This is a genomic window from Massilia aquatica (assembly GCF_011682045.1).
Classification (GTDB): domain Bacteria; phylum Pseudomonadota; class Gammaproteobacteria; order Burkholderiales; family Burkholderiaceae_D; genus Telluria_A; species Telluria_A aquatica.
Genome location: NZ_VVIW01000002.1, coordinates 342,293 through 456,665, shown reverse-complemented (window position 1 = coordinate 456,665; position 114,373 = coordinate 342,293). Strand labels below are relative to the sequence as shown.

General features: G+C 66.3%; 102 protein-coding genes and 1 tRNA gene (2 of these 103 cut by a window edge). 46 read left to right on the top strand and 57 right to left on the bottom strand.

Translation table 11 applies throughout. The features are described 5' to 3' along the window. From F1609_RS05025 to F1609_RS05010, 4 genes are all read right to left on the bottom strand, one after another. A protein-coding gene (locus tag F1609_RS05025; protein WP_370661594.1) for a hypothetical protein crosses the window boundary here: on the bottom strand, positions 1–387 show its 5' end (the start). Its footprint begins 681 nt before the window's first position; only the first 387 of its 1,068 coding nucleotides appear in the window; the start codon lies at positions 385–387; its stop codon lies beyond the left edge, outside the window. Continuing rightward, on the bottom strand, positions 384–968 hold the full coding sequence (locus tag F1609_RS05020; RefSeq protein ID WP_167075278.1) for a Rieske (2Fe-2S) protein: 585 nt from the start codon (positions 966–968) through the stop codon (positions 384–386). The genes F1609_RS05025 and F1609_RS05020 overlap by 4 nt, the downstream gene beginning before the upstream one ends. Then, a complete protein-coding gene (locus F1609_RS05015) occupies positions 965–2,230 on the bottom strand; it encodes a hypothetical protein (RefSeq protein ID WP_167075276.1) in 1,266 nt (421 codons plus the stop codon). The genes F1609_RS05020 and F1609_RS05015 overlap by 4 nt, the downstream gene beginning before the upstream one ends. A gap of 72 nt (positions 2,231–2,302) precedes the next feature. Next, entirely contained in the window at positions 2,303–5,509 is a 3,207-nt protein-coding gene (locus F1609_RS05010) for a penicillin-binding transpeptidase domain-containing protein (protein WP_308609339.1), read from the bottom strand. 270 nt (positions 5,510–5,779) lie between these two features. On the opposite strand from F1609_RS05010, the gene F1609_RS34450 reads away from it, so the two are divergent. Continuing rightward, on the top strand, positions 5,780–6,598 hold the full coding sequence (locus F1609_RS34450) for a YXWGXW repeat-containing protein (RefSeq protein WP_229421651.1): 819 nt from the start codon (positions 5,780–5,782) through the stop codon (positions 6,596–6,598). Between the two features lie 34 nt (positions 6,599–6,632). Here F1609_RS34450 and F1609_RS04995 read toward each other — a convergent pair whose 3' ends face one another. The 4 genes from F1609_RS04995 to F1609_RS04980 form a co-directional block, all read right to left on the bottom strand. Further along, the gene (locus tag F1609_RS04995) at positions 6,633–8,795 is read right to left on the bottom strand and encodes a peptidase domain-containing ABC transporter (protein ID WP_167075274.1); all 2,163 of its coding nucleotides are present in this window, start codon (positions 8,793–8,795) and stop codon (positions 6,633–6,635) included. Then, on the bottom strand, positions 8,792–10,102 hold the full coding sequence (locus F1609_RS04990) for an HlyD family secretion protein (RefSeq protein WP_167075272.1): 1,311 nt from the start codon (positions 10,100–10,102) through the stop codon (positions 8,792–8,794). The genes F1609_RS04995 and F1609_RS04990 overlap by 4 nt, the downstream gene beginning before the upstream one ends. Continuing rightward, the gene (locus F1609_RS04985) at positions 10,074–11,027 is read right to left on the bottom strand and encodes a hypothetical protein (RefSeq protein WP_167075270.1); all 954 of its coding nucleotides are present in this window, start codon (positions 11,025–11,027) and stop codon (positions 10,074–10,076) included. The genes F1609_RS04990 and F1609_RS04985 overlap by 29 nt, the downstream gene beginning before the upstream one ends. Positions 11,028–11,141: 114 nt before the next feature. Further along, positions 11,142–11,333: a hypothetical protein gene (locus F1609_RS04980; protein ID WP_166869809.1), complete on the bottom strand. Its 192-nt coding sequence runs from the start codon at positions 11,331–11,333 to the stop codon at positions 11,142–11,144. Positions 11,334–11,523: 190 nt separating this feature from the next. Between F1609_RS04980 and F1609_RS04975 the strand changes: the two genes are divergently transcribed. The 6 genes from F1609_RS04975 (at position 11,524) to F1609_RS04950 (ending at position 17,520) form a co-directional block, all read left to right on the top strand. Beyond that, positions 11,524–12,198: a ribonuclease HI family protein gene (locus F1609_RS04975; RefSeq protein WP_167075268.1), complete on the top strand. Its 675-nt coding sequence runs from the start codon at positions 11,524–11,526 to the stop codon at positions 12,196–12,198. 26 nt (positions 12,199–12,224) lie between these two features. Beyond that, positions 12,225–12,869, top strand: coding sequence for an HD domain-containing protein (locus F1609_RS04970; RefSeq protein WP_167075266.1), 645 nt, complete (start codon positions 12,225–12,227; stop codon positions 12,867–12,869). A gap of 78 nt (positions 12,870–12,947) precedes the next feature. Beyond that, positions 12,948–14,192: an MFS transporter gene (locus F1609_RS04965; RefSeq protein WP_167075265.1), complete on the top strand. Its 1,245-nt coding sequence runs from the start codon at positions 12,948–12,950 to the stop codon at positions 14,190–14,192. Between the two features lie 25 nt (positions 14,193–14,217). Next, positions 14,218–15,051: a substrate-binding periplasmic protein gene (locus F1609_RS04960; RefSeq protein ID WP_167075263.1), complete on the top strand. Its 834-nt coding sequence runs from the start codon at positions 14,218–14,220 to the stop codon at positions 15,049–15,051. 131 nt (positions 15,052–15,182) lie between these two features. After that, entirely contained in the window at positions 15,183–16,046 is an 864-nt protein-coding gene (gene asd, locus F1609_RS04955; RefSeq protein WP_167075261.1) for an archaetidylserine decarboxylase, read from the top strand. Between the two features lie 16 nt (positions 16,047–16,062). After that, the gene (locus F1609_RS04950; protein WP_167075259.1) at positions 16,063–17,520 is read left to right on the top strand and encodes a C13 family peptidase; all 1,458 of its coding nucleotides are present in this window, start codon (positions 16,063–16,065) and stop codon (positions 17,518–17,520) included. A gap of 26 nt (positions 17,521–17,546) precedes the next feature. On the opposite strand, the gene F1609_RS04945 is transcribed toward F1609_RS04950, so the two are convergent. Next, a complete protein-coding gene (locus F1609_RS04945) occupies positions 17,547–18,179 on the bottom strand; it encodes an NAD(P)H-dependent oxidoreductase (RefSeq protein ID WP_167075257.1) in 633 nt (210 codons plus the stop codon). Between the two features lie 121 nt (positions 18,180–18,300). Beyond that, the gene (locus F1609_RS04940; RefSeq protein ID WP_167075255.1) at positions 18,301–19,221 is read right to left on the bottom strand and encodes a LysR family transcriptional regulator; all 921 of its coding nucleotides are present in this window, start codon (positions 19,219–19,221) and stop codon (positions 18,301–18,303) included. Between the two features lie 109 nt (positions 19,222–19,330). Between F1609_RS04940 and F1609_RS04935 the strand changes: the two genes are divergently transcribed. The 3 genes from F1609_RS04935 to F1609_RS04925 are packed head-to-tail and all read left to right on the top strand — an operon-like array spanning position 19,331 to position 21,390. After that, positions 19,331–19,930: an FMN-dependent NADH-azoreductase gene (locus F1609_RS04935; RefSeq protein ID WP_167075253.1), complete on the top strand. Its 600-nt coding sequence runs from the start codon at positions 19,331–19,333 to the stop codon at positions 19,928–19,930. A 47-nt stretch (positions 19,931–19,977) separates the two neighbouring features. Continuing rightward, positions 19,978–20,859: a pirin family protein gene (locus tag F1609_RS04930; protein ID WP_167075251.1), complete on the top strand. Its 882-nt coding sequence runs from the start codon at positions 19,978–19,980 to the stop codon at positions 20,857–20,859. Between the two features lie 33 nt (positions 20,860–20,892). Continuing rightward, positions 20,893–21,390, top strand: coding sequence for a hypothetical protein (locus tag F1609_RS04925; RefSeq protein WP_229421648.1), 498 nt, complete (start codon positions 20,893–20,895; stop codon positions 21,388–21,390). On the opposite strand, the gene F1609_RS04920 is transcribed toward F1609_RS04925, so the two are convergent. Next, positions 21,360–22,481, bottom strand: coding sequence for an acyltransferase family protein (locus F1609_RS04920; RefSeq protein WP_167075249.1), 1,122 nt, complete (start codon positions 22,479–22,481; stop codon positions 21,360–21,362). The genes F1609_RS04925 and F1609_RS04920 overlap by 31 nt on opposite strands. Before the next feature lie 87 nt (positions 22,482–22,568). On the opposite strand from F1609_RS04920, the gene F1609_RS04915 reads away from it, so the two are divergent. Continuing rightward, a complete protein-coding gene (locus F1609_RS04915) occupies positions 22,569–23,549 on the top strand; it encodes a M14 family metallopeptidase (protein WP_167075247.1) in 981 nt (326 codons plus the stop codon). Positions 23,550–23,562: 13 nt separating this feature from the next. Here F1609_RS04915 and F1609_RS04910 read toward each other — a convergent pair whose 3' ends face one another. The 4 genes from F1609_RS04910 to F1609_RS04895 form a co-directional block, all read right to left on the bottom strand. After that, positions 23,563–24,495: a 4-hydroxyproline epimerase gene (locus tag F1609_RS04910; RefSeq protein ID WP_167075245.1), complete on the bottom strand. Its 933-nt coding sequence runs from the start codon at positions 24,493–24,495 to the stop codon at positions 23,563–23,565. Positions 24,496–24,592: 97 nt separating this feature from the next. Further along, a complete protein-coding gene (gene sugE / locus F1609_RS04905) occupies positions 24,593–24,913 on the bottom strand; it encodes a quaternary ammonium compound efflux SMR transporter SugE (protein ID WP_167075243.1) in 321 nt (106 codons plus the stop codon). A gap of 115 nt (positions 24,914–25,028) precedes the next feature. Further along, entirely contained in the window at positions 25,029–26,930 is a 1,902-nt protein-coding gene (locus tag F1609_RS04900; protein ID WP_167075242.1) for a hypothetical protein, read from the bottom strand. 12 nt (positions 26,931–26,942) lie between these two features. After that, on the bottom strand, positions 26,943–31,115 hold the full coding sequence (locus F1609_RS04895) for a tetratricopeptide repeat protein (protein ID WP_167075240.1): 4,173 nt from the start codon (positions 31,113–31,115) through the stop codon (positions 26,943–26,945). Positions 31,116–31,118: 3 nt separating this feature from the next. Here F1609_RS04895 and F1609_RS04890 point away from each other — a divergent pair, with 3 nt between their 5' ends. The 3 genes from F1609_RS04890 to F1609_RS04880 all read left to right on the top strand — a co-directional run bounded on the left by F1609_RS04890 (position 31,119) and on the right by F1609_RS04880 (position 32,101). Further along, positions 31,119–31,301 (top strand): hypothetical protein, encoded by a 183-nt coding sequence (locus F1609_RS04890; RefSeq protein WP_167075238.1) that lies wholly within the window; start codon positions 31,119–31,121, stop codon positions 31,299–31,301. Between the two features lie 105 nt (positions 31,302–31,406). Then, positions 31,407–31,769 carry a DUF1304 domain-containing protein gene (locus F1609_RS04885; RefSeq protein WP_167075237.1) on the top strand — a complete coding sequence of 121 codons (363 nt, stop codon included), beginning with the start codon at positions 31,407–31,409 and terminating at the stop codon, positions 31,767–31,769. 5 nt (positions 31,770–31,774) lie between these two features. Further along, complete coding sequence (locus F1609_RS04880) at positions 31,775–32,101, top strand: ArsR/SmtB family transcription factor (protein WP_167075235.1); 327 nt, start codon at positions 31,775–31,777, stop codon at positions 32,099–32,101. Between the two features lie 3 nt (positions 32,102–32,104). On the opposite strand, the gene F1609_RS04875 is transcribed toward F1609_RS04880, so the two are convergent. After that, positions 32,105–35,092, bottom strand: a complete 2,988-nt coding sequence (locus tag F1609_RS04875; protein ID WP_167075233.1) for a CHAT domain-containing protein — start codon at positions 35,090–35,092, stop codon at positions 32,105–32,107. Then, positions 35,040–35,174, bottom strand: coding sequence for a hypothetical protein (locus F1609_RS35025; protein ID WP_267876770.1), 135 nt, complete (start codon positions 35,172–35,174; stop codon positions 35,040–35,042). The genes F1609_RS04875 and F1609_RS35025 overlap by 53 nt, the downstream gene beginning before the upstream one ends. A 144-nt stretch (positions 35,175–35,318) precedes the next feature. Here F1609_RS35025 and F1609_RS04870 point away from each other — a divergent pair, with 144 nt between their 5' ends. Continuing rightward, complete coding sequence (locus F1609_RS04870; protein WP_167075232.1) at positions 35,319–35,615, top strand: ArsR/SmtB family transcription factor; 297 nt, start codon at positions 35,319–35,321, stop codon at positions 35,613–35,615. Between the two features lie 9 nt (positions 35,616–35,624). Beyond that, positions 35,625–36,683: an alkene reductase gene (locus tag F1609_RS04865; RefSeq protein WP_167075230.1), complete on the top strand. Its 1,059-nt coding sequence runs from the start codon at positions 35,625–35,627 to the stop codon at positions 36,681–36,683. Here the strand turns inward: F1609_RS04865 and F1609_RS04860 are convergent. Both F1609_RS04860 and F1609_RS04855 read right to left on the bottom strand, forming a co-directional pair. Further along, on the bottom strand, positions 36,680–37,246 hold the full coding sequence (locus tag F1609_RS04860; protein WP_167075229.1) for a YceI family protein: 567 nt from the start codon (positions 37,244–37,246) through the stop codon (positions 36,680–36,682). The genes F1609_RS04865 and F1609_RS04860 overlap by 4 nt on opposite strands. Continuing rightward, positions 37,243–37,761, bottom strand: a complete 519-nt coding sequence (locus F1609_RS04855; protein WP_167075227.1) for an SRPBCC family protein — start codon at positions 37,759–37,761, stop codon at positions 37,243–37,245. Before F1609_RS04855 ends, F1609_RS04860 begins: the two co-directional genes overlap by 4 nt. A 180-nt stretch (positions 37,762–37,941) precedes the next feature. On the opposite strand from F1609_RS04855, the gene F1609_RS04850 reads away from it, so the two are divergent. Beyond that, positions 37,942–38,018 (top strand) — tRNA-Arg (locus F1609_RS04850). Positions 38,019–38,448: 430 nt separating this feature from the next. Beyond that, entirely contained in the window at positions 38,449–38,988 is a 540-nt protein-coding gene (locus F1609_RS04845; protein ID WP_229421646.1) for an FxDxF family PEP-CTERM protein, read from the top strand. Positions 38,989–39,057: 69 nt separating this feature from the next. On the opposite strand, the gene F1609_RS04840 is transcribed toward F1609_RS04845, so the two are convergent. From F1609_RS04840 to F1609_RS04815, 6 genes are all read right to left on the bottom strand, one after another. Further along, positions 39,058–40,947 (bottom strand): sensor histidine kinase, YfiR-like protein-associated, encoded by a 1,890-nt coding sequence (locus F1609_RS04840; RefSeq protein ID WP_167075225.1) that lies wholly within the window; start codon positions 40,945–40,947, stop codon positions 39,058–39,060. Then, entirely contained in the window at positions 40,947–41,588 is a 642-nt protein-coding gene (locus F1609_RS04835; protein WP_167075223.1) for a TOL_0243 family YfiR-like periplasmic protein, read from the bottom strand. The genes F1609_RS04840 and F1609_RS04835 overlap by 1 nt, the downstream gene beginning before the upstream one ends. Beyond that, complete coding sequence (locus F1609_RS04830) at positions 41,585–43,480, bottom strand: TOL_0244 family TonB-dependent receptor (RefSeq protein ID WP_167075220.1); 1,896 nt, start codon at positions 43,478–43,480, stop codon at positions 41,585–41,587. Before F1609_RS04830 ends, F1609_RS04835 begins: the two co-directional genes overlap by 4 nt. 111 nt (positions 43,481–43,591) lie before the next feature. Continuing rightward, positions 43,592–43,819: a hypothetical protein gene (locus tag F1609_RS04825; RefSeq protein ID WP_167075218.1), complete on the bottom strand. Its 228-nt coding sequence runs from the start codon at positions 43,817–43,819 to the stop codon at positions 43,592–43,594. A 352-nt stretch (positions 43,820–44,171) separates the two neighbouring features. Beyond that, positions 44,172–45,218: a nucleotidyl transferase AbiEii/AbiGii toxin family protein gene (locus F1609_RS04820; RefSeq protein ID WP_167075216.1), complete on the bottom strand. Its 1,047-nt coding sequence runs from the start codon at positions 45,216–45,218 to the stop codon at positions 44,172–44,174. After that, complete coding sequence (locus tag F1609_RS04815) at positions 45,181–45,606, bottom strand: DUF6088 family protein (RefSeq protein WP_167075214.1); 426 nt, start codon at positions 45,604–45,606, stop codon at positions 45,181–45,183. Before F1609_RS04815 ends, F1609_RS04820 begins: the two co-directional genes overlap by 38 nt. Positions 45,607–45,895: 289 nt before the next feature. Between F1609_RS04815 and F1609_RS04810 the strand changes: the two genes are divergently transcribed. The 4 genes from F1609_RS04810 to F1609_RS04795 all read left to right on the top strand — a co-directional run bounded on the left by F1609_RS04810 (position 45,896) and on the right by F1609_RS04795 (position 52,203). Further along, complete coding sequence (locus F1609_RS04810; protein ID WP_167075212.1) at positions 45,896–46,723, top strand: response regulator; 828 nt, start codon at positions 45,896–45,898, stop codon at positions 46,721–46,723. Positions 46,724–47,017: 294 nt separating this feature from the next. Beyond that, positions 47,018–48,082 (top strand): cobalamin-independent methionine synthase II family protein, encoded by a 1,065-nt coding sequence (locus tag F1609_RS04805; protein WP_167075210.1) that lies wholly within the window; start codon positions 47,018–47,020, stop codon positions 48,080–48,082. Next, the gene (locus tag F1609_RS04800) at positions 48,079–51,069 is read left to right on the top strand and encodes a hybrid sensor histidine kinase/response regulator (RefSeq protein ID WP_370661593.1); all 2,991 of its coding nucleotides are present in this window, start codon (positions 48,079–48,081) and stop codon (positions 51,067–51,069) included. The genes F1609_RS04805 and F1609_RS04800 overlap by 4 nt, the downstream gene beginning before the upstream one ends. A gap of 135 nt (positions 51,070–51,204) precedes the next feature. Then, on the top strand, positions 51,205–52,203 hold the full coding sequence (locus tag F1609_RS04795; RefSeq protein ID WP_167075208.1) for a GGDEF domain-containing response regulator: 999 nt from the start codon (positions 51,205–51,207) through the stop codon (positions 52,201–52,203). A gap of 294 nt (positions 52,204–52,497) precedes the next feature. On the opposite strand, the gene F1609_RS04790 is transcribed toward F1609_RS04795, so the two are convergent. Beyond that, positions 52,498–52,905 carry a hypothetical protein gene (locus tag F1609_RS04790; protein ID WP_167075206.1) on the bottom strand — a complete coding sequence of 136 codons (408 nt, stop codon included), beginning with the start codon at positions 52,903–52,905 and terminating at the stop codon, positions 52,498–52,500. Positions 52,906–53,228: 323 nt separating this feature from the next. On the opposite strand from F1609_RS04790, the gene F1609_RS04785 reads away from it, so the two are divergent. Together F1609_RS04785 and F1609_RS04780 are read left to right on the top strand one after the other, a co-directional pair. Next, a complete protein-coding gene (locus F1609_RS04785) occupies positions 53,229–54,845 on the top strand; it encodes a response regulator (protein WP_167075204.1) in 1,617 nt (538 codons plus the stop codon). Between the two features lie 190 nt (positions 54,846–55,035). Then, a complete protein-coding gene (locus F1609_RS04780) occupies positions 55,036–55,755 on the top strand; it encodes a sensor histidine kinase (protein WP_167075202.1) in 720 nt (239 codons plus the stop codon). Here F1609_RS04780 and F1609_RS04775 read toward each other — a convergent pair. The 4 genes from F1609_RS04775 to F1609_RS04760 form a co-directional block, all read right to left on the bottom strand. Then, positions 55,752–57,050, bottom strand: a complete 1,299-nt coding sequence (locus F1609_RS04775) for an NAD(P)/FAD-dependent oxidoreductase (protein ID WP_167075200.1) — start codon at positions 57,048–57,050, stop codon at positions 55,752–55,754. The genes F1609_RS04780 and F1609_RS04775 overlap by 4 nt on opposite strands. A gap of 166 nt (positions 57,051–57,216) precedes the next feature. Then, positions 57,217–57,708, bottom strand: coding sequence for a hypothetical protein (locus F1609_RS04770; protein WP_167075198.1), 492 nt, complete (start codon positions 57,706–57,708; stop codon positions 57,217–57,219). A gap of 131 nt (positions 57,709–57,839) precedes the next feature. Beyond that, positions 57,840–58,610 (bottom strand): LytR/AlgR family response regulator transcription factor, encoded by a 771-nt coding sequence (locus F1609_RS04765; protein WP_167075196.1) that lies wholly within the window; start codon positions 58,608–58,610, stop codon positions 57,840–57,842. Further along, a complete protein-coding gene (locus F1609_RS04760; protein ID WP_167075194.1) occupies positions 58,603–59,871 on the bottom strand; it encodes a histidine kinase in 1,269 nt (422 codons plus the stop codon). The genes F1609_RS04765 and F1609_RS04760 overlap by 8 nt, the downstream gene beginning before the upstream one ends. Positions 59,872–60,240: 369 nt before the next feature. Here F1609_RS04760 and F1609_RS04755 point away from each other — a divergent pair, with 369 nt between their 5' ends. Genes F1609_RS04755 through F1609_RS04740 form a run of 4 tightly spaced genes read left to right on the top strand, consistent with a single transcriptional unit; the run spans position 60,241 to position 64,720 of the window. Next, the gene (locus F1609_RS04755) at positions 60,241–60,783 is read left to right on the top strand and encodes a DUF4402 domain-containing protein (RefSeq protein WP_167075192.1); all 543 of its coding nucleotides are present in this window, start codon (positions 60,241–60,243) and stop codon (positions 60,781–60,783) included. Beyond that, on the top strand, positions 60,770–61,252 hold the full coding sequence (locus F1609_RS04750; RefSeq protein ID WP_167075190.1) for a DUF4402 domain-containing protein: 483 nt from the start codon (positions 60,770–60,772) through the stop codon (positions 61,250–61,252). The genes F1609_RS04755 and F1609_RS04750 overlap by 14 nt, the downstream gene beginning before the upstream one ends. A 26-nt stretch (positions 61,253–61,278) precedes the next feature. After that, positions 61,279–62,115: a fimbrial biogenesis chaperone gene (locus F1609_RS04745; RefSeq protein ID WP_167075188.1), complete on the top strand. Its 837-nt coding sequence runs from the start codon at positions 61,279–61,281 to the stop codon at positions 62,113–62,115. Positions 62,116–62,143: 28 nt separating this feature from the next. Further along, a complete protein-coding gene (locus F1609_RS04740) occupies positions 62,144–64,720 on the top strand; it encodes a hypothetical protein (protein WP_167075186.1) in 2,577 nt (858 codons plus the stop codon). A 255-nt stretch (positions 64,721–64,975) separates the two neighbouring features. On the opposite strand, the gene F1609_RS04735 is transcribed toward F1609_RS04740, so the two are convergent. Further along, positions 64,976–66,811, bottom strand: a complete 1,836-nt coding sequence (locus tag F1609_RS04735; RefSeq protein ID WP_167075184.1) for a DUF885 domain-containing protein — start codon at positions 66,809–66,811, stop codon at positions 64,976–64,978. Positions 66,812–67,135: 324 nt separating this feature from the next. Here F1609_RS04735 and F1609_RS04730 point away from each other — a divergent pair, with 324 nt between their 5' ends. The 4 genes from F1609_RS04730 (at position 67,136) to fnr (ending at position 70,289) form a co-directional block, all read left to right on the top strand. Then, complete coding sequence (locus tag F1609_RS04730; RefSeq protein ID WP_167075182.1) at positions 67,136–67,807, top strand: hypothetical protein; 672 nt, start codon at positions 67,136–67,138, stop codon at positions 67,805–67,807. 72 nt (positions 67,808–67,879) lie between these two features. Continuing rightward, positions 67,880–68,008, top strand: a complete 129-nt coding sequence (locus F1609_RS35020) for a hypothetical protein (protein WP_267876769.1) — start codon at positions 67,880–67,882, stop codon at positions 68,006–68,008. Between the two features lie 73 nt (positions 68,009–68,081). Next, positions 68,082–69,329 carry an RNA helicase RhlE1 gene (gene rhlE1, locus F1609_RS04725; RefSeq protein WP_167075180.1) on the top strand — a complete coding sequence of 416 codons (1,248 nt, stop codon included), beginning with the start codon at positions 68,082–68,084 and terminating at the stop codon, positions 69,327–69,329. Positions 69,330–69,521: 192 nt separating this feature from the next. Beyond that, positions 69,522–70,289: a fumarate/nitrate reduction transcriptional regulator Fnr gene (fnr, locus tag F1609_RS04720; protein ID WP_167075178.1), complete on the top strand. Its 768-nt coding sequence runs from the start codon at positions 69,522–69,524 to the stop codon at positions 70,287–70,289. A 25-nt stretch (positions 70,290–70,314) separates the two neighbouring features. Here the strand turns inward: fnr and F1609_RS04715 are convergent, their stop codons facing one another. The 15 genes from F1609_RS04715 to F1609_RS04645 all read right to left on the bottom strand — a co-directional run bounded on the left by F1609_RS04715 (position 70,315) and on the right by F1609_RS04645 (position 86,313). After that, positions 70,315–70,884, bottom strand: a complete 570-nt coding sequence (locus tag F1609_RS04715) for a hypothetical protein (protein WP_167075176.1) — start codon at positions 70,882–70,884, stop codon at positions 70,315–70,317. A 145-nt stretch (positions 70,885–71,029) separates the two neighbouring features. Then, on the bottom strand, positions 71,030–71,251 hold the full coding sequence (locus F1609_RS04710; RefSeq protein ID WP_187367122.1) for a hypothetical protein: 222 nt from the start codon (positions 71,249–71,251) through the stop codon (positions 71,030–71,032). A 26-nt stretch (positions 71,252–71,277) separates the two neighbouring features. Next, positions 71,278–71,826 (bottom strand): FixH family protein, encoded by a 549-nt coding sequence (locus tag F1609_RS04705; protein ID WP_167075174.1) that lies wholly within the window; start codon positions 71,824–71,826, stop codon positions 71,278–71,280. A gap of 46 nt (positions 71,827–71,872) precedes the next feature. Beyond that, entirely contained in the window at positions 71,873–73,276 is a 1,404-nt protein-coding gene (ccoG, locus tag F1609_RS04700) for a cytochrome c oxidase accessory protein CcoG (protein WP_167075172.1), read from the bottom strand. After that, positions 73,273–74,211 (bottom strand): cytochrome-c oxidase, cbb3-type subunit III, encoded by a 939-nt coding sequence (gene ccoP / locus F1609_RS04695; protein ID WP_167075170.1) that lies wholly within the window; start codon positions 74,209–74,211, stop codon positions 73,273–73,275. The genes ccoG and ccoP overlap by 4 nt, the downstream gene beginning before the upstream one ends. Next, complete coding sequence (locus F1609_RS04690; protein ID WP_167075168.1) at positions 74,204–74,380, bottom strand: cbb3-type cytochrome oxidase subunit 3; 177 nt, start codon at positions 74,378–74,380, stop codon at positions 74,204–74,206. The genes ccoP and F1609_RS04690 overlap by 8 nt, the downstream gene beginning before the upstream one ends. A 1-nt stretch (position 74,381) precedes the next feature. Then, positions 74,382–74,996, bottom strand: a complete 615-nt coding sequence (ccoO, locus tag F1609_RS04685; protein ID WP_166869869.1) for a cytochrome-c oxidase, cbb3-type subunit II — start codon at positions 74,994–74,996, stop codon at positions 74,382–74,384. Between the two features lie 14 nt (positions 74,997–75,010). Beyond that, positions 75,011–76,438: a cytochrome-c oxidase, cbb3-type subunit I gene (gene ccoN / locus F1609_RS04680; RefSeq protein ID WP_167075166.1), complete on the bottom strand. Its 1,428-nt coding sequence runs from the start codon at positions 76,436–76,438 to the stop codon at positions 75,011–75,013. A gap of 88 nt (positions 76,439–76,526) precedes the next feature. Beyond that, positions 76,527–76,721: a cbb3-type cytochrome oxidase assembly protein CcoS gene (gene ccoS / locus F1609_RS04675; protein ID WP_167075164.1), complete on the bottom strand. Its 195-nt coding sequence runs from the start codon at positions 76,719–76,721 to the stop codon at positions 76,527–76,529. Beyond that, positions 76,722–79,127, bottom strand: coding sequence for a heavy metal translocating P-type ATPase (locus tag F1609_RS04670; protein ID WP_267876768.1), 2,406 nt, complete (start codon positions 79,125–79,127; stop codon positions 76,722–76,724). Continuing rightward, positions 79,124–79,891, bottom strand: a complete 768-nt coding sequence (locus tag F1609_RS04665) for a sulfite exporter TauE/SafE family protein (protein WP_167075162.1) — start codon at positions 79,889–79,891, stop codon at positions 79,124–79,126. The genes F1609_RS04670 and F1609_RS04665 overlap by 4 nt, the downstream gene beginning before the upstream one ends. A gap of 10 nt (positions 79,892–79,901) precedes the next feature. After that, positions 79,902–81,332, bottom strand: a complete 1,431-nt coding sequence (hemN, locus tag F1609_RS04660; RefSeq protein ID WP_167075160.1) for an oxygen-independent coproporphyrinogen III oxidase — start codon at positions 81,330–81,332, stop codon at positions 79,902–79,904. Positions 81,333–81,370: 38 nt separating this feature from the next. Then, positions 81,371–83,005, bottom strand: a complete 1,635-nt coding sequence (locus tag F1609_RS04655; RefSeq protein WP_167075158.1) for a methyl-accepting chemotaxis protein — start codon at positions 83,003–83,005, stop codon at positions 81,371–81,373. A gap of 214 nt (positions 83,006–83,219) precedes the next feature. Next, positions 83,220–83,567 (bottom strand): hypothetical protein, encoded by a 348-nt coding sequence (locus tag F1609_RS04650; RefSeq protein ID WP_167075156.1) that lies wholly within the window; start codon positions 83,565–83,567, stop codon positions 83,220–83,222. A gap of 55 nt (positions 83,568–83,622) precedes the next feature. After that, positions 83,623–86,313, bottom strand: coding sequence for a bifunctional acetate--CoA ligase family protein/GNAT family N-acetyltransferase (locus tag F1609_RS04645; protein WP_167075154.1), 2,691 nt, complete (start codon positions 86,311–86,313; stop codon positions 83,623–83,625). 199 nt (positions 86,314–86,512) lie between these two features. Between F1609_RS04645 and F1609_RS04640 the strand changes: the two genes are divergently transcribed. Beyond that, entirely contained in the window at positions 86,513–87,343 is an 831-nt protein-coding gene (locus F1609_RS04640) for a universal stress protein (RefSeq protein ID WP_167075152.1), read from the top strand. Here F1609_RS04640 and F1609_RS04635 read toward each other — a convergent pair. Next, positions 87,306–91,346, bottom strand: coding sequence for a response regulator (locus F1609_RS04635; protein ID WP_167075150.1), 4,041 nt, complete (start codon positions 91,344–91,346; stop codon positions 87,306–87,308). The genes F1609_RS04640 and F1609_RS04635 overlap by 38 nt on opposite strands. A 167-nt stretch (positions 91,347–91,513) precedes the next feature. On the opposite strand from F1609_RS04635, the gene F1609_RS04630 reads away from it, so the two are divergent. Beyond that, positions 91,514–92,398 (top strand): alpha/beta hydrolase, encoded by an 885-nt coding sequence (locus F1609_RS04630; RefSeq protein WP_167075148.1) that lies wholly within the window; start codon positions 91,514–91,516, stop codon positions 92,396–92,398. Between the two features lie 25 nt (positions 92,399–92,423). Here the strand turns inward: F1609_RS04630 and F1609_RS04625 are convergent, their stop codons facing one another. After that, positions 92,424–93,029, bottom strand: coding sequence for a PEP-CTERM sorting domain-containing protein (locus tag F1609_RS04625; protein ID WP_167075146.1), 606 nt, complete (start codon positions 93,027–93,029; stop codon positions 92,424–92,426). Positions 93,030–93,293: 264 nt separating this feature from the next. On the opposite strand from F1609_RS04625, the gene F1609_RS04620 reads away from it, so the two are divergent. From F1609_RS04620 to F1609_RS04590, 7 genes are all read left to right on the top strand, one after another. Next, positions 93,294–94,460, top strand: a complete 1,167-nt coding sequence (locus F1609_RS04620; RefSeq protein ID WP_167075144.1) for a DUF5009 domain-containing protein — start codon at positions 93,294–93,296, stop codon at positions 94,458–94,460. Positions 94,461–94,473: 13 nt separating this feature from the next. Beyond that, positions 94,474–95,811: a glycoside hydrolase family 18 protein gene (locus F1609_RS04615; protein WP_167075142.1), complete on the top strand. Its 1,338-nt coding sequence runs from the start codon at positions 94,474–94,476 to the stop codon at positions 95,809–95,811. Beyond that, positions 95,808–96,365: a glutathione-regulated potassium-efflux system oxidoreductase KefF gene (gene kefF, locus F1609_RS04610; protein ID WP_167075140.1), complete on the top strand. Its 558-nt coding sequence runs from the start codon at positions 95,808–95,810 to the stop codon at positions 96,363–96,365. Before F1609_RS04615 ends, kefF begins: the two co-directional genes overlap by 4 nt. A 25-nt stretch (positions 96,366–96,390) precedes the next feature. Further along, on the top strand, positions 96,391–98,199 hold the full coding sequence (gene kefC / locus F1609_RS04605) for a glutathione-regulated potassium-efflux system protein KefC (RefSeq protein WP_167075138.1): 1,809 nt from the start codon (positions 96,391–96,393) through the stop codon (positions 98,197–98,199). Between the two features lie 156 nt (positions 98,200–98,355). Further along, positions 98,356–98,601: a hypothetical protein gene (locus tag F1609_RS04600; RefSeq protein ID WP_167075136.1), complete on the top strand. Its 246-nt coding sequence runs from the start codon at positions 98,356–98,358 to the stop codon at positions 98,599–98,601. Next, positions 98,601–99,125, top strand: coding sequence for a hypothetical protein (locus tag F1609_RS04595; RefSeq protein ID WP_167075134.1), 525 nt, complete (start codon positions 98,601–98,603; stop codon positions 99,123–99,125). The genes F1609_RS04600 and F1609_RS04595 overlap by 1 nt, the downstream gene beginning before the upstream one ends. Before the next feature lie 119 nt (positions 99,126–99,244). After that, complete coding sequence (locus F1609_RS04590; protein WP_167075132.1) at positions 99,245–100,507, top strand: GNAT family N-acetyltransferase; 1,263 nt, start codon at positions 99,245–99,247, stop codon at positions 100,505–100,507. Between the two features lie 15 nt (positions 100,508–100,522). On the opposite strand, the gene F1609_RS04585 is transcribed toward F1609_RS04590, so the two are convergent. From F1609_RS04585 to F1609_RS04570, 4 genes are all read right to left on the bottom strand, one after another. Continuing rightward, positions 100,523–101,476: a hypothetical protein gene (locus tag F1609_RS04585; RefSeq protein ID WP_167075130.1), complete on the bottom strand. Its 954-nt coding sequence runs from the start codon at positions 101,474–101,476 to the stop codon at positions 100,523–100,525. Positions 101,477–101,547: 71 nt separating this feature from the next. After that, positions 101,548–102,750 (bottom strand): ferritin-like domain-containing protein, encoded by a 1,203-nt coding sequence (locus tag F1609_RS04580; RefSeq protein ID WP_196785396.1) that lies wholly within the window; start codon positions 102,748–102,750, stop codon positions 101,548–101,550. Further along, positions 102,728–103,582, bottom strand: coding sequence for a phosphate/phosphite/phosphonate ABC transporter substrate-binding protein (locus F1609_RS04575; protein ID WP_167075125.1), 855 nt, complete (start codon positions 103,580–103,582; stop codon positions 102,728–102,730). Before F1609_RS04575 ends, F1609_RS04580 begins: the two co-directional genes overlap by 23 nt. Positions 103,583–103,592: 10 nt before the next feature. After that, the gene (locus F1609_RS04570) at positions 103,593–104,711 is read right to left on the bottom strand and encodes an acyl-CoA dehydrogenase family protein (protein WP_167075123.1); all 1,119 of its coding nucleotides are present in this window, start codon (positions 104,709–104,711) and stop codon (positions 103,593–103,595) included. 403 nt (positions 104,712–105,114) lie between these two features. Between F1609_RS04570 and F1609_RS34445 the strand changes: the two genes are divergently transcribed. The 4 genes from F1609_RS34445 to F1609_RS04550 are packed head-to-tail and all read left to right on the top strand — an operon-like array spanning position 105,115 to position 106,918. Then, on the top strand, positions 105,115–105,411 hold the full coding sequence (locus F1609_RS34445) for an ArsR/SmtB family transcription factor (RefSeq protein WP_229421643.1): 297 nt from the start codon (positions 105,115–105,117) through the stop codon (positions 105,409–105,411). A gap of 9 nt (positions 105,412–105,420) precedes the next feature. After that, positions 105,421–105,678 carry a hypothetical protein gene (locus F1609_RS04560; RefSeq protein WP_167075121.1) on the top strand — a complete coding sequence of 86 codons (258 nt, stop codon included), beginning with the start codon at positions 105,421–105,423 and terminating at the stop codon, positions 105,676–105,678. 50 nt (positions 105,679–105,728) lie between these two features. After that, positions 105,729–106,481, top strand: coding sequence for a DUF4386 domain-containing protein (locus tag F1609_RS04555; RefSeq protein WP_167075119.1), 753 nt, complete (start codon positions 105,729–105,731; stop codon positions 106,479–106,481). After that, a complete protein-coding gene (locus F1609_RS04550; RefSeq protein ID WP_167075117.1) occupies positions 106,478–106,918 on the top strand; it encodes a hypothetical protein in 441 nt (146 codons plus the stop codon). The genes F1609_RS04555 and F1609_RS04550 overlap by 4 nt, the downstream gene beginning before the upstream one ends. Here the strand turns inward: F1609_RS04550 and F1609_RS04545 are convergent. The 5 genes from F1609_RS04545 to F1609_RS04525 form a co-directional block, all read right to left on the bottom strand. Then, complete coding sequence (locus tag F1609_RS04545) at positions 106,890–107,783, bottom strand: calcium-binding protein (protein WP_167075115.1); 894 nt, start codon at positions 107,781–107,783, stop codon at positions 106,890–106,892. The two genes, F1609_RS04550 and F1609_RS04545, sit on opposite strands and share 29 nt — an antisense overlap. Before the next feature lie 130 nt (positions 107,784–107,913). Then, positions 107,914–111,180 carry a tetratricopeptide repeat protein gene (locus F1609_RS04540; RefSeq protein ID WP_167075113.1) on the bottom strand — a complete coding sequence of 1,089 codons (3,267 nt, stop codon included), beginning with the start codon at positions 111,178–111,180 and terminating at the stop codon, positions 107,914–107,916. A 17-nt stretch (positions 111,181–111,197) separates the two neighbouring features. Then, positions 111,198–111,572 (bottom strand): YajD family HNH nuclease, encoded by a 375-nt coding sequence (locus F1609_RS04535; RefSeq protein ID WP_167075111.1) that lies wholly within the window; start codon positions 111,570–111,572, stop codon positions 111,198–111,200. Between the two features lie 72 nt (positions 111,573–111,644). Then, positions 111,645–112,628 carry a YwqG family protein gene (locus F1609_RS04530; RefSeq protein WP_167075109.1) on the bottom strand — a complete coding sequence of 328 codons (984 nt, stop codon included), beginning with the start codon at positions 112,626–112,628 and terminating at the stop codon, positions 111,645–111,647. Beyond that, a complete protein-coding gene (locus F1609_RS04525) occupies positions 112,625–113,617 on the bottom strand; it encodes a YwqG family protein (protein WP_167075107.1) in 993 nt (330 codons plus the stop codon). Before F1609_RS04525 ends, F1609_RS04530 begins: the two co-directional genes overlap by 4 nt. Before the next feature lie 621 nt (positions 113,618–114,238). Between F1609_RS04525 and F1609_RS34440 the strand changes: the two genes are divergently transcribed. Further along, positions 114,239–114,373 carry the 5' portion of a glycoside hydrolase family 64 protein gene (locus F1609_RS34440; protein WP_229421641.1) on the top strand. 1,782 nt of this gene lie beyond the right edge of the window, so 135 of the gene's 1,917 nt are visible here — the first part of the coding sequence; the start codon lies at positions 114,239–114,241; the stop codon falls past the right edge of the window.

Here is a 114,373-nt window from a genome sequence, read left to right as displayed (position 1 = left end):
CCCGAATTCAGGCACGCCGAGCGTGTCGCCCGCTTCGCTGGCCAAAAACAGGTCGAAGCGCTGCTGCGCCACGCGCGGATCGGGGCCGTCGACAGCGAACGCCAGGCGCAGCCCCAGTTCGGGCGCGGCGGCAAACGGCACCAGGTCGACGCCGTATGGGCCAGGGTGAAAGCAGAAGGCGTTCTCGGTCTCGGCCAGGACGATGCGGCTGCCTTCCGCCACGCGCCGGGTATGGCCGCCATGGTCGGCCACCACGCCGGTGCAGCCCTTCGGCACGGTGCAGCCGGCGCCCATGCGTAGCGCCAGCGTGGCCGTGCCCAGCGCCGCCGTATCGGGCTGAGTCGCTTTGGGGTGGCGCTTGAACAGGCCGATCATGGTATTTCTCACACGTGTACCGGTTCGACCGCGAAGCGCGCACCGAACTGCTGGAAGTGCGATGCGGGCGCGCCATCAACATGCCAGCCGCATTCGACTTCGCCATCGGCATCGAGCCGGCCTTGCAGCAGGATCGCCCCGCCGCCGTCGACCACGCGCAGCATCGGCTGCTCGCGCAGCAGGCGCGCGGCGAACGGCGCGGCGGCGTCGAGCGAGAGGATCAGGCGCCAGTCGTCATCCTGGGCGACGAAATGCAGCGCCCAGTGGCCGTCGTCGGTCAGCAGGCGCACCAGGCCGGCGCCGTCGGAGGCGGCGCGCAGCATGCCGGCGCTGCCGCTCCAGGCGTCGTCGTTGGCCGCGCGTGCGTCGCCGCGGCGCTCGATGGCGAGCTGGCGAAAACGGCGCAAGGTCAGGGGCGAGGCGCGCAGGGCGGCCAGCTCCGCGCTGTTCAAGGGGTGGCTGCCGTCAATCGCGGCCAGCAGCGCGCTGTCGGCCAGCATCAGGCGGTCGCCCTCCACGCGCGGCGACAGCAGCAGGCGCTCAATCAGCTTGCGGTCCGCTTCCTGGTTCATTTTCACATCATTCTCCTTCATGGAACTGCCTTGAGCAGGGTGGCGATGGCAGCGTCGCGGCGCTTGCGCAGGGTTGGCAGCGAAACCTGGTCCAGCACCGCCAGCTGCTGCATGGTGGGCAGCTCGCCGGTGGCCGGGTCCAGCCATTCGCCGGGGTAGCTGTCGTCCAGGGCACCGATCATGTTCAGGTACACGGCGAGCCGCACCGGCAGCGAATAGGCCGCCAGGGCGCCGGCGCTCCAGCTGCCGTGGTCCTGCGCCGCCCACGCCAGTTCCATGAAGCGGGGGGGCAGTGAAAGGCTGGCGGCGATCGCGCTGTCGTAGCGGATTGGTTCGGGCGCGTCCGGCGCGGCCGCATCTGGCTCCGGCACATCGGTATCGTCGTCCATTTCGGGCAGGATGCGCGCTTCGCCCTCCTCCACGGCGGCATCGGCCACGCGCCACAGGTCTTCGAGCCAGTTGGCCGCTTCGCCGGCGTCGTGCAGCCAGTCGCTGTCGCGGTTGGACGACAATTCTTCGTAGTCGCCGATTTCGAGCAGCATGGCGCCAATTTTTTCCGGACTGGTTTTCAGGTTGGCGAAGCGTTTCGACCTGGTGTGCAGGGGGCCGGCGCCGCCGCCGAAGCGCTCCCGCGACTCGCTCCAGCGCAGCACCCAGTCGGCCTTGCAGGCGCCGATGGAGCGCATCTGGCGCACTTCGATCGGCATCGCCGCCACCTCGCGCCCGAGAATGGCCGCCACCTGCGCCGCATGCTCGCGCCAGGCGCCGAAAAGGCGCGCAATGTCGCTGTAGGCGGTGTCGAGCATGCGGTACGCATACATCTTGTTAGGACTGCAAGTGCGCCCGCACGCGGCCTGGTAATTGTCGGAATCGACCTTGTCGCGCAGGCCCGCATACAGATCGTTGACTTTTTTCCGCAAAATGGCGTCGCCGCCGGGCGCGCACCAGAACGGGCCGATTTTCTGGTGTTCGTTGGCCACCGCGGCGCACAAGGCGGCCCAGTCGGCGGGACGCGCGCGCAATTCGTACAACAGGCTTAGCGACAGTTCGAGCACGCTTTCGCCATAGCTGTTGGCGGGTGCTTCGGCCCGCGCCGAGCGCGCGCAGGCATGCAGCGCCTGCGCCGTCAGCTCCACATACTCGGCCAGCGTGTCGGGCGCGTCGGGCGTGTCCAGCAGGCGCGCCGGCGAGAGCTGCGCGAACGCCTCCAGGGAGCAGTGCCCAAGCAGTTTGCGCACCTGTTCCCAGCCCTGCTCCTGATACCGGGTTCCCGGCAAGCGCATACCATTCCCATCGTTGTTTCAGCATCAAAATGATGCCATATAACGGCAATCGGCAAGGCGCGCTTGAAACCCCTATTTACCCTTCTGTTCCGGGTTCTGCGCCGCCATCGCCCCCAGCACGGCCGCCACGATGGGCGCCGCGTGCTCGCCCCCGGTGGCGTCGGAATGGCTGACAAAGGCCGCCACCGCCAGGCGCCGGGTCTGGCCCGGCAGGGTGCCCGGCTCCAGCCAGCCGGTAAACCACACGGTGGCCAGTTCGCGCCCGTCGACCAGCGAAGGCGAAGTGCCGGTCTTGCCGGACAGGCCACGCCGCACCGCCGCCAGGTGCGCGCCGCGAAACGCGCCGGCCGCCGTGCCGCTGTCGACCACGCCCTTCATCCCGGCCCGTACGCGGTCGAGGCGCACGCCCAGCGCCGGCCTGTCGCCGGCCAGCGCATCACGCCCGTCGAGCGAGAGCAGCAGGCGCGGGGCGATCACCCTGCCCTCGCCCACCGCGCCCGATACCAGCGCCATTTGCAGCGGCGTGACCTGCATGCGCAGGCCGATGGCCATCTGGCGCAGCTCGTGGCGGGTGTGAATCGGATCGATGTGGGCGGGGCTGGCCTGCAACGCGTCCCAGGTGGACCATGAAAAATCGGCGGGCAGCAAGCCGCCGTCCAGACGCGCGGCCTGCTCGAAGCCGAGGCGGTGCGCCATCGCCACGATGGGGCGCACGCTGTCCAGTGCCCCGCCGTCGAGCGCCTGCAGATCCGGCGCGCCGCCGTCAGGGCGGCCAAACAGGCTGCGGTCGCTCAGTTCACCGGACCAGGCGAACCAGGTATTGAGGCTGTAGGTCAGCGCCTGCGACAAGCCAAGGCGGCCGTCCTGCGCGCGCCGGTCCAGGTGCTGGTCCTTGTAATTGGTGATGTGGGCCAGTCTGGTATCGAACGGATAACTGGCCGCGTTGGTCTGGAAGGCGAAGCCTTTGGACTGCGCCATGCGATTGATCGACGGCAGCGGCAGGCCGGCCAGCAGCGCTTCGAGCTGCGGATCGTGCCTGGCGGCCAGTTCCAGGCCCAATGCGCTGATCACCTTGAAGGTCGAGCCAGGGCTGCGGTGGGCGCCGCCGTCATGCTGGAGGGCGGGAAGGCGCAGCGGGCTGCGGGCCGGATTGGCGCGGTCGAAATCGCGCACCTCGTTCCAGTTAGCCGGAGTAAGCGCGCCACCGCCGGCGCCGGCCGCCGCCAGCACATCGCCGCTGGCGGTATCGAGAATGACCATGCCGGCCTGACGGCCAGGTACGACCGCCTGCGCGCCGCTGCACGCGCCGCCGTTCCAGTGCCCGCGCCGCATGCCGATGCATTCCAGGGCCTGCTGGCTGGCAGTTTGCAGGGCCAGGTCGAGCGTCAGGCGCGCCTGGTGGGTCACGCCGTCGGGTGCGGGCAGGCGCGCCAGCATGCCGGCCACGCTGTTGGCGTGCGCCGCCCGGATGCCGAGCAGCGGCGCCAGGCCCGCATCCACCGCCGCGCGGGTCGGCTCGCCGCCGCTCCAGATGACCGTGCCATGGCGGTCGGCCAGGGTGACCGATGCCAGCGGCGCAGCGCGCGCGGTGGCGCTGTTGGCCGCCAGCGGTTGCCATGTCATCCGGCCGCCGGCCACGCGCAGATGGCGGTACTGCTGGTCGCCCGCCAGAGCGGCCATGCGCAGCGGCGCCGCACTCAGGCTGACGCTGCGCGCGCCCGGCTCCAGATCGAGCACCAGCGACTGGACCGACGCCGCCGAGGGGCAATCGCGCCCGCTGCATGCGTCGCGGGCCTTGGCGCGCAGGCGCGCGCCGTCCACCGACAGCAGGCGCCCGACCAGCAGCAATTCGAGCGACTGGCCGCCCTGCGCCGCACGCGGAAGCGCAAGCGTCAGGCGCGCCGGTGTGCCGGCGGCGGCGTCCGGCCAGGCGCCAATGCGCGTCCATGGCGCCCAGCCTTGCGGCACATCGGCGAACAGGCGCGCGGCCGCCGGCGGCATCGACGCGGTGGTGGACGCCGGCGCCGCGGCCACGCTGGCCTGCCACTCGCCGCCCTGCTGCGGCGCTTGTGCTTTCATGCGCCACGCCAGCAGGCGCCGTTCGCTGTTAAACACCTGGACCTGTTCGCGCACATAATCGCCGTCGGCCATGCGATACAGGCGCTTGAGCAGCTTGAGGGAGTCGGCATTGAGGCGCGCCCCCGGCCAGCCGGCCAGTTGCGCAGCGCGCGTGCCGTCGCCGGCCGCCTGCCATGCCGCCAGGTCGCGCGGCGCCAGTTCGGCCAGGCCGCTTGATCCCAGGCGCACCAGGCCATGCTGCTGCAAGGCCTGGAACAGCGCCTGGTCTTCCAGGCTGGCGCGCGGCAGCAACGGCACCTGGTAGCGCCCGGGCGAGAGCCACGCCGACACCCCCGCGCCCTCGGCCGGAAACGCCACCGCCAGCGCCCTGGCGGCGCGCGTGGCGTCGCCGGTGCGGAACAGCTGGACCAGCAGCTCGCCGGCCTGCGGACAGCGGTTGCTGGCGCGGCGCTGGAAGCGCAGGGCCGCGTCTTTCCACACCAGCCAGCCCTCGCGCCGCAGTTCGGCCACGCCGCGTGCGCCAGCAGCGGCGCCGGCGCCCTCCCCCAGCCAGCGCGTGGCCGTTTGCGCTGCGGTCCATTCGAGCCGCAAGTCGGCGCTGGCCTTGCCGCTCAGTTGTACTTGCGGCATGCCGGGTACGTCCGGGCCGGCCAGGGCGATATTGCGCAAGGTGACCGGGCTGGCCGAGGCCTCGTTGCGCTCGACCCAGCGCGCCACGTCGGCGAAGCGGTAGCCGATGCGCAGCGGGAGCAGGCGCGGATTGGCGGGATCGAGCATTTGGGTGCACAGGTCGATGCGCACCGGCGCCGCGCTGCGCAGGTTCGAGGCGATCAGCAAGGTTGCGCCAGCATGGGACGTGACGCTGATGCCGGGCTGCGGCGCCACGCTGAACTGCGCTCCCGGGAGCACACCCTGGAAGGCGTCGGCCGATACCGGCAGGCCGGCGCCGTGCAGGACGGCCGCGCCGGGTTGCGATGATGCGGCCAGATGGCGCGCGTGGGCGCTGATCAGCACTGCGCCAGCCACGGTGGCGATGACCCCGGCCGCGCCGATCCAGTGCGCCGACGTGAGCGTGAATGTGCGTGGCGCCATTGGCACAATCGGCGCGCGCGCCCCCTGGCGCAAGTGGCGCGCGCGGCGCCATGCCCTCCGCCGTCCGGACCATGCCTGCACTACCGAATCGAGCCAGCCTGTCATCATCTCTCCGCAAATTCCGTCCCACGCCTCGCGCGCGGCCTGACTGGCACTAGCGGGGGGAAAGCGAAACCCATGCCCCGCCGTTCCCGCGAGAGGCGGGAAGGACGGGGTGGGTCAACAGGAATTACCAATAAAACAAGCTTGCCTCGGTACGTAACGGAATTTACGTTTGCCCCGGATTCTGTTTCAATTGTAAGCAGGTGAATCAATAGCCGGGAAGCGCCGGACGCCTTGCTATATTGGATTCATAGGAATTCACAAGGAGAAGTAAAAATGAAGCGTACCCTGACCTTTGCAGCACTGATCACCCTTGGCGCCGCCGGTTTCATGCCGCTGCCGTCGGTCGCTCAAACTGACTTCCGCGTGATCATCAACACCGCCCCACCGGAACCGCGCTTCGAGAGCGTGCCGGCGCCACGCCGCGGCTATGTGTGGGCGCCGGGATTCTGGAACTGGGAAAACAACCGCCACGTCTGGACCGCCGGCCACTGGGAAAGCGCGCGCAGCGGCTACGAATACCGCCGCACCGAATGGATCCGCGATAACAACAGCTATCGCCTCAACCAGGGCGGCTGGCAGCAGGTTGGGCAGCGCGACTTCACCGTCGTGCGGGTCGCCCCGCCGCCGCCACGCTACGAACGCATGCCACGTCCACGCGCCGGCCATGTGTGGGTTCCCGGTCACTGGGAATGGCGCGGCAACCGCCACGCCTGGATCGGCGGCCAGTGGGTGCGCGAACGCGTGGGCTATGTGTACTCGCAGCCGGCCTGGGTCCAGCGCGACGGCAACTGGTACATGGAACCGGCCCGCTGGAACCGTCATGACCGCGACCGTGACGGCATCCCCGACCGCCTCGAAGGCCGCGACCGTGACCGCGATGGCGTTCCGGACCGCCTGGAAGGCCGTGACCGCAACCGTGACGGAGTGCCAGACCGCCTCGAACACCGTGACCGCGACCGTGACGGCGTGCCCGATGCCTACGACCGCGATCGCGACAACGATGGTGTGCCGAACCGCGCCGACCGTGACCGCGATGGCGACGGCGTCCCGAACCGCCGCGACAGCCGTCCCGACAATCCACGCCGCGACTGATCCGGCTTGAGGTTGTAACGAAGCGCCAGCCCGGCTACCCGGCTGGCGCTTTTTCCATGCGCGCGAGGTAAGCCGCCCGGCCCTCTTCGCCGCGCAGGTCGCAGGCGACCTTGCCCTCTTCCAGCACGATGATGCGCTCCGCCGACAGGATCGTTTCGCGCCGGTGCGCGACGATGATGCGGGTCATCGGCAAGGCGTGGATGGCGGCGTTGACCGCCTGTTCGCGCGTCACATCCAGATGGCTGGTCGCTTCATCGAGCAGCAGCAGGACCGGCTCGCGGTACAGCGCGCGCGCAATCAGGATGCGCTGTTTCTGCCCGCCCGACAGCACCGTGCCCATGTCGCCGATCAGCGTATGAAAACCCATCGGCATCGCGTTCACGTCGTCCTCCACCGCCGCAAGGCGCGCGCAGGCGCGGATGCGCTCCATCGAAGGCGCGTCGGCAAAGAAGCTGATATTGTCGGCGATCGAGCCGGCGAACAGCTGGTCGTCCTGCATCACCACCCCGATCTGCGAACGGTATTCGCCCAGGCCGGCCCGGTTCAGGGCGCGGCCATCGATCTCGATCTCGCCCGCTACCGGTTCGAGCAAACTGGCCAGCAGGCGCAGCAAGGTCGTCTTGCCGCAGCCGGACGGGCCGACAATGGCCACCGATTCGCCGGCCGCAATGTCCAGGTCGATCCCATCCAACACCCACGGGTCGCCGGCGCCGTAGCGAAAGCGCAGCCCGCGCAGGCGAATCGCCATCGGTTTGCTCTCCTGTGTGGACGGCAGTGGCAAATGGCACACTTCCGGCGGCGTGAGCGCAATGTCGGCCAGCCGTTCGGCGTGCAGGCGCAGCATGAACAGGTCGAGCGTCTTGTTGATCAAGGCGCTCACGCGCCCCATGAACTGGTCCTTGTAGCTGATAAAAGCGAGCAGCATCCCGACCGAAAACGTATTGTTCAACACGCGCTCGGCCCCCAGCCACACCACCAGGATGGCGATGATGCCGATCAGGAGCGCGTTCACGGTGCGGAACATGAGCCCGAGTTTTTGCGTGGTCACCTGGCGGTTCACGGCTTCCACCAGCAGGTTGAGCCAGTGGGCCTGGCGCGAAGCCTGGGCGTTGAACAGTTTGATGGTGCGCATGCCGCGCAGGGTTTCCAGAAAGTGGCTGTCACGCTTGGCGCCCCACACGATCGCCTCCACCGAAGCATTGCGCAGCGCCGTGTAGGAGGCGGCGCGCACCAGCGCATACAGCACGCTGCCACCGACCACCAGCATCGCCAGTTCGGGCGCGTAGAACAGCATCACGCACAGGGTGATGGCCGCCATCAGCCCGTCGAGCAGGATTTCGACCATGTCGGTGGTGATGGCTTGCAGGATCACTTCCTGGGAGCCGAAGCGCGACATGATGTCGCCCAGGTGGCGGCTTTCGAAATACACCGCCGGCAGGCTGACCAGGTGGCCGAACAGGCTGGCGCGCCCGGCCACCTTGATGGTGCTGGAAATGGCGATCAATGTGGCGCCGCGCGCCGCCGTCACCGCCACCCGGATGATCAGCAAAAAGGCAAATCCCAGCGCGAGCGTGAGCAGCAGGTCGCGGTCGGCGCTGACCAGCGCTTCGTCGACCACCCACTGCATGAAGAACGGGCTGACCACGGCCAGCACCTCGATCGCCAGCGCCATGGCGGCCAGTGCGAACAGCGACTGCCTGATGCCCGTCATGCGCCCGAGCAGCGCGGTAAAGCGCACGCGCGGGCGCGCCTGCCCCGATTCGAAAGCGGCGGTGGGACTCAGTTCCAGCGCGACCCCGGTAAAGTGTTTCAGCACGGTGGCGCGCGGCAGGCGGCGCACGCCGACCGCCGGATCGTGGATCACGACACCCTTGGCGGTGACCTGCTTGAGAACCACGAAGTGGTTCAGGTCCCAGTGCAAAATACAGGGTGTGGCCAGCATCTCCAGTTCGTCGGGTTCGAGCCGCAGCGGCCGCGAGGCCAGACCCAGGTGCGCGCCGATGCCGACCAGGTCCTTGAGGGTGGCGCCGCGCAGCGACATGCCGAAGCGGCGCCGCAGTTGCGCCAGGTCGCTGCCGTTGCCATGGTAGGCCGCGATCATGGCCAGGCAGGCAAGCCCGCATTCGGCCGCCTCGGTTTGCAGGATCGACGGCAGGCGCATGCCCAGGCCGGCGGCGGCGTCGAATGGTTTGCTCATCGTCCCAGCCTCCCGGTGATGGTGTAGACCGGATCGAGCACCCATTCAATCAAACGGCGCCGCTCCAGCAAGACGTCGGCGTCGAGCTGCATGCCGGGGGCGAGCGGCACGCGCGCGCCGTAGGCCGTCACGTCCTGGCGCGCCAGCGTGACGGTGATGCGGTACAGCGCTTCGCCGCCCTTGCCATTGCCATTGCCGGCCGCCGCCCCGAACTGGGCCGGCAGCTCGGCCGGCTCGATGCCGGTGCGCGAAATGCTCTTGATGGTGCCGGTGTAGTGCCCGAACTTCTGATACGGGTAGGCCAGGTAGCGCAGGTGCACCTGCTGCTGCGGGCGCAAAAAACCGATGGCGCGGCTCGACGCGTACAGGTGGGCTTCGAGCGTGGCGCCGCGCGGCACGATGCTCAGCAGCGGCGCGCCGGTACCCACCGCCGCCCCGCGCGCGGTATGGATCGCGGTCACGGTGCCGGCCTGCGGAGCGGTGATGAGCAGTTCGCGCCTGGCCGCCACCTCGGCCAGTTCGCGGTCGATGGCGCTGGTGCTGCGCGCCACCAGCGCGTTTTGCGTGGCCAGCTTGAGCGGCATGTCGTTCAATTCCGCTTCCAGCGCCAGGCGTTCGCGCCCGAGCGACGACAAGGCGCGTTCGAGCGAGCGCAGTTTGCCGGCCTGGTCGAGCGTCGCTTCGGCCGTGATCTGCACCTGCTGCGCCGAGATGAAACCGCGCGCCTTGAGTTCGTCGAGCCGTTTTTCGGAGGTGCGGGCCAGCGCCACGCGGCGTTTTTGCAGCACGATTTCCTGCACCATGTTCTCTTGCTCGGCGCGCGCGGCGGCGATGCGCTCGGCCAGCATGGCGCGCTGCTGCCCGAACGACTGGGCCGCGCGTTGCTGTTCGGCGCCCAGGCTGGCGCGCTGCGCCTGCAATTCCAGCGCCGCCTGGGCGTTGGTGTCGCCCACGGCCACGCTGCGTTCCTCGCCCGACAGCGCAACGAGCGCCTGGCCGGCGGCGACCACGTCGCCTTCGCGCACCATCATCCTGGTGGCCACGCCCACGCGCGGCGAAAACACGCGGATCATGCCCTGCTCCGGCACCAGCCAGCCGGCCACGCGCGCCTTGCGGGTGTAGCTGGCCATGCACAGCGTGGCGGTGATGACGGCCACGATCAGCATCGAAAAACCGGCGTACCAGCGGTGCGACAGGCGCGGACGAATGGCGACCGTGCCGAGCCAGCGCGTTTGCTGTTCATCGAGCACCTGCGGCCGGAACAACGGCTGCCCGTCCTCACTCTTCGATGAAGTAGTCTCTGACATCGTAACTGACCTCGATCATGCGGGCGATCTTTTTGATGCGCAGCACCTTGCGGATGCGCGGATCGGCAAAGTCGCGCATCAGCGGCGGGCGCGGCGCATTGAAGAAGTAGCCGGGATCCTGGGCCACGATCGACTTGGCCACCAGATCGAGTTCGTCGCGCGAACTGACGGTCTGGATCACGCACGGCGCGTGGCGAATGCCCAGTTCGAGCAAGGCGCAGGTGCGGTGGTAGCCGTTGTTGAGGACCAGCCGGCCGCTGTCGTCGTCGCACACGGCGTTGAGGATGTTGGCGCTGTAGCCGACCACCAGGCCAAGCACGCCGGCCACCATGCCGGATGCGCGATAGTCGTGCAACTGGTCGGCTCGCAGCAGCACCGGTTCGTGAAAGCGGAAATCGGTGGAGTCGGAGCGGAACACATAGCGCTTGGAACCGGCCTCGCGGATCTGCACCGGCGCGCGCACTTCGTCGGGCGGAAAGCAGAAGTTAAACAGCGCAGCCGCATCGGGGTTGGGTCCCAGCTGCGCCTTGAGCTGGTCCACGAAAGTGCGCGTGACGTGGTTCTGGCACACCACCAGGCGCCCCAGTTCGACCATGGCGATATGGGTCGGCAGGCTGTTGAAGGTGCGCGTGTACTGCGAGCTGGCGCATACCCGGGCGGCCAGCGGCGCCATTGCGGCGGGCAGCGCGGCGCAGTCCAGGTGGTCGGCCACGCCGGCTTCGGTTTTGGCCAGTTCTTCGTAATACAGGCTGGCCGCGCTCCATTCGCGGATCAGCGCGGGGCGGATGGCCTCGGGCGATTCGGCGCACAGGTCGTCGGCGAAATCGAGATACTTCTGCAGCGGCGCCTGGCCGAGCAGCCATAGTTCTTCGTGCGTCGGCCGCGCGGGCGCGGCGCTGGCTAGCGCGATGTCGGGATGGTGCATTTTGCAACCTCACTTGAAAATCCAGTCCACCGCCGCGTCCGGCGGCGGACTGAAGAAGCAGTTCCGGCAATTAACGGAACAGGTGCCGGGAAAGACGCTCAAGCAGGAAACGCTTTACAGCAGCCATCCGAGCAGGCCGCCGCCGCGCGACTTGCTGTCGCAGCCGCGGGTTTTGCACTTGTCCTTGCTTTTGCTCTTGCTCTTGCAACGGCTCTTGCTCTTGCTCTTGCTGTGGCATTTGGTGTGGCAATCGGACTTGCCGCCGCCGTACACGTGTTGCAGTTCAGTGCTGGTCAGGTTACGCATGATGTTCTCCTTGAATAATTGAAACTGGTCGAGGGGAAATTCCCACTCGCCTCGTGCGGACCGCTAAGGGCCATACTAGGCATTGACGAGCTCGGCAGTTTGACGCACCACAATCGTGCGAATGAGACGTTCCAACCATCGTCGGCGCATCCTTTTAGCAACAAATTGCCGTTAGGGTTATGCTGTCGCCATGACCGAACACCATCTTTTGCTGGCCGCCGCCTTCAAGTCCGAACGCAGCGCCAGCCGCAAACTCGCCGCGCGCAGCGGCATCAGCGAAGAACAGGCCTTGCGCGCCACGCTCGAACAGCGGGCCGGCGCGCACGGCCTGGCGCACCTGCTCGACCAACGCGCCGCGCTGGCGGCCCTGGAGGCGGCGCGCCTGGCCGCGCGCGACGCCAAACGCGCACTGGCGCGCAGCGCCAGCACGGTCAGGCACGATGGCCCGCCGTCCGCCTGGCGCGCCTGGTTCGACGGCTCGGCCCATCCCAATCCGGGCCGCTGCGGCATCGGCGCCCTGCTCACCGGCCCGGACGCGCAAAAGATCGAAATCTCGCGGCCGGCCGGTTACGGCAACAGCAGCGAAGCGGAGTACCTGGCGCTGATCGCGGTGCTCGAAGCGGCCGTCGCCATCGGTGCGCGCGGCGTGAGCGTGCATGGCGACAGCCGCGTCGTCATCGACGATGTGAACGGCCTTGACGCGGCCGGCGCGCCATCGCTGCGCGCGTACCGCACGCGCGCGCAAGCGCTGCTGGCACGGATCGACGGCGCCTGCGTGCGCTGGCTGCCGCGCCACAAGAACCAGGCCGCCGACGCCCTCTCGCAGCGCGCCGTGGCCGCGTTCGGGCCGGCGGACATGGCATAATCGCGCTCCCCATCAAGGAGCATGCAATGACCGACGAACTGACCGCCTGGCAGCCCCGCCTGCAATCTCTGGCCAGCGCCGCCTGCGGCGACGACGGCGCCCACGACATCAATCACCTGCACCGCGTCTGGCGCAATGCGCAGGCGCTGCTGGCCAGCCACCCGGAAGCGGACGCGCTGGCGGTGATGGCGGCGTGCTACCTGCACGATTTGGTCAACCTGCCGAAGAACCATCCGGAGCGCAGCATGGCCTCGCGCCGTTCGGCCGAACTGGCGCGGCGCGAGCTGGCCGCCATCGGCTTCCCGGCCGCGAAACTGGACGCGGTGGCGCACGCCATCGAAACCCACAGCTTTTCGGCGGCGCTGCCGCCGCACACCATTGAAGCGAAGCTGGTGCAGGATGCCGACCGCCTCGACGCCCTTGGCGCGGTCGGCCTGGCGCGCCTGTTCTACATCGCCGGCCAGATCGGCAGCGCGCTGGCCCATCCCGACGATCCGCTGGCCGGGCACCGCGAGCGCGACGACCGCGCCTACGCGCTCGACCACATCGAGGTCAAGCTGGCAAAACTGCCGGGCATGATGCAGACCGCCGCCGGACGCGCGCTGGGGACGGCGCGGCTGGCGCAACTGATCACCTTCCGCACCGCCTTTGCGCAGGAATGGGCTTTGTAGGCACGGCTGCGCCCGCATCAGGCGTAGTGCGCTAAGATACGGCATCGTCCTTTCGCGCCCGGCCCCGGGCTTTCGTCCATGAGCAGCAGTCCCGCCGCCGCACCCGTCGCACCCGCCCCATCGACCAACCTCAATTTCGTGCTGGTCGCCGTCTTCATCGACATGCTCGGCATCGGCCTGATCATCCCGGTCATGCCGGCCCTGGTCGGCCAGTATGTCAACGGGCGCGACGAACAGGCCTTCTGGTTCGGCGTGCTGGCGATGGTGTTCGGGCTGATGCAGTTCATCTTCATGCCCATGCTGGGCGCCATCAGCGACCGCGTGGGGCGCCGTCCGGTGATGCTCTATTCGATGGCCGGCATGTGCCTGAATTTCCTGTTTACCGCCTGGGCGCCCAACCTGGCCTTCCTGTTCATCGGGCGCGTGATCGGCGGCATGTCGTCGGCCAGCATGTCGGTCGCCTCGGCCTACGCGTCGGACGTATCGACGCCCGAAACGCGCGCCAAAAGCTTCGGCAAGGTGGGCGCCGCCTTTGGCCTGGGCTTCATCTGCGGCCCGGCGCTGGGCGGCATGCTCGGCGAAATCAACCTGCAACTGCCGTTCTACGTGGCCGCCGCCCTGTGCGCGGCCAACTTCGTCTACGGTTACATTGCGGTGCCCGAATCGCTGCCGCTGTCGCGCCGCTCGGCGTTTACGATCGCGAAGATCAACCCCTTCACGTCGCTGCTCAAGCTGGTGCGCCGCAGCGATATTCGCGCGGTGGTGATCGTGTTTGCCCTGACCAGCTTTGCCCAGATGATGCTGCAGTCGACCTGGGTGCTGTACACCACGTTCCGCTTCAACTGGAGCCCGGGCGACAACGGCATCGCCCTGTTCTGCGTGGGCCTGTCGGCGGCCGTGGTGCAGGCGGGCCTGCTGGGCATGCTGATGAAGCGCTTCGGCGAGGTGCGCCTGTCGCTGCTGGGCATGGTTTCGGGCTGCATCACCTTCATCCTGTACGGCCTGGCCACCAAGGGCTGGATGATGTACGTTTTTATTTTATGCAACTTGTTGTCGTTTACCGTGGGACCGGCGTTGCAGAGCATCATTTCGCGCGGGTCCGACGCCAGTTCCCAAGGCGAACTGATGGGCTCGCTGCAATCGATCAGCAGCCTCGGGGTGGTCTTCATGCCGCTGCTGGGCACCGCCATCCTGGGGCTGGCCAGCCACCTGCCTGCGGACGACTGGCGCATCGGCAGCACCTTCTTTTTGTGCGCCGCGATGCAGGCCGTGGCGGTGGGCGTTGCACTTTTCTATTTCAAATCACATCGGATGCGCACGTGAGGCGGGCATGCGCTAGAATTGGCAAATGGACAAACCCTCCACCCGCAGTGGGATTCGCGCAGCCGCGCTGATCGCCGCCGTCATCGCCACCGGCGCCAGCGCCATGGCGACGGCCTCCTGCGGGCAGCCGTTCCTGGTGCCGGTCGCGCCCACGGGGCTGAGCGTGACGGTCAAGGGCGATGCAGTGGGCGGCATCTACCCTGAACTGCTGCGCGGCGTGAGCGCCAGAAGCGATTGCAAGTTCGCGTTTTCGGTGGTGCCGCGCGCGCGCCAGGAAGCCATGTTCGAAGCGGGCAAATCGCATCTGCTGCTGCCGGCCGTGCGCACCCCGCGGCGCGACCAGCATGGCTACTTCGTTCCCGTGATCGGCACCCGCGCCACCCTGCTCTCGGTCGACAGCATGCGCGCGCCGGTGCGCTCGATCCGCGAACTGCTGGCGCGCAAAGAACTGCGCGTGGTGCTGGTGCGCGGTTTCGACTACGGCACCGCCTATCTGGAGCTGGTCGATCAATTGTCGGCCCAGGGCCGCCTGCTGCTCGAAAAGGATGGCGCCGCCGTGGCGCGCGTGCTCGATGCCGGCTTTGCCGACGTGACCCTGATGGCGCCGACCATCTTCGCCAGCGCCATCGCCGACGACAAGCGCTTCGCGTGGATGGTCCCCAAGCTGCGCATCGAGCCGCTCGAGGAGCTGCCCTGGGGCGAAAGCGGGATCTATATTTCGAAGCAGACGGTGGACGCCGCCGACCGCGCCGCGCTCCAGAACCTGCTGGCCGGTGCCGTCAAGTCGGGCGCCGTGTACGAAAGCCTCAAGCGCCACTACCCGCCCGCCGTGCTGGCCGGCGGCGTGCGCCAGCGCTGATGCCAACCCGGCAGCAAAGCTCCTTTCTTGACTATTTTTCATCGCATCAGCCTCGCCCGGCGCCGGAAAGCGCTGCGCAGGCGCGGCGCGCCGTTATAATTGGCCATCGTTTTTTAAACAGGTTGAAGCCCGTGTCCGATCGCATAAAAGTCATTCCCCAATATTTACTTCCCAAGCAAGGTCTGACCCGGTTCGCGGGCCGCATCGCCGGCCACCAGGGCGGCCAGTACACCACCACCCTGATTCGCTGGTTCGTCGGCAAATACGGTGTGAACATGGAAGAAGCGGCCAATCCGGACATCGCCAGCTATGCCAGCTTCAATGAATTTTTCACGCGCCCCCTGCGCCCGGGCGCGCGTCCGCTGGCCAAGGCCGATTTCGTCTGTCCGGTCGATGGCGCGATCAGCCAGTTCGGCGCCATCGACGACGACCAGATCTTTCAGGCCAAGGGCCACAAGTTCAGCACCACCGCGCTGGTGGGCGGCGACGCGCAACTGGCGTCCCAGTTCCAGCATGGCAGTTTCGCCAACCTGTACCTCAGTCCCAAGGATTATCACCGCCTGCACATGCCGTGCGAAGGCCGCCTGACCCGCATGATCTACGTGCCCGGCGCGCTGTTTTCGGTCAATCCGACCACCGCGCGCGGCATTCCAGGCCTGTTCGCCCGCAACGAGCGCGTGGTCTGCGTATTCAACTCGAAAGAGCATGGCGCCTTCGTGCTGGTGCTGGTGGGCGCAACCATCGTCGGCAGCATGGCCACCACCTGGCACGGGCTGGTCAACCCGCCGCGTCCGGGCGAAGTGAAGGAATGGCGCTACGACGACAAGAATATCGTCCTCAAGAAAGGCGAGGAAATGGGCCGCTTCCTGCTTGGCTCGACCATCGTCATGCTGTTCAAAAAAGACACGATCGCCTTCAATCCCGAGTGGGCGCCGGAACGCCCGGTGCGCCTCGGCGAGGCGATGGGCGAGAAGCAGTCCGCCAAACGCGCCTGATCGACGAGGGCGCGGCATGAGCGAGGTGGTGGACGACAGCGCCGGCATGGCGGCGACGCAAACGGCGTCCGTGCGGCGCCCGGGCATATTCGCGGCCGGCGCCTGGCTGCATGAAGGTGCGCGCTCGGCGCTGTTCCTGGCGCCGCGCTGGGAGCGGCTGGCGGCCTCGCCCTGGCAGCTGGCGTTCCAGATACTGCTGCAATACGCGATGGGCTTGCTGTTCCAGCGCCTGACCATCGAGGGCGAGGCGGTTTTCATCTGGCGCGCCTTGCTGGCCGGCTGGTTCGGCGTCGTGCTCACCGCATGGCTGTGCTACCTGATCCAGCCCGACCCGCGCGTGAGCCGCAGCGTCCACAGCGCGCCCGGCGCGGCCTATTTGTTCACGCTGCTGGTCGCGCAGTCGAATATTTTCTTGCTGCTCATCTACGCGCTGTATTTTTCCCTGATCCGTACAGGCGCCGTCAGCGACACCAGTCCCTGGGCGCAGTGGATCATGTGGTCCCTGCCGATGCTGTGGAGCGTCCTGGCCCGGCTGGCAATGCTGCTGCGCGCCGCCCGCCCGCTGGTGTCGCTGCGCGCCGTTCTCGCCATTGCGGTGGTGATGTTCACCTCCGTACTGGATTTTCACCTCGCTCCCGCACCGGTGGCCTGGCGCGCCGCGCCCAAACCGGAAGCGAAGGAAGAAGAGCCGTTCACGCTCAGCCAGGAAATGATGGAAGCGCAGCTGCCGCTGCTGGACGAACAACTCGACGCACTCAAGCCGCAGCGCCCCGGCGTGATCGACATGTACACGATTACCTTCGCGCCCTACGAAGGCGAAGAAGTGTTCCGGCGCGAGAGCACGATGGTGGCCGGCGTGATGGCCAAGCGCTTCGACGCCGCCGGCCGCGGCCTGCAACTGATCAACCACCGCGAGACCGCCGAACAACTGCCGTGGGCTACGCCGCTGAACCTGCAGCGCGCCATCGAAGGCATTGGCGCCATCATGGACCGCGACGAGGACGTGCTGTTCATCCACCTCACTTCGCACGGCGCGTCGGACGGCGAACTGGCAGCCAATTTCTGGCCGATCGATGTGGAGCCGGTGATGCCTGCGGAGTTGAAGGAGTGGCTCGATGCGGCTGGCATCCGCTACCGCGTGCTGTCGATTTCGGCCTGCTTCGCCGGTAACTGGATCGCGCCGCTGGCCGCCGATGGCACCCTGGTGATGACGGCCTCGGACGCCGACCATACCTCCTACGGCTGCGGCAAGAAGTCGGCGCTGACCTTCTTCGGGCGCGCCATGTACGACGAACAGCTGCGCAGCACCACGCGTTCGTTCACCGAGGCGCACGCCGCCGCCCGCAAGATCATCCTGCAACGCGAAACGGAAGCCGGCAAGGACGATGGCTATTCGAACCCGCAGATCAAAGTAGGCAGCAAGATCGTGCCAGTGCTGGAGCGGATGAACAAGCGACTGGCGCAGCAGCCATGAGTGCGGTTTGAAGGAGCCGGCGCCGTTCAGGCCATGCGGGTAATGAATTCGTCGCTCGGGCGACGCACTTTTTTCAGGTTGACCAGCCAGTCACCCTCGGCTTCGCGGTAACCGAGCGCCATGATCGCCACCGAGCGCAAACCACGCGCGCGCAGGCCAAGTAGTTCGTCGAGCTGCTCGGGATTGAAGCCTTCCATCGGGGTCGCGTCGACCGCTTCGAACGCGGCTGCGGTCAGGCCAATGCCCAGGCCAATGTAGGCCTGGCGCGCGGCGTGCTCGAAGTTGACCGCCGGGTCGCGCTGCGGATAGATCGACAGGATGAACTTGCGGTAGTTCTCCCAGCCTTCATTGACCAAGCCACGTTCATCGTTCACCAGGTCGAACATCATGTTGATGCGCTCTACGGTGTAGTTATCCCACGCAGCGAAAACAACCATGTGCGAACCATCGGCAACCTGGCCCTGGTTCGAGGCGATCGGACGCATTTTTTCGCGCAGCTCCGGGTTGCTGACCACGATCAGCTCGAACGGTTGCAAGCCGCTCGATGTCGGCGCCAGGCGCACGGCTTCCAAAATGCGGTCGATCTTATCTTCCGATACGACCTTGGCGGCATCGAATTTTTTGGTGGCGTAGCGCCAGTGTAGTTTTTCAAGCAACATGGAATGTCCTCTTATATAGTCGTTCGGGTAGGGTCAATGCCAGGCGCACACCTTAGCGGCGCCGCGGGGAACCTATTATCTGCGATTCCCCGATCCAGCGTATCCGACCGGAAAATTTGCCCTAGACCATTCCCATGCGCTTGCGCGCTTCGGTGCAGCACAGCCCTTCCATCATGTCCAGAAAAGCGCGGGTCTTGGCCGGCATCAGGCGCCGTCCGGGGAACACGGCCCACCCGGTCACCTGCGGCAAATCCCACTCGGGCAGCACGCGCACCAGCTCCCCCTTGGCCACAGAGGGCGCGGCAAACAGGTCGGAACTGGCCGCAATCCCCGCCCCGGCGCACGCCACGCGGGTGAGCAGGTCGGGCGAATTGGCGGTCAGCCGGCCGGGCAAATCGCGCTCCCACACGGTTTTGCCACGCGTGAGGCGCCATGGCGCCGGCCCGCCGCCGCGGCTCAAAAGGCACAGCAGGTCGTGCTTGAGCAGGTCGTCCGGATGCTCCGGCAAGCCGCGCAGCGCCAGGTACGACGGCGCCGCGTACAGCGCCATTTTTTCGAGGGCCACGCGGCGCGCGTTGAGCGAGGCGTCGTCCGGCAGGTCGCCCATGCGGATCGCGATGTCGAAATTTTCGCTCACCAGGTCGACCCGGCGCGGCGACAGGTCCAGTTCCAGGGTAATGGCCGGGTACTGCGCCATGAATTCGGTCATCACCTGGGTCATGCCCAGGCTGGCGAAATCGGCCGGCATCGAAATGCGCAGCCGCCCGCTCGGGGCCTGCTGGCGGTGCTGCACCAGCGCGCCCGCCGCCTCGACCTCCTCGACCACCTTGCGCGCGTGATCGAGCAGGCTGGCGCCGAACTCGGTGAGCATCAGCTTGCGCGTGGTGCGCTGCAGCAGGCGCTCGCCCAGTTTCGCTTCGAGCAGCGCGATGCGGCGCGAGACGGTCGACTTGGGCAAGTCGACCCGCAGCGCGGCCTGGCTGAAGCTGCCCGCTTCGACGATCCGCGCGAACAAGAGCAGGTCATTCGGTTCCACATCCATTTGATTGTCCCACTGACTGAATAATGATATCCATTTTACAGGCTTCCGCATTGATTATGGGACGCGTAAAGTACCACCATCGCAGTTCAACGTAGAAAAAGGAAATAAAATGAACATCTTGCAAATCAATTCCAGCGCCCGTTCGACCGGTTCCGAGTCCACCCGCATGGCCGATGCCATCGTCGCCAAGCTGCAAGCGGCCAACCCTGGCGCGCAACTGACCCGCCGCGACCTGGCCAGCAACCCGCATCCGGCGCTCGACGAGCCGACCCTGGGCGCGCTGTTCACGCCAGCCGACCAGCGCACGCCGGAACAAGCGGCGCGCGTGGCCCTCGACGACGCCCTGATCGCCCAGGCGCAGGCCGCCGACACCATCGTCATCGGCGCTCCGATGTACAACTTCGGCAGCTCGGTGCAGCTCAAAGGCTGGTTCGATGCGATCGCCCGCGCCGGCGTCACCTTCGCCTACACCGCCACCGGTCCTGTCGGCAAACTGACCGGCAAAAAAGTGTACGTGGCGTTTGCCCGTGGCGGCATGTACCGCGACACCCCGAACGACACCCAGACCCCGCACCTCAAGATGCTGCTCGGTTTCCTCGGCATGACCGACGTCACCTTCGTGTACTCGGAAGGCATGGCCATGGGTCCGGACGCCGTCGCCAAGGCGCAGGCCGAAGCGAACGCCGAAATCGAAGCCGCAGTCGCCTGATTTACCCCGCACGGCGCTGCATCACAGTCAACACGCAGGAGAGAAAAATGACACAAGAAGTGAACATCGTGCACACGCCGCGCGCCGTCGAGCGCCTGGTGGGCGGCCAGTTCGTGATGGACGGCGCCGGTGTGAAGATCAATCGCGTGCTCACCCAATCGCTGCAGCGCCGGCTGGACCCGTTTTTGATGCTCGACGCCTTCGGCAGCGACAAGCCGGGCGACTACATCGCCGGCTTCCCCGAACACCCGCACCGGGGCTTCGAGACGATTTCGTACATGATCGCCGGCAGCATGCGCCACCGCGACAGCGCCGGCAACGAAGGGCTGATCACCGATGGCGGCGTGCAGTGGATGACGGCCGGGCGCGGCGTGGCCCACTCCGAAATGCCGGCCCAGACCGACGGCCTGATGGAAGGCTTCCAGCTATGGCTTAACCTGGCCGCCAAAGACAAGATGATGGTGCCCTGGTACCGCGATATTCCCAACACCGAGATCCCCCGCTTCACCACCGGGGCGGGGGTAACGGTGCAGGTGATCGCCGGCGCAAGCCACGGCGTGCCGGGCGCGGTGCAGCGCGAAGGCACCGAGCCGCTCTACCTCGATGTCGACCTGCCGGCCAACGCGACGTTCGAGCAGGTGCTGCCGCCGGGGCACAACGCGTTTTTGTATGTGTATCGCGGGCAGGTGCTGGTCGGCGACAAGCCGGTGCCCGCCGGCCGCATGGCGATTTTGGCGAATGCGGCGCAGGCCGACGGCGTGCGCATCATGGCCGCCCAGGACAGTCGCCTGATCCTGATCGCCGGGCGCCCGCTGAACGAACCGATCGCCCAATACGGCCCGTTCGTGATGAATACCCAGGCAGAGGTGTTCCAGGCGGTCGAGGACTTCCGCGCCGGGCACTTTGGGGCGGCGCACGCAAGCGCCTGAGGCACTGGCCCGCGCAACCACAAGGAGAACATCTTGCGCTACACTGGAGGGATGTTCCCAATCCTGACCCAGGCCCTGGCCTACGTGAGCCGCGTGTGCGGCTTCGACACCCTCGACTCCTTCCCTCCCGGGCACGCGCACGCGCGCACCCACTGGAGCGGCGCGCATTTCGACATCGCGTCCGACCTCAAGCCGGACCAGATCGAGCGCGCCGTGTGCGAAAAAATCGCCAACACGCCGATGATTTTCTCGCACATCGCCAACCCCACGCCCGACATGCAAAGGGTCATCCTGGGCATGATCGGCAGCCGCGTGCAGCACGGCGGCCAGCCGCTCGACCTGGTCGCGCTGCTGATCAGCGCCTACCGCAGCCCGTACACCAAAGATGCCCTGCCCGGCCTGCGCGCCGCCATTGAAGTGAACGAAGGCGACCCGCGCGCCGTACTCGACTTCCTGGGCGACAGCGCGGCCGCATTCGGCGTGATCGACGCCGTGCCCCATCAGAGCGGCTTGAAATTGGTCGGCAGGTAGCGCGCGCGCACTGCCATGAACGGCCGCTCCACGCAACGGTACAGCACCCATCCAGACAATACCGACAGCGCCAGCATGGTGCCGATGGCGACCGGCGAGCCGGCCCCGTAGCCGTGCTCCCTGAGCGGGGTGGCGGCCAGGATGCACACCTGCTTGTGCGTCAGGTAGATCGCATACGACCATAGCGCCATGCTGGCCGCACCCGGTACGCGCGTGGTGCGCAGCAGCGAATCGCGGCTCAGGGCCGCCACGATCAGCAGCGCAAAGCCCAGCGCCAGCAGCGGGTAGCCGAACACCGTCACGCCGAATCCCTGGCGCTCGTCGAGGAACAGCCAGATCGCCAGTCCGAGCAGCGCCATGCCGGCGCCGCAGGCCAGGTTGCCGTTCGAGGTCAAGCTGCGCCACTGGCGCGGGTGAAAGTTCTTCAGCAGCGCCAGCGCCACGCCGGCCACCAGTTCATCGAAGCGGCACAAGGTCGAGTAATAAATATACTGGTAGTAGTTGCGCGAACCGTGAGGATGGCCGACGACCAGCTCGCGCCAGATCGTTGCGCGCACCAGCATGCCGGCCACGATGGCGACCGCAATGGCGCCCCAGCTCCAGCGCAGGGACCCGCGCAGCGAGGCGATCGCCAGGGCCAGCGCCGGCAGCACCAGATAGAACTGCTCCTCGATGCACAGCGACCAGGCGTGCGAAAACGCGGTGCCCGGCGCCAGGTTGATATTTTGCGTGAAGGTCAGGAAGCGCCACAGCGGCGGCAGTTCCAGGCCGGCCCGGAACCACGGCGAACAGTAGTAAATCGCCAGCATCACGTAAAACACCGGCAAGGTGCGCAGCGCGCGCCGGCCGTAGAAGCGCGCCAGCGAAAACGCGCGCGGCGAACGCATGGCGGCGAAGATCTGGTTGCCGATCAGGTAACCGGACAAGGCGAAAAACAGGTCCACCCCGATCCAGCCGATTCTCCCCACCCAGCCGAAGGTATCGGCGCGGCTGACGAACAGCACGTAGTGGTGCAGCACGACCAGGGTGACGGCCAGCGCGCGCAGCGTGTCCATGCCTTCGATGCGCGCTGTGGAGGTGGGATTTTTCATGCGCCAGATGATGCCATGGGCCGCCGGCAGGCGCCAGCGATTGTCCGCTAAAATAGACGACCACCAATCCACAGGACCGTCCAGACCATGACCACCGCACGCGAGCTGCAATTCAAATCGATCAACTACACCGGCCTTGGCGCCGGCCCGCGCCTGATCGTCACCGGCGCCGTGCATGGCAACGAAACCTGCGGCACCAAGGCGATCCTGCGCGTAATCGAAGAAATCGACAGCGGCGCGCTGCACGTGGCGGCCGGCAGCGTGACCTTTGTCCCGGTGACCAATCCCCTCGCCTACGCGCTGAACCAGCGCTCGGGCGAGCGTAACCTGAACCGCAACCTGTTCCCCAATCCACAGCCGCAGGACTTCGAAGACCGCGTCGCCAACTGGCTGTGCCCCCTGCTCGGGCAGCACGATGTCCTGCTCGACTTGCACTCCTTCAATGCGCAAAGCCAGCCCTTCGTCATGGTCGGCCCGCGCAACAACGACGGCACCCTGCAACCGTTCCGCCACGCCGAACAGGAGCGCGCACTGGCGCGCCGCCTGGGCGTGCGCCGTTTTGTCGACGGCTGGCTGGCCACCTATGGCCAGGGCGTGCAGCGGCGCCTGAAAAGCGGCGACGCCTCGACCCTCGACCTGGTACTGCGCTACGGGATGGGCACCACCGAATACATGCGCAGCACCGGCGGCTACGCGCTCACGCTCGAATGCGGCCAGCACCTCGACCCGGCCGCGCCCGACGTGGGCTACCGCGCCATCGTCAATACACTGGCCTTCCTCGGCCTGATCGAGGCACCGCAGCCGGAACCGATCGCGCTCGACCAGATGGAAGCACTGTCGATGGTGGTGGTGCACGATAAACTCGACGCCGGCGACCAGTTCTCGCGCGTGTGGGCCAGTTTCGACCCGGTGGCCAAAGGCGAGCAAATCGGCATGCGCACCGACGGCACCCCGGTACTGGCCGACTTCGATGGCAAGATCCTGTTCCCCGATGTGAACGCGGGGCCGAACTCGGAGTGGTACTACCTGACCCGCGCCAATACCGACTTCGAGCGCTTTACCGAGTAAGCACCGGGGCGGCTCAGCGAATGCCCCACACGAACGGGTCGCTCTCGTCGAACAGCAGCTGCGCGCTGGCGTTGACCCAGGCCTTGCCGCGAATGCTCGGCATGATGCGCTCGCCGTCGTAGCGGTACGAAGCCTCGAACACGCTGCCGATGATGCTCTCCTGGCGCCATTGCACGTGTTCGGCCAGTTTGCCGTCGGCCGCCAGGCAGGCCAGCTTGGCGCTGGTGCCGGTGCCGCAGGGCGAGCGGTCGTAGGCCTTGCCGGGACAGAGCACGAAACTCTGGCTGTCGGCGCCCGTGGTCGATGGAGCGAACAGTTCGATATGATCGATCAGGGCGCCATCGTCGCCGCTGACGCCGTTCGCCTCCAGCGCATCGCGCAGCGCCACGCAGTAGGCGGTGAGCGCGTCGACGTTGGTGCGGTGCAGCGCCAGGCCATGGCCGGAGACCAGGAAAAACCAGTTGCCGCCCCAGGCCACGTCGCCGGTCACCGCGCCAATGCCGTCCACCTGCACGGTGACCGCGTGGCGCGTGCGGTACGAGGCCACGTTGTCGATGGTGACCGATCCGTCCTCATGCAGCTCGGCTTCGACCACGCCGACCGGCGTATCGATGCGGTGCCGCCCCGGCCCAATGCGCCCCATGAACGCGAGCGAGACCACCACCCCTATCATGCCGTGCCCGCACATGCCGAGGTAGGCCACGTTATTGAAGAAGATGACGCCGGCCACGCAGCCGGGCGCGAACGGCTCGCACAGCAGCGCGCCGACCAGCACATCGGAGCCGCGCGGCTCGCACACGACGGCCGAACGCACATGGTCGAAGTCGCGCCGGAAGCGCTCGCGCCGTTCGGCCAGCGGCCCGCTGCCCAGGTCCGGGCCGCCGTCGATGAGCAGGCGGGTCGGTTCGCCGCCGGTATGGGAGTCGATGATGGAAATCGTTTTCATGTCACCAGCATACGCCCGGATGGCTCACTTGTCTTGTGCGGCGGCGGCGGCGCTGCGGCGAAATTGGCACAGGAGCACCATCGAGAACGCCGGCGTATCAGCCCGGCGAGAGCAGTTTGAGCCCGAGGATACCGGCGACGATCAGGGCGATGCAGCCAAGGCGCATGGCGCCGGCCGGTTCGCCCAGCACCAGCATGCCGAAGATCGCCGTGCCGACCGTGCCGATGCCGGTCCAGATGGCGTAGGCGGTCCCCAGCGGCAGGTGGCGCAGCGCAAGGCCAAGCATGCCGACGCTGCCGGACATGGCGGCCAGGGTCAGTACCGAGGGCACCAGGCGCGAAAAACCATGCGTGTATTTCAGGCCGACCGCCCAGCCCACTTCCAGCAAACCCGCAACGAACAAATAGATCCATGCCATGACAAACTCCTTGGTTGGCAAGGTCGTCCAAGCCTGGCTCCGTCGGTGGCAGGGTCGTCCCTGCCGGAGAAAAAGGTCGCTGAAGTATACCACCGGGGGCGCGCCGGTGTGGCGCTCAGGGCGCGCGCGCGGCCAGCCTGGCCCGCAGTTCGGTGAACGGGCGCGTCACGTCTTCGTCTTCGCCGGGACCGGCTTCCACGTCGGCGCCGGCATCGAGCAAGTCCAGGATTTTTTCCAGCGCTTCAGGCGTGGGCCCAGCGTCCAACAGACGCGTGGCCAGTTGCAGGCAGCAGGCGCGCACCACCACGCGCAGCCGGTTGCAGGCCGGGTCGTCATCGTACATCAAGTCGTCACCGAGCGTGTCCATCACCTCCTCGCACAGTTGGTCGCTCTCGTCGCACCGTCCAAGGCCGTTCAGGGCAAGCCGCTTCTGGCCGGCCACCTCGGCCAGTAATACCGGGTCGGCACAGCCGGCGGCGTGGAGCAGCTCACCGGCACGCTGCGCCTGGATCAGGGCGCGGGCGTGGTCGCCACGCTCGTTGAATCCCTGCGCATCGCCCACCAGCAGGAATAGTTGCGGGCGGTCGACGTCGACCGGCGCAAGCGCCTCGCCGAACCACGACCTGGCATGCTCGGCGCACTCCTCGGCCGACATGCCGGCCGTGTCGCCGAGCAGGAAGCGGCAGTACCCGATCATGAAAAGGCTCCGGTCGACATCGTACTGGAGCATCTCCCCGTTCACGCCAGTGTCGACGACGTGGCGGTAGTCGGCCAGCGCCAGGTCGACCCGGCGCGGCTCGCTGCACAGCGCGGCGTCGCCACGGTGCATGTACAGCCAGCTGGCGTAAAAGTGCTCGGCATGCCGGGCGACCAGGATGTCGAACACCTCGCGCCGCAGGGCCAATGGCACCTGGTCCGAGCGGTCCTGGTTGGCGAGCACGGTGGTCACGCACATCTTGACGCTGCGCTGCGCCAGCGGCACCATGCCCAGGGTGGTGTAACTGGCCTTCATGGCGCGCGCGCACAGCCTGGCCGTGCGCCGGGCCACCGGAATCAGGTCGAGCAGGTCGGGGTACGCCAGGCTGACGCGTTCGCACATGGCCTGGTCGATCCAGTGCATCGGCACCGAATTCAGGTGGAGCGGATGCACGTCGACACAGGCTTTGGCGACGGCCCTGGTAAAGCGTTCGGGCGGGATTTCGAACGGCCACAGTCCCTCGCTCTTCTTTTTGCCGATCTGCGCGAGCATCACCGGCTCGGTCCAGGACACGCTCCAGCATACCTCGGCATACAAGGCGTCGGGCTCGCGCGCCATGCGCGATTCGTCGTGGCGCGCCACGATGGCGGGCCAGTCGGCGTCGCTGCCGTACAGGCGCTGAGCGCACTCGTACAGCTGCCCGCTAAAGCGGTTGCCGGGAATGGCGTCGAGTGCGCTCTTGTAGCGCTCGATCGCCATGGTCAAATAGTTGGGTGACTTGAACAGTTCCGGCAAGCCGTCGTTGAAGCTGTCGACACTGCCGTGCGCGATGGCCGCGGCGATGATGTCGTCGTCGATCAGCGCCACCGGCACCTGGTCGGGCTGATGGCGACCAAGAATGACGGCGGCCATGCACATGGCCTTGTCCAGCAAGGCGGAGGGAACGTCGGCCAGACTGGCGCCGCATTGCAGGGCATGCACGCACAGCTCGCGGTCGATGACCTCGGGCGGCACGTGCGCAAGGTCGAAACCATGGTCGCCGGCGCGCGCCGACATGCACAGCTGCTTGTCGATCAGCCGCGCCGGAATGTGCCCGAGCAGCGCGGCCGATCGCGCCAGCGCCGCTTCGGCCAGGGCGCGCGTGAACGCCTGCTCCGGTATGAACCGGACGAAGCTGGCGTTCTCGCCACACTGCCCCATCAGCCATTCGCACAGCGCGGTCGTGCGAAACTGCTGCGGCACGCTGCCAAGCATGGACGGATTGCGCGGCTGCTTGCGCATGTAGTCGTCCCAGTAGGCCTGGTCTTTCAGTGTCGCCATCCTGTCACCTCTTTACTGGTCGTGATCCGGCGCCGGGGGAAGCTGCACTGTGTCGAGTGGAACCTGGTCCCAGTCAAGCTGGCACGGGGCTGGATACAGAAATGCGGTGCCGCTGCGGGTATCGTAATACGGCGCGAAATAGCGCGCGCCGCGCGCTGCGGCGCCGTGCAGGAAGCGCGCACGCTCATGTTCGCCGCGCTGGTAGTGCACCTGTCCCAGCAGCCAGTGCGAAGTCCAGTCGTAGCGGTCGCGCTTGAGCGCCTCTTGCAGGTCGGCGAACGCCAGATCGAGGCTACCCGCCAGCAGGTGCGCTTCGCCACGGCAGCGGTAGGCGTAGCCGTGCGCTTCTTCCGCATCCTCAGCGTCCTCGTTATGGGCGATCGAGAGGGTAGCCCAGGCGATGGCATCCTCGAACCGGCCCAGGTACACGGCACTGAGCGATGCCAGCTCATATCCACGATTGTCGATGGCAGTCTGTTCGGCGGGGAAAAGCGTACCGGCCTGGATGAACATGTCCAGCGCCTGCTCGTACGCTCCCGCGTTGAACAGGGCACGGCCCATGCCCAGCCAGGATGGGTAGAAGCCGGGCGAGGTGGCGGCCGATTTTTTATGCAGCAGATACGCGCTGCGGTGCTCGCGCGCGCTGGCCTGCGCTTGCGCGGCGCGGTGATACGGGTAGCAGGCCATGTCGACGCCATGGCGGAGAATCGACTCGCCGCGCGCCAGCGCCTGTTCGATCGCCGTGTCGACCCAGCCGTTGGTGTCGCTGCGCTCTTCTTCGACGATGCAGACGAACGGTTCGGCCAGCACGTAAATATCTTCGTGCCACTGGAAGACGGGATTGGGCAGTCCCATGTCATCGCAATAATCGTCGTTGCCGAGGATGAAGATGACGGTGTCCGGGCTGATCGTCATGTCGTTGACGGTGTAGAACCAGGCGAACAGGAAGCCGGCATCGAGGCGCAGTTCGGGGGCGGTGCGCATGGCGCAGTCGTCCTCGGCCCACAGCCAGGCGCAGTCGGTGACGATGCGCCCCGCTACCGCATTGCTGGGGATGCGGGTCAGGTCGAGCGAGCGCGCATGCAGGTCGCCGCCGACAAAATACACCCGGTCGATGCCGCGCGCGCCGCGCACACCGGCGTCGCGGCCCTCCAGATACAGGTCGCCTTCGACCACAATGTGGGTCCAGCCGGGATCGGCGCTGTGCTGCAGGAGGCGATCGTCGATCATCACATCGCCGGGCAGGAACAGGATCAGCGCATCGCTGTCGGGCCAGCAGGCGCCGTTGTCGGTGCTGCACGAACTGCCCGGTTCCTGCGGATCGCGCCGCTCGCCGACGCAGGCGTCGGGGAAGCGTTCCTCTAACTGATCGGGCGACAGGCGCTCGAAGCCGTCGAAGCTGGTGATGCGCCGGACCGCCTGCTGCGGCGCCGCCGTGGGCGATAGCGCCGCGTCGCGCTCGGCCGGGCGGGCGTCGGCGTCGCACGGTGCCACCGGTTCGTCGAAGCCCATCTCGTCGTAGCCTTCTTCAAAGCCTGATTTTTCGCGCCACAGCGCCGCCTCGGCATGCATGCCGCGCAGATGATGGCAATAGCCGATCATCCACTGTGCCTCGGCTATCTCGTCGCCGTCGAAGTCCGCGCTGGCCGGGGCCTCGGCCACGGTATGGAAGTCGGCCAGCGCCAGGTCGATATCGGGCGGCTCGGCGCACAAGGCGCCGTCGCCCCGGCGCATGGTCAGCCAGTCGCGATAGAGCTCGTCGCCGTGCTGCTCGAGCAGGATGGCGAAGACGGCGCGCATCAGCGCATTCGGCACTTCGTCGGCGCAGGCCGAATCGGCGCGTACGGCGGCCACGCAAAAGGCCACACTGCGCAGGGCGATCGGCACCAGCGCCAGCTGACCGGGCGCTGCCTCCATGGCGGCGGCGCAGATGCTGGCGGTGCGCATGGCCACCGGCACGCTGCCCAGGCGCTTCGGGTAGGCCGCGATGAAGCGTTCGCAGGCGGACTGCGAAATCCAGATGGCCGGTATGCACTCCAGGCAGTCCGGATGCTGCGCAAGACAAGCCTCGGCCACCTTGCGCGTCATGCATTCGGGCGCAATATGTTCGGGCCTGAGGTGGGCGCCGTCGGTGCGCGCCATTTGCCGCAGGATGAACGCTTCGTCCCAGAACACGCGCCAGCATGTTCTGGCCGCGCCGGTCCAGAAGTTGTCGTCCAGGCAGGCGGCTTGCCCGTGCCGGGCCACGATCTCGGGCCAGTCGGCGTCAACGCCCCAGGTTGCATGCGCCAGTTCGTACAGGTCGCGGTCGAAGGCAAAGCACGGAATGCTGTCGAGCGCCTGCTTGTAGGTCGCCACGGCCAGCCGCAGCACGGGCTTGGTGGCCCATGCAGGCAATTCGCTGGCGTGCACGCCAATGTGCAGGACGGCGGCCGCCCGCATGGCGTCATCGAGCAGCTCTGGCGGCACCTGGGCGAGATCCTCGCCGCCCATGACGGCGCGCAGGCAGACCGCATGGTCGATCATGTGCGGCGGCAGATGGGACAGGCGCAGGCCATGCCCGGAGTTGGCCACCAGATCGAGCAGCGCGGCGTCGACCAGGCGCGCGGGAACGTCGGCGATGTTGGCGGGCGAGCGCCGCACCATGTTTTCGGCCATCTCGCGCGTGAACGCCGCGTCGGGAAAATACTGGGTGAAGCTGACGTTCGGGCCCCACGAATACTGCTCCAGAACAGCCATGCACAGCGCCGGCGTGCGCAGCTCCACCGGCACGCGCCGGATTTGATTGGGATCCTCGTAGCGCAGGTACACGCCCCAGAATGCTTCGTCGCGCACCGGCGCCACGCCGGCGCTTCCAGGCTGGGAGGTCCAGTCGACATCGACCGGGGCCGGATACAGGAAGTCGATCCCCGCGTGGCTGGCGTACGGCGCGGCAAAGGCCGAATTAACCGCCACCGCCCTGCCCTGGCACGCGGCCGCCAGCGCCAGTTCGTCGCGGCGGCAATGCAGGGCGCCCATCAGCCAGTTGCCGTAGCCGGTGCCGGGGTCGATCGCCAGTGCGTGCGTGAGATCGGCCTCGGCCAGCGCCAGATCGTTCATTTGCAGATAAGCCTCGGCGCGCAGTTCGTACGCAAACGAGAGTTCCGACGGGTCCTCGCGCAGCGTGGTGGCGTGCCCGATCGCCAGCGTGGCCATGCGCACCGCCGTGGCGGGGTCGCCACAGCGCACCGCGCACAGCGCCGCGTTTTGCGCCGCCTCGTTGATCATGCCAGTCTGGTTGTCCGGGAACAGCGCGCTCGCTTGCTGGTACACGGGCAAGGCCTGGGCGAACGCACCTTGCGAAAACAGGGCGTCGGCCATGCCGCACCACGCCGTGTAGTCGCCCTGCGAGACAGCCGCCGCCTGCTTGTGCAGCAGATAGGCATTGCGGTAGTCGCCCAGCAGGATGGCGTCGGCGGCGCCCTGCGCGAACGGAACGCTGGCTATCGATACCTCCTTGCGCAGGATGTCCTCGCCCGCGCGCAGGGCGCCTTCGATCTCGCCCTTGCGCCACTGCGGCTCGTTGGCCGTCGCGTGTTCGAACGGCCACAGGAAGCGCTGGTCGAGCACGAACACCATCGGGGCGCCGATGAAGACCGCGCGCGGTTCTGCAAAAGCGCCCGAGTACCGCCACTCGCCGCAGATGAACAGCACCGTGGACGGCGACAGCGCCATCGGCCCGACCCGGTACCAGCAGGCGAACAGATACGGCGTCTCCAGCCGCACCAGGGGCGGATCGAGCACCAGGGCCGGCTCCTCGCCGACGATCCATGCGCAGTCGCTGGCGGTGATGGCGCCGCCGACCGGTTCGTGCAAGTCGAAGATGGCCAGGTCGACGCTTGTGCAAAACACGTCGCCGCTGACATAAAACAGGTTGGCCGGCGCGCCGTCGACATGCAGATTGCCGTCCACCGCCAGCTTCAGGTGAAAGTTCTCGTGCAGATCCTTCAAGCGCTCCTGCGAAATGAAGACATCGCCGGTGAGCAGGATGATGCTCACGTCCGCGTGGTAGTCGCTGAAGGCGTAGTCGCCGTCGCCGGCGGCTTCCTCGTTGGTTTCCACATGCGGAAAGTGCGCGATAAAGTCGGCGATGGTGATGGTCGGGTAGCCGCTCACGGGCCCCAGCGCAGTAAAGTTGGCGTTCATCAGTTGTTGTTCATCAGGTCGGTCGATCAATATGGAGGCGCGCTGGCAGGCGGCCTTGTAGTGGAGCACGGCCGCCTCGCCATGCGCGTGACGCCGTTCCAGGTGATCAAGATGGAGAAAGGGGTGGCCATGAAAGCATGGAAGCAGTGGATCGGCGCGGCAGAAACCGGCGGAACATTATTATAACATTAACAAATAGTGCTTCTGCCAACTTTCCGCCTCCAGCCAGTCGCCATGCGCCTTGCGCCCGGTTACACTACGCTTCCCACATTCCATAACAAGGAGCCATGAATGGCCATTGCCGCACAAGTGCTGATCGGTTTGATCCTGCTGGCGCACGTGTACTTCGTCCTGCTCGAAACAGTGCTGTTCAAGACGCGCGGGCGGCGCGTGTTCGGTTTGACGGCCGAAAAAGCCGAGATCATGGGGCCGGCCATGTCCAACCAGGGCTGCTACAACGGCTTCCTGGTGGCGGCGCTGGCGGTCGGCCTGCTCCATCCCCAGCCCGAGGTGGCGCGCGCGTTCGTGGTGTACGGCCTGGCCTGCATCATGGTGGCCGGCGTGTGGGGCGCGCTGACGGTCAAGAAGACCATCCTGTTCATCCAGACCGTGCCGGCGGCGATCGCACTGGCCTTGTACCTGCTGTCGCACTGAGACCGATGACACAATCCGATTCAACCACACCAGATTCGCCGGTCGACGCCATCCACAAGGCGCTGGCCAATCCGATGCGGCGCCAGATCCTTGCCTGGCTCAAGGAGCCGCGCGTGCACTTCGCGCATCAGGAGCACAATCTCGATGTCGGTGTGTGCGCCGGCCTGATCGACGCGCGCACGGGGCTGGCGCAATCGACCGTCTCGGCCCACCTGGCGGCGCTGCAGCGCGCCGGGTTGATCAGTTCGCGCAAGGTCGGCCAGTGGATCTATTACAAGCGCAACGAGGAAGCCATCAAGGCCTTCCTCGACCAGATCAACGAGGGCTTGTAGGCCTCAGGCCTGTTGCGCCGCCACCAGCGCCAGCAGCGCCGCGTGGCCTTTCCTGAACGGTTTCAGGGTCGCCTCGTCTTCATGCGGACCGACCATGGCCAGCGCCTGTTCGACCAGGGCCAGGTCGGCCTGCAGGGCGTCGGGCGGCAGGCCGGCATCCAGGCGACGCGTGCCCAGGCGGAAGTAGCTCCAGCGCAGCGCACTGCGGATCGCCGTCGCGCTGCCGGGGTAGGACCCCGGCTCGCCTTGCGTGAGTATGGCGATGGTCTTGCGGCAGGTCGCCTCGTGCAGATCCCATAATCCCAGTTCATCGCAGATGGCGCGCTTTTTGTCGAGCACGTGCGCCCACAGGGCCAGATCGGGCCAGTCGGCGCCATCGAGCATGTTCTCCGCCAGAGCGGCCTGCACCAGCGCGCGCGGGTAGTCTTCGCGTGCGTTCAGCATGTCGAGTTCGCGCGCCACCTGGGCGAAGCGGTGCGCGTCGAAGTCGCGTGGTTCGCGCGGCTCGCCCTGGCCGCGGTTCAGGTTCAGCCACGCTTCGTCGATTCTCTTGCGGTGGTCCGCCACCAGGATCTCGATCACCTCCGCGCGCAGCGCGCACGGCACGCTGCCCAGGTGCTCCTTTTTCTGGCGCACGGCGCGCACGCAGGCGTCGACGCTGCGTAGCGCCAGCGGCACCAGCGGCAGATTGGCGGGGTTGGCGGCGAGCGCCCTGGCGCAGATGGCGCTCGTGCGAAAGCGCAGCGGAATGCGCGCGAGCGCGCCGGGATTGGCGCCGCTGGCCTGGTCGCACATCGCCTGGGTCACAAAGGCGGAAGGGATGCAGTGCAGCTGGTCCGGCTCGCGCCGGAACGCGGCCTCGGCCACTGCTTCGTTGTAGCAGCGCTCGGGAATGCCGGACGGCGCCAGGCGCTGCTTCTTGCGCCTGGCGATCTGCGCCAGCATGAACGGCTCGTCCCAGAACACGCTCCAGCATACGAGTGCGGCGGCGCCCGCTTCCACCACGGCCTGGCCGTGGCGCGCGACGATGTCGGGCCAGTCGGCATCATCGCCGTAGCGCTGGCGCGCGAATGCGAACAGCGCGGCGTCGAAGCGATTGCCGGGGATGGCGTCGAGCGCGCATTTGCCCTCATCGAGCGCGCGTTCGAGCAGCGCCGGCGTCTTGTACAGTTCGGGCAGGTCCTGGTCGAAACTGGCGTAGTCGCCGCGGGCGATGGCGGCCGCGATCAGCGCGTCGTCGAGCAGTTCGCCGGGCACGCTGGCCAGCATGCCCGGGTGGGCGCGCACGGCGGCCAGGCACAGGTCCCGGGTCACGTGCGCGGGCGGCACCCGGTCGATGCGCTCGCCGCACTGCACTGCGCGCGTGTAGATGTCGGCGTCGCACAGCGCCAGCGGCACATGGTCGAGCGAAAAGCCGTCGCTGCCGGGCCGCGCCGACAGGCACAGCGCCTTGTCGACCAGGTGCGCGGGAATCACGCCCAGCAGGCCAGGCGCGCTCGCTACGAGATGCTGCGCCAGTTCGCGCGTGTAGGCGGCGGCGGGAATGTCCTTGATGTAGTCGGTCTGGTGCGGCCCGGCGGCCTGCACCACTTCCATGCACAGCGTGGCGCTGCGCTCGGCGGGCGGCACCCGCCACAGCTGGTTGGCGTCGTGGTGGCGCATGAAATTGCGCCAGTACGCTTCGTCCTTCGGCGGCGGGTCCAGCGCGTCGAGCGCCAGCGTGTGCCAGTCGACCTCGGTGGGCGCGTCATACAGATGGGCGGTGCTGCCCTCGGTATCGTAAAACGCCTCGTAGGTGCTGTGGTATTTGTTCGCTTCGTCGTGGTAGAAGCGCGCCTGGGCGCTGTCCTGGCGCTGGTGGTGCGCCAGTCCCGTCAGCCAGAGCGAGGCCTCGTCGCCGGGGCACAGGGCCAGGGCCTGTTCCAGGTCGGCCAGGGCCTCATCGAGGCGGCCCGACAGCAGCCAGGCCTCGGCCCGGTAGCGGTAAGCGTGGGCGTGCCCGTCATCCTTGTATTGCGTGTCGTGGTTGTGGTCGATCGACAGGCTGGCCAGGGCGATGGCGCTGTCGAACTGGCCCAGCAACAGAGCGCACAGCGCGCCGTCGTTCCAGGCTTGATTGACCAGCCCGTGCTGGTCCGGGGGGAACAGGCCGCCGGCCCGGTGGCAGGCCGCCAGCGCCTGGCGGTAGGCACCCGCACCGAACAGGGCGTCGCCCATGCCGTACCAGGCTTCGTAGTAGCCCGGCGAGATCGACGCCGACTTCCGGTGCAGCAGGTAGGCGCTGCGGAAATCGCTCAGGCCGGCCGCCTCCTGCGCCGCCCGGTGATACGGGTAGCTGGCGAGATCGACGCCCTCGCGGTAAATCGACTGGCCGCGCGACAAGGCCCGCTCGATCGCGTCCTTCATCCAGCCGTCGGCATCGGCGCCCTCGCGCGGCACGATCGCCACGCACGGTTCGGCCAGCACATGGACGTCTTCGTGCCACTGGAAGGCCGGATTGGGCAAGCCCAGGTCGGCGCAGTAATCGCCATTGCCGAGGATGAAAATCACCGCCTCCGGACAGATCTCCAGATCGTCGATGCTGTAGAACCAGGCGAACAGGAAGCGGGTGTGCAGACGCAGTTCGGGCGCCGTGCGCATGGCGCAATCGTCGCCCGCGTACAGCCAGGCGCAGTGGCTGACGATGCGCCCCGCCACCGCGTTGCTCGGCAACTCGCCCAGGTTGACCGAATCGGCATGCAGGTCGCCGCTGACGAAAAACAGCCGGGCCATGCCGTCATCATGGCCGAGCCCGTCCAGATGCAGGTCGCCATCGACTGCAAGGTGGGTCCAGTCAGCATTGTCGAGGCCCTGCCACAGGGCGGGATCGATGCGGATCGGCCCGCTCAGGAGCAGCAGCCGCACCGGTTCGTCGTCGATCTCGCGCCCGCCGGCGGCGCTACCGTCGATACAGCGGCGCGCGCGGGTTGCGGCGCGCGCCGACGCAGGCATCCGGGAAGCGCTCGCGCAGGTCAAGGGATGACAGGCGCGGCCAGCCGTCCCATGTGGTCAATGTGGTGATGGTGTTGTTCATGCAGTCCTGAAAAGTCACAAGGGGGCGGCGGCCATGCCGGGAAAGGTGAGTATAACGTCAACGCCCTCCCCGCTTTTGGTCCCCGGCAAGCAGGATTTTTTTATATATCGTAAGATGACGATATTAGATTCGGAAAAACCCGATATGCAAACCGACGCCATTCACAAGGCTCTGGCCAACCCGATGCGCCGCCAGATTCTTGCCTGGCTGAGGGAGCCGCATGTCCATTTCTCCGGGCAGGAACACATGCTCGGGGCCGGGGTGTGCGCCGGCCTGATCGATGCGCGCACGGGGCTGGCGCAATCGACCGTCTCGGCCCACCTGGCAGCGCTGCAGCGCGCCGGGCTCATTACCGGGCACAAGGTCGGCCAGTGGATCTATTACAAACGCAACGAGGACACCATCAAGGCCTTCCTCGACCATCTGAACCAGGGACTTTAGGAGCAACGCATGAGTACATTATTCGACCCGATCACCATTGGCGATCTGACGCTGCAAAACCGCATCATCATGGCGCCGCTGACGCGCGCCCGTGCCATTGGCGGCGGCCGCGTGCCGAACGCGCTCATGGCCGAGTACTACGTGCAGCGCGCCTCCGCCGGCCTGATCCTGAGCGAAGCGACCTCGGTCACGCCGCAGGGCGTGGGCTATGCCGACACGCCGGGCATCTGGTCCGACGCGCAGGTCGAAGGCTGGAAACTGGTGACCGAAGCCGTGCACCAGGCCGGCGGCAAGATCATGCTGCAACTGTGGCACGTGGGCCGCATTTCGGATCCCGACCTGCTGGACGGCGACGCCCCGGTGGCGCCGAGCGCGATCGCGGCCAAGGGGCATGTGAGCCTGCTGCGTCCGCAGCGCGACTATCCGGTACCGCGCGCGCTCGATCTGGAAGAGATTCCGGGCATCGTGGCCGCCTACCGTCAAGGTGCCGAGAACGCCAAACTGGCCGGTTTCGACGGCGTGGAAATCCACGGCGCCAACGGCTACCTGCTCGACCAGTTCCTGCAGGACGGCACCAACAAGCGCACCGACAACTACGGCGGTCCGGTCGAAAACCGCGCCCGCCTGATGCTCGAAGTAACCGACGCCTGCATCGCCGTCTGGGGCGCGGGCAAGGTCGGGATGCACCTGGCGCCGCGCCGCGACGCGCACGACATGAGCGACTCCGATCCGAAGGCGACCTTCGGCTACGTGGCGCGCGAGCTGGGCAAGCGCGGCATCGCCTTTATCTGCGCGCGCGAGTCGCAGGGCGAAGGCCGCCTGGGACCGTACCTGAAGCAGGAATTCGGCGGCGTCTACATCGCCAACGAAAAGCTGACCAAAGAGAGCGCCGAAGCCCTGGTGGCGTCCGGTGAAGCCGACGCGGTGGCCTTCGGCATCTGGTTCATCGCCAATCCCGACCTGCCGCGCCGCCTGCAACTGGACGCCCCGCTCAACACCCCGCGTCCGGAGAAATTCTACGGCGCCAACGACGACGGCTACACCGACTACCCTGCCCTGCAGGCTTAATCGGCCACGGCTTCCACCTGGATGCGCAGCTCGACATCCATCTTGAAGCCGTATTCCTTGCCGGCGGTCAGGCCGAACTCATCGCGCTTGAAACTGCCGTAGGCGTCCGCCCCGCACATCTCGCGCTTATGCATCGGGTGCGCGATGCACTTGAAGCTCTTGATCTGCAGCCTGACCGGTTTGGTCACGCCATGCAGGGTCAGTTCGCCTTGCAGCTCGGTCGGCGCGCCCTCCTTGAAGCCGGTCAGCTTGCCCTTGTAGCGCGCCGCGCCGAACCTGGCCGCATCGAACAGGTCCGGACCGGCCGCCCATGTATTGAGGACGTCATGGCCGAAGTCGATGCTGGCCGGGTCGATGCTGATATCGACCATGCCGTGGCCGGCCGCCTTGTCCAGCGACACCTTCCCCGAACTGCTGTTGAATTTGCCGCGCCAGACCGACACGCCCATGTGATCGGCTTCGAAGCTGGGAAACGTATGGGTCGGATCGATCTGGTAGGTGACCGGCGCGGCCAGTGCGGCGCTGGTGATGCCGGCCAGCAGGAAAAAGAGGGCTGTTTTCATGACTGGGCGGCGCGCACGGTCGCCAGGTATTGCGCGTACACATCGTACATGCCGCCAAAACCCTGCTGCATCGACGCGTGGCCGGACTTGAAGGTCTCGATCTCGATCTCGCTGGCATCAAGCGGGGTCGACACCAGGGTCAGCGTGGTCTTGCCGCCCTCTTCCGTCAAGGTGACCGTGTTAAGCACTTCCAGCGGCCATGTCGGACTCATCGCGTAACTGATCCGCTTGCCTTCGGCATCGGCGAACCCGTTCACGAACACCAGCCGTTCCGGCGCGCTGATCTCGCGGTAATCGAAGCGGCCGTACATGTCCACGCCCGGACCGAAGCCCATGCAATAGTGGAATACGCCGCCCGCCTGCGCCTCGTGCCGGATCACCTTGATGGTGCAGCCTTGCGGCCCCCACCATTTCTGCAGATGATCGGTTTCGGTCATGGTCTTGAAGACAAGGTCGCGCGGCGCATCGAACACCCGCGTGAGATGGAAATCGACAGCGGAATCTGGGCTGGTCATGGTGTTGCTCCTGTGCTGAACCGGTGGATGAATGAAGCCGTTAGTAAATTAGCATTGGCTGGCGATGTGGGTCAAGCACTGCGCGCATTTGCCCGCCCGCATGGGATGGCACAGACCGGCGAACTTTTTTATCCAGGGAACTTTGACATTCCTCAAATCGTTGCTATAATCTTGTCTTTCGCGGCTGTAGCTCAGCTGGATAGAGTACTTGGCTACGAACCAAGGGGTCGTGGGTTCAATTCCTGCCAGCCGCACCATTATTCGTAAGTTGAAAGGCCTGAAGAGCAATCTTCAGGCCTTTTTTCTTTTTCTACAACGCTTTGTTGTTGTGTCACACTCTCTTACACTTTAACGGCCGCCTGCGTCCGAGCACGTTAGACGAAGAAGCGTACTCTTCCAAGGAGATCACCGCGAGTTTGTGTAGGTATTAACCTACAGTCAATACAATAGCTTGGTAATCTTTGTATATTTGCATTAGAATCGGACGCGCTCTCCTATGAACATGTAAAAATGGACTTATAGGGGAGCAATTAATTTGACGATGCAAGAATGCTGAGGTGTTGCGCGCACGTTGTGCCGGAATACCGATTTTGAACGCGCCTTTGCTAGCATGAAGCTCCCCGATTCTTGATAACCAGGCCGTCTTGCGCGGCTGATTTTTTCTACGAGGTAACATTTATGAAACATATGAAATCCCTGATTGCTGCGGCTGTCCTGGCGACCGCATCACTCGGTTCGACGGCGGCGTTCGCTGCTGACATTTCCAACAAACCACAAGCTTTGGCTGTGCTGGACAACACCGCCAATTTCGGCAGCTCGTTCCTGTTGAACAACCAAAACAACACCTTCGCCGACAAGTTCCGTTTCTCGGTCACGACCGTCGATCACGACTTCGACGCCATCGTGTCGTCGATCACGCGTAACGCGTCGACCGGCCTGGACATCACCGGCCTGAACCTGTTCAGCAACACCGGCAGCCTGATCACCGCCGGCACCCGGGAAAGCACGGGCGCCGTCGACATCTGGAGCCTGCGCGCCGACAACCTGGACGTCGGTAGCTACTACCTGCAGGTCAGCGGCAAGATGGTGTCGGGCACCGGCGGCAGCTTCGGCGGCACCGTGATGCTGGCCCCGGTACCAGAACCGGAAACCTACGGCATGATGCTCGCTGGCCTGGGCGTGCTCGGCTTCCTGGCACGTCGCCGCAAGGCAGCCAAGCAAGCGTAATTTGCCTGGCTTGAAAAAAACGGAAGCTTCGGCTTCCGTTTTTTTTCGTCCCCTTCTACCGGGCTCAGCCTAACTGCGCACCTTCTTGATCACGCTGCGGTTGCTGAGAATCTCCTCGATCTGCTCGAAGCGCACCGGCTTGACCATGTGATGGTCGAAGCCGGCCTCGAACGCCAGCTGGCGATCCTTTTCCTGGCCCCAGCCGGTCACCGCGATCAGCAAGGTCATCTGCCCGCACGAGAGGCGCCGGATCCCGCGCGCCAGGTCGTAGCCCGACATCTGCGGCAGGCCGATATCGAGAAACGCGTAATCCGGGCAGAAGCGCGCCGCCGCCGTCAGCGCATCCGGCCCGTTGTGGGTGATCACCACGCTGTGCCCCATGGCCGAGAGCAAGGCGCCGATGCTGTTGACAAAATCCACATTGTCGTCGGCCAGCAGGATGCGGTAGGTTTCCGAGGTCATGAAAGCGGCCGGGCTGGTCTTGGTCGGCATTTCGGGTTCGACCACGATCGGCAGGCGCACGATGAATTCGCTGCCGCGGTTGATGCCGGCGCTGTGCGCTTCGATGCTGCCGCCATGCAGCTCGACCAGGCGGCGCGCCAGCGACAGGCCGACACCCAGGCCGGCATTGGTGCGCTCCAGGGTCGAGTCGACCTGGACGAACATTTCGAACACGTGGTTGAGCATGTCGGGCGCGATGCCGATGCCGTTGTCGGCCACCTGAATGACCAGGTCGCGCTCTTCCACGCGCGCGCTCAGGGCGACCCGCCCGCCGCGGTTGGTGTACTTGGCGGCATTGTTGAGCAGGTTCGACAAAATCTGCGCCAGCCGCGTGGCGTCGCCGTGCAGGAACACCGGCCGGTCCGGCAGGTCGATCGCCAGTTCATGGCCGTGTAGTTCGATGTAGGAACGCACCACTTCGAGCGCATCGTTGACCACCGCCTTGAGTTCGACGCGGCCCATCTTGATGGCGAACTTGCCGGTATTGATGCGCGACACATCCAGCAGGTCGTCCACCAGCCGCACCATCTGGCGCAACTGGCGTTCCATGATGTCGGTGGCGCGCTGGGTGGCTTGGGCGTCGCCGCTGCGGATGCGCAGGATGTCGAGGCCAGTGCGGATCGGCGCCAGCGGATTGCGCAGCTCGTGCGCCAGGGTGGCCAGGAACTCGTCCTTGCGGCGGTCGGCCACCAGCAGCGCTTCTTCGGCGCGGTGGCGCACCTGCATTTCGTGTTCCAGGGTCAGGTTGGCTTCCTGCAGGGCGTGCGAGCGGCGCCCGATTTCGGCCAGCATGTCGTTGAACGCGGCCACCAGCACCCCGATTTCGCCGCTGTTATTGCCCGGCACGCGCAGGCTGAAGTCGCGCCGCTGCATCACTTCGCGCGCCACGTTGGTCACCGCCAGCAGCGGCCGCGTAATGCTCTGCTGCAAGCGCGAGGCCACCAGCGCCGCGATCACCAGCGAGATCAGCAGCACGATGCCGAGAATCGCCGCATAGTTGAGCATGCGCTCGACCAGCCCGAAACGCGCGCGCAGGTACACCGTGCCGAGCACCTCGCCATTGTCGACAATGTTGTGGTACACCACCAGCTCGCCATGGTCGATGGTGTAGCCGGGCGACCCCGGCTTGACCGGGTAGGACGGCTCCAGCGAGCCCTGGGTGTAGGACGCGAAGCGCACCCCGGCGCTGGTATATACCGCGCCCGAGAGGATTTGCGGGCGCACCCGCAGCACCGCCAGGTTTTGCTGCGCGCTGCGGGCATCGTTGAAGGCCAGCGCCGGGGCGCTGACGCTGGCGATGATGTCGGCCTGGGTCATCAGGTCGTCGACCCAGTAGCGCTGGAAGGTGCGCAGGTCGTACAGCAGCATGGCGATCGAGGCTGCCAGCAGGGCCACGAAGGTGGTCGAGACGGCCATGAGGATGAGTTTGCTACGGACGGAGCCGCTATCGTGTTGCATCACGGTGCTCCCTTGTGAACGTGATTGGCCACTGTCAGCAGGCGCGAACTGAGCTTGACGCTGTTCCGGTCGGCCGCTTCCAGCGAGACATCGAAGCGCACGCGCTCTTCGACGATCCTGAAGTTAATGACACTGCCTTGTTGCAGTCCTTGTTGCGATTCTGTGACGACCAGGGTGGGCATGGCGCCGATCGCGCGCAGCGCCGTGCGCAGGCGGGCCGGATCGTCGCCGCCGATGAACAGCAGGTGCAGCCCGCTGAGCGGGTCGTGCTCGCGCAGCGGGCGCACCAGCACCGGCCTGCCCTGCACCGCGCGCCCGGCCACGATGCGCGCCAGGTCGGCCGCCAGCTCGTCGGCGCCGGCCACGCCGATCACCAGCGGCGCGCCGGCGTCGGCAAAGGCCGAGGCCGGAAATTCGGCATAGCCCAGGAATTTGTACAGGAAGGCGGCCTTGATGCTGCGTTCGGGCAGCACCGCGGCGCCGGCCGGCAGCGCGGCGCGCACCAGCGGCGGCGCGAGCACCAGCGCCATGGACAGTCCCAGCAGCAGCGGCATGGCGCACGCGGCCAGGCGCAGCGGCAGGCCGCGCGCGGCCCTTGAGCCGCCTGAGGCGCGCGGCGACATGGCGCACAGCGCGCTCAAAACTGCGCGCTCAGCTGGAGCGACACGGCGCGCTCGATCATGCGGCGCGTGGCGGGCGGTCCGAATTCGGCGTGCGAGGGATGCAGCAGGTTCTGGCCCGACAGCGCCAGCTCCAGATGCGGACGCGGCTGCCAGGCCACGCGCACGTCAAGCTCGTAGTAGGCCGGCACCATCGGCTGCGGCAACTGGCCGACCCGGCGCAGCGCCAGCTCGGCCTGCAGGGCGTCGGACAGCTCGTGCGAGGAACGCAGCGACCAGTAACTGCCCGGATCGTTGGTGCCGACGCCGAGCGCGGCCGAGGCGTCGCGGCTGGCGGGGTCGAGGCTGGCGTCGATATCTTGCAGCACCAGGCCCGCCACCAGGCGCCAGCGCGGCAGCGGCTGCCAGCGGCTCCAGAATTCCAGGCCGCGCGTATTGGCTTCGCCCAGGTTGGCGAACTGGGCCGCCGGCTGAGGGGCGGACGGGCGCGGTTCGAGCGTGCGCAGCCTGTCGTAATCGCTGGCGAAGGCGGTCAGCGAATACGACAGGCTGGGCAGCGGCTGGGCGCGGTAGCCGATTTCAGCCACGCGCACCGTTTCAGCGACGAACGCCGGCCCGCCAGCGATGCTGTAGCCGCCGTTGGCGTTGCGCACGTAAAGATCGCGGTCGAAGCGCGACGGCGCGCGCACATTGCGCGACAGCGCCCCCCACACTACGCTGGTGGGACTGGCGTTCCAGGCCATGCGCATGCTGGGCAGCGTTTCGGTGCCGGTGTACGTATTGTGTTCCAGTTTGACTCCAATGCTCATCCGCAAGGTACTGCTCAGTTGTATCTTATCCTGCGCGAACACATTCGCCCAGCGCAGATCCTTGTCTGCGGGAAAAAACTCGAGCACTGTGCCGCCATTGACCCGGTCCCAGGCGTGCCGGTAGCCGCCACCCCACTGCAGGTTGTGGCGCTGGCCGAGGCGGGTGCCGTGCTGCAGTTCGAGGTCGATCACGTCGAGGCGCTGGGCGCCGGTGCCGTCCTGCACCCGTTCGGTATGGTCGAGCGAGGCCTGGACGCGCCAGTCGCTGCCGTCGGCCAGGGTGCCGCTGGCCCGCCCCAGCAGGTTGGCGCCCTTGCCGCGCATCTCGGCCCCGCCGCGCCGGTGCACATTGCTGCGGTACACGTCGGCGCTGAGGCTGGCGGCGCCGGCGCCGTGTTTCCAGTCGCTGCGAAAACCGGCCTGGCGGCGCTCCATGCCGCCCCCGGGCGCATCGGGATAATCGTCGATGTCGATCGCCTTGGCGTACACGCGGTAGGCGCCGCCGCCATCCAGCCGGCCGCCCTGGCGCACCGTGGCGCCGCGTTCCAGGCGGCCGCCGTCCATCGACAGCAGCACGCCGCCGCTGTCGGCGGCGTTGCGGGTGATGATGTTGATCACGCCGTTGACCGCGTTGGCGCCCCAGATGGTGGCGCCCGGACCGCTGATGACTTCGATGCGTTCGATGTCTTCCATCACCACATCCTGGGCATCCCAGAAGACGCCGGAAAACAGCGGCGAATACACGCTGCGCCCGTCGATCAGCACCAGCAGCTTGTTTTCGATGGTGGTCGAAAAGCCGCGCGCGGTGATCGCGTAATTGGCGCCGTCGCTGCGCGCCACCTGCAGGTTGGGGGCCAGGCGCAGCGCCTCGGGCAGGGTGCGCGCGCCGGCGCGCTCGATATCGCTGGCGCCGATCACATACAGCGAAATGGGGGCGTCGGCCAGGCGCGCCGGCTGGCGCGATACCGAACTGACCACGATGTCGGACAACTGCTCCAGCGAAAAATCGAGCAGGGACACCTGCGCCACTTCCGCGCGCGCGCCAGCGGCATGCAACAAGCCGGCGCATGCGATGGAAATGGTCAGAGATGGCAGTTTACGCATGCTTGCTATCGTAGAACATTTTCTGTCATGCACAAAGCAGCGCACGTTAACAGCTATTCCTTACCGTTGGTTTCTTGCGTGTCGTGGCAGTTTGCCGACACCAGCGCCGCGTCACACGCCGAATTCGGCCGCCGCCTTGGCCGCCCACAAGGCTTCCAGGTAACTTGGATAGGGAATGTCGTAACTGTCGACCGCGCCGTCCGCGCCGATGAAGCTGGTCCACCAGCCGTCGGCGGCGGCGCGGATGGCGATATCGCCCGGGTGGCAATGCGCGCCGATCGGCTCGTCCTGCTCGAGCACGACGATGTTGACTTTCCTGTGCTTGACGATACTTGCCATGAATCACCCCTTGTTTGTCTTTGAGCTATAAACAGAACAGATAACTGACATCACAAACATCAATTAGATTTATTTTCCGCAGTGCAGCATACTGCATCTGTCTCCTCTATTCTCCTCCAAGAAAATAGATTCAGCCCGCTCTCTGAGCGGGCTTTTTTTTGCTTGTAGATTACCGACCTGAGCCGGTTTCAGGTATGCGGGTAAAACTGGGAAGCGGTATCGGTGTGCAGCCGGGAGAACGCAAGAGAGCGTGCTTACGAGACTATCGTTGCCTGTGAGGCTCTGGACAAACCTGGGTGGTCCGATTGATCAGCATGTTTACCTGGGCCGGCCCTATGTACTTCCGCACCGATCAGATCGAGGACAACAGCTCACGAGCCACCGATTCGAATAGCGCAAATGATTGTTCGAACGAAGGCGGGTCGCTGGTAAACACAAGCGGCAGAAGTTGGCGCTTGTACGCGTCTTTCAGATCCCCATTCGAACCGGCCGCAATGAAAGTCCGTTGAAGAACCGCGCCCGGATCGGCATCAAAGTCAGGGTTGCGGCCTTTGAATTCATCGCGATCCCGCATGACAAGCTGCGGGAAGACGCTTTTTGCCGAAGCGATGGATTCTCCCGATAACTTGGCAATTCGCGCAACATCGTAGACATGCCGCACCAAGGCCGGGTCGTTATCGCCCCTGGAAAGCGCACCGTTCCATTTGGAAGCGCAGCGACGCAGCAAGGACAAGACTTTTTCCGCTGCCGTTTCTGCCACCGATATACAGTCCATGGTCAACGGTGCGCGTGGAATCATTCCGGCCAACGCTTCATAAAGATAGCCGAACTCCCGCTTCTCGAGCGGCAAGAGTGGATGGCGCTGAATCAGTTCAAGTTTGAGCTCCGGGCGTAAGCTGGGCAGTTGCTCGTACGCCGAATCAAAGCCAGCGCGGAGCATGCAGTAACGATGCCGATCGCAAATCCGTGGATTGCCATCGTCATCGTCTGAGTTTCGCAAACGAAAATTCAGCTTGCCTGTGAGCGTTACAATCGCATCGTGCAGCGCCGCCAGGCGAACCCGGTCGCCCCTTCCCTTTTTCAGCGGTTGCGATGTTGGCAACAGCACCACCTTGATATCAACGTCTTCAGACATGCGATTGACAAGTCCATATGCCTTGGACAAACAGGTACCGCCAGCAAACACCAGCTGAATCCCGCTGTCGTAACGCATCCGCTCCCCCCGACGCGCATCCAGATCGCTGAAGTGGTCGTGAGACACGCGAAGCTGTCCCAGTGCTTTCAGCAAGTCGGTGATATGGATGTCTTTTTCCGCTGTCTGCACAGGCAAGCCCCGCAGCAGCCCTTCGGCAGCGAGATCTTCAAGTGTCTGTTTTTGCTTGTCCGTAATCGTTCTCATAGACGACCGAGCGGCCTCCCACGGCAATTTTCCTGCGGATGCGCCGACGGCCTGTATTTGCAACAAATAGTCCTGGTAGCTGCGTCGTGTCGCCTGCATTGTAAGAGTCCGCAGCTCGCCCAGAGTTCAACATCACGCCCATCTTTTTCAGTGTTTCGGTCGCCAGTGTTTCGAGACTTCCTGCCGGAATGGTGGCGCCGGTAGCGACACTCTTCCTTGTCTTGGCGTACACCCCTGTTCCGATGCGGACCAGCACACCTTTGGCTTGCAAGGCGCGAAGTGCCTCGGAAAGCTGCGAATTGCTACCCAGTCCGGCAAGCTCCGTACGCAGGACGACATTGCCGCTACGCAGCTTTATCGACCTTAGCAATCTGTCTTCAAGTTTCATCACGTCTCCCGGCAAGGGTAGGTACAACTCAGTATAGTCACATCTCGCCAGTTTTCGATGATTTCGTATGCTAAACAAAGAGTTAGGAGTGCAACGATGGCCGTGCCGGCGGCCAGTGGTACTCAATAGAACAACGGCCCTTCCAGCAAGACGACGCACGCAGCGCATGACATACTGCCACTTTCCGCCCCCACCAAAAAGGCCCATTCCACCCCATTTGGTGTACGATTCGTTCACGTTTTCGTTTCTACAACTTCACCTTATCCCTCTTTCATGAAGCAAGCTCAACATGCACGCACCTGGTAACACCTCAGGCGTCGCCAGCGCCGACTGGAGCGCCACCGACCTCGGCGAGCCAGGCACCTGGCCCGGCGCCTTGCGCCTGTGCGTCGACATCGTCCTCAATACGCCGCTGCCGATGCTGCTGCTGTGGGGGCCGCGCCGCATCATCGTGTTCAACGACGCCTACGCCGAGCTGGCCGGTCCGCGCCACCCGCGCGCGCCGGGCGGGCGCGTGCCCGCAGTCTGGCCGGCCCCGCTCGCCGCCAGCCCCGCCACCCTGCAAAACGCCCTGGCCGGCAACGCCGTGCAACTGCAACGCCAGCGCCTCGGCTTCGTGCGCGACGGCGCACTTGTATCGGCCGACTACGACCTGTATTTCACCCCGGTGCGCGATGGCGACACGGTCGGCGGCGTGCTGTGCGCGCTCACCCCGAGCGCCCCGCTGGCCAGCGTACCGGCCCCGGCCGACGGCCTGCGCATCCTGGTGGTTGAAGACAACCTCGACTCGCAGTACCTGGTGGTCGAAATGCTCAAGGCCTTCGGCCATGAAGCCGACGGCGTGGGCGACGCCGAAAACGCGCTGACGCTGATGGCGCACAACAGTTACAACGTGCTGTTTTCCGATGTCAGCCTGCCCGGCATGTCCGGCGTCGACATGGCGCGCGAGGCGGTGCGCCTGTATCCGGGCCTGAACGTGATCTTCGCGTCCGGCTACGGCGACGCCCTGCTGCGCCACGTCGAGTTCGCGCACCAGTCGCTGCAAAAACCCTATGAACTTGAACAGCTGCAAGCAGCGCTGGCGACAATCTCCCGCCAGCTGCCCGCCGGAGTATGATCGGAACTCAGGGTACCTAAATAAGTGCGCATAAATTATTGTAATTTCTAGCTACCATAAGCGGCGCCTTGCTGCGTTGCCCACCGCTAGCAGTGCTCGCACTGCGTCGCGGCGCGCGCCTTGCAATGCATCCGCTTTTGTTCGCTATAAATTACAATAATTTCCGCACACTTACTTAGCGTGTGGTGCGATGCGCTGCCGGTCGGCTAGAATCGCAAGGCGCCACCCGATGCAGTGCGCAGGAGACGTTGCGGGACCAGTCCCGCCCATTCCTTCACGATTGCCGACAGACAGATGATGATTCCCACCGAACCAATCGGCAGCATTCCCCGGCCCGAGGCCCTGATCGCCGCGCTCGACAGCGGCACGCTCAGCGACAGCGAACTCGACGCCCTGTACGAGGATGCCGTGCGCGACACCATCGCGCGCATGGAAGCGACCGGCTCGACCGTCATCAGCGATGGCGAGCAACGCAAATACCACAACTTCCTGACCTACTGCGTGCACGGCTCGCCCAACACCGCGCCGGACGGCTTCCAGATCCCGTTCGCCGACGGCCACACGCGGCGCATGCCGCGCCTGAGGCGCGCCCCGTTCCATTACGAACGCTACGCCGACAGCTTTCTGGCGCTGGCCCGGCGCTACGCCACGGTGGCGGTCAAGCAGGCCATCATTTCGCCCTCGGCCCTGTCGCTGATGTACCCGCCCGAAGGCTTGCCCGGCTATTCGCGCGACCAGTTCATCGACGACCTGCTGGGCGAGCACGAGACCGAAATCCGCCGTTGCCTCGCGCAGGGCGCGCACAAGGTGCAGGTCGACTTCACCGAAGGCCGGCTGGCCATGAAGCTCGATCCGAGCGGCGAGTTGCTGTCGAGCTTCATCGACCTGAACAACCTGGCGCTGGACCGTTTCTCGAGCGCCGAGCAGGCCCTGATCGGCGTGCACACCTGCCCCGGCGCCGACCACGACTCGACCCACAGCGCGGACGTGGACTACGCCGAACTGCTGCCCAGCCTGTTTGAACTGAAAGTCGGCAATTTCTACATCGCCATGGCGCGCGAGCCGGACCCGGTGCGCGTGCTCAAGATCATCGCCCAGCACATCCGGCCCGGCCAGCGCGTCTTTATCGGCGTGATCGACCCCATCGACCCGCGGATCGAAACAGCCGAACTGGTGCGCGACCGCATCCTGCAGGCGGCCGAGTACATTTCCCCTTCCCAGCTCGGCAGCACCGACGACTGCGGCTTTTCGCCCTTTTGCGACGACCGCTCCACCAGCCGCGACACGGCCTTCGCCAAGATCGCCGCGCGCGTGGCCGGCACCGCGCTGGCGTGCGCCATCCTGCGGGAGCGCATGTGAACGACGACCGCGACGAAACTGAACTGATGCGCTCCGTGGCGCTGCGCAACGCCAACAGCGTGCTGGCCGCGCGCCAGCGTGCCCAGCAGGAACTGATCGAAACCAAGGACGCCCTGCGCCAGGCCAATACGCGCATGGAAAACATGCTCGAAAGCCTGACCGACGGCTTTTGCGCGGTCGACCGCAGCTGGCGCATCACCTACATCAACGCGCGCGCGCTGCAACTGCTGTCGGCAGGCGGCAAAGCCCGCGAGGCGCTGCCGGGCCGGGTCATCTGGGACGAGTTCCCCGAGCTGCGCGAGAGCGGCATGGAGGAACAATACCGGCGCGCCATGGATTCGCAGGAAACGGTCAGCTTCGAATTCTTTTACCCGAGCCTGGGCAGCTGGTTCGACCTGCGCGCCTACCCGTCCGACGACGGCCTGACCGTGTACTTCCAGGACATCACCAAGCGCAAGGCCGACGAGCAAGCCCTGCTCGACGGCAGCAGCCGCCTGCAGGTGGCCTTGTCGGCCGGGCGGCTGGGCGACTGGCGCTGGGACGCCGGCGCCGACCGCGTGACCCTGGGGGCGCGCGCCGCCGACATCTTCGGCCTGCCGCCCGAAACCCCGCTGCCCTGGGACAGCCTGCGCGAGCGCCTGCACGACGGCGACAAGGACATGGCGCGCACCGCATTCCTGCAAGCCTTCGCCCAGCATACCGACCTGAACATCGAATGCCGGGTCGACCGGCCCGACGGCGACCAGTGCTGGATCGCCGTGGTCGGGCGCGCCGATTACGACCGCGAGCGCAACGTGCTGGGCATGACCGGCGTGGTGCAGGACATCAGCACCCGCAAGAGTGCCGAAGACACCCTGCGCGAGAGCGAGGAAGTGCTGCGCGCGCTGGCCAATTCGATCCCGCAGCTGGCCTGGATGGCCCAGGCCGACGGCGCCATCGTCTGGTTCAACAAGCGCTGGTACGAATACACCGGCACCACGCCCGACCAGATGGTGGGCTGGGGCTGGCAATCGACGCACGACCCCGATGTGCTGCCGCAAATGCTGCAGCGCTGGCACGAATCTATCCGCACCGGCAACCCGTTCGAGATGGAGTTTCCGATCCGCGGCGCCGACGGCCAGTACCGCTGGTTCCTCACGCGCGTGAACGCCGTGCGCGACCGCCTCGGCCACGTGGTGCGCTGGTTCGGCACCAATACCGACGTCGACCAGGTCAAGCGCGTGCAGCAAGCCCTGCGCGACGAATCGAACGTGCTCGAACTGCTTAACAGCACCGGCAGCGCGCTGGCCTCGCAGCGCGACCTGCGCTCGCTGCTGCAAACCGTGACCGACGCCGCTACCGGCATCAGCGGCGCCCGCTTCGGCGTCTTCTTTTACCATGGCAAGGATAGCGACGGCGACCTGTTCACCCTGCACACGGTGGCCGGGGCGCCCCCGCCCGAGTTCGAGACCGACGGCGACGTACGCACCAGCGCGCTGTTCGGGCCGAACCTGCGCGGCGAAGACGTGTTGCGTTCGGATGACATCCGCACCGACCCGCGCCTCGCGGCGTTCGCCCCGCACGGCGGCGTGGCCGACGCGCAGGCCGGCGTGCGCAGCTACCTGGCGGTGCCGGTCATCGCCCGTTCCGGCGAAGTGCTGGGCAGCCTGTTCTTCAGCCACCCGGAAACGGCCATCTTCAGCGAGCGCACCGAGCGCATCGTGGGCGGCATCGCGGCCCAGGCGGCGGTGGCGATCGACAACACGCGCCTGTACGAAGCGGCCCAGCACGCGGCCGAAGAGCGCAAGGTGCTGCTCGAGAGCGAACGCTCGGCGCGCGCCGAGGCCGAACGCACCAGCCAGATGAAAGATGAATTCCTGGCCACCCTGTCGCACGAGCTGCGCACGCCGCTCTCGGCCATCCTGGGCTGGGCCCAGGTGCTGCGGCGCGGCAGCCGCGACCAGGCCGACCTGCAGCGCGGCCTGCAAACCATCGAGCGCAACGCGCGCGCCCAGGCCCAGCTGATCGAAGACTTGCTCGACATGAGCCGCATCACCTCGGGCAAGGTGCTGCTCGACATGCAGACCATCTCGCCCACGGTGTTCATCGACGCCGCCATCGAAACGGTGCGCCCGGCGGCCGACGCCAAGAACATCCGCCTCGACAAAGTGGTCGCCCCCGGCGTGGGCATGATCGCCGGCGACCCGGCCCGCTTGCAGCAGGTGATCTGGAACCTGCTCTCGAACGCCATCAAGTTTACTCCGCGCGACGGCATGGTGCGCATCGAACTGCGCGCCGTCGACGGCCATGTGGACATTTCGGTGCACGACACCGGGGTCGGCATCAAGCCCGAATTCATGGCGCACGTGTTCGAGCGCTTCCGCCAGGGCGACGCCTCCACCACCCGCAAGCACGGCGGACTGGGGCTGGGACTGTCGATCGTCAAGCACCTGATCGAGCAGCACGGCGGCACGGTGCGCGCCGACAGCGCCGGCGAGGAGTGCGGCGCCACCTTCACCATCGAGTTGCCTGCCGCCAACCGCCAAAGCCCGGCCGCGCGCACCGGCCGCGCCCCCGCCCTGCCGATGGCGCCGCTCACGCCCGACATTCTGTTGCGCGACCTGTCGCACCTGAATGTTCTGGTAGTTGACGACGAACCGGACGCACGCGACCTGATCCGTCGGATATTATCTGACTGCAACGCCACGGTACGCACGGCGGCCAGCGCGGCCGATGCCCTGGCCGAGTTCCGGGCATCGCCGCCGGACTTGCTGGTGAGCGACCTGGGCATGCCGGACGTGGACGGCTTCGAACTGCTGGCGCAGGTGCGCGCGCTCGGGCCTGCCGGCGGCGGCGACGTGCCGGCGGTGGCGCTGACCGCGTTTGCGCGCTCGGAAGACCGGCTGCGCGCGCTGGAAGCGGGATTCATGGCGCATATCGCCAAGCCGGTCGAGCCGAGCGAACTGATCGCCACAGTTGCCACGATGGCTGGGAATGCGCCTCATTAGCAATGAATTGGAGTCCTACCGGCGCACGCGGCGCTGTCCTACAAGAAATGTTCGATACACTGTTACACTAGCAACACATTAAAATCGCGCGTGCGCTTTTTGCCGCACGCCCCTCCGCCTTGACCGAGACAACGTATGCCAAGCCGAGAAGACATACTGAACGCAAAAATACTGGTTGTAGATGATTCGGCCGACAATATCGAACTGATGGAAGAGATATTGCGCGAACAAGGCTATAACTGCGTCAGCTCGACTATGCTCCCCGAACAAGTCTGCCCGCTACACCGCCAGCACTGCTACGACCTGATCCTGCTCGACCTGCAGATGCCGGGCATGAACGGCTTCCAGGTCATGAAGGGCCTGAAAGAAATCGAACAGGGCGGCTATCTGCCCGTGCTGGCGCTGACGGCCCAGCCCACTTTCAAGATTGCCGCGCTCGAAGCCGGCGCGCGCGACTTCATCAGCAAACCGTTCGACCTGCTCGAAGTGCACAAGCGCATCCATAACATGCTCGAAGTGCGCCTGCTCTACAAGGAACTGGCGCAGTACAGCCGCGCCCAGCAGGAACTGGCGCTGCACGACCCGTTGACGGGGTTGCCGAACCGGCGCCTGCTGGAAGACCGCATCGAAACCACCTTGCAGCACGCCAACCGCAACCATCACAAGGCCGCGATCATGTATCTCGACCTCGACGGCTTCAAGGCGATCAACGACACCTACGGCCATGCGTATGGCGATGAAGTGCTCAAGATCGTGGCGCAGCGGCTGGTGGCGTCGTCGCGCAAGGAAGATACCGTGGCGCGTTTGGGCGGCGATGAATTCATGGTGGTGCTGGGCGAAGTGTCGGGCCTGGCGGACGCGCACGGACCGGCGGCCAAGCTGGTCGAGGCGGTATCGGAGCCGTTTTTCATCAACGACCTGACCTTGCGGCTGTCGACCAGTATCGGGATCAGCATTTACCCGGACGATGCCGAAACGGTGGAAGCGCTGATCAGCATCGCCGACTACGCGCTGTATGAAGCCAAGCGCGGCGGCAAGAACCGGTTCTGTGCGACCTCGGCCACGCCGGCCACGCCAGCGACAACGGCCACGCCGCTGGTGCAGGATAAACTGGGCGTGGCGCCACGGCGCTGAGATCGCTCGCGGTAGCCAGGCAGGCGCAAAAATCGTCGCTGTCGTGGCAAATCGCAAACCTGGGCTCAATGCCAGACTTGCTCGACACCTCATTCAGATTAGCGTCGAGTCAAACCCGTCGATTCAAACCCAAAACGCAAAACCGTCGTCCCCGCAAAAGGCGGGGATCCATGCCACCTTTGTTCACAGGTGCTATGGATCCCCGCCTGCGCGGGGACGACGGTGTAGCGGCTAAGCGCGCGTGTGGCGGCTGAGCGCGATGGAAACCATCGCGCCCTCCGCCGCTCGCGGGTGTTAACGCCCCTTGGTCGCCTGCTTGGTGCTGGCCTCGATCGACTTCGCATGCTGGTGGTCGGTGCTGGCATCGACCATCTCTGGCGGCACTTCAATGCGCGTAATGCCCGAGTCGACCGAAATCGGATCGCTGGCCGGGAATGTCATCTCGACCGCATCATCGAGCAAGGTTTCTTTCGCAGCCTGCTCGCTGGTATCGCACTCTTCGTCGGCCAGCACATTGATCGCGCTGGCCCACTTGACGAACTTCAGGTTGGCCAGGTCGCCGATGGTGGTGATATTGAACGCTTCGTGCAGGGCCTTGGCGTCCTTGGTGCTCAGGCCGCGCATGGCGGAGAGCGGCGCGTTGCGCAGGTCACGGAAACATTTGCCGGCAAATTCGGCATCTACGATGGTATTGATATTCATGGCTTACCCTTTTCAATGTGCCACGCCACGATGGTGGCGATGAACCGTGCCGGATGGCCGCGCCGGATGGTCGCGCAATCCCGCAGCGGTTGTCCTGATGTCACTATCGCATACGCCCATCCCCTCGTATGTGCGTTAGCGTACCTTACATTGCGTTACACCCTATTCGCTTGCATTTTGACATTGGATTACCCGATTGCTATGATGAGCGCCGTACCGACATGACAGCCGCGTTCGCTGTCATCGGATGCCACATTCCGGTTCTGCTATCCGGCAGCAATGCTTTTGAAGTGATTCAACCACCACCGCAGCGCAGGAATGACGTGACGAATTTAGACAAGCCGAAGATTCTCGTCGTGAACGACGATGCCGCCAGCCTGCTGGCACTGACCAGTCTGCTGGACCAATGGGCCGATGAATCGGGCTACGCCGTCCTGTCGGCCCGTTCCGGCCAGGAAGCCTTGCGCCAGGTCCTGCTGCACGACTTTGCCGTGATCCTGCTCGACGTCAACATGCCCGGCATGGATGGCTTCGAAACCGCCGAAGCGATCCACCAGCGCGCCCGCTCGGCCGACATTCCCATCATGTTCGTCACCGCCTTCCTGGCCGATGAAATCGACCGCCTGAAAGCCTACCAGCGCGGCGCTGCCGATTTCCTGTTCACCCCGGTCATCCCGCAGATCCTGCACGCCAAGGTCCAGGTGTTCGTGGCGCTGGCCACCAAGAACGAGGAACTCAAGCGCCAGGCCCACAAGCTGAGCCAGCGCACCACCGAGCTGACCGCCACCAACAAGCGCCTCACCCGCGAAATGGAAGAGCGCAAGGAAGCCGAGGCGAAAAGCCACGCCAAGGATGAATTCCTGGCCATGCTCGGGCACGAACTGCGCAATCCGCTGTCCGCCATCAGCAGCGCCGCCTCGCTGATCGGCCTGCCCGGCGTGAGCGGCGAGTCGGTCGGCCGCGCCAAGCAGATCATCCAGCGCCAGAGCCAGCATTTGTCGCGCATCGTGGACGACCTGCTCGACCTGTCGCGCGCCATGTCCGGCAAGATCCTGCTCGACAAGCACACGCTCGACGTCGCCGCGCTGGTGTCGGCCTGCCTCGACACCTTCAAGGCCACCGGCCGCACCGGCAACTACCTGCTCAATGTCGATGTGGAACCGGCCTGGGTCGACGGCGACCCGACCCGGCTCGAACAGATCGCCACCAACCTGATCGACAACGCCCTCAAGTACACCCCGCCCGGCGGCAGCATCGACATTACGGTGTCCGACGGCGATGACGAAATCGTGCTCGAAGTGCGCGATACCGGCGTGGGCATCTCGGCGGAACTGCTGCCGCATGTGTTCGACGTGTTCGTACAGGGCTCGATCACGCTCGACCGCGCCCAGGGCGGCCTGGGCATCGGCCTGGCACTGGTGCGGCGCCTGGTCGAACTGCATGGCGGCAAGGTGTCAGCCCACAGCGACGGCGCCAGCGCCGGCTCCACCTTCGTCATCCGCCTGCCGCGCGCGGCGCCGGTGGCCCCGGTCGTGAACCAAGCGCCGGCCGCCGGGGCAAGCGAGCACAAGCCCACCATCCTGCTGATCGAAGACAACGACGACGGCCGCGAAATGATGGCCACCATGCTCGGCGCCTATGGCTACCCGGTGCGCCACGCGGCCGACGGCATGCAGGGCGTGCAGATGGCGCGCAGCTTCCTGCCCGAGGTCGCCCTGGTCGACATCGGCCTGCCCGGCATCGACGGCTACGAAGTGGCGCGCCGCCTGCGCCAGGATGGCGATACGCGCCATATCAAGCTGATCGCCCTGACCGGCTACGGCCTGGCCGACGACCAGCGCCGCGTGCTCGAAGCCGGTTTCGACAAGCACCTGGTCAAGCCGGTCGACATCGACCACCTGCTCGACGCCATCGGCCAGTGCGCCGCCATCGACCACTAGGAGCCTGCGCGGCGGCGGGCAATCCGCCCCGACCGCGCCTTGACCTTGGCGTCGTAAGCTCGTATCGCGAATCCATCTCCCGCCACGCATCTGATGGCCATGGCGCCACTTCACCAAACGCCCCCGCGCGACGCGGCGACAGGCGCGCGCAAGCTGTTGTATGATTTGGGAAACATTCATCGAGCCCAGCATGACCCAACCGCCCTCCCTTCCGCCCGACGCCGCACCCGACCGCCAGCTTGCCGAACGCAATGCCGACCTGGCTGAACTGCTCGGCCATCTGACGACCTGCTGGGATGACGAACGGCGCCTGCTGGCGCGCAAGCTGCACGACAGCCTCGGCTCGTCCATGACGGCCCTGACCATGCACCTGGCCCTGCTGACCCAGCAAATGCCCAAGGAACAGGCCTTGCAGGACCGCACCGCCCAGATGAAGCAACTCCTGATGACCATCATCAATACCAATCGCGACATGCAATTGTCGCTGTGGAACGATAAGTTGGAGTTTCTGGGAATCAAATCGGCGATTGCCGAACTGGTGAGCGATTTCGGCAAGGAGCACCAGCTGCTGGCGCGCTGCAGCCTGCCCGACGACGACGAAGCCTGTGCGCGCGAACACGGCGTGGCCCTGCTGCGGGCGCTGGAAGAAGGCTTGCGCAACATCGCCGCGCATGCGCAGGCGACCGAAGTCGACGTCATTCTTGACGACGGCGGCGACGAGATCATGCTCACGGTGCGCGACAACGGCGTCGGGCCGGGCGAGAAGCCGGGCGACGCGTCCGGCTGCCATGGCCTGCGCCTGCTGCGCGAACGCGCCCGCTACCTGGGCGGGGCGCTCTCGGTCATGCCGGCCCAGCAGCGCGGCACGGTGCTGACCCTGACCCTGCCCAAGGCCGCGCCCGGGCTTTAATGCAGCTTGACCTGCGGCGTGCTGCGCTTGATCAGGAAGCGCGCCAGCGCCAGCACGCCGGTCCGCACCGACCCCAGCACGGCCGCGTGATGCATCAGGTGCAGGCTGACATACATCATGCGCGCAAAGAAACCTTCCACGAACCAGCTCAAGCCCTTCAGCGAGCCCATCAGGCTACCGACGGTGGTGGTCTGGCCGAATGACACCAGCGACCCATAATCCTTGTATTCGTACGGCTTGGCCTGGGGCGCCTTGCCGGCCTGCTGGCGCAGGAAGGTGGCCAGCAGGTAATCGGCCTGCTGGTGCGCGGCCTGGGCGCGCGGCGGCACCATCTTGCCCCCGGCATCGACGCAGGCGGCGCAATCGCCCATGGCGTAGATGTCCGGCGCATCCTTGACGCGTAAAAATCCGTCGACCTCGATCTGGCCGCCCTTGGCCAGCGGCAGGCCGAGCGTGCCAAGGAATTCCGGCGCGCGGATGCCGGCCGCCCACACGCACAGGTCGGAGGGATAGACGTTGCCGTTCTTGTCGCTCACCTGGTCGGGCCCGATGCCAGTCACGCGGCACTCGTTGACCACCTTGATGCCGCGCTCGTGCAACAGCTTCAGGGCCGCGTTCGAGACGCGTTCGGGCAAGGGCGCGAGGATGCGCGGCGCGCCTTCGAGCAGGGTGATGCGCACGTCCTGCTGGGGTTTGAGGTGCTGGAAGCCGTAGGTGGTGTACACCGCGCTCGCTTCGCGCAGCTCGGCCGCCAGTTCGACGCCGGTGGCGCCGCCGCCGATGATGACGATATCGACGCCCGCCGCCGGCTCGTGCGGCTTGCGCGCATCTGCCCGCGCCAGCAATTTGAGCAGTTGCAGGCGGAAGCGCTCGGCGTCTTCGGTCGCGTTCAGGGAAATCGTGTATTCCTTCGCGCCCGGCACGCCGAAATAGTTCGAGGTGCTGCCGACGGCGATCACCAGCGCGCCGAACTCGAGCGTGCGTTCGGGCAGCACTTCTTCTTCCTGCGCCGTGCGGATGGCGCCGATGGTGAGGCGTTTCGCGGCCGCATCGAGCCCGGTCAGCGGGCCGTACACGAAGCTGAAGCCGTTATCGTGCGCCAGCATCTGGTAGGACAAGCCTTCCTGGTGGATATCGAGGGTGCCGGCGGCGACTTCGTGCAGGGACGGTTTCCAGATGTGGTACAGGCGGCTATCGACCAGGAACACCTTGGACGGGCCCAGCTTGCGGCCCAGTTTGCTGGCAAGCTCCAAACCGCCCGCCCCACCACCGACAATCACAATTTCGCCGCGCAAGAGAATCTCCCTGAATTATTTGACAACCTTAGTCTACTGTGATCCGGACAATCGCGCCCACGCTATCGAATTGAGGGGAAGCTCGCGATGCCACCGCCGCGCTTGAAACCGTCGTTCCCGCGCAGGCGGAAACGACGATTGCGGGGCTATCGGCAAAAAGACGTTTTCAACGGAATCCGTTTGTGTCGCGGTCGTGGCCATTGCCGTGACCATTGCCATTGCCGCGGCCATTCCCATTGCCGTGGCCGCGCCCGTCGCGGTCGTGGCGGTCATGACGATCGTAGCCGCGGTCGCGTCCATGATCGCGCTCGCGCCCGCCGCCGCCGCGCATCTCGCGGTAACGCGGCGCATAGGTGTTGGTGTACCACTCGTCGCGCACAAAATAAACCTGGCGCCCGCACGCGTCGTAGCGCGCGCAATGCTTGCTCCATTTTTTCATGTGCCCCGGCGGCACGCGCAGATACACCGGCTCGGGCGCGCCGCGCGCATGGCGCTCGACCACGATCGGCTGGGTATACACCACCGGCGGCCGGCCGAAATCGGCGGGGTCGATGCGTCCGTAAAATCCCGGCTGCCCGATATCGATGCGGACATTGACCTGGGCCTGCCCCGACAGGCTCGCGCCCAGCAGGACGGCGGCGATGAGTAGGTTTTTCATGCTTGCCTCACTAAAAAAGTAGGCGCACCCGGCAGGCGCACCGCCAGCCGCAGGCCGCCACCGGCTTGCCGCTCACCTTGATAAGTTTAGCAAAAGCAACGATTAAGTCGGTGCGCCAGCGTACACAGCCCCTACATGGCGCGGAACAGCGCCATGAACGGCTGGCTGACGGCCAGCGTTTCGGGGCGCGTGCGCAGGCGCAGCACCCCGCGTCCGCTCTCGTCGCGCGCAATCGAGGCGATCGCCTTGAGGTTGACGATGGTCGAGCGGTGAATCTGGCGGAAAGTGGCCGGATCGAGCACGTCGAGCAGCTCGCGGATGGGTTTGCGCAGCAGCGCTTCGCCCTGCGCCGTCATCACCACCGTGTACTTGCTGTCGGCCTGGAAGTACGCCACATCCTCGACCATGATCAGGCGCGTTTCAAGGCCCGCGCTGGCGGTCAGCCACACCAGCGGCTCCACCTTGGGCGCGGCGGGCGGCGCCTGCCCGAGCCGCGCCAGCAAGGCGGCCAGCGCGCCGGCGTCGACCGCGCCGCTGGAAAGGCGCGCCTTCACGCGCCGCACCGTGGCCTCCAGGCGCGCCAGGACCACGGGCTTGAGCAGGTAATCGACCGCGCCGCGCTCGAATGCGTCGATCGCATACTGGTCGTAGGCGGTCACGAACACCACCTGCGTGGCCGGGCTGACCCCGGCCAGCGCGCCGGCCACTTCCAGCCCGCTCAGCCCGGGCATGCGGATGTCGAGAAAGGCCACCTGCGGCTGGTTCGCGGCAATCGCTTCGAGCGCGCTGGCGCCGTCGTCGCAGGCGGCCACGATGCGCAGGTCCGGCCAGGCGGCCGCCAGCAGTTGCACCAGCTCGTCGCGCAGCAGCTGTTCATCTTCCGCAATCACACAATCAGTCATGCTGCTGCGCCTCCGCCGTTACCGTGCTGTGCGCAGTCCCCGAATAAGGAATGCTGATCGTCGCCGCCACCCCGCTCGGATAGTTCGACACGATGGTAAAGCCGGCGGCGCTGCCGTAGGCCAGGCGCAGCCGCTCGCGCACATTGCGCAGGCCGATGCCGGTGCCGCCGCCTTCACTGGAAAAGCCGCGCCCATCGTCGGCCACCGTCAGCGCCAGCACGCCGTCATGCACGCGCGCGATGATCCACACCGTGCCGCCGCCCGCCTTCGCTTCCAGCCCATGCTTGATGGCGTTTTCGACCAGGGTCTGCAGCATCATGGCGGGAAACGGCGCGTCGTGCAAGCGGGCCTCCACCTCGACCTGCAGGCGCAAGCGTGGCCCCATGCGGATCACCAGGATGTCGAGATAGGCGCGCGCCCGTTCCAGCTCCTTGCCCAGGGTCGAGAGCGCGTCGTCGGTGCGCGGCAGTGAATTGCGCAGGTAGGCGATCAGGTTGCCCAGCATCTGGTCGGCGCGGGCCGGATCGCTGCGCGTGAGCAGCTGCGCGCTGGCTAAGGTGTTGTACAAAAAATGCGGCTCGACCTGCGCATGCAGCAGGCTCAGTTTGGCCACGGTCAACTCCTTCTCGGTCGCGCTCTGCACGGCCGCCGCCTGCTCGCTGCGGCGCCGCTCGGCCACCCGGCGCGCCACCGCGCGGCCGATGGCCTCGGCGTTTTCGAGATTGGCGCCGCCGTCGACCAGGAACCAGTCGGTCCAGGCCCAGCGCTCCGGCTCGCAGATCAGGGTCACGCTGCCGGCGTCGCCGTTCGGCGTGACGGTGACGATCACCTGGTTCGCGCTCGGGCCGCTGTGGCCGGTCATTTGCCACAGCACGCCGCCGCGGTAGGGATGCAGGTAGCGGATCTTGGCGCGCACCTGCAGGCTGTCGCGCGCGCTGTCGACCTGCTCGGCGCCGGGCAGGTCGCGGATGGCGGCGTCGATGATGTCGAACGCCTCGCCGGCCTCGAACGGTACCTCGATCTGGCGCCGCTGCCGGCTCGACAAGGTGGCGCCATTGACCTCGCCCGTGAGCAGGCGCACCCGGCGCACATGCGAAAACGCGGTGATGGCGGCAAACGCCATGGTGCCCAGCACCAGCAGCAGCAGCGAGCCGCCGGCCTCGCGCTCGCTGAAGATGGTCTGCGCCACCGTGATCGCCAGCACCGTGCTGGCGATACCCCACGCCAGGGTCATCCGGAAGATAAAAAAGAAACTCGTCATGGTCAGCAATCCAGTCAGGGAGAAGTGGAAACGACTATAGCAAGCGGACCCGGGCGGCCGGAACCGATTCCGACGAAACCGCGCCGGCGCCGACGAACACCGGCTTCGCCCTCCCGGCCGTCCGCCTGGAAGTTTTCCGGCATGCAAGATAGCACACCGGACAAGCCTCGCCCAGCCGCCCCACCGGCGCCACCCTTGCGCGGCAATTGCGCAACATTCCGGGGCCGGACCGCGACCGGCTTTAGATGCATATCAAGCTTTGCCGCAAGGCCGGGCCACACAGCTTTTTCCATGCGGAATGGCAGGTACTATTCCCTTGCAGAAAGAGCTTCTGCAAAGAAAAACAACCGACCAAACTAAGGAGCTGGAATGAACACGACGATCCAACACAAGCGCACCCTGGCCGCACTCGCTTTCATCGCCGCCGGCCTGGGCCTGGGCGTACCGGCCCACGCGGCGCAGGCAACGGCTACTGCCGGCGGCACCGTGGTGACCCCGATCGCCATCACGCCGACGATCCAGCTGGCCTTCGGCAATTTCGCCGCCGCCGTTGGCGGCACCATCACCGTCAGCACCAGCGGTGCGCGCAGCGTCAGCGGCGTGGTGGGCATGAGCGGCCCGGCCACCACGGCCGCCAGGTTCGACATCACCGGCGAGCCAGGCAGCACCTACACCATCACCCACTCCGGCAGCGCCGTGCTGACCAACACCGGCGGCGCCGGCGAAACCATGGCCCTGGCCAAATTCAGCGACCTGACCGGTGCCGACGGCACCAGCGGCGAGGCGACCAGCGGCACCCTGTCCGCCGGCGGCACCCAGTCGCTGTATGTGGGCGGCACCCTGACCGTGGCAGCCAACCAGGTTCCTGGCGTGTATGCCGGCAATGTCATCGCCACCGTTGAATACAACTGACGCGCAGCGCGGCGGCGCGTTGGCCGTGGCGCTGGCCTTGCTGGCAACCGCGCTGGCAGCCGCGCCGGCGCGCGCGCAGTTGAACGCCGCGCCGGCCGGCGGCCTGGCCTTCGGCCGCTTCGCCGCCATCTCCGCCGGCAGCGTCAGCGTCGATGCGCACGGCAACCGCGCGGCCGGCGGCGGGGTGCTGCTGCTGCCGTCGGCGGCGGCGCCGGCCAGGTTCGCCATCAGCGACCACGCGCCGGCCAACGCCAACCTGGTCTACATCGTCAGCCTGCCGGGGGCCGCCAGCATCAGCGCCGGCGCCGGCAGCATGACACTGACCGGGTTTACCAGCGTTCCTGCCGGCGGCGGCGTGCTCACCGGCGGCAGCCAGGTGCTCTCGGTCGGCGCCACCTTGCAGGTCGGCCCGAGCCAGCGCGCCGGCAACTACAGCGGCGCCTTCCACATCACCATCGAATATCAATAGCCGATCATCGTCACGCGAGGCCCACCATGCATTCCACCTTGACTCTCCCGCGCCCCGCGCGCCTGCTTGCCGCCGCTCTGATGGCCGTGCTGCCGCTGCAAGCGCTGGCCGGCCTGATGCTCAATCCGACCCGCGTGGTGTTCACCAAGAACGCCCGCGCCGCCCAGGTTGAACTGATCAACAGCGACAGCACCCCCGCCACCTACCGCATCAGCCTTGTCAACCGGCGCATGAGCGAGAACGGCGAGTTCACCAGTGTCGCCACGGCCGGGCCGGACGACCGCTTCGCCGACGCCATGCTCAGTTTTTCGCCGCGCCAGGTCACCCTGCTGCCCGGCAGCGCCCAGGTGGTGCGCGTGATGCTGCGCAAACCGGAGACGCTGGCGGCCGGCGAATACCGCTCCCACCTGCACTTCGAAAAACTGGCCGACAGCAGCGCCGCCACCAGCGTCGAACAGCAAAGCGCCGGCGCCCAGCAGATCGGCGTGGTGCTCAAGTCCCTGATCGGCGCCTCGATTCCCGTCATCGTGCGGCACCAGACCGGAGGCGCCAGCGTGACCCTCGGGGCGCTGGCGCTGCAAAAGAACAGCCAGGGCGCGCAGCTGGTGTTCCAGATCGCGCGCAGCGGCGACAGCTCGGTGTATGGCGACATCAGCGCCGCCTTCACCCCGCAGGGCGGCGCCGAACAGGTGCTGGCCAGGGCAGCCGGGGTGGCCATCTACACCCCCAATCCGCTGCGCAAGGCCAGCCTGGCCATGCCGGCCGGCGTGAACCTGGCGCGCGGCACCGTGCACCTGCGCTTTCGCGAACGGGCCGAAGCCGGCGGCGCCCTGCTGGCCGAAGCCACGCTGGCCCTGCCCTGACAGGAGCGCGGCCAAAGTCCGCGTCACCATGCATCCGCACCGCCTGCGCCAGCGCGCTTGCCGCCTCTGCCTTCTGTGGTTATTGGCGGTGCTGGTGCTGGCGCCGGCGCGCGCCGCCGACGGTCCCGACCTGGTGCTCGAAGTGCGGCTCGGCGAGCACCTGGTGTCGGACGCCGTCGGCGCCTACCAGCACGGCGACGACATCTACCTGCCGCTCGGCGAACTGGCGCGCCTGCTCACCATCGCCATCCGCACCGAGCCGGCCGACGGCATCGCCAGCGGCTACATCCTCGACGAGCAACGCGGCTTCCGGCTCGACCTGGCGCAGCGCCTGGTGGTGATCGGCGAGCGGCGCGCCGGTGTCGACGCGGCGCGCGTGCTGCGCCACCCGGACGACCTGTACATCGCCAGCCGCCTGCTGGCGCAATGGCTGCCGCTCGACCTCGACATCGACATGGCCAGCCTGGTGCTGCGCGTGCGCGCGCGCGAACCGCTGCCGCTGCAGGCGCGCCTCGAACGCCAGTCGCGCACAGGTCCGGCGCGGCGCGCCGCCCCCGCCCCCGCCCCCGCCTACCCGCGCCTCGACACACCGTACGCGCTGGCCGGCGTGCCCTTTATCGACCAGACCGTGTCCGCCGACCTGCGGCGCGGCGGCAGCACGATCGGCTACACCGCCTACCTCACCACCGATCTGGTGGGCATGGAGGCGGCGCTGTACGTCAGCGCGGCCAACCGCGCGGCCGGCGCCAGCACGCGCATGACCCTGGCCCGCAACGACCCCGACGCCGGCCTGCTCGGTCCCTTTCGCGCACGCACGATCCAGATCGGCAGCGTGCTCGCCACGGGCGTGGCCGACATTGCGCTGGCCAGCAGCGGCCGTGCCGGCGTGGCCATCTCCAACCGCGCGCTCGGCCAGCCGGGGCGCACCGACCGCCACACCCTGCAAGGCGACCTGGCGCCCGGCTGGGACGTGGAACTGTACTTCAACAACGCCCTGATCGGCTTCCAGCAAGCGCGCCCCGATGGCCGCTACCGTTTCGACGACCAGCCCCTGATCTACGGCAGCAATGAATTTCGCCTGGTGTTCCACGGGCCGCTGGGCCAACTGCGCGTCGAGCGCCAGAGCTTCCTGATCGACCAGGCGGTGCTGGCGCCCGGCGCCATCGCCTACAGCGCCAGCGTCCAGGGCGGCGAGCGCGCGCTGGCCCAGGTCGAAGCCGGGGTGCTGCCGCAACTGAGCGCCAGCGGCGGCGTGGCACGCTTGGCGCTGGACGGGCGGCAGCGGCGCTACGCCAACCTCGGCCTGCACGGCTACTGGCGCGCGCTGCTGGCCGACGCCGCGCTGGCGCGCGCCGATGACGGCGGCACGCTGGCCCGGATCGGCATCAAGACGCGGATTGGCGGCATGGCGCTCGGCGCCAGTCACGCGCGCCTGGACGGCTTTAGCAGCGAACTGTTTTTGCCCGACGCCGACCCGCTGCGCAGCCGCGACGAGGTACGGCTCGACGGCCTGCTGCCGGGCGGCGGGCGCACCCCGATCCCGCTGGCGCTGCAACTGCGGCGCGAGCAGCTCGGATCCGGCGCCACCCGGCACGAGGCCGGCGCGCGCCTGTCCGCGTACAGCCAGGGCACGGCCATGAGCGGCAACCTCCACTGGCGCGCCAGCGGTAGCGCGCGCCAGGCCGACGGAGGCGTGCAGGCCAGCCGGCGCGTGGCCGGCGTGGGCATCAGCGGCCAGCTGCAATACGCCATCCTGCCCGAGGCCGGCATCACGTCGCTGGCGCTGGCGGCCGACAAACTGGTCGGCGACGGCATCCTTCTCAACGGCGCCGTCGCGCGCACCTTCGCCGACCCGCAGCTGCGCTGGAGCGCCTCGCTCAACAAGGGTGTGGGCAGCGTCGGCCTGGGCGTGAGCGCGTTCTACACCAGCCGCGGCGCCTATGGTCGCGGGGTCCAGCTGTTCATGGCGCTGGGCCGGGAACCGCGAAGCGGGCGCTGGCTGCACGACGCCGTGCCCATGGCCGGCGGCGGCGCGGCCTCGGTCCGCGTCTTTCTCGACAAGAACGACAACGGCGTGATGGATGGCGACGACGAACCGATCAAGGGCGCGGGATTTGCCGTCAACGGCGGCGCCCACCTGGCGCGCAGCGGCGACGACGGCGTGGCCTACCTGAACCGGCTGCCGGCGCACCAGCACGCCGACATCGCGATCGATCCGGGCACACTGGAAGACCCGCAATGGCAGGCGCGCGAAGCGGGACGGCGGCTGGTCCCGCGGCCGGGCAAGGTCAGCCGGCTGGAAGTGGCGGTGGGCGTCACGGGCGAGATTGACGGCACCACCTGGCTGTCTGGCGCGGGCGGCCAGCGCGGCATGGGCGACTTCGAGCTCGAACTGCTCGACCGGGGCGGCAAAGTGATCGGCAAGACAACCAGCGGCGCCGACGGCTACTACGTGCTGGCCGGCATCGCCCCGGGCAACTACCTGCTGCGCATCGCCCCGACCCAGCTCGTCAGGCTAGGCTTGCAAGAGACCGGCATGCACCTGATCACCATCGACAGCACCGGCACTATCATCAACGGCAAAGACTTCCACGTCATCAGATGATCCCCCAAACGCATCAGAAACGCCCGACAACCGGGGTCAGAGCTTTAATTCGCAACATTTCATATTCTTGCAAAACCGCGCACCCCGCAGATGTCGCTAACTTAAGCTCCGTCGTTCCCGCGTAGGGAATCCAAGGCACTGTCGCTCAGCAAAGATGCCTTGGATTCCCGCCTGCGCGGGAATGACGGAACCTAGTGCTGTGGCAAAAAGAGCTTAACTTAGCGGCATGAAGGTCAGACCCCGGTTGGGAGGGGCTCAGGCGGGCTTGGCTTGCTCCGCGATCCATTGGTCGATGATTTTGGCGAGCACATCCATCGGCACGGAGCCGTTTTTGAGGATGACGTCGTGGAACGCGGGCAAGGTGAAGCGCTCGCCCAGCGCCAGCCGGGCCTTGTCGCGCAGTTCGAGGATGCGCAGCATGCCGAGCATGTAGGCGCAGGCCTGCCCAGGCCACACCACGTAGCGCTCGACCTCGGCCGCGCCAATGCCGTAGTCGATCGCTTGCTGGCGCGTCCAGCCCTTGCTGTGCAGGCCGGTGTCGACCACCAGCCGGCGCGCGCGGAACAGTTCGGACCCGAGCGCACCGAGCAAACCCGGCACGTCGCCTTCGTACCAGCCCTGCTCCACCGCCAGCCGCTCGGTGTACAGCGCCCAGCCTTCCGAGTGCGCGCTGCCGCCGCCAAAAATGCGCTGCGTGCGGAATTTGGGCAGGCCGCCAAGCTCTTGCTGGATGGCGAGCTGGAAGTGGTGGCCCGGCACCGCTTCGTGATACGCCAAACTGCGCATGCGGATCATGTCGAACGTCGGCCCGCGCATCGGTACCCAGAAGATGCCGGGCAGGCTGCCGTCCGGCGCGGGCAGGCTGTAGTGCGCCGAGGCGCTGCCTTCGGTCAGCGGCGGTTCGCGCCGCACTTCCACCGGCGCGCGCGGCATCAGGTTGAACAGCTTGGCGCTGCGCTGTTCGGCATCCTTGACCATCGCGACGTAGCTGGCCAGGATGGCCGCGCGCGGATCGGGGTCGGCCCCCGGCTGGAAGGTTTTGTCGAGCGCTTTCATGCGCACGTCGATGCTGCCTTCGGTAAAACCCAACTGGCGCAGGTGGCGGTCCATCTCGCCCTCGATGCGCGCCACTTCGCGCAGCCCGATCGCGTGGATCTGCGCCGCGCTCAGGGTGGTGCCGGTGTAGCTGGCCAGGGCGTGGCTGTAGGCGGCGGCGCCGTCGGGCAGGCGCGCGATGCCGGCGTCGTCGCCAGTCTTCGGGTGCAGTTCGGCCAGCAGCGCCTGGGTCCTGGCATACGCCGGCAAAATGCGCTTGCCGACAATCGCGGTGGCCTTGCCGATGGCGGCGGCGCGCGCTTGCGGGCTCAGGTCGGCCAGCGCGGTGCTGCGTTCGGCGAGCGAGGTCACCAGCACGTTTTTATCGGCCGACGGCTTGAGGAAGGCGTCGACCTGCCCCTGCGCGCGTTCGAGGATGAAGCGCGGCGGCAGCATGCCGCGCGCCGCGCTGGCACGCGCACGCGCGCTGGCCTGGTCCATGCGCTCGCCGATCTGCGCCAGGCGCGCCAGGTAGCTGTCGACATCGGCCGCGCGCCGCATGGGGTGCGTGCTGGTCATGAAGTTGACCAGCGCGATATGCGTGCCGCCAAATTGCGAGAACACGAACGCGTGGTCGTCGAAACGCTCGCCGGCCACATGATTGGCCAGCGACCAGCGCATGGTTTCGGCGGACACGCGTTGGGTGGCGTCGAGCGGGCCGGCCAGAAAACGGTCCAGGCGCGCCACGCCGGCCTTGGCCAGCGCCGTATATTTTGCGCGCTGCGCCGGTGTGATCGGCGCCAGCTGGCGGTCCAGCGCTTGCTGTTCGGCGCCGGAAAAATACTGGTCGCCGGTGGCGCGCTGGGGCGACAGGCGCACCCAGTCGGCGGCAAAACCGTCGGCCCATTTGTCGAAGGCCGCATCGCGCTTTTCCACGCCGGCCAGCGCGCTCGCGCCAGCGGCGGCCAGCGCCGGCAAGGCGGCGCCGCCGAGCGACAGCGCCACCAGCGCGGCGGTCAGGCAAGGCGCGAGGGCGCGGCGGAACGGTGTATGCATGCGAAAGTCTCCTGGTCTATGTGTCGTGGGCTTGTTGCAGACGGCCTGCTTTCAAGCGCGACAGAATTTATCATGGATTCCGACAAGAAACCACAGCGCCGGCATGGAACAAAGCCCGACGGGACGCCCGTCAATACAAGAGAAACGCCCGATCGGCGCGCGCCGGCACAGTCAGCCAGCGCGACAAAAAACGACAATTGCTTACCTTAAGGGACTGGATCGACAGCCCCGACTGCGGTAGCATGGCGGGCCACGATGCCAGAGCTTGTTGCCGCGCAAGCGGTACAATGCCGCCATCCCCAGTCATTCGTCAAAGGTCATTGCATGTACATCAAGAATACCGTCCTGGCGGCCGCCGCCATGTTGCTGGCAGCGAACGCCCACGCCCAGTTCGCCGTCACCGGCGAAGTCGGCACCACCGGCGTCGGCGCCCACGTGATTTTCCCGATGGAAAAAACGCTGAACGCCCGTTTCGGCGCCAGCTACTTCCAGCACGAATACAACGATACCGCCAGCACCCTGAGCTACACCATGAAAGCCAAGCTGCAAAATATCGATGTGCTGTTCGACTGGCACCTGATCGATAACAGCCCGTTCCGCCTGACCGGCGGCGTGGTCTACAACGGTAACAAGATCAGCATGGTGGCGCGCCAGGATTCGAACGGCAACTTCAACATCAACGGCAAGACCTACGCCGCCAGCCAGGTCGGCATCCTCAACGGCGGCATCGAGTACAACAAGGGCGCGCCTTACATCGGCGTGGGCTGGGGCAATGCCCTGAGCACCGACAAGAAGTGGCACGTCAGCGCCGACCTGGGCGCGTTGTGGCAGGGTCATCCGAAGGGCCGCCTGACCAATTCGCAATGTACCGGTACCGCCGCCGTCTGCACGGTGCTGGCGCGCGACGTGGCCACCGAGCGCGTGAAAATGGAAGCCGACGTCGAGGCCTACAAGGTCTATCCGGTGCTGCGCGCCGGTATCAGCTACCGTTTCTGATCAGCAAGCACTAACAGCGCGCCGCGCGGGCGTGGTTTTGGGTAGGATATCCTTTTTACAAGGGAGTGCGCCATGAAACCACGCTGTCACCCGCTCGCGGCGCTTGCCGCCTGCTGCATGCTCATGCTGGCCATGGCCGGCTGTGGCGACAAGCCCGAACCGACCAAGCCGCAAGTAGCGACGGCCGCATCGAGCGCGTAGGCCTTTTGCGCCCCGGCAAGCGCCGGACAGAGTAAACTACGCCCTTGTTCTTTTGCCGCAAGGTCGCTTCCCCATGTCTTTTGATTCCCTCGGTCTGATCGACCCTCTCGTGCGCACGCTCGACGCGCTCGGCTACAGCACGCCCACGCCCGTGCAGGCGCAAGCCATTCCCGCCGTGCTGGCCGGACGCGACATGATGGCCGCCGCCCAGACCGGCACCGGCAAGACCGCCGGCTTTGCCCTGCCCCTGTTGCAGCGCCTGACCCTGCAGGGCCAGGTCGGCGCCAACGCGGTGCGCGTGCTGGTGCTGGTGCCCACGCGCGAACTGGCCGAGCAGGTGCACGAGAGTTTCCGCGCCTACGGCGCCGGCTTGCCGCTACGCACCCATGTGGCCTACGGCGGCGTCAGCATCAATCCGCAAATGATGAAGCTGCGCAAGGGACTCGACGTGCTGGTGGCCACCCCCGGCCGCCTGCTCGACCTGTACCGCCAGAACGCGCTCAAATTCGACCAGCTCGAGACGCTGGTGCTGGACGAAGCCGACCGCATGCTCGACCTGGGCTTTTCGCGCGAACTGGACGCGGTGTTCGCGGCCCTGCCGAAAAAACGCCAGACCCTGCTGTTTTCGGCCACGTTTTCGGACGAGATCCGCGCGCTGGCCGGCAAGTTGCTGAGCGATCCGCTCAGCATCGAGGTCAGCCCGCGCAACAGCACGGTCAAGCGCATCCGCCAGTGGGTGGTGCCGGTCGACAAAAAACGCAAGCCGGAATTGTTTCTCCATCTGCTGAAAAAACACCGCTGGGGCCAGGTGCTGGTGTTCGTCAAGACGCGCAAGGGCGTCGAGCAGCTGGTCGAGACCTTGCAGGCGCAGGGCATCGCGGCCGATTCGATCCATGGCGACAAGCCGCAGCCGGCCCGCCTGCGCGCGCTCGAGCGCTTCAAGGCGGGCGAAGCGAAGATTCTGGTGGCAACCGACGTGGCCGCGCGCGGGCTCGATATCGACGACTTGCCGCAGGTGGTCAATTTCGACCTGCCGATCGTGGCCGAAGACTACATCCACCGCACCGGCCGCACCGGCCGCGCGGGCGCCTCGGGCGAGGCGGTCTCGCTGGTGTGCGCGGATGAAGTGCAATTGCTGGCCGCCATCGAAATCCTGACGAAGCAGACCCTGGAACGGATCGAGGAACCTGGCTTCTCGCCGGAACACCGAGTGCCGGTCACCAACACCACCGGCGAAGTGCTGAAAAAACCGAAGAAGCCGAAGAAAGCCAAGGTCGCCGGCGACGTCTCGAACGTCGACGTGCGCTTCCGCCCGCGCTAGGCGATCGGGAAGCCGGGCGGGTCTTGCAGCACTCTGTTAGGACTCGCACAACACGGGCGGTGATAACGCCTTGCTGCCATGGACAAACGGGCATCTGTACTGGAGATGATGGCGACTCTGCGCCGGTAATAGCCTGTGCGCCAAGGTTCCATTGGGGTATCATACGGCTCAAGCCACAAACCGTCAGACCCTATGCCTCAGCCTCTTCCATTCGTTCCCGCAGCCATGCTGAACGTCGCAGCACTAAAGGCAAGCTGTGCAGGGTGCAGCATGCACCAGCTCTGCCTGCCGATGGGACTCGAAAACGACGACATCACCCGGCTCGACAACATCATCGGCAAGCGCCGCCGCCTGTTGCGCGACGAACGCCTGTACCAGATGGACGAGCCGTTCCGCAACCTGTACGCGATCCGCTTCGGGCACTTCAAGACCTACCAGGTCAATGCCAACGGCGAGCAGCAGATCACCGGTTTCCAGATGGCCGGCGAACTGCTGGGCATGGACGCCATCAGCGGCGAGCGCCACCATTGCGACGCGGTCGCGCTCGAAGACAGCGAAGTGTGCGAAATTCCGTTCGAGCGCCTGGAAGAACTGTTCGGCCAGGTGCCGACCCTGCTGCGCCATTTCCACCGCATCATGAGCCAGGAAATCACGCGTGAGCAGAATGTCATGCTGTTGCTGGGAAATATGCGGGCGGAACAGCGCTTTGCCGTGTTCCTGGTCAACCTGTCGGCACGCTACGCGGCACGCGGCTACTCGGCCACCAGCTTCCAGCTGCGCATGTCGCGCGAAGATATCGGCAACTACCTGGGGTTGACCATCGAAAGCATCAGCCGCCTGCTGTCGCGCTTTAAAAAGCAGGGCTGGATCAGCGTCGACAAGCGCGAACTGACCCTGCTCGACCCGGCCATGCTCAAGGCACTGGCCGCCGGCACCGAGCAGTGCAGCCCGATGGCGTAAGCCGGGGGCGCCCGGCGAGGGGCGCTCAGGCGGGCAGCCCGCCGCGCGCCGGCGCGGCTGAGCCTTGCGCGAGCCAGGCCGCGAGGTCTGTTTCCAGGCTGCCACTGCTGCTCATGGCCAGCACCGAGCACTTCGGATGGCCGGTAAAGCGCAACACCACAACCGGTACGCCGGACACCGCCATGAATACCCGCTCGCCCTTGCTGGCGTTGAACCATCCCGAATAATATCCGACGGCGGCGATGCCGTTCCTCTTGGTCGAGATGCCCAGGCTGCGCACGTCGGGCAGGCGCTCGATCGCAGGCGCACGGATGTCCGCGCGCGCCAGCCTGAAAGTATAGAAGGCATGCCTGACCACAATGTCGTCGGCGCCCAGTTCGACCGAGTGACGCATCAGCATGCTTGCGCAGAGAGCCAGGACGAACAATCCCGATGCCACGAGTAGGCCGCCGACCAATCCGGTTTCCATGGCCCCCGGCACTTTTTGGTGCGGGGTCAGGTAATAGAAGAACGTGCTCAGCAGAAGCGGCACCGCGATCAGCATGCCGATCAAGAAAACTTGCTTGTTGGAAGTTGGAATGTCGATTTTCATCATCCGGGTATCCCGTCCTGGCGTGGTTGGCTGTATTTATCAGACAGCAGCAGGACAGTATAGTTCACGCACGGATTGCCCGAGCCGGAGCGCATGCGACAGCGAGTGCGCGTCCGGGCCCGGGCAAGCCGCCAGCCAGGCACCGCCCCTAGAACGGCGGATGCGGATCGTCCGGAATCACCACCAGATAATAGGTCAGCATGCTGGCCAGCGCGCAAAAGACCCAGAAGAAGAAAAAGCCGAGCGTGTACACCGCCATCGGCGAGAGCGCGCTCTCGCCCACGTGCAGCGTTTCGCGCGGGTCGAACAGCGCAAAGAAGCAGCCTTCGGCCAGCATCGCCGCCAGGAAGGCGGGCCACAGTACTTTCATCGCAAGTCGCATTCAAGCCTCCCCTCTTATTTGTTAGCTGGTTCCCCAGCCGGTTCCAGCGCGTCCGCCTTGATCGCCAGCGCCTGCTCGCGCGGCCAGTGCCAGGCCGCCGCCAGGCGCCAGTCATTCTTGCCGCCTTCGACCACGACCTGCCAGCGCGCCCGCTCAAGCATCGGCAGGGCCACTGAAAAACGCCCCTCTCCATCCGGGATCACGTCGAGCTTGCGATCCTTTTCAGGCTGGGTGGCGTGCGCCAGGTGGATGCTGAATGGCGCGCTCAAGGGCTGCCCGCCGCTGCTCAACGTCCCGGCCAGTTTTTCAGTGGCCGGATCGTAGCGCGCATCGAAACCGAGGCGCATGGCGCTGGCCGCGCGGTCGCGCCGCAAGTCCTGGTTGATGGCCTTGCCCTTCTTGTAGTAGTCGTCGACGACCATGGCGTCCTGGCCGCGATAGGCAATGATGCCGAGGTTGACGCCGGCCACCACCACGATGGCGGGACCGAGCATCAGCAACCACGGCCAGCGGTGCTTGTACCACGGCTTGGGCGGCGGGTTCAGAGGTGAGGCGGTTTGCATGCGAGTCTCCTTTTTTACTTATTCTGGCACGATTATTTAGGCACGCTTATTTAGGCACGATGAACACGGCTTTTTCACGCACCGTCAGCGACGGGTCGTCCACCGCGGTGATCTCGAACTCGATCTGGTTCGAGCCTTTGGCCGCCGCGCCCCGGTCGACCTGTACCCGCACCGGCACCGCGCGCGTGCTGGCGCCGTCGAGCACCGTCTGGTCCGGCGTGGCCAGGCGCACCGAATCGAGGCCCGAGACCTTGATGCGGAAGGTATGCCCCTCTTCCGCCGTATTCATGATCTGCAGGCGGTACACGTTCTCGATCTGGCCGTCGCCCACTTCGCGCCCCATCGAACCGCGGTCGCGGATCACGTCGACCTTGAGCGGGGTGCGCAGCGCCAGCGCCGTGCCGAAACCGGCCACGATCAGCACCAAGAGGCCCGTGTAAATCATCACCCGGGTGCGCAGGATGCGCTGGCCGATGCGCTTGGCCGACCACTTGTTGTCCATCGCGTTGTCGGTCGAGTAGCGAATCAGCCCGCGCGGCAGGTCGATCTTGTCCATCACGCCGTTGCAGGCGTCCACGCAGGCGGCGCAGCCGATGCATTCGTACTGCAAGCCCTTGCGGATGTCGATCCCGGTCGGGCACACCTGCACGCACATATTGCAGTCGATGCAGTCGCCCTTTTCTTTTGCGGCCTGCGTCGCGTTCTTGGGACTGAGCGCGCCGCGCGGTTCGCCCCGTTCCTGGTCGTAGGTGACGATCAGGGTGTCCTTGTCGAACATGGCGCTCTGGAAGCGCGCATACGGGCACATATATTTGCAGACCTGCTCGCGCAGCCAGCCGGCATTGCCGTAGGTGGCGAACGCGTAGAAGAAAATCCAGAACCATTCCCACGGCCCGAGCGCAAAGTCGCCGATGTTCGACAGCAGCGAGCGCACCGGCGCAAAGTAGGCCACGAAACTAAAACCGGTAAACAGCGCCACCGCGCCCCAGGCCAGGTGCTTGGCGGTTTTGCGCGCCAGCTTGTCGGCGGTCCAGGGCTGGCGGTCGAGGCGGATGCGGGCGCTGCGCGCGCCTTCGATCTTGCGCTCGATCCACATGAAAATCTCGGTGTAGACCGTCTGCGGACAGGCGAAGCCGCACCACACCCGGCCCGCGATCGCGGTCACCAGGAACAGCAGGTAGGCGGCCACGATCAGCAGTGCCGCCAGGTAGATGAAGTCCTGCGGCCACAACACCATGCCGAAGATGTAGAACTTGCGCGCACCGAGGTCGAACAGGACGGCCTGGCGGCCGTTCCAGTTCATCCACGGCAGGCCGTAAAAGACCAGCTGCGTAATCCATACGCAGGCCCAGCGCAAGCTTGCGTATCGTCCTTTTGCTTCGCGCGGATAGATTTCCTCGCGCGCCGCATACATCCGGATCACCGCCGGCTTGGTGGGGGCCTCGTTCATTTTGCTGCTACCTCCGCGGCTTTGGCTTGTTGCGCCGGGTCGTTCGACAGGCTCCATACATAGGCCGCCAGCACGTGCACCTTGGACTCGCCCAGGAACTCGTGGAAGGCCGGCATGGTGTTGGTGCGGCCCTTGCGGATCGTTTCCATGATGGTCTCGGCGCTGCCGCCGTACAGCCAGACCTTGTCGGTCAGGTTGGGCGCGCCCAGCGCCTGGTTGCCAACCCCGCCGGCGCTGTGGCAGGCGATGCAGGCGGCGAACTTGGACTTGCCGAAGGAGACCTTGATCGGATCGGCGGTCAGGCCCGACAGGCTCTTGACGTAGTGCGCCACGTTCTCGATATCGGACTCGGAACCGACCGCCGCGCCCATCGGCGGCATCATGCCGTTACGGCCCTTCATGATGGTTTCCTTGATCACCGACGGCTCGCCGCCGTGCAGCCAGTCCTTGTCGGTCAGGTCGGGATAGCCCTTGTTGCCGCGTGCGTCGGACCCGTGGCACTGCGCGCAGTAGGTCAGGAACATGCGCTCGCCGATGGCGTGCGCCTGCGGATCGGCCGCCACGGCTTTCAGGTCCTGGCTGGCGTACTTGGCGAACAGCGGGCCGTAGTCGGCATCGGCCTTGGCCAGCTCCTGCTGGTATTCGCCGGTCGACTTCCAGCCCAGTTTGCCGGCATAGCTGCCCAGCCCCGGGTACAGCACCAAGTACACCAGCGCGAACACGATAGTGATGTAGAACAGCCACATCCACCAGCGCGGCAGCGGCGTATTGAGTTCGGTCAGGTTCTCGTCCCACACGTGGCCGGTGGTGCCGTCGCTGCCCGGTTCGACCGTGTGGGTCGACTGCGACCATAGCAGCACGCCGCAGCCGACGATCGCCAGGATCGTGATGATGACGATATAGAGGTCCCAGAAACCGCTGGTGAAATCAGCCATGACCACTCTCCCCTTCGATGTCGTCGTCGGCGAACGGCAGCGCCGCTTGCGTCTCGAAGTCCTTGTTGCCCTTGAGGACAAAGGTCCACAGCAAAATGCCGAGGAAGGTAGTGAAGCTGATGACGGTCATTACGCTGCTCGCGCTGTCAAAAATATGTTCGATTGCCATGTCAGTTCCTGGTTTTGATCTGGATGCCGAGGCCCTGCAAATAGGCGATCAGTGCATCCTGTTCAGTCTTGTCGGCCAGGGTGGCCGGGGCCTGGGCGATGTCTTCTTCCGTGTACGGCGTCGACAGGCGCTGCAGGGCGCGCATTTTCGGGACCACCTCGGCCGGATTGAGCTTGGTCTTGGCCAGCCACGGGTAGCCGGGCATGTTCGATTCCGGCACCACGTCGCGCGGGTTGTCCAGGTGGGTGCGGTGCCATTCATCGCTGTAGCGGCCACCGACGCGCGCCAGGTCCGGGCCGGTGCGCTTGGAACCCCACTGGAACGGACGGTCGTAGACGAATTCGCCGGCCACCGAATAGTGGCCATAGCGCTCGGTCTCGGCGCGGAACGGACGGATCATCTGCGAGTGGCAGTTGTAGCACCCTTCCCGCACGTAGATGTCGCGTCCGACCAGGCGCAGGGCCGAGTAGGGTTTCAGGCCGGCCACCGGCTCGGTGGTCGATTTTTGGAAGAACAGCGGAACGATCTCCACCAGGCCGCCGAAGGAAACGACCAGCAAAACCAGTCCGATCAGCAGCCACGGGTTCTTCTCGATTGACTCATGTGAAAATTTCATTACAAGCTCCGAAATCAGGCGTGTGCAGGTAAAAGGGTCGGAATGCGCGCATCTTCGCTGGCGGTGCCGCGCATGGTCATGAACGTGTTAAAGGCCATCATCAGCATGCCGGTCAGGTACAGCAGGCCGCCGCCGACGCGGATCACGTAGTACGGGTAGGTCGCCTTGACGCCTTCCACGAACGTGTAGGTCAGGGTGCCGTCGCTGTTTACGGCGCGCCACATCAGGCCCTGCATCACGCCGGCGATCCACATCGAAGCGATGTACAGCACGATGCCGATGGTCGCGACCCAGAAGTGGGTGTCGATCAGGCGCACGCTCCACATTTCCTTCTTGCCCGCCAGGCGCGGGATCAGGTAGTAGATCGAGCCCATGGTGATGAATCCGACCCAGCCGAGCGCACCGGCGTGCACGTGGGCGACGGTCCAGTCGGTGTAGTGCGACAGCGCGTTGATGGTCTTGATCGACATCATCGGGCCCTCAAAAGTAGCGATACCGTAGAACGAGAGCGACACGATCAAGAATTTCAGGATCGGGTCCGAACGCAGCTTGTGCCATGCGCCCGACAGCGTCATGATCCCGTTGATCATCCCGCCCCACGATGGCGCCAGCAGGATCAGCGAGAAGACCATGCCGATCGACTGGGTCCAGTCGGGCAGCGCGGTGTAGTGCAGGTGGTGCGGTCCCGCCCACATGTAGGTGAAGATCAGGGCCCAGAAGTGGACGATCGAGAGGCGGTACGAGTACACCGGGCGCTCGGCCTGCTTTGGAATGAAGTAGTACACCATGCCCAGATAACCGGCGGTGAGGATGAAGCCGACCGCATTGTGGCCGTACCACCATTGGATCATCGCGTCCTGCACACCGGCGTAGGCCGAGTAGGATTTCCAGAACGAGGCCGGCATGACCGCGCCGTTGACGATGTGGAGGATCGCCACGGCCAGGATGTAGCCGCCGAAGAACCAGTTGGCCACATAAATGTGCTTGACCTTGCGCTTGACGATGGTGCCGAAGAAGACGATCGCGTAGATCACCCAGACCACGGTGATCAGGAGCGCGATGGGCCATTCCAGCTCGGCGTATTCCTTACCGCGCGTGAAACCCATTGGCAAGGTGATGGTGGCCAGCACCAGGATCGCCTGCCAGCCCCAGAAGGTCATCATGGCGAGTGCGTCCGAAAACAGGCGCACCTGGCAGGTGCGCTGCACCACCCAGTACGAGGTTGCAAACAGGCCGTTGATGCCGAATGCGAAAATGACAGCGTTGGTATGCAGCGGACGCAGGCGTCCGTAGCTTAACCAGGCGATGTCGAAATTGAGGGCCGGCCAGGCCAGCTGCGCGGCGATGAAAACGCCGACCAGCATGCCGATAACGCCCCAAAAGACGGTGGCGATCGTGAAGTACCTGACGATCTTGTTGTTGTAATTTAAAGCTCTGTCCACAAAGGCTCTCCTGAGAATGCAACGATGACAGCAGAAGAGTAAATTTCTGGGACTCAAAAATCCTTGATGTGAATCAAAAACGCCGGAATCACTCGTTGTCGCTGCGCAATGAGGGCTGTGCCGTGTCGGATACGGCGGGCAGTTCTTCGTCGTCGAGCAGGATGCGCATGCCGGGACCATCGAGGTCGTCGAACTGGCCGCTGTCGGCCGCGCCGAAGAACACCCACGCCGCCAGGATGACGATGAACACGCTCAGGGGCACCAGGAGGTATAAGGATTCCATCTATGCGGCCTTGATGCGCCGCAGGCGCAGTGCGTTAACGACAACTACCGCGGAACTGAGCGACATGCCGGCCGCCGACAGCCACGGGTTGATCAGCCCAAAGGCCGCTGAGGGAATCGCCACGCAGTTGTAGATGCTGGCCCAGGCCAGGTTCTGGCGGATGATGCGCAGCGCGCGCGCCGCCCCCAGGGCGGCGTCGTCGAGCGCCGACAAGCGGCTTGAAAGCAGCACGCAGTCGGCCGATAGCTGCGCCAGCGCGGCTCCGCCGCCCATGGCGAACGACACATCGGCCGCGCGCAGCACGGCGGCGTCGTTGATGCCGTCGCCGACCATCGCCACCACCGCGCCCTGCGCCTGCAGCTGCTGCACGTAGGCCAGCTTTTGCTCCGGCAGCTGCTGGCCGATGGCGGTGTCGATGCCGAGCGCCGCGCCGGTGCGGCTGACCACACTCTGGTCGTCGCCGCTCAAAAGAATGACAGTCAGGCCACGCGCCCTGAAGCGCCGCACCACTTCCGGCGCGTCGGCGCGCAGCGCGTCGGCCAGCTCGAAGCGCGCCAGCACCACGCCGCCGGCGCCGAGGTACACATTACTCACGTCGGGCCAGCGTGGGGCCGGGGCCGCGCCCGCGTAGCCGTCGCGCCCGAGCCGATAGCGCACGCCGTCGATCACGCCTTCCACGCCCTGCCCCGCTTCGCTGTGCAGTTCGGTCGCGTGCGGTGCGCCATCCGCCGCCGCATTACGGATCGCCAGCGCCAGCGGATGGGCGCTGCCCGCCTCCAGCGCCGCCGCCAGTTGCAGGCAGCGCGCAGCATCCAGGGTCGCCAGCGGCTCCACGTGGCGCAGCAGCGGCCGGCCTTCGGTCAGGGTGCCGGTCTTGTCGAACACAATATGGGTGGCGCGCTGCAGCGTTTCCAGCACGTGCGGCTGGACCACCAGCACGCCGCGCCGCACCAGCGCATCGGTGGCGGCAGCCAGCGCGGTCGGCGTGGCCAGCGACAGCGCACACGGGCACGACACCACCAGCACCGCAATGGCCACCTGCCAGGCGCGGCTTGGCTCGACCATCTGCCAGCCGATGAAGACCAGCACCGTCAGCAGCAGCAAGCCCACCACGAACCAGGCGGCCACCTTGTCGGCCCACTGGGCGATCTGCGGCTTGCCCTGGCCGGCCTTTTCCACCAGCTTGACCAGGCGCGCCAGCGTGCTGTCGCTGGCCACGCGGGTCACGCGCAGCACGATGGCCTGGGTGGTGTTGATCGCCCCGCCCGGCAACTCGTCGCCCGGCACGCGCGCCTGGGCGCGGCTTTCGCCGGTCAACAGCGCCAGGTCGACATCGGACTGCCCTTCGAGGATGATGCCGTCGGCCGCGACCGCGCTGCCCGGTTCGACCAGGATCACATCGCCTTCAAGCAGGCTGGCGGCGGCCACCATGGTGGCCTGGCGCGACGCGGGCCAATCAGCCAGGCGCTGGGCCGCCGCCGGCAGGGCGCGCTGCAAATCTTCCAGCGCGCGCGCGGCTTTGCGGCGCGCCATCATCTCCAGGTAGCGGCTGGCCAGCAGCAGGAAGATAAACATCGTCACCGAGTCGTAATACACTTCGCCACTGCCGCGCAGGGTCGCCACCACGCTGGCGCCAAAGGCGGCGCCGATGCCGATCGCCACCGGCAGGTCCATGCCCGGCATGCGCGCGCGCAGGCTGGCCCAGGCCCCCTTGAAAAACGGCTGGGCCGAGTACAGCACCGCCGGTATCGTCAGCAGCAGCGAGGCCCATTGCATCAGGGCGGCCATCGGCGCGTCCATGGTGCCGTCGTCGGCAATGTAGGCCGGCAGCGCGTACATCATCACCTGCATCATCGACAGCCCGGCCACGAACAACTGGCGGAACTGCTTCTTGCGGTTCTTTTCTTGCTGGGCGCCGTGCTGCGCCGCTTCGTAAGGGTAAGCCGTGTAGCCGATGCCGCGCAGGGCCTGGACGATGTCGCTTGGTTTACAGGTGGCGCTGTCCCACGTCATGTGCAGGCGCTCGGTGGCCACGTTGACCTGCGCCTCGCGCACGCCGGGCAGGCGCGCCAGGCGCCGTTCGATCAGCCACACGCAGGCGGCGCAGCGGATGCCGTCGAGGGAGAATACGCCGTCACTTGACTCGCCATCGGACGCCACGACCGCCGTGTCGTACAGCGCCAGCTCGGGCGGCACCAGGTCGACGCCTTCGGCCCGGTCGGCGAATACGCTGCGGGTGCGGTAGTAGTCGGCCAGGCCGCTATCTACGATGCCCTGCGCGACCGCTTCGCAGCCGGGGCAGCACATCGGACGGGCCGCGCCGTCGATGCGCACCGACCAGCTGGCGCCAGCGGCCATCGGCAGGCCGCAGTGGTAGCAGGCGCAAGCGAACGGTTGCGCGCTCAATGCATGCCCCCGGTGATGCACAGGGCGTCGAGCCAGTTGGCCTGGCCGCCGCCGGCGGCGCGCACCAGGCCCAGCAGGCCAAAGACCAGCACCACCACGCCGGCGACGACGCGCACCGCGCGCTGCTGGAGGGCCGCGCGCAGGCGGTCGCCCGCCATGCCCAGCGCCAGCAGCATCGGCAGGGTGCCCAGGCCAAAGGCCAGCATCACCAGCGCGCCGCCGGCTTTGGTCCCGGTGAACATGGCGGTCATCAAGACGCTGTAAACCATCCCGCACGGCAGCCAGCCCCACAGGGCGCCCAGCGCCAGCATCTTGAGCGGGCTGTCGAGCGGCACGATGAAGCGCATCAGGGGACGCGCGCGCTGCCACAGGATTTGTCCGAGGGATTCAAGTTTTGCCAGGCCGCGCCAGGCGTCCATCAGGTACAGGCCAAGGATGACCAGCATCAGGTTGGCCAGCCAGTAGCCGCCGGCCTGCAAGGTGGTCAATCCGGCCAGGGTGCGGGCGCCGCCGGCCAGTCCACCGGCCAGCGCGCCGGCCGTCATGTAGCTGGCGATGCGGCCGGTGTTATACGCCAGCACGCGCGCGGCGCCGTCAAGGGCGGCGCGCTCGGTCACCACGGCGACCGGAAACGGACGCGCCGCGACAGGCGCCGCTGCGGGGGCTGCGGAAAACGCGCTGACAATCCCGCCGCACATGCCGACGCAGTGGACGCTGCCGAGCAGGCCCACCATGAATACCGGGATCAGGTTGACTGCGTTCACCCCTGCTCCGTCAGATCGTCCGCGAATAAGAGGTCGACCCGCGCGGCGCCGGGGCGGCCTGGCTCAGGTAGCGGTCGAACACCATGCACACGTTACGGATCAACAGGCGCCCCTTCGGCGTCACGCTCAGCCACTCGGGGCCGACCGTCACCAGGCCGTCGGCTTCGAGCACCTTGAGGCGTTCCAGTTCGGCCGCAAAGTAGGTCGAAAACGCGATCGGGTAAGCCTGCTCGATGGATGGCATCGACAGCTCGAAATGGCACATCAGCATCTGGATGATGGTGCGGCGCAGGGCGTCGTCCATCGACAGGCGGGTGCCGCGCGCGACAGGCAGTTCGTTCTTGTCAATCAGATCATAGTAAGCGTCGAGCGTCTTGACGTTCTGGCTGTAGGTGGCGGCAACGGCGCTGATGGCCGACACGCCGCACGAGACCAGGTCCATCTCGGCATGCGTGGAATAGCCCTGGAAGTTGCGGTGCAGCCGGCCCTGGCGCTGGGCCACGGCCAGGTCGTCGTCCGGCTTGGCGAAATGGTCCATGCCGATGTAGACATAGCCGGCCTGCTCCAGCTTGCGGATCGACAGGCCGAGCATGTCGAGCCGCTCGTCGGCGCTCGGCATGTCGGCCTCGTTGATGCGGCGCTGCGGCTTGAACAGATGCGGCATGTGCGCATAGTTATAGATGGCGATGCGGTCCGGATCGGCCTTGATCACCTTGTCGATGGTTTGCGCCATCGTAAACACGCTTTGCTTGGGCAGGCCGTAAATGAGGTCGATGCTCACCGAGCGGAAGCCCGCTTCGCGCGCGGCGTCGATGACGGCCTGGGTTTCCGCCTCGGGCTGGATGCGGTTGACCGCCACCTGCACCGCCGGATCGTAATCCTGCACGCCCAGGCTGACGCGGTTGAACCCTTGGCGGCGCAGGCTCAGGACGCGCTCGCGCGAGACCGTGCGCGGGTCGATTTCGATCGAATATTCACCGCTGCCGTCGGGCGCGAACTGGAACCAGCGGCGCAGGTGGTCCATCAGTTCTTCCATCTGCGCGTCGGTAAAGTAGGTCGGCGTGCCGCCGCCCAGGTGCAGCTGCTCGACCTGGTTCATGCCGGCGAACAGCCTGCCCTGCATCTCGATCTCGCGTTTCAGGTAGCCCAGGTAGGTAACCGCCTTGTCGTGGTTCTTGGTGACGATCTTGTTGCAGGCACAGTAGTAGCACACCGATTCGCAGAACGGGATGTGCAGGTACAGCGAGAGCGGCTTGACCGTGCCGCGCGTGCGCAGCCCCGCCACCGCATGCAGGTAGTCGCGGTAGCCGAAAGCCTCGCTGAAGCGGTCGGCGGTCGGGTACGAGGTGTAGCGCGGACCGTTCTGGCTCAATTTGCGGATCAGGCCCGCGTCGAAGTCGATCGGGCGCGGATTGGCGATGGGGATAACGTTATGCAGCATGATGGTGGGCTCCTGTGCGATGGGACCGAGTGTAGGGATCAGGGCGCGCGAAATCCTTGACCTGCATCAAAAACGGCAGAGTCGGCATGTGCTGGCCGATTCGCCGGCGCCCGCCGCACCCGGCTCTCGCCGCCGAACTTGAACACCGAGATCGCCTGCGCCAGGTGCACCGCCTGTTCGGCCACGCTGGCCGCCGCGGTGGCCGATTCCTCGACCAGGGCCGCGTTCTGCTGGGTGATCTGGTCCAGGTGCGCCACGGCCTCGTTGACCTGGGCGATGCCGCTTTTCTGTTCGATGCTGGCGCGCTTGATGTCGCCCATGATGGTGGTGGCCCGCTGCACCGATTCGACCACGCCGGCCATGGTGCCGCCGGCCTCCTCGACCAGGCGGTCGCCGTTCTTGACCTTGGTGACCGAATCCTCGATCAGGTGCTTGATGTCGCTGGCGGCGGCCGCCGAGCGCTGGGCCAGCGCGCGCACTTCGCCCGCCACCACGGCAAAGCCGCGTCCCTGTTCGCCGGCGCGCGCCGCTTCCACGGCGGCGTTCAGCGCCAGGATATTGGTCTGGAAGGCGATCCCGTTAATCAGGCTGATGATATCGACAATCTTGGCAGCCGAATCACTGATCTGCCCCATGGTCGCTCCCACCTGGGCCACCGCCTGGCCGCCCTTGCCGGCGATGCTTGACGCCGACAGCACCAGCTGGTCGGCCTGCAAGGCGCGGTCGGCGTTGTCGCCCACGGTGACCGCGAACTGCTCCATGCTGGCGGCGGTTTCTTCCAGGCTGGACGCCTGCGACTCGGTGCGCGCGGCCAGGTCGGCGTTGCCGACCGCGATTTCGCGGGTGGCCGTCTCGATCGAGGCCACGTTGTTGCGCACGTCGCCGATGATGGCGCGCAGGTTGACCGTCACCTGGCGCAGGCCGCGCAGCAGCTGGCCCATGTCGTCGGTGCGGTCCGCCTTGCACAGGAACGACAGGTCGCCGCCGGCCAGCGCCTGCGCCGCTTCAAGGGCCTGCCGCATCGGCGCGACGATGGCTTGGTGCAGCGCGACCCAGCCGCCGATCGCCAGCAGCGCGCCGAACGCGCCCAGGCTACCGAGCACGGCGCTGCCGGACGCCGCGCCCAGCACCGCCAGCAGCGTTGCCAGGCTGGCCATCAGGATGCCAAGCCGGACACCGATCGGCAGATTGACAGCGGCGCGCAGGCGCGTGGCGAGACCCGTGCGCACCGCGCCGCCGTCGACGATAGCGATGCCCTTGGCCTTGCCCTGCTTGAAGCGCTGGTATAACTCGCCGGCAGCCTTGACCTGTTCGCGCGTCGGGCGCGTGCGCACCGACATGTAGCCGACCGCCTGGCCGTTTTCCTTGACCGGGGTGACGTTCGCCACCACCCAGTAAAAATCGCCGTTCTTGCGCCGGTTCTTGACCAGGCCAGTCCAGGGACGGCCTTCCTTCATGCTGCGCCACAGGTCGGCGAAGGCTTCCGCCGGCATGTCGGGGTGGCGCACCAGGTTGTGCGGCTTGCCGATCAATTCTTCCTCGGTAAAGCCGCTGACCTCGATGAAGGAGGCATTCACATAGGTGATCTTGCCCTTGGTGTCCGTCTTGGACACGATGGATTGGCCTTCAAGAAGCTCGTATTCGATACCTGTAACCGGCAGATTGTTGCGCACAGAGATACTCCTTTTGCCCTAGAGCATTAATTCAATAGGACGAGTCTAGGGAGCTTGGAGACTGAAATCCTTGATATGCATCAAAAATGGCCGGGCGACCGGGGCTGTGCCCGGTGCACAAAATAGGAGCTATGTGGCTTTTCGCGCCAGTTTTGACTGCCGCGTTGGCAGAATGACAGCGGACGTATTGACGATGGGTGGGGCTCGCGCACGCTTACTGCCACACGCCTTTTTCCGTGACCAGGATGTTAGCTCCCTGCGAGACAGTCAGTTTGCCATCCGACGTGACCCGGTAAACAGTGGCGCCATTCTTGAAGATGTAGCCCTCGAATTCGCAAAATGGCGTGTCCTTATCGCACTTGCCTTCCACGGTCTTGCCGCGCAAGACAATGGCCTGGCCGGTCTTCTTGCTCGTTCCCGTGTAAGAGACTTTGCCGCACACGCGGTATTCGACCGGGCACTCTTCTTCGATGTTGATGATGAACGAGGGCGTGATCAGGATGTCGGCGCGGGCGGCGCCCATGGCGCCGAGGAATAGTGCGAGAAAGATGGCTGGTTTCATGGGATAGTCAGGATATATATATGTCGACGGCGGGCATTGTGCCACACCAGCGTGCCTACAAAGTCAATCGCATATGCACCGAGCCGTCTTCGGTCGCCTTGCCGATCTCGAAACCGAGTTTTCTGGCCAGCTTGGTGATGCGAGTATTCTGCGGCAGCGCCTCGCCCACGATTTCGCGCGTGCCGCGGCTGCGGCAGTAGGCGATCAGCTTTTCCATCAGCACCTGCCCCAGCCCATGCCCTTTCAGATCGGAGCGTACCGTCACCGCGAATTCGGCGGCGATGTTATCGGGGTCGCACACCACGCGCGCCACGCCCAGCGTTTCGTTGACGCCATCGGGACCGGGGCGGGTGGCGATGAAGGCCATCTCGCGGTCGTAGTCGATCTGGGTAAAGCGCGCCAGCTGCGAGGCATTGAGTTCGCGCACGCGCACGAACATGCGGTAGCGTACGTCGTCGTCGGTGAGCGAATTGAACATCGCCACGTGGGCCGGGCCGTCCTCGGGCTGGATGGGGCGCAGCAGCAGCGACTCGCCGCACCAGTCGATGCGCTCTTCCAGCTCGCGCGGATAGGGGCGGATCGCCAGCCGGTCCAGGGTGCTGGCCGAGTGGTCGGCGAATGCCACCCGCATGCGCGCGTCGAGCGCCAGCGCGCCGTCGCTGTCGACCAGCAGCGGGTTGATGTCGAGTTCGACCAGCTCGGGCAGGTCGGCCACCATGTGCGAGATGCGCATCAGGGTGGCGATGATGGCGTCCATGTTGGCGGCGGGGCGGTGGCGGTAGCCGGCCAGCAGTTTGGCCACGCGCGTGCGCGAAATCAGGTCGCGCGCCAGCACCACGTTCAGCGGCGGCAGCGCCACCGCGTGGTCGGCCGTCACTTCGACCGCGATGCCGCCCTGGCCGAACAGGATTACCGGGCCGAACACCGGATCGGTGGCCACCCCGATGATCAGTTCATGCGCCTCGGGACGGCGCGCCATCTTCTGCACCGAAAAGCCTTCGAGCCGCGCCTCGGGCTGCAGTTCGCCCAGGCGCTTGTTCATGCGCAGGGCCACCGCGCGCACCGCCCCGGCGTCTTCCAGGTCGAGCGCCACCCCGCCCGAGTCGCTCTTGTGGGTGATGTCGGGCGAGACGATCTTGAGCGCGACCGGAAAGCCGATCGCCTCGGCCGCCGCCACCGCCTCGTCCACCGATTGCGCGCTGCGCGTTTCGACCACGGCCACGCCGTAGGCGGCCAGCACCGCCTTGGTTTCCGGCTCGCTGAGTAACGGTCGACCCTCGGCCAGCGCCTGGCGCACCAGCGCGCGCGCCGCCTGCGGGTCGCTCGCGCCATCGTCGCTGGCGGCCGTCGGCACCTGCATCAAGAGGTTCTGGTTGCGCCGGTACTGCACGATCTGGAGGTAGGCGGCGACCGCTTCTTCGGGCGTGCCGAAGCTGGGAATGCCGGCCTCGGTGAAGATCGCGCGCGCCTCGGCCACCGCGTCGCCGCCCAGCCAGCAGGCTAGGATATTGCGCGAGGAGGCTTTGGCCAGCGGCGCGAGCGCGCGCGCGATGCCGGCGCTCGGCACCATGGCGGTGGGCGCGTGGATGAACAGGATGGCGTCGGCCTGCGGGTCCTTGAGCAGGATCTCCAGCGCATCGACATAACGCTGGGCTGGGGCGTCGCTGCCGATGTCGACAGGATTTGCGACCGAACTCGCGCGCGACCCGGCGGCGGGAAGCAGCGCGTCCAGGCGGCTGACGGTGTCGGGCGCGAGCTGCGCCATGCTGCCTTTGCCGCACACCACGGCGTCGGTCGCCATCACCCCCGGGCCGCCGCCGTTGGTGACGATCGCCAGGCGCTCGCCGAACAGCGGGCGCGCGTTGGCCAGGGTGGCCACGGCGGCGAACAGGTCTTCGGTACCGCGCACCCGCAGCATGCCGGCGCGGCGGATGGCGGCGTCGTAGACATCGTCCGATCCGGCCAGCGCGCCGGTGTGCGAGGCGGCCGCCCTGGCCCCTTCGGCCACCCTGCCCGCCTTGAGCACCAGGGTTGGTTTACTGCGCGCGGCGGCGCGCGCGGCCGACATGAATTTGCGCGCATGGCGCACGTCTTCCATGTACAGCAAGATGGCGCTGGTGGCGGGGTCGCTGGCCAGGTAGTCGAGCAGGTCGCCGAAGTCGATGTCGGCGCCCTCGCCCAGCGAAATGAACTTGGAAAAGCCGATCCCGCGCGATTTGGCCCAGTCGAGCACCCCGCTCACCAGCGCGCCCGATTGCGACACAAAAGCGATTTTTCCGGGCAGCGCGCCGGTGTGCGCAAAACTGGCATTGAGGCCGATGCCGGGCACCAGCAGGCCGACGCTGTTCGGTCCCAAGAGGCGCAGCACGTAAGGTTTGGCGGCGTCCAGCGCCCCCTGGCGCAGGGTGCGCCCGCCGCTGTCGTGCATGGTCGACAAGCCGGGCGTGAGGATGATGGCCGCGCGCGTGCCCGCTTCGCCGAGCTGGCGCACGATGCCCGGCACCGTGGCCGGCGGCGTGCAGATGATGGCCAGGTCGGGCGCCGCCGGCAAGCCTGACACCCGCTTGTACACGCGCAGCCCGGCCAAGGTGTCGTACTTGGGGTTGACCGGATAGATCGCGCCGGTAAAGCCGCCCTCGATGACGTTGCGCAGCACGGTCGCCCCCACGCTGTCCGGCCGCGCCGAGGCGCCGATGATGGCAACCGAGGCCGGCGCGAACAAATGCTGCAGATTCCTGACGCTCATGATGATTCCTTGTGAGTGAGCCTGATATGACATCCCGGCCCTGGTCCTGATGCCGGGCGCCCAGCGTAGACGGCCAGCTCCGCCCCTCGCTTGATGTGCATCAAATTAGACAAAACAAAGCTTTGCGCGCGCCGAACACTGCTGGACGCAAACCGTGGCAAGGCCTACGCTTGGGTGTCCAAAACCCACAGGAGCCGCCATGCCTTACAAGACCATCCTCGTCCACGTCGATCGTGCGCGCCATGCCGAAGCGCGCCTGCTGGCCGCCGCCAGCGTGGCGGCCGGCTGCAACGCCCACCTGATCGGCGCGGCCATGAGCGGCGTGTCGCGCTACGTTTACCAGGACGGCGCCGCCGACCTGCTGCAAACGGTGCTCGCGACCCACATGGAAGAATTGGTCCGGCGCGCCAACGTCTCGCTCGACGCTTTCGAGCGCATCGCCGCCGGCGCCGCCGTGCGCTCGGTCGAACGGCGCCTGGTGGACGACGAACCCGGCGCCGCGCTGGCGCTGCAGGCGCGCTATGCCGACCTGGTGGTGCTGAGCCAGTCCGATCCGGACGACCCGGTCGCGCGCATGACCCCCGGCCTGCCCGAATACGTCATGCTGGCCAGCGCCCGTCCGGTGCTGGTGATGCCCTACGCCGGCCATTTTCCCGTGATCGGCAGCGAAGTGCTGGTGGCGTGGGATGCCAGCAGCGCCGCCACGCGCGCGCTGGCCAACGCCCTGCCGCTGCTCAAGCGCGCGCGGCGCGTGACGGTGGCGGTGTTCAATCCCGACGAGGCGCACGGGCAGCAGCCGGGCGCCGACATCGCCCTGTACCTGGCGCGCCACGGCATCAACGCCGAAGTCATGGCGCAGCACACCAGCATCGACATCGGCGAAGCACTGCTGTCGCTGGCGGCCGACGTCGACGCCAACCTGATCGTGATGGGCTGCTATGGCCATGCGCGCCTGCGCGAAGTGCTGCTGGGCGGGGTGACGGCCACCATCCTCAAGTCGATGACGGCGCCGGTGCTGATGTCGCACTAGCCTTGGCCTCATCCTGCTGCGCCAGCCAGGCGCGCCCCGCCTCCACCGCCGCATCGAGTTCGCGCGCCGCTTGCAGGAACAGGGCCGCGGTGTCGCCGCCCGGCTCGCCCTTGAGCGACTGTTCCAGTTCCAGCGAGGCGGCGGCGAAGCGCTTGGCGCCGACGCTGCCGATCCCGCCGCGCAGCGTGTGCAGCACCCTGGCCGCTTCGCCGTCGCGCCCCGCGTCCCAGTGCACGCGCGCCTGGTCGAACTGCTGGTGGCCTTCGCCCACCACCCGCCGCACCAGGTTGGCCACCGCCGCCAGGTGCTCCGGATTGCCCTTGGCAATGTCGATCAGGGGCCCAAGCCGGAGCACCGGCAGCGCCGCCGGCGCGTGCACGGAAGCGGGCGCAGGCGCCAGTGCGGACGGCGCGCGCACCCGGCCCAGGCCCGGCAAGTGGCGCGCGATCGTCGAGAGCATCTGGTCGACGTCGATCGGCTTGGCGATGACGTCGTTCATGCCGGCGTCGGCGCAGGCGCGCCGTTCGGACTCGGTCACGCCGGCCGTCAGCGCCAGCACCGGCAGGCTCAAGCGCAGGCCGGCGCGGATGCGGCGCGCCGCCGCGTAGCCGTCCATCACCGGCATCTGGATATCCATCAGCACCAGGTCGTAGGCGCCCGGGTTGGCCGCCAGCCGCGCCAGCGCCAGCTGGCCGTTGCCGACGATGTCGAGGCGCGCGCCGACGCTCTCTAAAATCCCGCGCGCGACCACCTGGTTCAGGTCATTGTCTTCGGCCAGCAGCAGGCGCGCGCCATCGAGGCGCACGCTGTCGGCGCCGGCGCCGCGCAGGGCCGGCAGGCCGCCGGCGGGATGGCGCGCCGCCTGGGCATGCTGCACCAGCACTTCGTGCACGGTGTCGAACAGGCTCGAACCGGTCACCGGCTTACTGAGAATGGCGTCGGCCTGGCTGGCGGCGCTGCCTTCCATGAGTTTACCGCGCCCGTAGGCGTTGACCATCAGCGCGATCGGCAGGCGCGCGGCCGGCATGCGTTCGCGCAGCGCGCGCATGGTGGCGGCGCCGTCCATGCCGGGCATCTGCCAGTCCAGCAGCACCACATCGTAGTGGCGCTGCGCGCTGGCGGCGCGCGCCACCATCTCGAGCGCTTCGTCGCCAGATGCCGCCACCTCGGCTTCCCAGCGCCAGCCGGCGATGGTCTTGGACAGGTACTCGCGGCTGGTGGCATTGTCGTCCACTACCAAGAGGCGCAGGGTGCCGAGCGCGGCGTCGGTGGCGGCGTCGCGGTCCGGATCGGCGGCCACCAGCAGCGGCAGGCAGACCACGAATTCGCTGCCGCGCCCGGGCGCGCTGTCGAGTTCAATGGTCCCTTTCATCATCTCGGCCAGGTGCTTGGAGATGGTCAGCCCCAGCCCGGTGCCGCCAAAGCGGCGCGTGGTCGAGGAGTCGCCCTGGGTAAAGGGCGAAAACAGGCGCGCCTGCTGCGCCGCATCCATGCCGATGCCGGTGTCGCGCACCCGGATGCGCAGGGTCAGCTGCTCGCCCTCGCGCGCGGCCACGTCGACCAGCACGCTCACCTCGCCCTGCTCGGTAAACTTGATGGCGTTGCCGGCCAGGTTGACCAGCACCTGCTGCAGGCGCAGGGCGTCGCCCACCAGCGCGCGCGGCACGTCCGGCTCGACCCCGATGGCCAGGTCGAGGTCCTTGTCGCCGGCCGACACGCTCATGATGTCGGCCACCGCCGCCAGCACATGGCCGAGGTCGAAGCGCGCCTCGGCCAGTTCCATGCGCCCGCCCTCGATTTTGGAAAAGTCGAGGATGTCGTTCATGATCCCCATCAGCGACTGGCCCGAGCTCCTGATCATGTCGAGGTATTTGCGCTGCTCAGGCTTGAGGTCGGTGTGCCCCAGCAGGTAGGTCATGCCGAGCACCGCGTTCATCGGGGTGCGCAGTTCGTGGCTCATGTTGGCCACGAATTCGCCCTTGGCGCGGTTGGCGGCCTGGGCGCGGTCGCGCTCCAGTTCCAGTTCGGTGGCGCGCGCGGCGATCTCGCCGGCCAGGCGGCGCCGCTCGCTGATGTCGCGCACGAAGGCGTTGGCCACGAAGCCGTCGCTGGTCTGGAAGGCGGCCACCGCCATCTCGATCGGGATTTCGCGCCCGTCGCGGTGCAAGGCGCTCACCTCCAGGCGGTTGTTGATCACCGGGCCGGTGCCGCTGCCGGTAAAGCGCGCAAAGCCCTCTTCGTGGGCGGCGCGCTGGGCGTGCGGGATGATCAGTTCCGACAGGCGCCGTCCCAGCGCGTCGGCCGCGCTCCAGCCGAAGGTGCGTTCGGCTTCGGTATTCCAGTCGGTGATGCAGCCATCCACGCCGAGGGCGATGAAGGCGTCGTTGGAGTTTTCCAGGATCACGGCGATGCGGCGCTGTTCGCGCACCAGCTGCGCCAGCAGCGGGTGCACCTGGATCAGCAGCAGCGACGCGCCCAGTCCGACCAGCGCCACCAGCGCGATCAGCAAGGTGTTGGCCTTGTCGCGCAGCGGCTGGTAGACGGTGTCGAGATTGCTCTTGACCACCACGCCGAGGCCGAATTCGCGGATCGGCGTGTAGGCGGCGAACACCGCCACCCCGCGCAGGTCGCGCGTGACGGCCACCCCGGTATGCCCCAGCAGCGCATGGTTGATCGGCAGGTTGACCTGGCCGTCGGGCTTGAACATGGGGATGCGGAAGGTGCGCGGATAGAAGCGGGTCGGCGCGCACAGGGCATCCTTGCCGTCCATGCTGCACAGCAGCACGTCCGACGACCCACTGTTGGCGCGAATATCGGCCAGGAGGCGGTCGATGATCGGCAGTTGCTGTTCCGCGAACATGCGCCCGATTACCCGCTCGCCGTCGCGGATCTCGTTCTCGGTGGCCAGCAGGTAGCGCCCGCGCCACAGCAGGCGCGCGCGCTGGCCGCTGGTGACCAGCGGCTGCGAGGTGGCGCCCGCCGCATCGGAAAACGCGCCGCTCGAGGCCAGCACGGCGCCGTCCGGGCTCTCGAAACGCAGGGCGCCGATGCCGGCGTTCATGAAACTTTCGGCCGCCTGGAGCAAGGCGGCGCGGGTGGCGGCGTCGCCCTTGCCGGCCGCCAGCAGCGCCACCGGGCCCCTGATCGACGGCCGGTTGGCGATGGTGCGCGGGAACCACAAGCTCGTTTCCAGGGTATTGCCAACGGTGGCCGCGCTGCTGACGGCGGACAGGCGCATATTGTCGGCGATCGACTCTTCGTAGCTGTCGCGCATGGCGGCAAAGCCGGCCGCGCCGGCGCAGACCGCCACCAGCGCCACCACCGCGATGGCGCGCGCGGTGATGCGCTTTTCGTTGTCGGGAGCGACCCCGCGCAGGGCGACGTTCTTGCGCAGCGACCACAAACCCAGGCCCAGCACGCTCATGCCGATCGCCGTCGGGGTAACCATGACATTGTAGGCGGCCAGCCGGTACAGCACTTCGAGCTTGAGGAAGTAGCCGACCAGGGCGGCCAGCCCGATGCCGGTCACGCTGGCCACGCAGAAAGTCAACAGGCCCGCCAGGCGCGGCCCGCGCCGTGGCAGGCGGATCAGGCGCAGGGCGATCCCGGCCAGCAGGAAGCCGACGCAGGTATTCGGCGCCATGCGCCCCGGATGCGGGGTGTTGGGGGTGGGCGCGGTGGGCACGCGCACGAAGTCGAGGCCGAGATTGAGCCCGGTGATGTGCTGGACCAGCACCAGCGCCGGCAGCATCAAGAGCAGCAGCGAGCAGACCTGCCACAGCGGCGTATGCCAGGGGCGGCGCTCGGCGCGCGGCAAGACCAGGCAGCAGCACACGCCAGCGGCGATGAACAGCAGCGGGGTGTTGATCCCCATCTGGGCCGATCCGGGAATCAGGGTGGTGATCGTCTTGCTGTTGAAAATCCAGCGCACGGCGACCAGCAGGCCGAGCAAGCCGATGAACAGGCCGGCGCTTTGTTCGGCCGAAAGGGCGGATTTTTTCATGGAATAGCCAGGGTTCGGACCGGATAAAGATTACCACATGCAAATGCACGCAGGCATCCGACAAGAGCGTTGTATTCCAGCCACGACTATTGATGAGATCGTACCGATGCGCTTGCGCGCCCCTGCGCTGCCGGACGGCGGCGCCCGAACCGGTTAAACTGATGCTTATGAACAATTCTCGAAAAGTCGCCGGCGTGGCCGGCCTCGTCAGCATGGTGTGGGTCGGGGTGACCGCGGCCATCGCCGCCAACCAGCGCCGCCTCGTGTTTAATCCGACCATCAAGCGTGAAGTCGACAATCCGCGCTCAAGCGGCCACCGCACCCGCGCCATCGTGCTGCGCGCGCGCGACGGCACCAAGCTGTCGGGCTGGCTGATGACGCCGCAGATCCCGGGGCCGCATCCGGCCGTGGTGTATTTTGGCGGGCGTTCGGAAGAAGTCTCGTGGGTGGTGCGCGACGCCGGCAAGCTGTTTCCGGGCATGGCCGTGCTGGCCGTGAATTATCGCGGCTACGGCAATTCGCATGGGGAACCGGCCGAAGCGCACATGGTCGAAGATGGCCGCCTGCTGTTCGACTGGCTGGCCGAGCGCGCCCACGTCGATCCGCAGCGGGTGGCGGTGGTCGGGCGCAGCCTCGGGTCCGGGGTGGCGGTGCAGGTGGCGCTGGAGCGCCCGGTCCATTCGCTGGTCCTGATCACGCCCTACGATTCGATTTTGGCCATCGCCAAGCGCAAGTTTCGCGCGGTGCCGGTCGAATATGTGCTGCGCCACCGTTTTGAATCGGTCAAGTACGCCTCGGCGCTGACCGCGCCCACCTATGTGCTGCGCGCCGCGTTCGACGATATCGTGCCGCATTCGCACACCGACCTGCTGGTCGCCAAGCTGGGCAAGCTGCACCTGGACGAAACCGTGCCCGATTCGGACCACATGAATATTCCCTACCTGGAAGCGACCCAGGAGCGCATCGCGGCGTTTCTCGGCGCCCGCTTCGCCTTGCCGCTGGAAGAGACCGTGGTGGCTGCGGGCTGGCCGGCGCAGCCGCCAAGCGCGTAGACGCCAACGCCGGCGCGGACCGGTCTCAGCCCGTGCGGTGGCGCGCCAGTGACAATCCCAGCAGGGCGGCGCCAATCAGCATCAGGCTGCCTGGTTCCGGTACCGGGCTCGGCGGCACCACATTTTCGAAGCGCAGGTTGTCGAGCGCCAGCGCGCCGTTGACGACGGGAATGGTGCGAAACACCAGGCGGTCGAAGCCGGACAAGAATTCGACGCCGATGAAGGAGCCGGTGTCGCCATCGCCGATGGTGTCGAAGAAATGGCTGCCGACCAGGGTATTGCCGAGGTAAGCGTCGATGAAAGTGTCGTCTTCCGGATTGGTGCTTGCGTCGGCCCCGAAGCGGGTCATCACCGAGGCGAACGTGATAATGCCGTCGATGTCAGGCGAGCCGTTGAGGTATTTGAGCGCCACTTTGCTCGGCGGCGCCGGCGAGGTCGCGTAAATATCCAGGTTGAAATTGGTGAAGCTCACGCCGAGCGCACTGTACTGGTTGCCAATCGGACCGGCGAGCGCATTCTCGAAGTCAATCACGGTCGGAGCGGTAAACCCGCCCACGCCGATCACGCCAGCCTGCGCCGTCCCGGCCATCGCGGCCACCAGGCAAACCAGCATCTTCATTTTTCCGAACATAATCTCTCCATTTTGTTTTTGCGCAAACCTGATGACGCTTATGACAACGCTATAGCAATTTCCATACCAGAAAACAACAAGGCCATCAATTCAGCCACTTAGCGCCGCCGGTACCGGTTTGACAAGCTGGACTGTAAAGAAACCCGACAAGAATAGTGTTATAATTTTAACTTCGGCCAAGGCTCTTGGCGTCGCCTGCGGGAAATGTTACTGTCTGCCGATCTCGCTGACTTTCCATAACCGCAACCGTTACCGCCACCGCCCATGTCCGCTCCGTTCAACGACCTGCCCCGGCAACGCATCCTGTCGGTCGACGCCTTTCGCGGCCTGACCTTCGTGCTTATGCTGTACGTCAATTTTCTGGCGGGAGCGCGCGGAGTGCCGGCCTGGCTGCTGCATGTCGATGGCGGGCTTGACGGCATGGGCCTGGCCGATATCGTGTTCCCCGGCTTCCTGTTCGCGGTGGGCATGTCGATTCCGTTCGGCGTCAACAGCCGCATCGCGCGCGGCGACGGCCCGGGCCGCGTGTTCGGCCACAGCGCTTACCGCGCGCTGGCCTTGATCGTGATGGGCGTGTTCATGGTCAATGCCGAGTCCGGCTACAGCGAACAAGCCATGCGCCTGCCGATCGCGGCCTGGTCGCTGGCCTTCTACGCGGCGGTGCTGCTGGTGTGGGGCGTGTACCGCTTCGACAGCGCCCTGCTCAACGGCTGCCTGCGCGGCGCCGGGGTGCTGCTGCTGGCCGGCCTGGCGCTTGTTTGGCGCGGCGAACACGGCGCCATGATGACGCCGCAGTGGTGGGGCATTCTCGGCCTGATCGGCTGGGCCTACCTGGCGGCGGCGCTGCTGTACCAGGCCGCGCGCGGCCGCCTGGCGCCGCTGCTGGGGGCCATGGCCGCCGGCGTGGCGCTGTACATGGCCACCAGCGCCAGCGATATCGGCAAGGCGCTGGCCGGGCACGCCATCCACAGTGTGATCGTGCTGGCCGGGCTGGTCTGCGCGCTGCTGTTTTTTGACGGCCAGCACGGCGCGCCGCGGCGCCTGCGCCAGGCGGCCGGGTTCGCCGCGCTGCTGGCGCTGGCAGGGGCGCTGCTGCACCGCTGGTACCCGGTCTCCAAGATCGGCGCCACCCCGCCCTGGGCCTTGTACTGCGGCGCACTGTGCGTGGCCGTGTTCGCGCTGCTGTACTGGCTGGTCGAGGTGCGGGGCGCGCGCCGCTGGACCATGCTGGTGGAACCGGCCGCCACCAGCCCGCTGATCACTTACCTGCTGCCGTTCGCCATCGGCGCCGTGATCAGCCTGGCCGGCGCGCAGTTCCGCCCGGCGCTGGTCGAGGGCAACGCCGCGCTGCTGGCCGGGGCCGTATTTACGGCCACAATCGTGCTGGTGGTGGCACGCCTGAACATACATAATTGCAAGCTCAAGATATAAGCAAGGAGAACAGATGTTGAACACAACTAGCATGACCAGACTGGCCTGGGGACTGGCCGTAGCCCTGGCCGGCGCGGCGGGCGCCGCCATGGCGGCCCCGGCACGCTCGGGCGCCCCGCTCGAAGTCGGCTCGTACTACACCGCCTGGAGCACCGAGAGCGGCTTTCGCCTGAAGCAGCTCGACCAGGCCGGCGTGGCGGAACGCTTCACGTTCCTGAACTACGCCTTCGCCAATCTGTACAAGATGCCGGACAACACCTACCGCTGCGACAGCGGGCGCGACATCAAGGATGCGGCCGACGGCGGCGGCATGCGCGCCACGCTCGACTACGGGCGCCAGTTCACGGCGGCCGAATCGGTCGACGGCAGCGCCGACAGCGCCTCCCAGCCGCTGGCGGGCAACTTCAACCAGCTGCGCCAGCTCAAGGCCAAGCATCCCAAGCTGAAGGTGCTGCTGGCCATCGGCGGGGCCGAATGGTCGCGCTGGTTCTCGGCCGGCGCCGCCACCGAGCCGCTGCGGCGCGCCCTGGTCTCGTCCTGCATCGACCTGTACATCAAGGGCGACCTGCCGATGCTGAACGGGCACGGCGGCAAGGGCGCCGCGGCCGGGCTGTTCGACGGCTTCGACATCGACTGGGAATATCCGGGCGTGCCGCTGATGGCGTACAACACCATCAGCCCGGCCGACAAGGAAAACTTCACCTTGCTGCTGGCGGAATTTCGCAGCCAGCTCAACGCGCTGGGCAAGAAGCAGCGCAAGAAATATTACCTGACGGCGGCCGTCAACAGCGGCGCCAAGACCACCGACGCCACCGAGCCGGCCAAGTACAGCAAGTCGCTCGACTGGATCAACCTGATGACCTACGACTTCCATGGCAGCTGGACCAAACAGGGCCCGACCGGCTTTCATTCGAACCTGTACCCCGATCCGGGCAGTCCCGACAGCGACAAGCAGAGCGTGCACACCGGTGTCGAGCGTTTCCTGAAAGCCGGCGTGCCGGCCAAAAAACTGGTCATCGGCGTGCCGTTCTACGCGCGCGGCTGGACCGGCGTGCCGGCGGCGCGCTACGGCTTGTACCAGAGCGCGACGGGTCCGGCCAAGGGCTTCGAGGAAGGCACCGAGCGCTACGCGACCATCGCGGCGCGCAAGGCGCCCAAGTTCTACCATCCGGTCAGCAAGCAGTTGTGGACCTACGAAAACGGCACCTTCTGGACCTACGACGACCCGCTCGTGATCAAGGAAAAAGCCGCTTACGTGCGCGACCACCGCCTCGGCGGCATGATGTCGTGGGCGCTCGACCAGGACGACGCCGGCTTCGCGCTGTCCAAAGCCATGCTCGAGACCAAGTGACGGCGCAGGCCGGGGCGCCGCTGCGCAAAGTACTGGTGATCTTCGCGCACGCGGCGCCGCAGCGCTCGCGCGTGAACCGCCGCCTGCGCGACGCCGCGCGCGGCGTGCCCGGGGTCGAGCTGGTCGACCTGTACGAAACCTATCCCGACTTTTACATCGACGTGGCGGCCGAACAGGAAAACCTGGCCGACGCCGCCGCGCTGGTGCTGGTCCATCCGATCCAGTGGTACGGCATGCCGTCCCTGCTCAAGGAGTGGGTCGATGCGGTGCTGGTGCCCGGCTGGGCCTACGGCGCCGGCGCCACCGCCCTGCGCGGCAAGCAGTTCTGGCTGGTGGCCTCGACCGGCAGCCCGCTTGACGCGTACGCCCCGGGCGCGGCGCACGGCCATCCGTTCGAGGCCTTCCTGCCGCCGTACCGCCAGATTGCCGCGCTGTGCGGCATGGAATGGCGCGAACCCCACATCCTGCACGGCGCCCATCAGTCGAGCCAGGAAACACTCGACGCCCACGTCGAGACCTTTGCCGCCCGCCTGGGCACGCTCGCACAGGCATGACCTCCCCCCGGAAAGCTTCGTAACAATGGAACATGGTTTACTGTTTAACGCACTGATCTACCTGACGGCGGCGGTGATTGCCGTGCCGATCGCCAAAAAACTCGGCCTCGGCGCCGTGCTCGGCTACCTGCTGGCCGGCATCGCCATCGGTCCGTGGGGACTGGGCCTGATCGGCGAGGTCGAAGACATCCTGCACATTTCCGAATTCGGGGTAGTGCTGCTGCTGTTCGTGATCGGCCTCGAACTCGAGCCGAAGCGCCTGTGGTCGATGCGGCGCGCTATCTTCGGGCGCGGCGCGGCCCAGGTGCTGGGCGTGACCGGGGCCCTGTGCGCTTGCGCCATGCTGGCCGGGATCGACTGGAAGATCGCGCTGATCGCCGCGCTGGGCCTGTCGCTGTCGTCGACCGCGATCGCCCTGGCCACGCTCGACGAGCGCAACCTGATGAGCACCCCGACCGGTTCGGCCAGCTTTGCCATCCTGCTGTTCCAGGACATGGCCGCCATTCCCATGATCGCCATCGTGCCGCTGCTGGGCGTGGCGGCGCTCGAGGGCAACGAACAGGGCTGGCTGGGCGTGCTCAAAGTCGTCGGCGTGATCGGCGCCCTGATCTTCGCCGGGCGCTACCTGGTGCGCCCGCTGCTGCGCATTATCGTCAAGACCGGCATGCGCGAGATCTTTACCGCCTTTGCGCTGCTGCTGGTGATCGCCATTTCGCTGCTGATGCAGTGGGTCGGCATGTCGATGGCGCTGGGCGCCTTCATGGCCGGCATGCTGCTGGCCGACTCCGAATACCGCCACGCGCTCGAAACCGACCTGGAGCCGTTCAAGGGCTTGCTGCTGGGGCTGTTTTTCATCGCGGTCGGCATGTCGGTCGACTTCGGCGTGTTCATGGCGCAGCCGTGGCTGATCCTGGGGCTGGTGGCGGCATTTCTGTGCATCAAGATCGCGGTCTTGTACGGAATCAGCAAGATCGCCGAAATTCCGCGCAGCCAGCAGCTGCTGTTTGCCTTCATCCTGTCGCAGGGCGGCGAATTTGCCTTCGTGGTGTTCGGCGCGGCCGAAGCGGCCAAGGTGTTCAGCGCCGAGGTGGCCTCGATGCTGGTGGTGGTGGTCGCCCTGTCGATGGTGGTCACGCCGCTGCTCTTGATCGCGCACGACCGCCTGATCGCGCCGCGCTACCGCAGCGACAAGAAGCGCCAGGCCGACAAGATCGCGCCCAACGACGAGCATGTGATCATCGCCGGCTTCGGGCGTTTTGGCCAGATCCTCGGGCGCCTGCTGGCGGCCAACGGGATCAAGCTGACCGTGCTCGATCACGATCCGGACCAGATCGACCTGGTGCGCCGCTTCGGCATGGAAGTGTTCTACGGCGACGTGACGCGCATCGACCTGCTGCACGCGGCCGGTGCGGCGCGGGCGCGCGCGCTGGTGGTGGCGGTCGACGATATCGACGACAGCCTGAAACTGGTGGACGCGGTGCGGCGCACCTTTCCGGATCTGAAAATCATGGCGCGCGCGCGCAATGTCACCCACTATTTCGATTTGCGCGACCGCGGCGTGACCATCATCCAGCGCGAAACGTTCGAGGCGGCCCTGATGCTGGGGCGCGACGTGCTGCACGAACTGGGCTTCGGGGCCTACCGCGCGCGCCAGGCGGCCAGCAAGTTCCGCATGTTCAACCTGCGCAGCCTGGACAAGATTTATCCGTACTACAAGGACAAGGAACAGTTCCTGTCGGTGGCCAAGCAGGCGCGCGAGGAGCTCGAAGCCATGTTCGCGCTGGACGCGGAACTGGCCGAGGATGACAAGCAAAATGGGTGGGATGGGACCTAGCAGGCGGGCCACCTGTTTATTGATGGCATGACAACAAGCCACGGCATGCGCAAACGACATTTGCGCCAGCACAAACCCGGGCACATCAACCTTCGTTCCCTCCTCATGATGGTCGCGGCACACCCTAAAATGGTGCGAGCTTGCTAGAGGAGGTGCATGATGCCGTTTATTATAGACAGAAACATGCTTCACGCGATCAACCGCCGCGCCACGGCAATCCTGCGCGGGCAGGATCCGAATGCGCGTGCCTCAGACTCAGGCGAATGGCCTGAGCCACGGATCGAGTTCACCCGCGAAGAAATTCGTGCCGCAATGATGATTGCCAAGAAGCGGATAGCGTCGATCAACGATGCCGCGATGCCCCACACTGAGGCCCGCACCGCTAACGATGTGGAGATGTGATGACACATCCAAACGTCTTCGCCCTGCTCGTCCCCCATCCCGACGATACGCTTGCCGCGCTGGCCTATGCCTCGTACAAACAGCACGAAATTGAAACCTATGCGGCGATCGAGGCGCAGACAGGGCACCCGCCTACGCCGGAGGACATTGAAAACTTCGAGCGTGCGGCAACCACACCGGTCTGTGTGGCTATGCATCAAAGGCAGGCAGACAGTTTCATGAAGGCGTTTCTGGATGCGACACTTGACGCAAAGGGAGCGAAGATAGAAGCGGAGTTTACGGACGCGGCGATTGGCCGACAACTGGCAGCAATCCAGGCGCAGCTGGGTGCGCGCAGAGGGCCACTGGGCCTGTTCCGGGACGTGGGTGCAAACCTGAGCGTGAACGTGCTGACCATCCTGCTGATTGCCGCGCTCGTATTTGGATACAGATTACTTGACGAAGGTCTGGACCGGTTGAGTTTCCGGACAGGCGTAACGCAGCAAACGCCGCCACCACCGGTTGACGACGCTGCGCCAAACTGAACGATGTGCACAGGAGCGCTTTAGCCATCTTTACGCCGCCTACCGGCAAGCGTTCGACCGACGCTTGATCTTCTGTAGAATCGCGCACAGAAGATTCTAACAACTAAAAAAGTGCGTCCATGAACATTCCTGAAAAACTCCGCTCCATCAAGGCCTCGCTGTCGGAGCGCAGCCGCGAACGCAAGCGCCTGCGCGGTCCGGCCGACCTGAACTACGCCATCGCCGATTCCATCGAACTGCTCGACGCCGCCGCCTGGCAGGCGCTGGCCCAGCACGGCGGCTTTTTCATGTCCTTCGGTTACCTCAAGGCGCTCGAACAGGTGCTGCCGCACAACCTGTCGCCGCGCTACGCCCTGATCTACGGCGGCGCCGGCACCGAACGCATGCCGGTCGCGGCCGTGTACATGCAGATTGCCGACATCAGCCTGGCCCAGGCCCGCCCCGATAAATCGCAATCGGCCTCCGCCCGCCCCGCCCCGCTCGACGAGCTGGCCAAAAAGACCACCCAGCGCATCCTCACCTGCGGCAACCTGCTCACCTTCGGCCAGCACGGCATCGCCATGGCGCCCGACGCCGACCCCACGCTGGCCTGGCACGGCGTGGCCGAAGTGCTGTACCGCGTGCGCCAGGCAGACAAGCTGGTCGGCAAGACCCACTTCATCATGATCAAGGACTTGCACGCGCCTCACATCGACCACGCGGCGCACCTGGAGCACCTGAGCTACCGCTACGTGGAAACCGAGCCGAACATGGTGCTGGCCCTGCAGGACGACTGGAAGCATTACGACGACTACCTGGCCAGCCTGGCCTCCAAGTACCGCAGCGGCGTGCGCAACGCGGTCTTCAAGACGCTCGATGAAGCGGCCTGCACGGTCGAACAGTTAAGCGACCTGGACGCCGTGCGCGACCAGATCCATGCTCTCTACAAGGAAGTCCAGGCCAACGCCGGTTTCCGCCCGTTCGAGCTGCTCCCGGAATATTTTCCGGCGCTGCAACAGGCGGCCGGCGAGCGCTTCCGCTGCAGCGTGCTCAAGCGCGATGGGGCGATGCTGGGCTTTTTGATCTCGGTGGCCGACGGCGCTACCTCGATCGCCTACCACATCGGCTTTAACCGCGCGGCGGCGGCCGACCTGCCGATTTATCTGCGCCTGCTGCATGCCGGCATCGCCGACGCCCTGTCGATGGGCTGCAAAGAGGTCTCGTTCGGCCGCACCGCGCTCGAACCGAAGGCGGCGCTGGGCGCCAAGCCGCAAACCTTCGGCATCCTGGTGCGCCATCGCCAGCCGGTGCTCAACAAGATGATCAAGCACCTGTTGCTGGGCATCGAGCATGACGATGCACCCGAGCGCAGTCCGTTCAAGAAGCCGGCCAAGGTGGCCTGATGCCAGGCGGCCCCGTCAGCGGCGCTTCGCTCCCGGAGCCGGTTTGACGAGCACATAACCGGCCCGCTTGCTGTCCCAGGTGAAGATGAGCTTCGATTTACTTTCCAGCAGTCGCATCTGGAGATCCGCATAGCCGTTGGTCGTGCTGGGAAGTACCGACAGCACATTCGTGCCTTCGTATTCATCGTGGTCCCTGGTGCCGTCCTTGTTCCAGTCGCCGGCGATCAGCTTCTGGAAGGCGACCGGCTCCGACAAGATAGTGACCAGCTTGTCGCCGTCGATCCGCAACAGCGCCAGCGCTTCAAAATCGGCGCCGCCGCCGGCATAGCCCTCGCTCCAGCCGAGTCGCAGTCCGATCGCCGTCTCCGTCGGCGTGATCTTGTAGGGAGCGAAGTCGAAACGGCGATACTGTTCAGGCATCAGCCCGTTCTTCCGTGCTTCGGGCGCATCGTCGTCCTCGCGAGGACCGTCGACGTGACGCAATGCCCAACTGGTCTTGATATCGTACGGTCTGCCATAACTGGCGACCAGCGTCGGCGCGCCACCGCCGGCCCGGTATTCCACGACACCGAGATACACCATCGGATCGACGGATGCGGGCGTATCGTAGGACGGGGAAATAGTGTCGCAGGACGGTCCCGTGCTCGATGTGCGCGAGCGTTCAGCGTCCTTCCTGTCGCGGCTAAAACAGGCGATCACGACGAAGCTGTTGGCGCGATACGGCCAGGCTTTGGCGCCGACCAGCATGGCGAACGATGGGTCGCGACCCGGCGCGACCAGGGCGATCAACTGATTGGCAGTCAGGCCGGCGGGAAGCACTGTCCCGAATCCGTCCGCCTTCTTTTGCACCTGGCTTTTAACACCGGCCGATGACTTGTTTTGCGACTTGCCCGGCTCGATCGCCTGGGCGGCGGGTAGCGACGCGCATATCAGCGCCATCAGACCGGCAATAATGACAGTGTTTCGCATTCAGAATCCCCAGGTTCAATGCGATTGGCATCCCGGCATCGGCAACGCCGGGCGCGGGACACACCACGGCATCACATGAAATTACGTGTATGCAGCGCCGACAACTGCTGCGCCTCGGCCTTCGAAAACCCCAGCCGCTCCAGACGCGACTGGCGCCCTTCGGCCATGTCGACCATCAGCTGCTGCACGCGCAGGTAGCCGGCCGCGATCGCGTCCGGGGTCAGTGCGCCCGCCGCCAGCAGGATCAGGGAATCGAACACCTCTTCGTTCAGCCCCGAACTGGCCGCCAGCGCATCGTTGCGCGACTGGACCGCGTTGGCCAGGCGCGTGCGAAAGGCTGGCTCGCGTTCGAGCCGCGCCGCCAGGTGCGTCATGCCGAAGGCGACATGGCGTGCTTCATCGCGCGCGGCCAGGCGCGCGATCTGGCGCGTGACCGGGTCCGGCGCGTACGCATGCAGGAAGTGCAGCAGGCTGACAAACGTGCCCTCCCCCAGCACCGACAGCAAGAACTCGGCCACCGAAAAATCCTGCTCGTCGAGCAGCGTCTTGAGCGAACTTTGTCCGCCCGCCGTCGACAGGCCCGGCTCGCGTCCCTTGAGCCGTACGCGCCGCGTGAAGACCTCGATGTGGCGCGCTTCGTCGGCCACCTGGATCGCCAGCACCGCCTGCACTTCGCGAAAGTGCGGATGCACCTGCCCCAGAAAGCGCGCCGGCACCACCAGCGCCGCCACTTCGTTTTCGATCATGTAGGTCAGCACCTGCACCACCGCGTCTTCGACCATGTCGGGCAGGGTGAAGTCGGCCTTCCAGTCGATTGCCGTCTCCGGGTCCCACTGGGCGGCGGCGGCCTGCGCGTACAGGTCGGCGGCGCGTTCGGCCCAGACTTCCTCTTTCTGGTCCAGGCGGAAGTGCATGGCGGGCGAGCCGGCTTCCACGGTGGCGCCGCGCGCCGCCAGGCCCCACTGCGCCTTGGCCTGGGTGGCGATGGCGCCGTCGGCACGCGGGTCGGCATGGCCGCTGTGCAGCGCCGCGCGCCAGCGGCCGCTCGATGCCCCACCGCGCGTGACGCGCACCACCTTGCGCCCATCCACGGCAAGCGGCGCGCACGGGTGGCCCTGGCTGCGGCACCAGGCGCTCAGTTGCCCGTCCCAGCCCGCGCCGGAACCCGTGACATCGAGCTCCTGGCCCGGCGCGATCTGCTGCAAGCCGTGCTTGACCAGCAGGTGGGCGCCGGCGTCGAAGCCCAAGGCCTCAATATCGATAGTCGGCCGCAAGGATCTTCCCTTCCGCATCGTAGAAACGCTCGTCGTCCACCGCCCGCACCAGCGCGTCGTAGCCGCTCACGCGCCCGGGCAGCCAGGTTTTCAGGCCTTCGAGTTCGAGCAGCGGGCGCACCTCCGGGTCGTCCCAGCTCATGGCCAGCAGCAGTTCGTTGAAGCGCGCGATTTTATCCGCCGGCGCGCCCGGACTGACCGTGAAGTTACAGTGGTCGAACGGCTCGGTGCGCGCCAGGATCGCGGTGGCGCCGGCCGGCAGCACGCCTTCGCGCGAGAACGCCATGTGGTTACTGTCGATCATCCAGGCGGCATCGATCTGGCCGGCGATGAGCGCCAGCGCGGCATCGCGTTCGCCGCCGATATGGTCGCCGTGCTTGCCGCCCAGGACGTCGAAGCGGCGCGCCGTGTAATCGCGCCCGGCCAGCATGCCGTGCTGGCGCATCAGGTCGAGCGGAATCAGGTGCGCCTGTGGCGAGTCGATGGCGCCAAAGCCGATCGTCTTGCCCTTGAGTTGTTCCAGCGTGAGCACCGGGCCGGTACGCGCGACCAGTACCGAGGTCAGGTCGCAATCGCTGTCGCGCATCGCCAGCGCGGTCACTTGCTGGCCGCGCGCGCGCGCCATGCGCTCGGCGCGCACCCAGGCCAGCGGCGAATTCCACGCCAGCGCAATGCTGCCGTCGAACTGCGCTTCGACCTGGCGCTCGTAGTTGGAGTACAAAATGTAGTCGAATTCAAAATCGTGGCGGCGGAAGTACTCCTTGAAGCCTTCCCAGATCGTCACGACTTTCGGTGCGTAGGCGACGGCGCCCATCATCAGTGGTGTGGTCATCGCGTTCTCCTTAACCGAACACCGGCATGCCGCACACGGCCTTGCCGATAAAATCGAACAGCACGTCGGAGGTCGGCGCCATGACCGAGGCGGCGCGCGCGTCGCGGAAGTAGCGTTCGATCCCGACATCCTTGCGGAAGGCCGCGCCGCCGCACACGCGCATGGCGGTGTCGGTCACTTCCAGCGCCGCTTCGGCCGCTGCCGCCTTGACCTGCATTACGCGCAGCATGGCGTCCGGACGGTTAGCGGCCAGCGCGGCGAGCGTGTCGTCGCGCAGGGTGCGCACCATGTCGGCGTCGATGCGGGCGCGCGCCAGGTAGGCGCGGATGGTCGGCAGTTCGCACAAGGCGCTGCCCAGGTGTTCGAGCTTGCTGCCGGCCGCATGCGCGCATGCCGCTTCCAGCACGGCGTCCATCTGGCCCAGCGAGGACGAGGCGATCAGGGTCGAGAACACCGGCAGCACCGCACCGATCATGATGTCGAAGCCGCCGCCGTCCACGCCCAGCATGGCCGCTTCGGTGACGCGCACGCCGGTGGCGCTGATCGGCGAGGAGCGGTTGCCGCGCAAGCCCATGCCGTCGAACGCTTTCGGTTCGGACAGGCCGGCACTCTTGCTGTCGACCAGCCACAGGGTGCTGGCGCCTTCGTTCGATACAGGCGCGGTCGACCAGACGTACGAATCGGCTTCGCCGGCGGCGGTGACCATCGACTTGCTGCCGCCGATGACGATGGCGTCACCGTCCCGGCGCGCCGTGCCGACCGGCGCCCAGAAGTGGCTGCGCGAGCCGTTGTCGGACCAGGCCAGGGTGCTCAGGTGGCGCCCGCAAGCGACATCGCGGCGCACCTTCTCGCTGGCGAATTTTTCCAGCACCGTGGCCGCGCACAGGTGCATGCAGACGATCATCGCGGTCGATGGGCAGGCCTTGGCCAGGCGCTCGACCAGCTGCGCCGCTTCAGGCAGGCCCAGGCCCATGCCGCCCACGTCCTTGCTGCTGACAAGGCCGAGCAGGCCGGCCTGGCCCAGCGCGTCGATGGCGGCGCGCGGAAAGCGCGCTTCGCGGTCGGTATCGGGGGCGGCCGGCAGCACGATGGTGCTGACGATGGTGTCGAGTGTGTGGAGGTAAGTCATGGCATCCCAGTCAATATGGCGGATAGATGCCACCGGCAGGGGCGCAGGCAAAGTCAGGGCGCGGCGACGCCGCAGGGGAATCGTCCGACAGGGTCGCACCTCGACAAATTCTGCTCGACCTGCCTGGCGGCAGCGCTTGGAAACGGTACTTTTGCGGCGTCAGTTCATCGCACCAGCCACACGCGGGCCGTCGGACCCGCTCCAGCGTTCCATGGAAGCTGGCAGCGGCGTTACGGCGGGCTGGTTCGATACAAACACAACAGTTGCCGGCAGTTTACCAGACTCGCCCTACTGCGGGCATGGTCATTCCCACCGATGGCGAAAAAATCCGCTTGACCGCCTGTCACGTGTCAGATATTGTTTACAGGTGAAAGAAAATATAAAATCCCTCGACGGAGACCAGTTGCTGGCGATCCTGTCGGCCCTCGCCAATCCGCACCGGCTGCGCATCATTGCGGCGCTGGCAGCGGGCGGACGCAATTACGTCAGCCAGCTGGCGCGCGACATTGGCATCAGCCGGCCCTTGCTGCACCTGCATCTTCAAAAACTCGAACAAGCCGGCCTCGTGACCAGCCGCCTCGAACTGTCGCACGACGGCAAAGCGCTCAACTACTTCGAAGCGTCCGGCTTCGCGGTGGCGCTCACGCCCGAGACGATTGCCGAGGCGGCGCAGTCGCTGACCATCAACCCTGAGAAATAGAGCCCAACCATGTCAGAACACGTCTTTTTGATCACCATCGGCTTGCCGCTCCTGACCCTCCTGCTCATTTTCGGCATGAAGTACCTGGCCGCCATCGCCCAGGCCAAAGCGCGCCAGGCCAGCGACGAGCTTTACCGCCAGCTGGCGGCGCAGGCAGCGGCGGCCCAGGCCGAAACCTCGGCCGCGCTGGGCGCCATGAACGCCCATATGACGGAAGTGAAAACGCGCGTGGCCGCCGTCGAAAAAATGCTGCGCGACGTCGAGTAAGCCGCACCGCCCTGCCCCGACCGGTTTTTGCACCTCACTAGGAGAACAGCATGCAGCACCAGCATCAGCATCAGCAAATTGAACCCGGCGGCAGGCAGGCGCAGCGCTATGCGCGCATTGCCGGCGCGCTGTACCTCGTCATCATCGTCATCGGCCTCTTGGGCGAGACGCTGATCCGCAACAGCCTGGTCGTACCCGGCAATGCCGCCGAAACCGCGCAGCGCATCCTCGCCTCGGAGGCTCTGTGGCGCCTCGGCGTGGCCGGACAACTGGTGCTGCTGCTGTGCGCCGTCGGCCTCTCGCTGGCGTGGTACGTGCTGCTGCGGCCCGTGAACCGCAACCTGACCCTGCTGGCCATGTTCTTCGCGCTGGTGTCGCTGGCGGTCGAAAGCGTCAGCGCCCTGCAACTGCAAGGCGCGCTGGCGCCGCTGCTGGCCGCCGCGCAGATGGGCATCGATCCGCGCCAGGCGCAGGCTGCGGCCTACCTGGCCATCGTCGGCCATTCGCAGGCGTTTGCGCTGGCGCTGATGTTCTTCGGGGCCGAGTGCATCATCGTCGGCTACCTGGTGCGCAAGTCCGGCTATTTTCCGGCGCCCGTGGGGTTGCTGATGCAGCTCGCCGGCCTGTGCTACCTGCTCAACACCTTCATCATGGTGCTCTCCCCCGCCCTGCACGCCGTGGTTTTTCCGGCGATCCTGGTGCCGTCGTTTGTCGGCGAGAGCGCCTTCTGCCTATGCCTGCTGTTCAAGGGCGTCAATATCCCGGCGTGGGACCAACTGCATGTTAAAGGAGCCGCACAATGAACCAGATCAGCACCGTCAGACTGTACCTGTTACGCGCCATGTACCTGCTGCTGGTGGTGGGGCTGGGCCTGACCATGTGGCCGGCGATTATTGCGCCGCCCGGGGTGACGGCCAATGCCGGCACCGTGGTGCGCTCGCTGCTCGGCGCCTTGTGCCTGCTGTCGGTGCTGGGCTTGCGCTATCCGCTGCGGATGCTGCCGCTGCTGATTTTTGAGCTGGTATGGAAGATCATCTGGGTCGCCGCCTTTGCCCTGCCGATGTGGATGGGACCGGGCCTCGACGCGTACGCCGCCGAGACCCTGTTCGCCTGCGCGATCGGCATCGTGCTGGTGCCCCTGGTGCTGCCGTGGCGGTACATGGCGCGCGAATACTGGCGCGCGCCAGGCACGCCGTGGACCACCCCGGGCGTTACAGCAGCACGCCCAGGCCCGCGATAAAGCCGAATCCATCGGTCCAGAGGGCGGCGCTGGCACCGGTGATCTCGATGCCGGCGGCGCTGGTGGCGTAGAGCGCCGCCAGTTCGCCGCCGGCCGGGGCGGAACCTTGCGCGCCGCCCTGCCCGAGCCGCGCGCCCTGCTGGTCGCCGAAAGCGGCAGTCAAGGCCATCAGGTCGAACAGCTCGATGCCGGCCGCCCCGATCAGTTGCAAGCCGAGCGCCCCGGGCGCGGGGTTGTCGTACCAGCCGGCGAGCGCCATGCCTTCGGCGGCGCTGGTGTTGACGATCAAATCGCTGCCGTTCCTGGTGAAGAACACGTCGGCCGCGCCGATGCCCAGGCCCAGCGAGATGGTCGCCGCGCCACGCGCGCACAAGACCACTGTGTCGTAGCCGTCGCCAGCGTTGAAGGCGAGCGTGAAATCGGCGCCCCAGGCGGTGATGGTGTCGTTGCCGGTGCCGCCGATGTACAGGCTCAGGCCCGCGCCTTCGATGATGTCGTCGCCGGCGCCGCCGTCGAACAGGTTATTGCCGCGTACATCCTGCAGGATGTCGTCGCCTTCGAGGCCGAACAGCAGGTCGGCGCCATCGCGTCCGTGCAGGATGTCGGCGTCGTCGCTGCCGCTCAGCACGGCGTCGCGCGCACTGTCGGCTGGCGCGTTGCAGGGCGGTGCGAACCAGTAAGGGGTGGCGCCATCGTCGCCGCTGAGGATCATCGCTTCGATGTCGTTCAATGGCAAAGACGGCGCCCAGCCGGCGATGGCGGCGGCCAGGGCGGCGCTCGCCCCCGGGTCGAGCCAGAACAGCAGCGGGTCCGGTTCAGCTGCCAACAGGGGGGCGAGCGTGCTCACTGCGGTGTCGGTCGTCATAAGGTCTCCTGGAAAAACTGCGATGGGCGCCGGTTGGCATCCATCCCACTCTATATTTACCAATGGAAACTTTATGAAGGCAGCGCAGGGCTGCGCCAGGAGTTGGTTGATTTTGAGCAACTAACCCCGTTTAAGCACTGGCGGCGTCGAGCAGCGCGCGCACGGTGGCGCGCCCTTCCTTGAAGGGGGCGATCACCTCATCATCCTCATCCGAGTAAAACAGGGCGAGCGCCTTGTCGATCAGCGCCAGGTCGGCCTTGAGTTCGCCGGCCGAACGATCGGCGCCGGCATGCATGGTTCCCAGGCGGAACCAGGCCGAGCGCAGGGCCGCCCGCAGCGGCTCCATGAACGCGCTGAACAGCCACAGGTCCTGGTGCTGCAAGCGTTCGATGATCTGGTGGCAGGCCGTTTCGTTCAGGTCCCATTCACCGAGCTCGTAGGCCAGGAAGCGCTTCTTGTCGAGCACCTGCGCCCAAAAACAGGCATCGCGCGAACCGGCGTCGGCCAGCATGCGTTCGCCCGCCTCCACGGCGGCCAGCGCGCGCCGGTAGTCGCGCGCCTGCGTCAGGCGGTCCAGGTCGCGCATGATCGTGTCGAACTTGCCTTTGTTGAAGTCGACCGGTTCGGATGGCTCGTCGAAATGGACATCCTCGTACGCCGGCCAGTCGTCGCCGGGGTGCAGCCTGGCAGCCTTGGCCGGCTCGCCGCGCAAGAAGTGGCAGTAACCTTGCACGAAGCGTGCTTGCGCCTTGTCGTCGCGGGTGAAACCACTGCCCGCCTTGCGCGCGCGCACCGTGGCGCAATCGGCCATGGCCGCGTCGATCTCGGGCATGCTGCGGCAGACGGCGCGTTCGGCGCGCGACAGATACAGGAAGCCGGGTTCGAAGTCGCCCGCGTGGCGCGCGATCAAGCGCTCGAAGACGGCGCGGTGCACCGGCGAAGGCACGTCACACTCCACCGTCTCGCTTGCCAGCAGGGCAACAACACACAGGTCGACATTGCGCTGCGCCAGCGGCACCAGGGCCAGGTTGGCCGGATCTTTTTTCACCGCGGCCCGGCAGATGGCCGCGCTGCGGTACGCCACCGGCACGTGGCCGAGCATGCCCGGGTACTCTTTGCTGAAGGCGTTGCACATGGCCTGGTGCACGAAGCGCAGCGGGATCGTGTCGAGGTGGATGCGGTCGCGCTTTGCGCAGGCGTTGGCGATGGCCTGGGTAAAACACGCGTCCGGGATCTGCCAGGGCGACAGGCGGTTCGATTTCCCGGCCACCTGGCGCAGGATGAACGCCTCGTCCCAGAACGCGCTCCAGCACACCTCGGCGCAGCTGGTCCTGGGCTGGGCATCGCACAGCGCCGGCGAGTGGCGCGCCACGATCTGGTCCCAGTCGCTGTCCTGGCCGTAGCGGCGCAAGGCATGCTGGTACAGATGCGCGTCGAAGCGGGTGCCGCTGATCGCATCCAGGGCGCGCTTGTACTGATCGATGGCGCGTTCGAGCAGCGCCACGCTGGTGTACATGGCCGGCATCTGGCTCTCCAGGTGCCAGGGCGTGCCGAATGCGATGGCGGCCGCGATCAGGTCGTCGTCGATGAGCGCGGCCGGCACATCGTCGAGTGCGGACGGCTGGTACATGATGGCGGCCAGGCACAGCGCCTTGTCGACCAGCTGCGGCGGCACGTTGGCGATGCTTTCGCCGCATTCGGCCGCGCGCAGGGCCACCTCGTAGTCGATGCATTGCGCCGCAACGTGCGCAAGCGCGAAGCCGCCGGTGCCGCGCCGCGCCCGCAGGCACACCGCTTTGTCGATCAGCGCGCGCGGTACCCACTTGAGATTGTGCGGCGAGCGCGCCACCGCCGCCCGTGCCAGCGCGGGGGTGAATGCCTGCGCGGGGAAAGCCTCAAGGAAGTCGAGTACGTCGCCCTGCCATGCGGTATCGTCGTCCTCGCTGCGGGCGTCGAGCATGTCTTGCAGCATGGCCGTGCTGCGAAAGTGCTGCGGGACGCGAATGATCTTTGCGCTCTCGTTGCGGGCCATGAAAGTGCGCCAGTAGGCTTCGTCCCTGGGTGGCGCGGCTGCCACGGCGGCATCCTGCCGGTCCCAGTCGACGCGGCACGCTTCGCCGTCGAGAAAATCGGTATTCGCTTCGTCCTCGTAGGCGGCATCGAGGTCGGGATTGACGCGCACCGCCCTGGCGTGAAAGTGCTGCGCGCGTTCGTGCTCGCCGCGCAGGAAGTGCACAAGGCCCATCAGCCACAAGGATATGTCGTGCCACGGTTCGTCTTCCAGCGCCAGTTCCAGGTCGGCCTGGGCGGCGTCGAGCTGGCCATCGAGCAGATGCGCCTCGGCGCGCATGCGGTAAGCCGGCGCGGTGCCGCGCACCTTGACCCAGTTGCGGGCCACGTGATCGAGCGCCACCCCGGCCATCTCCCGGGCCAGCGGCAGGCGGCGCAGCAGCAGCGCGCAGCGGGCGGCCAGCACGGCGGCGTCGTTCATCAGGCCGCATTCATCTTCCGGGAATTTTTTGCTGGCCGCGATAGAGGCGGCGAGCGCCTGCTCGAACGCGTCGGCGAACCAGAAGGCGTCGGCCATGCCGAACCAGGCCGGGTAATACGCGGGGGAGATGGCGGCCGCTTGCCGGTACAGCCCATACGCCAGCGGCAGGTCGCCCACGCTGAGCGCGTCGTCGGCCGCGATCCGGACCGGATAGCAGCCGATGTCGAAGCCGCTCTGGTAGATGGATCGGCCTGCGCGCAACGCCGCTTCGATGGCCTTGAAGTCCCAGCTCGGCTGGTCCGAATCGGCCATGGTCACTTCGTCGCGACATTCCACGGCCAGCACGTGCACGGTGTCGTGCCACACCACCACCTGGTTGGGCACATCCAGATTATGCGAGTCGTCCCAGTCGGCCAGGATGAACACCACCGCGGCGGCGTTCAGCTCGACCTGGCCGATCTCGTAGAACCAGCAGAACAGGAAGCGCGTCTCGATGCGGCAAACCGGGGCGACGCGGCGGGCGCCCCGGTCGTCCGAGCTGATACAGACGCAATCGCTGGCCAGGATGCGCCCGCGCACCGCGTCGTCACGCCATTTCCAGGACATCAGCACCGAATGGCAATGCAGGTCGCCGCTGACGAAAAACACGCCGCTCACCCTGCCCTCGACTTGCAGGTCGCCGTCGACGGCAAGCCGGCGCGCCGGATCGCGCAGGATCTCGAGGTATTCGTCCTGCGTCAGGCTCAGGTTGCCGGTGACGAGGATGACCTCGAATTCACTGTCGTCCTCGTCACCCTCGCCATGCCACCCATCCGAGCCGGCCAGCGGGAATTGCGCGCGGAATGCCCGCATGGACAGGCGCGGGTAGCTGGCCCAGGCGGCCAGGCGGGTAAATGTCGGCGTCATGCCATCCTTGGAATCGATCAGTCTTTTTTCTTCATCAGCCCGGCCAGCGCCGCGAACGGGTTGTGGGTGGCGGGCGCCACCTCGGCCGACAGCAGGCCGGCGCCACGGTCCGCTTCCAGGTAGCGCGAGTGCTCGTTGTCGTGGCAGTACAGGCACAACAGCTCCCAGTTGCTGCCGTCGGGCGGGTTGTTGTCGTGGTTGTGGTCGCGGTGGTGCACGGTCAGCTGCGAGACGTTGGCGTTGGTGAATTCGCGCATGCAGCGCCCGCAAATCCACGGGTACATCTTGAGCGAGCGCGCGCGGTAACCGGTTTCGCGCGTTTCGGCCGCCTTGCGCGCCTCGGCCACGATTTTATCGAGGCGGGCGGCGTCGGGTTTTTTGCCAGGGATCATGGTGGTGCGCTTTCAATTCGTGTCTGTAAGGCGAAGGATACAGGATCGTCAAGGGCGCGGCCAGCGAGGCGCTCAGTGGCTGTCGACGTAGTAAAGAACCTTGGAAAAATCGCGCCGTTGAAGGTCGTTGCGGCGAATGTAGAAGGCGCCCATGCCCATGTCGCCCCACATCATGCGCAAGCCCTGGTCCGCTTCGCTGCCATGCAATTCGAGCAGCACGATCCAGTCGTCGTCCGGCCACGAGGCGCGCGGATCATCCTGGGCCGGGTTGCTGTAGCCGCCCACCTGGGCTACAACTTCCTTGTTGGCATAGTGCGCGTACTCGACCAACAGGTCCGTGCCGAGCACGCCGAACTGCCGGAAAAAATCGCTGCGCGGCTTGCCCAGGTAACGCTCGAAGCGATAATCGTCGACCGACACCGGCGCGGTATCAATCTTGAACACCAGCCCCGCCGTGCCGCTGAACGGCAGCGCGTCGACAGGCGCGGCGTGCGGGCGCACCAGTTTTTGCGGATTCTGTTCGACCCGTGGGTGGTGCACCACCCGGAAGTAGCGCTGCGCGGACAGCAACGCAAGATAGCGCTGCTCGTCGAAGGGCGAGGGAAAGTCCGGTGCGGAGCCGTAACTATGCGCGCGCGATTCGCCGCCGGCGATAAAAAATTGCAGCAGGCCGGTCGCGGGATAGCCGTCCAGGGCCGGCATCTCCGCAAAATTGAGCTGCGCCAGCAAGGCCAGCGGCACGCCATCGGGGTCGCGCGGATAGGCGTGCCCCTTGGGCAGGTAGGCGGGGCCACCGAGCCTGCTGTTCCACGGCGCCAGGCGCTGCGCTGCTTTCAGCGTGATGTCGATGTAGGCAAGCCGGGAGGCGTCGATCTTGTCGGTGTAGGGCGCCAGCTCCGGCGGCAGTGCACCGTAGCTGACCCGGCGCGCCTGGTCACCGACCGGCGGCGCCGCCGCCACAGGTTCGGGATCGTGCGGCGAGCAGGCGCCCAGCGCCAGCAGCGCCGCCAGGTAGACGCAGGCGCGGAGCGGCGGCGGGATTGCACGCGCGCTCACAGGTTGTCCCACGAGTAGACCACCTGCGAGAAATCGCGCCGCGCCAGGTCCGTGCGGCGAATGTAGAACACCGCCATCCCGGTGTCGCCCCATTCGCTGTAGAAGCCGCCCTTGACGCCGCCGCCTTGCAGCTCGAACAGCACCAGCCAGTCGCCGTCGGGCTGCGCGGTACGCACGTCGGTCTGGGTCGGGTTGCTGTATCCACCCAGCTTGGCGATGGTGTATTTCTGCGAAAACTTCTCGTAGTTGCCGGACACGGCGTCCTGTCTGGCGCCGAACTGCTTGAACAGCTCCCAGGGCGGCTGGCCCAGGATGCGCGCGAAGCGGTAGTCCTGCACCGACACCGGTTCGGCGCGGATCTCGAACCTGAGCGCGGAAGTGCCCGCCATCGGCAGATTGTCGCTGGCGATGACCTTGGTGGGCTGGAGTTTCTTGCGGTCCTGCACGACTGTGGGGTGATACAGCACGCGGAACCAGCGCTGCCTGGTCAGCGACAGGAACTCGCGTTCGGCGTTGTAGGGCTTGGTGCTCTCCCCCGAGACCCCGTAAAAATGCTCCTTCGACTCGCTGCCGGAAATGTAAAACTGCAGCATGCCGCGTGTGGGATACCCCTCCAGCGCCGGCATCTCGGCAAAATTGAACTGCGCCAGCAAGGTCAGCGGCACGCCATCGGGGCCGGCAGGATATGGCTGTCCCTTCGGCAAGTAGGCCGCCCCGCCCAGGCTGCTGTTCCAGGGCGCCAGCTTGTCCGGCCTATGCAAGCCGACGTGGATATACGGCAGCCGCGAGCGCTCGATTGCCTCGGCATAGCGCGCCAGCTCCGGCGGCAATTGGCCGTAGACCACCGGCGGCAGTTTCTGCTGCGCCGGCGCGCCCTTGGCCGGCGCCGGTTTCTCCGGCGAGCACGCCGTGAGCAGCAGGGCCGCGGCCAGCAGCAAGCCCGCGCGGCGCGGCATGGAGTGCGAAGCGTTCAAGTCGGAGAGTGGCAATCAGGTTCCAGTTCGCTCAAGTTGGCGGCCCTGGTGGGCCGGCATGCTGACAGAATGCCACGTTTGTGGCTGCGGGACGACATAGTTTGCGTCATTCAGACAGACGATGGCAGCAACAAACGCGCGGCAAAACACTCTCAACGCACGCGAATCTGGCGCCAATATCGCGCGTATGGCGATCATCTTCCAGGCTGGCCGGAACCCAAGTGGTATCCAAGCAAGCCCGTAAGGCAGAGCCTGCCAGCGCTGCGGACGAAAAAATCCATGGTGCCAAGTGGTCTGGTCAGCGTATGTTACCAGAGCAATTTCGGAGCGCCTCGGCGGTGACGCGCGGCGGCGCCAACAAGCGATTCCGGCACGCCATTCCTCCTTTCTTTTACCCAATTTACATTACGTTTCACCTCTGTTGACCTCGCTTTGATAGGCGGTGATACTGCGACCACTTGAACGGCGACTTCAGCAGATCGAAGCGCCGGACGGGATTCGTGCCCGCAAAGCTGATCCGTGGGCCAAAAAACAGCGCATTTTGGAAACGTTCCCATTGCGCATTCAACTACCACGGCCGCGATCCTGCACCCGCCACGCGCAGACAACGGCCACTGTCGACAAGGTGACCGTCCCATGAAAAAACTCCTGCATTTCCTCTCCCTCGGCGCACTCGGCATGAGTTTGCTGAGCGGCTGCGGCGGCTCGTCGTCCGGCGGCGAGTCCGCACCGGCGCCGAGCATCTCCGCCACCACCACTGTGCGCTCGGGC

Bases quoted from the DNA above. Each gene is read 5' to 3' on its own strand.
- F1609_RS04570 (WP_167075123.1), bottom strand. From the start codon at position 104,711: ATGACTTACCTCCACACACTCGACACCATCGTCAGCACCATCGTGCTG.
- F1609_RS35025 (WP_267876770.1), bottom strand. From the start codon at position 35,174: ATGAACAACACCATCACCACATTGACCACATGGGACGGCTGGCCGCGC.
- F1609_RS04535 (WP_167075111.1), bottom strand. From the start codon at position 111,572: ATGATCCCTGGCAAAAAACCCGACGCCGCCCGCCTCGATAAAATCGTG.
- F1609_RS04550 (WP_167075117.1), top strand. From the start codon at position 106,478: ATGAACCAGATCAGCACCGTCAGACTGTACCTGTTACGCGCCATGTAC.
- F1609_RS04600 (WP_167075136.1), top strand. From the start codon at position 98,356: ATGATGCCGTTTATTATAGACAGAAACATGCTTCACGCGATCAACCGC.
- F1609_RS04865 (WP_167075230.1), top strand. From the start codon at position 35,625: ATGAGTACATTATTCGACCCGATCACCATTGGCGATCTGACGCTGCAA.
- sugE (WP_167075243.1), bottom strand. From the start codon at position 24,913: ATGGCATGGATCTATTTGTTCGTTGCGGGTTTGCTGGAAGTGGGCTGG.
- F1609_RS04855 (WP_167075227.1), bottom strand. From the start codon at position 37,761: ATGACCAGCCCAGATTCCGCTGTCGATTTCCATCTCACGCGGGTGTTC.
- F1609_RS04920 (WP_167075249.1), bottom strand. From the start codon at position 22,481: ATGAAAAATCCCACCTCCACAGCGCGCATCGAAGGCATGGACACGCTG.
- F1609_RS04880 (WP_167075235.1), top strand. From the start codon at position 31,775: ATGACACAATCCGATTCAACCACACCAGATTCGCCGGTCGACGCCATC.
- ccoS (WP_167075164.1), bottom strand. From the start codon at position 76,721: ATGGAATCCTTATACCTCCTGGTGCCCCTGAGCGTGTTCATCGTCATC.
- F1609_RS04645 (WP_167075154.1), bottom strand. From the start codon at position 86,313: ATGAGCGTCAGGAATCTGCAGCATTTGTTCGCGCCGGCCTCGGTTGCC.
- F1609_RS04705 (WP_167075174.1), bottom strand. From the start codon at position 71,826: ATGCAAACCGCCTCACCTCTGAACCCGCCGCCCAAGCCGTGGTACAAG.
- F1609_RS04790 (WP_167075206.1), bottom strand. From the start codon at position 52,905: ATGAATATCAATACCATCGTAGATGCCGAATTTGCCGGCAAATGTTTC.
- F1609_RS04875 (WP_167075233.1), bottom strand. From the start codon at position 35,092: ATGCCTGCGTCGGCGCGCGCCGCAACCCGCGCGCGCCGCTGTATCGAC.
- F1609_RS04825 (WP_167075218.1), bottom strand. From the start codon at position 43,819: ATGGCAAGTATCGTCAAGCACAGGAAAGTCAACATCGTCGTGCTCGAG.
- hemN (WP_167075160.1), bottom strand. From the start codon at position 81,332: ATGCTGCATAACGTTATCCCCATCGCCAATCCGCGCCCGATCGACTTC.
- rhlE1 (WP_167075180.1), top strand. From the start codon at position 68,082: ATGTCTTTTGATTCCCTCGGTCTGATCGACCCTCTCGTGCGCACGCTC.
- F1609_RS04590 (WP_167075132.1), top strand. From the start codon at position 99,245: ATGAACATTCCTGAAAAACTCCGCTCCATCAAGGCCTCGCTGTCGGAG.
- F1609_RS04940 (WP_167075255.1), bottom strand. From the start codon at position 19,221: ATGGATGTGGAACCGAATGACCTGCTCTTGTTCGCGCGGATCGTCGAA.
- F1609_RS04860 (WP_167075229.1), bottom strand. From the start codon at position 37,246: ATGAAAACAGCCCTCTTTTTCCTGCTGGCCGGCATCACCAGCGCCGCA.
- F1609_RS04545 (WP_167075115.1), bottom strand. From the start codon at position 107,783: ATGACGACCGACACCGCAGTGAGCACGCTCGCCCCCCTGTTGGCAGCT.
- F1609_RS04995 (WP_167075274.1), bottom strand. From the start codon at position 8,795: ATGAGCAAACCATTCGACGCCGCCGCCGGCCTGGGCATGCGCCTGCCG.
- F1609_RS04560 (WP_167075121.1), top strand. From the start codon at position 105,421: ATGTCAGAACACGTCTTTTTGATCACCATCGGCTTGCCGCTCCTGACC.
- F1609_RS04575 (WP_167075125.1), bottom strand. From the start codon at position 103,582: ATGACCACACCACTGATGATGGGCGCCGTCGCCTACGCACCGAAAGTC.
- F1609_RS04690 (WP_167075168.1), bottom strand. From the start codon at position 74,380: ATGGCAATCGAACATATTTTTGACAGCGCGAGCAGCGTAATGACCGTC.
- F1609_RS04805 (WP_167075210.1), top strand. From the start codon at position 47,018: ATGATGATTCCCACCGAACCAATCGGCAGCATTCCCCGGCCCGAGGCC.
- F1609_RS04840 (WP_167075225.1), bottom strand. From the start codon at position 40,947: ATGCAACACGATAGCGGCTCCGTCCGTAGCAAACTCATCCTCATGGCC.
- F1609_RS04635 (WP_167075150.1), bottom strand. From the start codon at position 91,346: ATGAAAAAATCCGCCCTTTCGGCCGAACAAAGCGCCGGCCTGTTCATC.
- F1609_RS04820 (WP_167075216.1), bottom strand. From the start codon at position 45,218: ATGAGAACGATTACGGACAAGCAAAAACAGACACTTGAAGATCTCGCT.
- F1609_RS04630 (WP_167075148.1), top strand. From the start codon at position 91,514: ATGAACAATTCTCGAAAAGTCGCCGGCGTGGCCGGCCTCGTCAGCATG.
- F1609_RS04620 (WP_167075144.1), top strand. From the start codon at position 93,294: ATGTCCGCTCCGTTCAACGACCTGCCCCGGCAACGCATCCTGTCGGTC.
- F1609_RS04710 (WP_187367122.1), bottom strand. From the start codon at position 71,251: ATGAAAGTACTGTGGCCCGCCTTCCTGGCGGCGATGCTGGCCGAAGGC.
- F1609_RS04815 (WP_167075214.1), bottom strand. From the start codon at position 45,606: ATGAAACTTGAAGACAGATTGCTAAGGTCGATAAAGCTGCGTAGCGGC.
- F1609_RS04795 (WP_167075208.1), top strand. From the start codon at position 51,205: ATGCCAAGCCGAGAAGACATACTGAACGCAAAAATACTGGTTGTAGAT.
- F1609_RS04915 (WP_167075247.1), top strand. From the start codon at position 22,569: ATGACCACCGCACGCGAGCTGCAATTCAAATCGATCAACTACACCGGC.
- F1609_RS04945 (WP_167075257.1), bottom strand. From the start codon at position 18,179: ATGTTGCTTGAAAAACTACACTGGCGCTACGCCACCAAAAAATTCGAT.
- F1609_RS04615 (WP_167075142.1), top strand. From the start codon at position 94,474: ATGTTGAACACAACTAGCATGACCAGACTGGCCTGGGGACTGGCCGTA.
- F1609_RS04625 (WP_167075146.1), bottom strand. From the start codon at position 93,029: ATGTTCGGAAAAATGAAGATGCTGGTTTGCCTGGTGGCCGCGATGGCC.
- F1609_RS04975 (WP_167075268.1), top strand. From the start codon at position 11,524: ATGACCGAACACCATCTTTTGCTGGCCGCCGCCTTCAAGTCCGAACGC.
- F1609_RS04650 (WP_167075156.1), bottom strand. From the start codon at position 83,567: ATGAAACCAGCCATCTTTCTCGCACTATTCCTCGGCGCCATGGGCGCC.
- F1609_RS34450 (WP_229421651.1), top strand. From the start codon at position 5,780: ATGAAGCGTACCCTGACCTTTGCAGCACTGATCACCCTTGGCGCCGCC.
- F1609_RS04830 (WP_167075220.1), bottom strand. From the start codon at position 43,480: ATGCGTAAACTGCCATCTCTGACCATTTCCATCGCATGCGCCGGCTTG.
- F1609_RS04960 (WP_167075263.1), top strand. From the start codon at position 14,218: ATGGACAAACCCTCCACCCGCAGTGGGATTCGCGCAGCCGCGCTGATC.
- F1609_RS35020 (WP_267876769.1), top strand. From the start codon at position 67,880: ATGAAACCACGCTGTCACCCGCTCGCGGCGCTTGCCGCCTGCTGCATG.
- F1609_RS04930 (WP_167075251.1), top strand. From the start codon at position 19,978: ATGACACAAGAAGTGAACATCGTGCACACGCCGCGCGCCGTCGAGCGC.
- fnr (WP_167075178.1), top strand. From the start codon at position 69,522: ATGCCTCAGCCTCTTCCATTCGTTCCCGCAGCCATGCTGAACGTCGCA.
- F1609_RS05010 (WP_308609339.1), bottom strand. From the start codon at position 5,509: ATGATGACAGGCTGGCTCGATTCGGTAGTGCAGGCATGGTCCGGACGG.
- F1609_RS04770 (WP_167075198.1), bottom strand. From the start codon at position 57,708: ATGAAAAACCTACTCATCGCCGCCGTCCTGCTGGGCGCGAGCCTGTCG.
- F1609_RS05015 (WP_167075276.1), bottom strand. From the start codon at position 2,230: ATGCGCTTGCCGGGAACCCGGTATCAGGAGCAGGGCTGGGAACAGGTG.
- F1609_RS04885 (WP_167075237.1), top strand. From the start codon at position 31,407: ATGGCCATTGCCGCACAAGTGCTGATCGGTTTGATCCTGCTGGCGCAC.
- F1609_RS04740 (WP_167075186.1), top strand. From the start codon at position 62,144: ATGCATCCGCACCGCCTGCGCCAGCGCGCTTGCCGCCTCTGCCTTCTG.
- F1609_RS04555 (WP_167075119.1), top strand. From the start codon at position 105,729: ATGCAGCACCAGCATCAGCATCAGCAAATTGAACCCGGCGGCAGGCAG.
- F1609_RS04715 (WP_167075176.1), bottom strand. From the start codon at position 70,884: ATGATGAAAATCGACATTCCAACTTCCAACAAGCAAGTTTTCTTGATC.
- F1609_RS04595 (WP_167075134.1), top strand. From the start codon at position 98,601: ATGACACATCCAAACGTCTTCGCCCTGCTCGTCCCCCATCCCGACGAT.
- F1609_RS04640 (WP_167075152.1), top strand. From the start codon at position 86,513: ATGCCTTACAAGACCATCCTCGTCCACGTCGATCGTGCGCGCCATGCC.
- F1609_RS04950 (WP_167075259.1), top strand. From the start codon at position 16,063: ATGAGCGAGGTGGTGGACGACAGCGCCGGCATGGCGGCGACGCAAACG.
- F1609_RS04540 (WP_167075113.1), bottom strand. From the start codon at position 111,180: ATGACGCCGACATTTACCCGCCTGGCCGCCTGGGCCAGCTACCCGCGC.
- F1609_RS04985 (WP_167075270.1), bottom strand. From the start codon at position 11,027: ATGCACCATCCCGACATCGCGCTAGCCAGCGCCGCGCCCGCGCGGCCG.
- F1609_RS04585 (WP_167075130.1), bottom strand. From the start codon at position 101,476: ATGCGAAACACTGTCATTATTGCCGGTCTGATGGCGCTGATATGCGCG.
- F1609_RS04935 (WP_167075253.1), top strand. From the start codon at position 19,331: ATGAACATCTTGCAAATCAATTCCAGCGCCCGTTCGACCGGTTCCGAG.
- F1609_RS04755 (WP_167075192.1), top strand. From the start codon at position 60,241: ATGAACACGACGATCCAACACAAGCGCACCCTGGCCGCACTCGCTTTC.
- F1609_RS04970 (WP_167075266.1), top strand. From the start codon at position 12,225: ATGACCGACGAACTGACCGCCTGGCAGCCCCGCCTGCAATCTCTGGCC.
- F1609_RS04745 (WP_167075188.1), top strand. From the start codon at position 61,279: ATGCATTCCACCTTGACTCTCCCGCGCCCCGCGCGCCTGCTTGCCGCC.
- F1609_RS04870 (WP_167075232.1), top strand. From the start codon at position 35,319: ATGCAAACCGACGCCATTCACAAGGCTCTGGCCAACCCGATGCGCCGC.
- ccoP (WP_167075170.1), bottom strand. From the start codon at position 74,211: ATGGCTGATTTCACCAGCGGTTTCTGGGACCTCTATATCGTCATCATC.
- ccoO (WP_166869869.1), bottom strand. From the start codon at position 74,996: ATGAAATTTTCACATGAGTCAATCGAGAAGAACCCGTGGCTGCTGATC.
- F1609_RS04730 (WP_167075182.1), top strand. From the start codon at position 67,136: ATGTACATCAAGAATACCGTCCTGGCGGCCGCCGCCATGTTGCTGGCA.
- ccoG (WP_167075172.1), bottom strand. From the start codon at position 73,276: ATGAACGAGGCCCCCACCAAGCCGGCGGTGATCCGGATGTATGCGGCG.
- F1609_RS04845 (WP_229421646.1), top strand. From the start codon at position 38,449: ATGAAATCCCTGATTGCTGCGGCTGTCCTGGCGACCGCATCACTCGGT.
- F1609_RS04765 (WP_167075196.1), bottom strand. From the start codon at position 58,610: ATGACTGATTGTGTGATTGCGGAAGATGAACAGCTGCTGCGCGACGAG.
- F1609_RS05020 (WP_167075278.1), bottom strand. From the start codon at position 968: ATGAAGGAGAATGATGTGAAAATGAACCAGGAAGCGGACCGCAAGCTG.
- F1609_RS04990 (WP_167075272.1), bottom strand. From the start codon at position 10,102: ATGTCAGAGACTACTTCATCGAAGAGTGAGGACGGGCAGCCGTTGTTC.
- F1609_RS04810 (WP_167075212.1), top strand. From the start codon at position 45,896: ATGCACGCACCTGGTAACACCTCAGGCGTCGCCAGCGCCGACTGGAGC.
- F1609_RS04980 (WP_166869809.1), bottom strand. From the start codon at position 11,333: ATGCGTAACCTGACCAGCACTGAACTGCAACACGTGTACGGCGGCGGC.
- F1609_RS04735 (WP_167075184.1), bottom strand. From the start codon at position 66,811: ATGCATACACCGTTCCGCCGCGCCCTCGCGCCTTGCCTGACCGCCGCG.
- F1609_RS04760 (WP_167075194.1), bottom strand. From the start codon at position 59,871: ATGACGAGTTTCTTTTTTATCTTCCGGATGACCCTGGCGTGGGGTATC.
- F1609_RS04780 (WP_167075202.1), top strand. From the start codon at position 55,036: ATGACCCAACCGCCCTCCCTTCCGCCCGACGCCGCACCCGACCGCCAG.
- kefC (WP_167075138.1), top strand. From the start codon at position 96,391: ATGGAACATGGTTTACTGTTTAACGCACTGATCTACCTGACGGCGGCG.
- F1609_RS04965 (WP_167075265.1), top strand. From the start codon at position 12,948: ATGAGCAGCAGTCCCGCCGCCGCACCCGTCGCACCCGCCCCATCGACC.
- F1609_RS04910 (WP_167075245.1), bottom strand. From the start codon at position 24,495: ATGAAAACGATTTCCATCATCGACTCCCATACCGGCGGCGAACCGACC.
- F1609_RS04895 (WP_167075240.1), bottom strand. From the start codon at position 31,115: ATGAACGCCAACTTTACTGCGCTGGGGCCCGTGAGCGGCTACCCGACC.
- F1609_RS04900 (WP_167075242.1), bottom strand. From the start codon at position 26,930: ATGGCGACACTGAAAGACCAGGCCTACTGGGACGACTACATGCGCAAG.